The 115343-nt window shown below is 53.0% G+C and carries 120 protein-coding genes, 2 tRNA genes, 1 other RNA gene, 1 pseudogene, 2 riboswitches and 1 other annotated feature (2 of these 127 running past the window's edge); of the genes and pseudogenes, 101 read left to right on the top strand and 23 right to left on the bottom strand.

The window, feature by feature from the left end; genetic code table 11:
- Positions 1-154, top strand: partial view of a class I SAM-dependent methyltransferase gene (locus KI215_RS11100; protein ID WP_212772792.1) — the 3' portion only. The gene continues 452 nt to the left of window position 1, outside the view; the window shows 154 of its 606 coding nt (coding positions 453-606); its start codon lies off the left edge, out of view; it ends in the stop codon at positions 152-154.
- Between the two features lie 60 nt (positions 155-214).
- Here KI215_RS11100 and KI215_RS11095 read toward each other — a convergent pair whose 3' ends face one another.
- Complete coding sequence (locus KI215_RS11095; RefSeq protein ID WP_212772791.1) at positions 215-2035, bottom strand: APC family permease; 1821 nt, start codon at positions 2033-2035, stop codon at positions 215-217.
- Positions 2036-2131: 96 nt separating this feature from the next.
- Positions 2132-2267, bottom strand: a riboswitch (cyclic di-AMP (ydaO/yuaA leader).
- A 180-nt stretch (positions 2268-2447) separates the two neighbouring features.
- Here KI215_RS11095 and KI215_RS11090 point away from each other — a divergent pair.
- From KI215_RS11090 to holA, 4 genes are all read left to right on the top strand, one after another.
- Complete coding sequence (locus KI215_RS11090; protein WP_212772790.1) at positions 2448-4868, top strand: DNA internalization-related competence protein ComEC/Rec2; 2421 nt, start codon at positions 2448-2450, stop codon at positions 4866-4868.
- 320 nt (positions 4869-5188) lie between these two features.
- A complete protein-coding gene (locus KI215_RS11085; RefSeq protein WP_212772789.1) occupies positions 5189-5731 on the top strand; it encodes an RNA polymerase sigma factor in 543 nt (180 codons plus the stop codon).
- Entirely contained in the window at positions 5728-6426 is a 699-nt protein-coding gene (locus tag KI215_RS11080) for a zf-HC2 domain-containing protein (RefSeq protein ID WP_212772788.1), read from the top strand. The genes KI215_RS11085 and KI215_RS11080 overlap by 4 nt, the downstream gene beginning before the upstream one ends.
- 26 nt (positions 6427-6452) lie before the next feature.
- The gene (gene holA / locus KI215_RS11075) at positions 6453-7475 is read left to right on the top strand and encodes a DNA polymerase III subunit delta (RefSeq protein ID WP_212772787.1); all 1023 of its coding nucleotides are present in this window, start codon (positions 6453-6455) and stop codon (positions 7473-7475) included.
- 125 nt (positions 7476-7600) lie between these two features.
- Here the strand turns inward: holA and KI215_RS11070 are convergent, their stop codons facing one another.
- Complete coding sequence (locus KI215_RS11070) at positions 7601-8902, bottom strand: phytoene desaturase family protein (protein ID WP_246512095.1); 1302 nt, start codon at positions 8900-8902, stop codon at positions 7601-7603.
- A 144-nt stretch (positions 8903-9046) separates the two neighbouring features.
- Between KI215_RS11070 and KI215_RS11065 the strand changes: the two genes are divergently transcribed.
- Positions 9047-9544, top strand: coding sequence for a 2-thiouracil desulfurase family protein (locus KI215_RS11065; protein WP_246512094.1), 498 nt, complete (start codon positions 9047-9049; stop codon positions 9542-9544).
- A gap of 120 nt (positions 9545-9664) precedes the next feature.
- The gene (locus KI215_RS11060) at positions 9665-10732 is read left to right on the top strand and encodes an NAD(P)H-dependent flavin oxidoreductase (RefSeq protein ID WP_212772785.1); all 1068 of its coding nucleotides are present in this window, start codon (positions 9665-9667) and stop codon (positions 10730-10732) included.
- A gap of 78 nt (positions 10733-10810) precedes the next feature.
- Here KI215_RS11060 and KI215_RS11055 read toward each other — a convergent pair whose 3' ends face one another.
- The 3 genes from KI215_RS11055 to KI215_RS11045 form a co-directional block, all read right to left on the bottom strand.
- Positions 10811-11803: a M1 family metallopeptidase gene (locus KI215_RS11055; RefSeq protein ID WP_212772784.1), complete on the bottom strand. Its 993-nt coding sequence runs from the start codon at positions 11801-11803 to the stop codon at positions 10811-10813.
- Complete coding sequence (locus tag KI215_RS11050; RefSeq protein ID WP_212772783.1) at positions 11796-12317, bottom strand: gluzincin family metallopeptidase; 522 nt, start codon at positions 12315-12317, stop codon at positions 11796-11798. The genes KI215_RS11055 and KI215_RS11050 overlap by 8 nt, the downstream gene beginning before the upstream one ends.
- Positions 12318-12544: 227 nt before the next feature.
- Positions 12545-13051 carry a CcdC family protein gene (locus KI215_RS11045; RefSeq protein WP_212772782.1) on the bottom strand — a complete coding sequence of 169 codons (507 nt, stop codon included), beginning with the start codon at positions 13049-13051 and terminating at the stop codon, positions 12545-12547.
- Positions 13052-13238: 187 nt separating this feature from the next.
- Positions 13239-13461: a binding site (T-box leader), on the top strand.
- 44 nt (positions 13462-13505) lie between these two features.
- On the opposite strand from KI215_RS11045, the gene trpS reads away from it, so the two are divergent.
- Positions 13506-14498 (top strand): tryptophan--tRNA ligase, encoded by a 993-nt coding sequence (gene trpS, locus KI215_RS11040; RefSeq protein ID WP_212772781.1) that lies wholly within the window; start codon positions 13506-13508, stop codon positions 14496-14498.
- 162 nt (positions 14499-14660) lie between these two features.
- On the opposite strand, the gene rpsT is transcribed toward trpS, so the two are convergent.
- Positions 14661-14927 carry a 30S ribosomal protein S20 gene (rpsT, locus tag KI215_RS11035; RefSeq protein WP_212772780.1) on the bottom strand — a complete coding sequence of 89 codons (267 nt, stop codon included), beginning with the start codon at positions 14925-14927 and terminating at the stop codon, positions 14661-14663.
- Positions 14928-15125: 198 nt separating this feature from the next.
- Between rpsT and gpr the strand changes: the two genes are divergently transcribed.
- The 16 genes from gpr (at position 15126) to deoC (ending at position 34331) form a co-directional block, all read left to right on the top strand.
- On the top strand, positions 15126-16208 hold the full coding sequence (gpr, locus tag KI215_RS11030; RefSeq protein WP_212775170.1) for a GPR endopeptidase: 1083 nt from the start codon (positions 15126-15128) through the stop codon (positions 16206-16208).
- A 109-nt stretch (positions 16209-16317) separates the two neighbouring features.
- A complete protein-coding gene (spoIIP, locus tag KI215_RS11025; protein WP_212772779.1) occupies positions 16318-17481 on the top strand; it encodes a stage II sporulation protein P in 1164 nt (387 codons plus the stop codon).
- 130 nt (positions 17482-17611) lie between these two features.
- Entirely contained in the window at positions 17612-17977 is a 366-nt protein-coding gene (locus KI215_RS11020; protein ID WP_212772778.1) for a DUF3679 domain-containing protein, read from the top strand.
- A gap of 231 nt (positions 17978-18208) precedes the next feature.
- A complete protein-coding gene (locus KI215_RS11015; RefSeq protein ID WP_212772777.1) occupies positions 18209-20398 on the top strand; it encodes an anthranilate synthase component I in 2190 nt (729 codons plus the stop codon).
- 233 nt (positions 20399-20631) lie between these two features.
- Positions 20632-22455 carry a translation elongation factor 4 gene (lepA, locus tag KI215_RS11010; protein ID WP_420830122.1) on the top strand — a complete coding sequence of 608 codons (1824 nt, stop codon included), beginning with the start codon at positions 20632-20634 and terminating at the stop codon, positions 22453-22455.
- A 175-nt stretch (positions 22456-22630) separates the two neighbouring features.
- Positions 22631-23791, top strand: coding sequence for a radical SAM family heme chaperone HemW (hemW, locus tag KI215_RS11005; protein ID WP_246512093.1), 1161 nt, complete (start codon positions 22631-22633; stop codon positions 23789-23791).
- Positions 23792-23874: 83 nt separating this feature from the next.
- The gene (gene hrcA / locus KI215_RS11000) at positions 23875-24897 is read left to right on the top strand and encodes a heat-inducible transcriptional repressor HrcA (protein ID WP_212772774.1); all 1023 of its coding nucleotides are present in this window, start codon (positions 23875-23877) and stop codon (positions 24895-24897) included.
- Between the two features lie 185 nt (positions 24898-25082).
- Complete coding sequence (gene grpE / locus KI215_RS10995) at positions 25083-25739, top strand: nucleotide exchange factor GrpE (RefSeq protein ID WP_246512092.1); 657 nt, start codon at positions 25083-25085, stop codon at positions 25737-25739.
- 151 nt (positions 25740-25890) lie between these two features.
- A complete protein-coding gene (gene dnaK, locus KI215_RS10990; protein WP_212772773.1) occupies positions 25891-27729 on the top strand; it encodes a molecular chaperone DnaK in 1839 nt (612 codons plus the stop codon).
- A gap of 121 nt (positions 27730-27850) precedes the next feature.
- A complete protein-coding gene (dnaJ, locus tag KI215_RS10985) occupies positions 27851-28978 on the top strand; it encodes a molecular chaperone DnaJ (RefSeq protein WP_212772772.1) in 1128 nt (375 codons plus the stop codon).
- Between the two features lie 73 nt (positions 28979-29051).
- Positions 29052-29990: a 50S ribosomal protein L11 methyltransferase gene (prmA, locus tag KI215_RS10980; RefSeq protein ID WP_212772771.1), complete on the top strand. Its 939-nt coding sequence runs from the start codon at positions 29052-29054 to the stop codon at positions 29988-29990.
- An 18-nt stretch (positions 29991-30008) separates the two neighbouring features.
- A complete protein-coding gene (locus KI215_RS10975) occupies positions 30009-30755 on the top strand; it encodes a 16S rRNA (uracil(1498)-N(3))-methyltransferase (RefSeq protein WP_212772770.1) in 747 nt (248 codons plus the stop codon).
- Positions 30752-32107, top strand: a complete 1356-nt coding sequence (mtaB, locus tag KI215_RS10970; protein ID WP_212772769.1) for a tRNA (N(6)-L-threonylcarbamoyladenosine(37)-C(2))-methylthiotransferase MtaB — start codon at positions 30752-30754, stop codon at positions 32105-32107. Before KI215_RS10975 ends, mtaB begins: the two co-directional genes overlap by 4 nt.
- A 169-nt stretch (positions 32108-32276) precedes the next feature.
- Complete coding sequence (locus KI215_RS16195; protein ID WP_212772768.1) at positions 32277-33101, top strand: GNAT family N-acetyltransferase; 825 nt, start codon at positions 32277-32279, stop codon at positions 33099-33101.
- 98 nt (positions 33102-33199) lie between these two features.
- Positions 33200-33634: an NUDIX hydrolase gene (locus KI215_RS10960; RefSeq protein WP_212772767.1), complete on the top strand. Its 435-nt coding sequence runs from the start codon at positions 33200-33202 to the stop codon at positions 33632-33634.
- A gap of 25 nt (positions 33635-33659) precedes the next feature.
- Positions 33660-34331, top strand: a complete 672-nt coding sequence (gene deoC / locus KI215_RS10955; protein ID WP_212772766.1) for a deoxyribose-phosphate aldolase — start codon at positions 33660-33662, stop codon at positions 34329-34331.
- 148 nt (positions 34332-34479) lie between these two features.
- On the opposite strand, the gene KI215_RS10950 is transcribed toward deoC, so the two are convergent.
- Positions 34480-35415 carry a Na/Pi cotransporter family protein gene (locus KI215_RS10950; protein WP_212772765.1) on the bottom strand — a complete coding sequence of 312 codons (936 nt, stop codon included), beginning with the start codon at positions 35413-35415 and terminating at the stop codon, positions 34480-34482.
- 110 nt (positions 35416-35525) lie between these two features.
- Positions 35526-35879: a hypothetical protein gene (locus KI215_RS10945; protein ID WP_212772764.1), complete on the bottom strand. Its 354-nt coding sequence runs from the start codon at positions 35877-35879 to the stop codon at positions 35526-35528.
- Between the two features lie 262 nt (positions 35880-36141).
- Between KI215_RS10945 and KI215_RS10940 the strand changes: the two genes are divergently transcribed.
- The 18 genes from KI215_RS10940 (at position 36142) to glyS (ending at position 51400) form a co-directional block, all read left to right on the top strand.
- Positions 36142-36486: a histidine triad nucleotide-binding protein gene (locus tag KI215_RS10940; RefSeq protein ID WP_246512091.1), complete on the top strand. Its 345-nt coding sequence runs from the start codon at positions 36142-36144 to the stop codon at positions 36484-36486.
- Positions 36487-36742: 256 nt separating this feature from the next.
- Entirely contained in the window at positions 36743-36916 is a 174-nt protein-coding gene (rpsU, locus tag KI215_RS10935; RefSeq protein ID WP_205492745.1) for a 30S ribosomal protein S21, read from the top strand.
- A gap of 18 nt (positions 36917-36934) precedes the next feature.
- Positions 36935-37378, top strand: a complete 444-nt coding sequence (locus tag KI215_RS10930; protein ID WP_212772762.1) for a GatB/YqeY domain-containing protein — start codon at positions 36935-36937, stop codon at positions 37376-37378.
- A gap of 310 nt (positions 37379-37688) precedes the next feature.
- Positions 37689-38675, top strand: coding sequence for a flotillin-like protein FloA (gene floA / locus KI215_RS10925; RefSeq protein ID WP_212772761.1), 987 nt, complete (start codon positions 37689-37691; stop codon positions 38673-38675).
- A 70-nt stretch (positions 38676-38745) separates the two neighbouring features.
- Positions 38746-39114: a hypothetical protein gene (locus tag KI215_RS10920; RefSeq protein ID WP_212772760.1), complete on the top strand. Its 369-nt coding sequence runs from the start codon at positions 38746-38748 to the stop codon at positions 39112-39114.
- Positions 39115-39339: 225 nt separating this feature from the next.
- Positions 39340-39531, top strand: coding sequence for an alpha/beta-type small acid-soluble spore protein (locus KI215_RS10915; protein WP_212772759.1), 192 nt, complete (start codon positions 39340-39342; stop codon positions 39529-39531).
- Between the two features lie 249 nt (positions 39532-39780).
- Entirely contained in the window at positions 39781-40059 is a 279-nt protein-coding gene (yqfC, locus tag KI215_RS10910) for a sporulation protein YqfC (RefSeq protein WP_212772758.1), read from the top strand.
- Between the two features lie 12 nt (positions 40060-40071).
- Positions 40072-41283 carry a sporulation protein YqfD gene (gene yqfD / locus KI215_RS10905; protein ID WP_212772757.1) on the top strand — a complete coding sequence of 404 codons (1212 nt, stop codon included), beginning with the start codon at positions 40072-40074 and terminating at the stop codon, positions 41281-41283.
- 26 nt (positions 41284-41309) lie between these two features.
- Positions 41310-42248, top strand: coding sequence for a PhoH family protein (locus KI215_RS10900; RefSeq protein WP_246512305.1), 939 nt, complete (start codon positions 41310-41312; stop codon positions 42246-42248).
- A 17-nt stretch (positions 42249-42265) separates the two neighbouring features.
- Positions 42266-44410, top strand: coding sequence for an HD family phosphohydrolase (locus KI215_RS10895; RefSeq protein WP_246512090.1), 2145 nt, complete (start codon positions 42266-42268; stop codon positions 44408-44410).
- Positions 44407-44874, top strand: coding sequence for an rRNA maturation RNase YbeY (ybeY, locus tag KI215_RS10890; protein WP_212772755.1), 468 nt, complete (start codon positions 44407-44409; stop codon positions 44872-44874). Before KI215_RS10895 ends, ybeY begins: the two co-directional genes overlap by 4 nt.
- A 10-nt stretch (positions 44875-44884) precedes the next feature.
- Positions 44885-45574, top strand: a complete 690-nt coding sequence (locus tag KI215_RS10885; protein ID WP_212772754.1) for a diacylglycerol kinase — start codon at positions 44885-44887, stop codon at positions 45572-45574.
- A 165-nt stretch (positions 45575-45739) separates the two neighbouring features.
- A complete protein-coding gene (locus KI215_RS10880) occupies positions 45740-46135 on the top strand; it encodes a cytidine deaminase (protein WP_420830118.1) in 396 nt (131 codons plus the stop codon).
- Positions 46128-47027 (top strand): GTPase Era, encoded by a 900-nt coding sequence (era, locus tag KI215_RS10875; protein ID WP_212772752.1) that lies wholly within the window; start codon positions 46128-46130, stop codon positions 47025-47027. The genes KI215_RS10880 and era overlap by 8 nt, the downstream gene beginning before the upstream one ends.
- Positions 47028-47132: 105 nt before the next feature.
- Positions 47133-47270, top strand: a complete 138-nt coding sequence (locus tag KI215_RS10870) for a YqzL family protein (RefSeq protein WP_212772751.1) — start codon at positions 47133-47135, stop codon at positions 47268-47270.
- Positions 47271-47285: 15 nt separating this feature from the next.
- Complete coding sequence (gene recO, locus KI215_RS10865; protein ID WP_212772750.1) at positions 47286-48041, top strand: DNA repair protein RecO; 756 nt, start codon at positions 47286-47288, stop codon at positions 48039-48041.
- Between the two features lie 388 nt (positions 48042-48429).
- A complete protein-coding gene (gene glyQ, locus KI215_RS10860) occupies positions 48430-49323 on the top strand; it encodes a glycine--tRNA ligase subunit alpha (RefSeq protein WP_212772749.1) in 894 nt (297 codons plus the stop codon).
- Positions 49310-51400: a glycine--tRNA ligase subunit beta gene (glyS, locus tag KI215_RS10855; RefSeq protein ID WP_212772748.1), complete on the top strand. Its 2091-nt coding sequence runs from the start codon at positions 49310-49312 to the stop codon at positions 51398-51400. The genes glyQ and glyS overlap by 14 nt, the downstream gene beginning before the upstream one ends.
- Positions 51401-51435: 35 nt before the next feature.
- Here the strand turns inward: glyS and KI215_RS10850 are convergent, their stop codons facing one another.
- Positions 51436-52356: an apurinic/apyrimidinic endonuclease family protein gene (locus KI215_RS10850; protein ID WP_212772747.1), complete on the bottom strand. Its 921-nt coding sequence runs from the start codon at positions 52354-52356 to the stop codon at positions 51436-51438.
- A gap of 370 nt (positions 52357-52726) precedes the next feature.
- Here KI215_RS10850 and ccpN point away from each other — a divergent pair, with 370 nt between their 5' ends.
- The 9 genes from ccpN to KI215_RS10805 all read left to right on the top strand — a co-directional run bounded on the left by ccpN (position 52727) and on the right by KI215_RS10805 (position 66393).
- Entirely contained in the window at positions 52727-53362 is a 636-nt protein-coding gene (gene ccpN / locus KI215_RS10845; protein WP_205493230.1) for a transcriptional regulator CcpN, read from the top strand.
- 18 nt (positions 53363-53380) lie between these two features.
- Complete coding sequence (locus tag KI215_RS10840; protein WP_212775167.1) at positions 53381-54208, top strand: pyruvate, water dikinase regulatory protein; 828 nt, start codon at positions 53381-53383, stop codon at positions 54206-54208.
- Entirely contained in the window at positions 54205-56856 is a 2652-nt protein-coding gene (ppdK, locus tag KI215_RS10835) for a pyruvate, phosphate dikinase (RefSeq protein ID WP_212772746.1), read from the top strand. Before KI215_RS10840 ends, ppdK begins: the two co-directional genes overlap by 4 nt.
- A 521-nt stretch (positions 56857-57377) precedes the next feature.
- Complete coding sequence (gene dnaG, locus KI215_RS10830; protein ID WP_212772745.1) at positions 57378-59195, top strand: DNA primase; 1818 nt, start codon at positions 57378-57380, stop codon at positions 59193-59195.
- 62 nt (positions 59196-59257) lie between these two features.
- Complete coding sequence (gene rpoD / locus KI215_RS10825) at positions 59258-60349, top strand: RNA polymerase sigma factor RpoD (protein WP_420830194.1); 1092 nt, start codon at positions 59258-59260, stop codon at positions 60347-60349.
- 212 nt (positions 60350-60561) lie between these two features.
- The gene (locus KI215_RS10820; protein ID WP_212772743.1) at positions 60562-61701 is read left to right on the top strand and encodes an acyl-CoA dehydrogenase; all 1140 of its coding nucleotides are present in this window, start codon (positions 60562-60564) and stop codon (positions 61699-61701) included.
- Between the two features lie 17 nt (positions 61702-61718).
- Complete coding sequence (locus tag KI215_RS10815; RefSeq protein WP_212772742.1) at positions 61719-63362, top strand: AMP-binding protein; 1644 nt, start codon at positions 61719-61721, stop codon at positions 63360-63362.
- A gap of 378 nt (positions 63363-63740) precedes the next feature.
- Positions 63741-64853, top strand: coding sequence for a 4-hydroxyphenylpyruvate dioxygenase (hppD, locus tag KI215_RS10810; RefSeq protein WP_212772741.1), 1113 nt, complete (start codon positions 63741-63743; stop codon positions 64851-64853).
- A 97-nt stretch (positions 64854-64950) separates the two neighbouring features.
- Positions 64951-66393, top strand: coding sequence for a M1 family metallopeptidase (locus tag KI215_RS10805; RefSeq protein ID WP_212772740.1), 1443 nt, complete (start codon positions 64951-64953; stop codon positions 66391-66393).
- 36 nt (positions 66394-66429) lie between these two features.
- On the opposite strand, the gene KI215_RS10800 is transcribed toward KI215_RS10805, so the two are convergent.
- The gene (locus KI215_RS10800; RefSeq protein WP_246512089.1) at positions 66430-66714 is read right to left on the bottom strand and encodes a spore germination protein; all 285 of its coding nucleotides are present in this window, start codon (positions 66712-66714) and stop codon (positions 66430-66432) included.
- Positions 66715-66819: 105 nt separating this feature from the next.
- Here KI215_RS10800 and KI215_RS10795 point away from each other — a divergent pair, with 105 nt between their 5' ends.
- The 6 genes from KI215_RS10795 to KI215_RS10770 all read left to right on the top strand — a co-directional run bounded on the left by KI215_RS10795 (position 66820) and on the right by KI215_RS10770 (position 71389).
- Entirely contained in the window at positions 66820-67572 is a 753-nt protein-coding gene (locus KI215_RS10795; RefSeq protein WP_212772739.1) for a tRNA (adenine(22)-N(1))-methyltransferase, read from the top strand.
- Positions 67548-68651 carry a Nif3-like dinuclear metal center hexameric protein gene (locus KI215_RS10790; RefSeq protein ID WP_212772738.1) on the top strand — a complete coding sequence of 368 codons (1104 nt, stop codon included), beginning with the start codon at positions 67548-67550 and terminating at the stop codon, positions 68649-68651. The genes KI215_RS10795 and KI215_RS10790 overlap by 25 nt, the downstream gene beginning before the upstream one ends.
- An 88-nt stretch (positions 68652-68739) precedes the next feature.
- Positions 68740-69162: RNase P RNA component class A (rnpB, locus tag KI215_RS10785), an RNA gene on the top strand.
- Positions 69163-69419: 257 nt separating this feature from the next.
- The gene (locus KI215_RS10780) at positions 69420-70250 is read left to right on the top strand and encodes a GDSL-type esterase/lipase family protein (protein WP_212772737.1); all 831 of its coding nucleotides are present in this window, start codon (positions 69420-69422) and stop codon (positions 70248-70250) included.
- A 219-nt stretch (positions 70251-70469) separates the two neighbouring features.
- Positions 70470-70943 (top strand): hypothetical protein, encoded by a 474-nt coding sequence (locus KI215_RS10775; protein WP_212772736.1) that lies wholly within the window; start codon positions 70470-70472, stop codon positions 70941-70943.
- Positions 70944-71110: 167 nt separating this feature from the next.
- Positions 71111-71389: a hypothetical protein gene (locus tag KI215_RS10770; RefSeq protein WP_212772735.1), complete on the top strand. Its 279-nt coding sequence runs from the start codon at positions 71111-71113 to the stop codon at positions 71387-71389.
- Positions 71390-71425: 36 nt separating this feature from the next.
- Here the strand turns inward: KI215_RS10770 and KI215_RS10765 are convergent, their stop codons facing one another.
- Both KI215_RS10765 and KI215_RS10760 read right to left on the bottom strand, forming a co-directional pair.
- The gene (locus tag KI215_RS10765; RefSeq protein ID WP_212772734.1) at positions 71426-73129 is read right to left on the bottom strand and encodes a hypothetical protein; all 1704 of its coding nucleotides are present in this window, start codon (positions 73127-73129) and stop codon (positions 71426-71428) included.
- Positions 73130-73429 carry an MTH1187 family thiamine-binding protein gene (locus KI215_RS10760; protein ID WP_212772733.1) on the bottom strand — a complete coding sequence of 100 codons (300 nt, stop codon included), beginning with the start codon at positions 73427-73429 and terminating at the stop codon, positions 73130-73132.
- A 122-nt stretch (positions 73430-73551) separates the two neighbouring features.
- Here KI215_RS10760 and KI215_RS10755 point away from each other — a divergent pair, with 122 nt between their 5' ends.
- From KI215_RS10755 to KI215_RS10675, 17 genes are all read left to right on the top strand, one after another.
- Positions 73552-74622 carry a M42 family metallopeptidase gene (locus KI215_RS10755; protein ID WP_212772732.1) on the top strand — a complete coding sequence of 357 codons (1071 nt, stop codon included), beginning with the start codon at positions 73552-73554 and terminating at the stop codon, positions 74620-74622.
- A gap of 96 nt (positions 74623-74718) precedes the next feature.
- Positions 74719-75270 (top strand): DJ-1/PfpI family protein, encoded by a 552-nt coding sequence (locus KI215_RS10750; RefSeq protein ID WP_212772731.1) that lies wholly within the window; start codon positions 74719-74721, stop codon positions 75268-75270.
- A 316-nt stretch (positions 75271-75586) separates the two neighbouring features.
- Complete coding sequence (locus KI215_RS10745) at positions 75587-76321, top strand: cysteine hydrolase family protein (RefSeq protein WP_212772730.1); 735 nt, start codon at positions 75587-75589, stop codon at positions 76319-76321.
- Positions 76322-76420: 99 nt separating this feature from the next.
- Positions 76421-77521, top strand: a complete 1101-nt coding sequence (locus tag KI215_RS10740) for an NADH-quinone oxidoreductase subunit D (protein ID WP_212772729.1) — start codon at positions 76421-76423, stop codon at positions 77519-77521.
- A gap of 27 nt (positions 77522-77548) precedes the next feature.
- A complete protein-coding gene (locus KI215_RS10735) occupies positions 77549-78430 on the top strand; it encodes a class II fructose-bisphosphate aldolase (protein WP_212772728.1) in 882 nt (293 codons plus the stop codon).
- A complete protein-coding gene (locus tag KI215_RS10730; RefSeq protein WP_212772727.1) occupies positions 78427-79359 on the top strand; it encodes a 1-phosphofructokinase family hexose kinase in 933 nt (310 codons plus the stop codon). The genes KI215_RS10735 and KI215_RS10730 overlap by 4 nt, the downstream gene beginning before the upstream one ends.
- Before the next feature lie 81 nt (positions 79360-79440).
- Positions 79441-79713, top strand: a complete 273-nt coding sequence (locus KI215_RS10725) for a hypothetical protein (protein ID WP_212772726.1) — start codon at positions 79441-79443, stop codon at positions 79711-79713.
- 288 nt (positions 79714-80001) lie between these two features.
- Positions 80002-80610, top strand: coding sequence for a DedA family protein (locus KI215_RS10720; protein ID WP_212772725.1), 609 nt, complete (start codon positions 80002-80004; stop codon positions 80608-80610).
- A gap of 34 nt (positions 80611-80644) precedes the next feature.
- Positions 80645-80938 carry a 2Fe-2S iron-sulfur cluster-binding protein gene (locus KI215_RS10715; protein WP_212772724.1) on the top strand — a complete coding sequence of 98 codons (294 nt, stop codon included), beginning with the start codon at positions 80645-80647 and terminating at the stop codon, positions 80936-80938.
- A gap of 159 nt (positions 80939-81097) precedes the next feature.
- On the top strand, positions 81098-81307 hold the full coding sequence (locus tag KI215_RS10710) for a spore germination protein (protein ID WP_212772723.1): 210 nt from the start codon (positions 81098-81100) through the stop codon (positions 81305-81307).
- A 103-nt stretch (positions 81308-81410) separates the two neighbouring features.
- Positions 81411-81620, top strand: a complete 210-nt coding sequence (locus tag KI215_RS10705) for a hypothetical protein (protein WP_212772722.1) — start codon at positions 81411-81413, stop codon at positions 81618-81620.
- Positions 81621-81642: 22 nt separating this feature from the next.
- Positions 81643-81849: a hypothetical protein gene (locus tag KI215_RS10700; protein ID WP_212772721.1), complete on the top strand. Its 207-nt coding sequence runs from the start codon at positions 81643-81645 to the stop codon at positions 81847-81849.
- A gap of 17 nt (positions 81850-81866) precedes the next feature.
- On the top strand, positions 81867-82091 hold the full coding sequence (locus tag KI215_RS10695; RefSeq protein ID WP_212772720.1) for a hypothetical protein: 225 nt from the start codon (positions 81867-81869) through the stop codon (positions 82089-82091).
- Between the two features lie 80 nt (positions 82092-82171).
- A riboswitch (TPP riboswitch) is annotated at positions 82172-82275 on the top strand.
- A gap of 17 nt (positions 82276-82292) precedes the next feature.
- A complete protein-coding gene (locus KI215_RS10690; RefSeq protein ID WP_212772719.1) occupies positions 82293-82973 on the top strand; it encodes a thiamine phosphate synthase in 681 nt (226 codons plus the stop codon).
- Positions 82974-83002: 29 nt separating this feature from the next.
- Positions 83003-84127, top strand: a complete 1125-nt coding sequence (gene thiO / locus KI215_RS10685; protein WP_212772718.1) for a glycine oxidase ThiO — start codon at positions 83003-83005, stop codon at positions 84125-84127.
- 7 nt (positions 84128-84134) lie between these two features.
- Complete coding sequence (gene thiS, locus KI215_RS10680; protein WP_212772717.1) at positions 84135-84338, top strand: sulfur carrier protein ThiS; 204 nt, start codon at positions 84135-84137, stop codon at positions 84336-84338.
- 4 nt (positions 84339-84342) lie between these two features.
- The gene (locus KI215_RS10675) at positions 84343-85110 is read left to right on the top strand and encodes a thiazole synthase (protein ID WP_212772716.1); all 768 of its coding nucleotides are present in this window, start codon (positions 84343-84345) and stop codon (positions 85108-85110) included.
- A gap of 139 nt (positions 85111-85249) precedes the next feature.
- Here KI215_RS10675 and ftsW read toward each other — a convergent pair whose 3' ends face one another.
- Positions 85250-86392, bottom strand: coding sequence for a putative lipid II flippase FtsW (gene ftsW, locus KI215_RS10670; protein ID WP_212772715.1), 1143 nt, complete (start codon positions 86390-86392; stop codon positions 85250-85252).
- 95 nt (positions 86393-86487) lie between these two features.
- Here ftsW and rodA point away from each other — a divergent pair, with 95 nt between their 5' ends.
- The 6 genes from rodA (at position 86488) to dacB (ending at position 91717) form a co-directional block, all read left to right on the top strand.
- Complete coding sequence (gene rodA, locus KI215_RS10665) at positions 86488-87645, top strand: rod shape-determining protein RodA (protein ID WP_212772714.1); 1158 nt, start codon at positions 86488-86490, stop codon at positions 87643-87645.
- Between the two features lie 610 nt (positions 87646-88255).
- On the top strand, positions 88256-88939 hold the full coding sequence (locus KI215_RS10660; protein WP_212772713.1) for a zinc metallopeptidase: 684 nt from the start codon (positions 88256-88258) through the stop codon (positions 88937-88939).
- Between the two features lie 105 nt (positions 88940-89044).
- Positions 89045-89545, top strand: coding sequence for a YhcN/YlaJ family sporulation lipoprotein (locus KI215_RS10655; RefSeq protein ID WP_212772712.1), 501 nt, complete (start codon positions 89045-89047; stop codon positions 89543-89545).
- A 134-nt stretch (positions 89546-89679) separates the two neighbouring features.
- Positions 89680-89976, top strand: a complete 297-nt coding sequence (locus KI215_RS10650; protein ID WP_212772711.1) for a DivIVA domain-containing protein — start codon at positions 89680-89682, stop codon at positions 89974-89976.
- A gap of 24 nt (positions 89977-90000) precedes the next feature.
- Complete coding sequence (locus tag KI215_RS10645) at positions 90001-90381, top strand: DUF1499 domain-containing protein (RefSeq protein WP_212772710.1); 381 nt, start codon at positions 90001-90003, stop codon at positions 90379-90381.
- 1 nt (position 90382) lies between these two features.
- On the top strand, positions 90383-91717 hold the full coding sequence (dacB, locus tag KI215_RS10640; protein WP_212772709.1) for a D-alanyl-D-alanine carboxypeptidase/D-alanyl-D-alanine endopeptidase: 1335 nt from the start codon (positions 90383-90385) through the stop codon (positions 91715-91717).
- On the opposite strand, the gene KI215_RS10635 is transcribed toward dacB, so the two are convergent.
- Positions 91676-92641: a C40 family peptidase gene (locus KI215_RS10635; protein ID WP_212772708.1), complete on the bottom strand. Its 966-nt coding sequence runs from the start codon at positions 92639-92641 to the stop codon at positions 91676-91678. The genes dacB and KI215_RS10635 overlap by 42 nt on opposite strands.
- 188 nt (positions 92642-92829) lie before the next feature.
- Here KI215_RS10635 and KI215_RS10630 point away from each other — a divergent pair, with 188 nt between their 5' ends.
- The 5 genes from KI215_RS10630 (at position 92830) to KI215_RS10610 (ending at position 96588) form a co-directional block, all read left to right on the top strand.
- The gene (locus KI215_RS10630) at positions 92830-94443 is read left to right on the top strand and encodes a peptide ABC transporter substrate-binding protein (RefSeq protein WP_212772707.1); all 1614 of its coding nucleotides are present in this window, start codon (positions 92830-92832) and stop codon (positions 94441-94443) included.
- 166 nt (positions 94444-94609) lie between these two features.
- On the top strand, positions 94610-95026 hold the full coding sequence (locus KI215_RS10625; protein ID WP_212772706.1) for a hypothetical protein: 417 nt from the start codon (positions 94610-94612) through the stop codon (positions 95024-95026).
- A gap of 300 nt (positions 95027-95326) precedes the next feature.
- Positions 95327-95400: transfer RNA gene (locus KI215_RS10620), tRNA-Gly, on the top strand.
- A 21-nt stretch (positions 95401-95421) separates the two neighbouring features.
- Positions 95422-95793, top strand: coding sequence for a GNAT family N-acetyltransferase (locus KI215_RS10615; protein WP_212772705.1), 372 nt, complete (start codon positions 95422-95424; stop codon positions 95791-95793).
- 159 nt (positions 95794-95952) lie between these two features.
- Entirely contained in the window at positions 95953-96588 is a 636-nt protein-coding gene (locus KI215_RS10610) for an O-methyltransferase (RefSeq protein ID WP_246512088.1), read from the top strand.
- A 38-nt stretch (positions 96589-96626) separates the two neighbouring features.
- On the opposite strand, the gene KI215_RS10605 is transcribed toward KI215_RS10610, so the two are convergent.
- Positions 96627-96878: a PGPGW domain-containing protein gene (locus KI215_RS10605; protein WP_212772703.1), complete on the bottom strand. Its 252-nt coding sequence runs from the start codon at positions 96876-96878 to the stop codon at positions 96627-96629.
- A 347-nt stretch (positions 96879-97225) separates the two neighbouring features.
- On the opposite strand from KI215_RS10605, the gene KI215_RS10600 reads away from it, so the two are divergent.
- Positions 97226-97441 carry a hypothetical protein gene (locus tag KI215_RS10600; RefSeq protein WP_212772702.1) on the top strand — a complete coding sequence of 72 codons (216 nt, stop codon included), beginning with the start codon at positions 97226-97228 and terminating at the stop codon, positions 97439-97441.
- A 49-nt stretch (positions 97442-97490) separates the two neighbouring features.
- A complete protein-coding gene (locus KI215_RS10595) occupies positions 97491-97865 on the top strand; it encodes a class I SAM-dependent methyltransferase (RefSeq protein WP_212772701.1) in 375 nt (124 codons plus the stop codon).
- Positions 97866-97904: 39 nt separating this feature from the next.
- Here the strand turns inward: KI215_RS10595 and KI215_RS10590 are convergent, their stop codons facing one another.
- Both KI215_RS10590 and KI215_RS15985 read right to left on the bottom strand, forming a co-directional pair.
- On the bottom strand, positions 97905-98306 hold the full coding sequence (locus tag KI215_RS10590; RefSeq protein ID WP_420830117.1) for a tetratricopeptide repeat protein: 402 nt from the start codon (positions 98304-98306) through the stop codon (positions 97905-97907).
- A 19-nt stretch (positions 98307-98325) separates the two neighbouring features.
- A pseudogene (locus KI215_RS15985) lies at positions 98326-98451 on the bottom strand (glycosyltransferase); the annotation flags it as partial.
- 222 nt (positions 98452-98673) lie between these two features.
- On the opposite strand from KI215_RS15985, the gene KI215_RS10585 reads away from it, so the two are divergent.
- The 6 genes from KI215_RS10585 (at position 98674) to queF (ending at position 103444) form a co-directional block, all read left to right on the top strand.
- On the top strand, positions 98674-99474 hold the full coding sequence (locus KI215_RS10585) for a ParM/StbA family protein (RefSeq protein WP_212772700.1): 801 nt from the start codon (positions 98674-98676) through the stop codon (positions 99472-99474).
- Entirely contained in the window at positions 99471-99686 is a 216-nt protein-coding gene (locus KI215_RS10580; protein WP_212772699.1) for a hypothetical protein, read from the top strand. Before KI215_RS10585 ends, KI215_RS10580 begins: the two co-directional genes overlap by 4 nt.
- Positions 99687-99711: 25 nt before the next feature.
- Positions 99712-100083: a hypothetical protein gene (locus KI215_RS10575; protein WP_212772698.1), complete on the top strand. Its 372-nt coding sequence runs from the start codon at positions 99712-99714 to the stop codon at positions 100081-100083.
- A 274-nt stretch (positions 100084-100357) separates the two neighbouring features.
- Positions 100358-101155: a DUF2935 domain-containing protein gene (locus tag KI215_RS10570; protein ID WP_212772697.1), complete on the top strand. Its 798-nt coding sequence runs from the start codon at positions 100358-100360 to the stop codon at positions 101153-101155.
- 495 nt (positions 101156-101650) lie between these two features.
- Entirely contained in the window at positions 101651-102334 is a 684-nt protein-coding gene (locus tag KI215_RS10565; protein ID WP_212772696.1) for a YjgB family protein, read from the top strand.
- A gap of 678 nt (positions 102335-103012) precedes the next feature.
- Positions 103013-103444, top strand: coding sequence for a preQ(1) synthase (gene queF, locus KI215_RS10560; protein ID WP_205492614.1), 432 nt, complete (start codon positions 103013-103015; stop codon positions 103442-103444).
- A 71-nt stretch (positions 103445-103515) separates the two neighbouring features.
- On the opposite strand, the gene KI215_RS10555 is transcribed toward queF, so the two are convergent.
- The 3 genes from KI215_RS10555 to KI215_RS10545 form a co-directional block, all read right to left on the bottom strand.
- The gene (locus KI215_RS10555; RefSeq protein WP_212772695.1) at positions 103516-104418 is read right to left on the bottom strand and encodes a DMT family transporter; all 903 of its coding nucleotides are present in this window, start codon (positions 104416-104418) and stop codon (positions 103516-103518) included.
- A gap of 401 nt (positions 104419-104819) precedes the next feature.
- Positions 104820-105557, bottom strand: a complete 738-nt coding sequence (locus KI215_RS10550) for an NADPH-dependent oxidoreductase (protein ID WP_212772694.1) — start codon at positions 105555-105557, stop codon at positions 104820-104822.
- A gap of 23 nt (positions 105558-105580) precedes the next feature.
- Complete coding sequence (locus KI215_RS10545; RefSeq protein ID WP_212772693.1) at positions 105581-106093, bottom strand: type 1 glutamine amidotransferase domain-containing protein; 513 nt, start codon at positions 106091-106093, stop codon at positions 105581-105583.
- A 208-nt stretch (positions 106094-106301) separates the two neighbouring features.
- Here KI215_RS10545 and KI215_RS10540 point away from each other — a divergent pair, with 208 nt between their 5' ends.
- The 4 genes from KI215_RS10540 (at position 106302) to thiI (ending at position 110374) form a co-directional block, all read left to right on the top strand.
- Positions 106302-106598 (top strand): winged helix-turn-helix transcriptional regulator, encoded by a 297-nt coding sequence (locus KI215_RS10540; protein WP_212775165.1) that lies wholly within the window; start codon positions 106302-106304, stop codon positions 106596-106598.
- 294 nt (positions 106599-106892) lie between these two features.
- Positions 106893-107915, top strand: a complete 1023-nt coding sequence (locus KI215_RS10535; RefSeq protein ID WP_212772692.1) for a LacI family DNA-binding transcriptional regulator — start codon at positions 106893-106895, stop codon at positions 107913-107915.
- A gap of 94 nt (positions 107916-108009) precedes the next feature.
- Entirely contained in the window at positions 108010-109161 is a 1152-nt protein-coding gene (locus tag KI215_RS10530) for a cysteine desulfurase family protein (RefSeq protein WP_212775164.1), read from the top strand.
- Positions 109162-109174: 13 nt separating this feature from the next.
- Positions 109175-110374, top strand: a complete 1200-nt coding sequence (gene thiI, locus KI215_RS10525; RefSeq protein ID WP_212772691.1) for a tRNA uracil 4-sulfurtransferase ThiI — start codon at positions 109175-109177, stop codon at positions 110372-110374.
- 147 nt (positions 110375-110521) lie between these two features.
- Here the strand turns inward: thiI and KI215_RS10520 are convergent, their stop codons facing one another.
- A complete protein-coding gene (locus KI215_RS10520) occupies positions 110522-110803 on the bottom strand; it encodes a 4a-hydroxytetrahydrobiopterin dehydratase (protein WP_212772690.1) in 282 nt (93 codons plus the stop codon).
- A gap of 117 nt (positions 110804-110920) precedes the next feature.
- Here KI215_RS10520 and KI215_RS10515 point away from each other — a divergent pair, with 117 nt between their 5' ends.
- The 3 genes from KI215_RS10515 to KI215_RS10505 all read left to right on the top strand — a co-directional run bounded on the left by KI215_RS10515 (position 110921) and on the right by KI215_RS10505 (position 113377).
- Complete coding sequence (locus KI215_RS10515; RefSeq protein WP_212772689.1) at positions 110921-111580, top strand: TerC family protein; 660 nt, start codon at positions 110921-110923, stop codon at positions 111578-111580.
- A gap of 109 nt (positions 111581-111689) precedes the next feature.
- Positions 111690-112265 (top strand): YkoP family protein, encoded by a 576-nt coding sequence (locus KI215_RS10510; RefSeq protein WP_212772688.1) that lies wholly within the window; start codon positions 111690-111692, stop codon positions 112263-112265.
- Positions 112262-113377, top strand: coding sequence for an MGDG synthase family glycosyltransferase (locus KI215_RS10505; protein WP_212772687.1), 1116 nt, complete (start codon positions 112262-112264; stop codon positions 113375-113377). The genes KI215_RS10510 and KI215_RS10505 overlap by 4 nt, the downstream gene beginning before the upstream one ends.
- Before the next feature lie 70 nt (positions 113378-113447).
- On the opposite strand, the gene KI215_RS10500 is transcribed toward KI215_RS10505, so the two are convergent.
- Together KI215_RS10500 and KI215_RS10495 are read right to left on the bottom strand one after the other, a co-directional pair.
- Entirely contained in the window at positions 113448-114287 is an 840-nt protein-coding gene (locus KI215_RS10500; RefSeq protein WP_212772686.1) for a metallophosphoesterase, read from the bottom strand.
- 177 nt (positions 114288-114464) lie between these two features.
- Positions 114465-114539 (bottom strand) — tRNA-Gln (locus tag KI215_RS10495).
- Between the two features lie 164 nt (positions 114540-114703).
- Between KI215_RS10495 and KI215_RS10490 the strand changes: the two genes are divergently transcribed.
- On the top strand, positions 114704-115343 hold the 5' portion of the coding sequence (locus KI215_RS10490) for a GspE/PulE family protein (RefSeq protein WP_212772685.1). The gene runs 506 nt beyond the window's last position; the window shows 640 of its 1146 coding nt (coding positions 1-640); it begins with the start codon at positions 114704-114706; its stop codon lies beyond the right edge, outside the window.

The raw sequence follows: 115343 nt of genomic DNA, 5'->3' as shown, positions 1-115343 counted from the left end.
AAAAGCTTTGGATCCGTTGGCCTACCGCCTGGTGGGATGTCATCAGAACCGGGATATGATGAACCTCATCCGTTCATCTGATCTGGTGGTGGAAAAGGTGGAATCCCACTGGGCGGGTGTAGTTCATCTGGTGTGGGCGAAACCGCGAAAGTGATGTGAACGAATGAAAGCCCGACCTGCCATCCGGCGCAGATCGGGCTTTTTTTTGACGGATTTATTTGCGCAGATGGAACGGCACTGTGGAGACGATGACGTCTTTTCTCAACAACAGCAGGAAACGGAGCCATAGCGCAGATTGGTTGTGCAAAAAGCGCTGCCACCACCTGCGTGGGATGAATTCGGGGATCAGGACGGTAATCAAGTTGTCCCCAACCCGTTCCTGAACCAGGTCGATGAATCGGAGCACGGGACCGTTGACGCTCCGGTAGCGGGAGCGAGTAACAACGAGGCGGACGCCGGGATTCCATTGCTCCCACTTTTTCTCCATCTTGTCCGCATCCTCCTCGGTAAAGGCCACGTGAATCGCCACGATGTCATCCCCGATTGTCTTGGCGTAGGCGATCGTGTTGCGCACGACGCGGCTGATGCCCCCGACGGGAATGATGATGACATGATCTTTCTTTTCCGGCTTGTCGGCAGTGATGTCGATGCGAAGCTCTTCGGCAACAGCCTCATAGTGTTTTCGAACTTGATAAAAGGCGAAGATGAACAGCGGGATCACCAATACCACGATCCAAGCGCCTTCCGTAAATTTGGTGACGGCGAATATCAGCAGGACGATAAACGAGACGACCGCACCCGCAGCGTTGATCGCTATTTTACGCATCCAGCCCGGGTTGCGCTGCTTCCACCTGCGTACCACCATCCCGGTTTGTGACAAGGTGAACGATAAAAAGACGCCGATCGCATACAGGGGGATTAATCGTTCCACCTCTCCCTCAAACGCCACGATCAGTCCGATTGCGGCCAAGGCCAACACGATGATGCCGTTTGAGTAGTTGAGCCGGTCTCCGCGGGAAGCAAACATCCGCGGCATGAATTTGTCCTTGGCCATGATGGAGGCCAACAGCGGGAAGCCTGCGAAGGCAGTGTTGGCGGCCAGAATCAGGATCAGTGCTGTGGTCCCCTGGATGTAGTAATACGGCAACGTTCTGCCGAACGTCTCTTCGGCAATCTGGGAAAGCACCGTCTCCGTCGGACTGGGTGTGATGTGGTACAAATATGCCAGCAGGCTGGTACCACCGAACAACATGGCCAGCAATAAGCCCAGAAGCGCCAAGGTACGCGCCGCATTTTTCGTCTCCGGTTTACGGAAGGTGGGAGTGGCGTTGGAGATCGCTTCGACGCCGGTCAATGCAGAACATCCCGACGAGAACGCACGCAATAACAGAAACCATCCGAGACCAGCCGGAAAGGTGTGTGTCACTGGCGGGACGTTAGCAGGAATGCCATGGACCGCCACATTTCCCAACCCCACGAGCACCAAACCCAGCATGCCGAGGATAAACAGGTAGGTGGGGAATGAGAAAATCGTGCCGGATTCGCGTAAACCCCGTAAGTTGAGGAGCATGATGAGAAGGACAAAGAAAACGGAAATGAGCGTACTGTGCTTGTGTAAAACCGGGAACGCCGAAGTGATCGCGTCTGTCCCGGCCGAAACACTGACTGCCACTGTCAGTGTATAGTCGATCAACAGCGACGCACCGGCGATCAACCCTGCAAACCAACCCAGGTTGTCTGTCGAAACGATGTAGGCACCGCCCCCTCCTGGGTATTCGTGGATAATTTGCCGGTAGGAAAGGATGAGCAGTGTCAACAATCCGATAATCGCGCCGGATATGGGCAATGAATACCAAAGTGCCAGTGCGCCAATCGGAGCGAGTACGGTTAAAATCTGCTCCGTACCGTAAGCGACGGACGACAGCGCGTCCGATGACAATATTGGGAGTGCTTTCCAAACCGGCAGTTTTTCCTCCTGCAGTTGCTCAGTGCGAAGCGGGCGCCCGATGATCAAACGCTTCAGCGAGGATAACATCACATACACCTTCCCCAGATGGATTCCGTTTTTGTTTCAAACACAAAAAGCCATTGAAGTGTCCACTTCAATGACTTTCGGTCATGTGAAGAAGCACACTTCCCTCTCAGCACGCTTACGAGGTTAGCTGACGGATTCGGGTCCGTGAGAGTGACCCTACCGGTGAAGACACCGGATTCACCCCAAAAAAATTGGTTCCCCCGTTCCTGTACGGATTCAGCGCTCGGAGTGTGAAATTGTCAGTTATTAGGTTTTGTCATGATTAGCATTCTAATCCGTCTGACGGAAACTGTCAATCAATAATTTTCAACAGAACCGTAACAAATGGGCAACAGTTTTTGTCGAATCAGGAGGGTTTTTGTCGGGAATTGCGGAAAGGATATACCATTTCATTCCTTTCCTGGAGGTTGTGATGAAAGTTCCGGTGGGTTGGTTGGCGGGTGGATGGATAGGAGGCATCGCCGTTGTGTTGACAGGGGGAAGCGGGTATGAAGGATGGTGGTGGTTAGGGGCAGGAGTGCTCGGGATAGCAGGAGGGTGGTTGTGCCTGTGGCGGTGGCGGATGTGGACGACGACATGCACAGTACTGGCTTTTTTTGCCGGAGCCGCCTATACGTCATGGGTGGATACTCACAATGTCTCGTCCATCGATGATCGGTTGACTGATCAAGTCGGGATCAAGCTGCATGGGGTCGTCCAGTCCGCTCCTGAGGTGGATGGAGATCAGCTCACCTGTATGGTGAAAGTCTACCGGTTGGAGGTGCGTGGTGCCTTTCGACGCTTGACTGGTGAAAAAGTGTTGTTGCGTCTTCGATTACAATCTCAGTCGGAGTTGCGGACGGTTCGCGATTGGACGAGTGGGACGCGGCTGTCGGTGAACGGTGTACGGTTGACTCGCCCGGATCCGGCGAGAAATCCTGGCGGCTTTGATGCACGGGCGTTTTATCGCCGTCAATTTGTGCATTGGATCGCGTCGGCTGACGGGCTTCGCGGGGTTTCGGCGGAACAACCGCCCCCATGGGATGTATTCGCATGGGCAGACCGGATTCGGCGGAGCGGGGGCGACACGTTGGCGCAACTCTATCCTGAGGAGATATCCGGTTTGATTCGCGGATTGGTGCTGGGAGAGAGGAATGCGGTGCCGGAAGAGATCGACAGCCTGTTTGCCGAATGGGGACTGACGCATTTGTTGGCCATTTCAGGGATGAATGTGGCCGTCTTCGTTGCGGGCGTGTACGGTTTGTTGACCCGATTGCGCTTAACGCGTGAAGTGGCTGGCGGACTCACGATCGTATCGTTGCCGATATTTGCATGGGTAACAGGCGCGGAAGCATCCGTTGTCCGGGCGTCCCTGATGGCCGGGTTCGCCCTCGTTGCCACGGTTTTCGGCATGTGGCACAACCGACTGAGCTTTTTGTTTCTGGCAGGATGGTTGATGCTGTTGTGGAATCCGTATCAGCTTCTGGAGGCGGGGTTTCAGCTGACCTGTTTGATCACGCTCGGCTTGCTGGTGGCGGTCGAACCACTCAGTAGCCTGTTTCCATTACCGTGGAAATGGGCAAATCAATGGTTGGCGGTCACGTTAATTGCCCATCTGGTATCATTTCCGGTGACGATCACCTTTTTTTATGACTTTCCGACAGGTTCTTGGTGGGTCAATCTATGGATTGTGCCCATCGTCGGTAGCGTGGTGTTCCCTTTGGCACTCCTTTCCTTGATGTTGGGCTGGATTGCACCTGTGTGGGGAGCAGTGCCTGCCTGGATATGCACACAGGTGACGAAAGGTCTGTTATGGTTGTTGGAACGGCTTTCTGAGGAACAGGGAATGTTGACGTCATGGTCACCGCCGTCATGGCAATGGTGTATGGCATACGCGGCGGCATGTGTATACGCATTGTTCGCATGGACGGGTAACGCGCTTCATCCCCGGCGGCATCGTTGGTGTTCGGCGGTGATGATCACGGGTCTGATCTTTTACTCCTATCATCCTTTTTACGGGGAGAGGGAGGCGCGCATCACCTTTCTCGATGTGGGGCAGGGGGATTGCGCTGTCATCGAGACACCGCGAGGACAGGTCATCGTTGTGGATGGCGGCGGGATGGTGTCTTTTCCGCAGAAGTCATGGCAACGGCGTCACCATCCCTACGACGTGGGAGAGAAAACGGTGGTTCCGTATCTGCGCTATCGCGGCATCCGACAAATCGACTACCTCATTATGACGCACGGGGATGCAGACCACATCGGAGGCTTGCAAAAAGTGGCGGAACAATTCCCCGTTCGCCTCGTCCTACGTAATCCCCACCCACCCCGTACAGCGACGGAACGGCAATTGATGCGTACGTTGATCGAAAACGGTGCCCGAATCGCGGCACCTTCCCCCGGAACGGCTTGGACACTGGAACCGGGGGTTGTATGGCAGTTTCTCCATCCCGATCCGGCGCATCTCTCAACCGACGGGTGGACCAACAATGATTCCATTGTTTTTTTACTGCAGATCCAACATTTCCGCTTGTTGATGACGGGGGACATCGAACAGGAAGCGGAAGAGGACGTGGTGGAAAAGTGGCGCTTTCCACCGGTGGATGTGCTGAAAGTGGCTCATCACGGAAGCCGTACATCAACAGGTGAATCATGGCTTGCGCAAGTTCGGCCCGGTTTCGCCGTGATCTCGGTCGGCCGACATAATCGGTTTGGCCATCCGGCTCCGGAAGTGATCCGTCGCTTACAAAGCCATCGGATTCATATATGGCGAACGGATCGCCATGGGGCGGTGACCATTCGGATTCGTCCCGCCGGCTGGACGGTGGAGACAATGTTGCCGGTGGTAAGATGACGTCAACTGCGCCCTGCAGGGAAGAAGATGATGACCCGTTCCGACCCGGTCAGCGCAGGACGCGGGCAAAGTTCGCATTGAGGAAATTGCCCGCGATTTTAATCTTGCCCTTTCCCTAGCCTTCGCTCGGAAAAACATTGCTCCCTTACGGTATAAAGGTGATCTTTTTCCCGCGAGCGTTTTTCTCGGTCCGTTCGTCTTGTCCGTCTATGGTACAATGGGGAATGAATTTGCTCCCGGGAGAGCGTACGCAGTCCGGACTTCGAAAAAAAGCAACTTTTGATACCCTAGGACCGTCTTGTAAATTAGGAGGGATAGATGTGGTCGAAGCGGAATGGGTCAAACGGGCGCAAGCCGGCGATCGCGAGACCATGATCCGGTTGCTGCGGGAAATCGAGACACCAGTCTACCGCACGGCCTATTATCTCCTGGGAAATGAGCAGGATGCGCTGGACGCGACGCAAGAAGCACTGCTGAAGATCTATCATCGGATTTCCACTTTTCAGGGGCAATCCCGCTTTGAAACTTGGGCGCAACGCATTGTGACCAACATTTGTATCGATCAGTTCCGCCGCAAATCGAAAGTGGTACCGATGCCGGAAGAGATGCAGCCGGTGGATACTGAGGCGGAACAGGCAGTGCACCAATCCCATTTTCATTCGGATCTGAAAATGGCCATTTCGCAATTGCCGGATCAACAACGTACGGCCGTCGTGTTGCGTTATGTACACGACTACAGTTACCAGGAAATAGCGGAAACAATGAATTTGCCCATCAATACCGTCAAATCCCATTTATTTCGCGCACGCAAACAGTTGCAAGAGCTGTTGGCTGAATACAAGGAAGGGGGTGTCGCACGATGAGGTGTGAGGACGCACTGGAATTGATTCAACGGAGTTTGGATGAGGAATTGTCAGAGGCGGAACAAGCACGTCTCCAATCCCATCTGTCCGTGTGCACCAGTTGTTCGGATTTTCACTTGCGGTTAAAGCGACTGGATGAGCATTTATCTCTCCTGCCCCAAGTCCAACCGCCTGTCAGCGTGGTCGACCGCATCCTGCCGCAGTTGGAAAAACCAAAGCCGACACGTACCTTCCGCAGAAGGTTCACCAATATGAGATGGATCAGCGGGGGGATCACTGCAGCGATCGTAATCGGTGCCATCATCACCCAATGGGGGATGACGGAAAACCACACGCCCCCAAAACCGCCGGTTGCGACAAACCCATCTGGTGGCCCCTCAGCAAAGGACCATCCACCCACCTCATCCGGCCATAAACCTGTTATCGGAGCATCCGTGGAGGACACTGGAGATGGGCCCGAATGGTCGCCTCATCGGCGCTATCAGGCGGTGGTGTCCGGCAACCGCGTAGAGGTGCGTACAAAGGATGGGAAGTTGTGGTATCGCTCTTCCGCTTGGCAAAATGGAGCCAAAGCCCAACTCAGTTGGGCCGACGATCGCAAGTTGATCGTACTGATTGTTTGGCATGGGAAAGATGGTCAAGCGAAATCGGTGTTGAAAAAATACGATGTGCTTCAAAAACGAGAAGAAAAGTAGAAAAGCGGAGCAGGGGGGACTGCTGAATGTACCGCACTTTGGCGCGGGAGATCATGAAGGGGCATATTGAGCCGGTTTATTTGTTCTACGGCAAAGAAGGTTTTTTGATCGAAGAGATGGTCCACTTGTTGCGCAAACATGTCCTGCCTTCGGAGGATCCTTCCTTTCATGAAGTGATCCTGGACTTGGAGGAAATCCCGGTGCAACAGCTGGTGCAGGAGGCGGAAACCCCTTCATTTTTCGGTGGGCGCCGGTTGGTAATCGGTAAAAATGCATGGTTCTTGACTGCGGTCAAGGGGAAGGACAATGTGGAGCACCAGCCGGAAGAGCTCCTGAGGTATACGGAAAGTCCCCTGGAATCCAATGTCGTGGTGTTGATCGTACCCGCTGAAAAACTGGACACACGAAAAAAGACAGTGAAAGCGTTGGAGAAGAACTGTTGCACCGTCGCTTTTCCCTCATTGGAAGAAAAAGAGTTGCCAGGCTGGGTGGCCAAACGGTTGAAACAAGCGGGTGCCGCAGCCCAACCGGAAGCGGTTCGGCGGTTGATCCAGTTGACGGGGAACGATTTGCGCATGTTGGATCAAGAATGCAGGAAACTGGCCGCCTATGCAGGGAAAGAGGAGATCACGCCGGAGATGGTGGAACAGCTGGTCCCACGAACATTGGAGCATGATGTATTCAAACTGGTGGATTGTGTCGCGCGGCAGAAAACGGACGAGGCACTGTCCATTTTGTACGATTTGTTGTATCAGCGGGAGGAACCGATTCGAATCCTCGCTTTGCTGATTCGCCAGTATCGAATCATGTTGCAAGTGAAAGTGTTGGTTCAGCAAGGAAAATCGGAACGCCAGATCGCTTCTGCCCTTGGGCTGCACCCATATCCGGTGAAGTTGGCTGTGCGTCAAGGGGAGGCATACTCAGAAAAAACGCTGCGCTCCTTATTGTTGAAAGCCATTGAAACCGATCAGGCCGTCAAGTCGGGGAAAATAGACAAAGTGTTGGCATTGGAACGGTTTTTGATGGCGCAAACACCGGAGCCGGTTTGATCACTTCCAATCACCGTCATTTAAAAGGGGCCGAATCGGCAAATGCCCTTGGAGTTAGTCGAAAAGGGATCAAGAGGCAAAAGTCACCTGAGGGGGCTTCCCCCCTCAGGTTGATGGAACTTGCTCTAATCACCCATGTGTTCTTCGCCACGATGAGCCAGAATCCGATTGGTGACGTTGTAGGCGGAGCTGAAGGAAAGCTCGGATAATTGTCCTTCTCCTTGGCACCAATCACCAGCAAAATATGCATTGGCGATGCTGTAGAACTTGGTCGGCATCAACCGCTGATCGTCGATACACTTGATTTCCTGCACGGTGGCACGTTTCGAAATTCGCTTGGCGACCAATACATCTCGCCAACCCGGGAAGTGTTTGTCGTAAACGGATTCGATCGTAGCCACTTTTTCATCTGCTTTGTTTTGTTCGATCTCTTCCTGGGTCAGATAAGCAACAGCCTGCATCAGTTGGCCGCCTTCCGGGATACAGGTCTCATCGTAATAAGAGATGTCGGTGATAAATACCCGTTCCCCTTTATGGTAAATGTAAGTGTAAGGGCTTTCGATCCGTTTGCTGAGACCCACATCGTATACGACAACTTGATTCGGAACGTATCGGTTGTATTCTTCGAACAACGGCGCAAATCGGGTTTCGCCGAACAGGGTAAGCAACTCTTTGGGCGGAATGCAGAAAATGAAATGATCGGCGTGATAGACCGTATCCTTCCCGTGAACCGCTGTGACGCGGTTGTCTTCCGTTTCCACTTGTTGCACTTTTTCTTTGGTCAGGATTCGACCGCCGTTTTTGGTGAGAATGTCCGCAAAACCGTCCACAATGGATTGCCAGCCGCCGCCGATGTAGGCCACAGCGTGATGAGTGGCAAATAATCGGCTGTAATATTGGAAAAATAGCGGGGACGGTATTTTCTCCGGCTCATTGGTGAAAAAGTTGGAGGATGCAAGCGTTAACAGCAAATCGCGCAAAGGTTCCGGCTCTTTTTTCAGATATTCGCCGATCGGAACCCCGTCTTCCCCCCGTTCGATATGGGCCAGTGTTTTGATCACTTCATAGGCGAAACGCAATTTGTTTTTGTTGTCCAAGATTTTGGTTTGAAATAACCGTTCCAAAGTGGACGGCATCGGGGTTGTGAACGATCCCAGATCGTAATACGCTTTTTTGGGGGAGAAATCCCGCCAGTTCACCTTGAGATTTAGCTCGTGTTCATATTTGCGCAGGACACTTTTATCACGGGCGTAAATGGCATGAGCTCCAAAATTGAAATTAAATCCTTTCATCGGGATGGTGATCGCCCGACCACCCAACTTCGGTGCTTTTTCTAACAGTGTGACTTCGTAACCATGGTAGGCCAGGCGCGCGGCCGCGCTCAGTCCTGCCAATCCACCACCGACAACAACTACTTTTTCTGACACGGATGACACACTCCTATTCTGATTGCCACTGAAGATAAAGCGTTTTCTTGTATTCCATAGATTATTGTAACAAAATTGCCACCCCATCGCGTAGGGGATAATGGGTGTCTGAAAGTTTTGTTTTTGTTTCAGGAGGTGAAGGAGATGGGGCAAAAAGATCGGGAGAAAACTTCCCCGATGATCGTCAGCGCTTGTTTCGCCGGGATTCACTGCCGTTTTGACCAAAGGCACAACCGGATCGATGCCATCCAGCGGCTGGTTCGGAAAGGGCGGGCGATTCCCGTTTGTCCCGAACAGATGGGTGGTCTGCCCACCCCACGCAATCCGGCGGAGATCGTCGGTGGTGACGGAGACGATGTGCTGGACGGCCGGGCTCGTGTCGTGGATAACCAAGGGAATGATGTGACAGAAGCATTCCTGGCCGGTGCACGGGAAGCATTGGCCATGGCAAAAGCGATCGGTGCCAAAAAAGCGATTTTGAAGGAGCGGAGCCCGTCATGCGGCAGTTGTGCCATTTACGACGGGACATTCAGCAAAACATTGAAGGCAGGAATGGGGGTAACTGCCGCATTGTTGCGAAGGCACGGCATCGAAGTCGTGTCGGAAGAAACATGGGAAGGAGAAAAGGATCCGCAAGATTAAACCCGTACTGTACGTCGCGATTCAGAAGAGAGGGGAAGATTTTCCCTTGTTTTTTATTTTTTGAATCTATTGCTATGATGAAAATGAACGTCAATACCAACAAAGGGGAGAGGGAGGTCCATGTGGTCGGAGACCGAAGTCACACGCAAGTTGGGTGTGCAATATCCCATCATCCAGGCGGGAATGGCGGGTGGTCCCGCATCGCCGGAGTTGGCCGCGGCGGTTTCGGAGGCGGGAGGACTGGGAACGTTGGGGGCCGGTTACTGGACGGGCGAGCAGTTGCGGGATGCCGTTCGCACTGTGCGTCGGTTGACCGACCGCCCGTTTGCCGTCAATCTGTTCGTCCCGGAACCTTATGAAGTGTCGGAGGAACGGATTTCCCGTGTTCAGGAGAGAATGCGTCGCTATCGAAAAGAACTGGGGTTATCATCAGAACCACAATTTCCCAAACAGTTCGCTCCGGCGTTTGAGGAACAGATGGAAGTGGTGTTGGAAGAACGGGTCCCCGTACTCAGTTTTACGTTTGGCAAGTTGGGGGCCGAATGGATGCAAGCTTTGAAGGGACGCGATGTCGTGGTGATTGGCACGGCGACAACCGTGCGTGAAGCGGTCACATTGGAAGAGAGCGGTGTGGATATGGTGGTGGCCCAGGCGTTTGAGGCGGGCGGCCATCGGGGAACGTTTTTGAGCCGGTTTGATGAAGCGTTGATCGGCGGGATGGCGTTGATCCCGGCGATGGTGGACGCCGTCCGCATCCCGGTGATTGCCGCAGGCGGCATCATGGACGGCCGGGGAATTTCCGCGGCCTTGACGTTGGGAGCGCAAGGCGTGCAATTGGGAACGGCGTTTTTGACCTGCCGCGAGAGCGGCGCCCATCCGTTGCACCAGCAAGCGGTGTTGTCCGCGACCGATGAGAGTACGACTCTGACGCGTGCTTTCTCCGGCAAGCCTGCACGAGGTATCCGCAACCGGTTCATTGAGGAGATGGCGGATGTCGAACTACCCGATTATCCGGTACAAAATGCGTTGACCCGGGAAATCCGGCAAGCGGCGGGCAAGCAGGGACGATCCGAATTCCTGTCGATGTGGGCGGGACAAGGCACCCGACTGAGTCGGGAGATGACGGCAGAAGCGTTGATACAGGTATTGGTCAAGGAAACGGAGAAAGCGGTTAGTCGGTTGACGTAGGGAGTGCGTGAAGGTTTATCATAATGGCCGCTCCGAGCTGAGCGGCCGTATGGTTACTTCCATAACTCCCCTTTTCGCTCACTCTTGGTCGTTGACATACACACGGTGGCTGACGAAGAAATCGTGCAGATCCCGCCCGCTGGTTTGCTGCATGATCCGGATGAAGTCCCGCGTGGTGGCTACACCGAACTTCTTGGCCTGGAACCAGGCGTGCATGGCACGGTAGAAGGTATCGTCACCCAGCTCCATCCGCAATTCGTTCAACGTGCGGGAGCCGTATCCGTAGATCATCTGGCGGTACGCATTGATCCCACCCTCATTTGCATGCTGGGTGAATGTGGAAACGGGGGAGGAAACGTGATAGTATTCCTCCTTCGTCGGTTCCGTTGTCAACCCGTTCAAATCATTCATGTATAGCGCTGCGGCGAAGGTGGCAAATGATTCGTCCAGCCACGGCTCATCATATTCGTTATTGCCGATGATGCCATAGAACCACTGATGGCCGATTTCATGTGCCGTTACTGACTTCACCCACTCCTGGGTACGGTTGTCGTTGAGGCTCATCATGATCAGTTGGGGATATTCCATCCCGCCAAACCATCCTTCCATGCTGACAATGTCCAACTCCGGCCACGGGTACTTTCCGAACTTTTCACTGAACAGGGCGATGCTACCGCGTCCTGCCTCCAACATCGCGTCGGCATACTTGGCTTGCCGGTCGGTATAGTACACGTTGATTTTCACATCGCCGACCGATGTCTGCCGGACATGGTAGTTCGGGTCCAACTCCATCGCAAAGTCGCGGACATTTTGAGCTCGGAAATGGTAAGTGGCCAAGTCTTTGTGGAAGATGGTTTTGCCGACTTGCGTGCCGGTCGCCGCCACCACCTGGCTGCGGTCGGTGGTGAACAGGACGTCAAAATCCCCGGTTAACGAATAGAACGATTCTCCGTAAGGGAAATAGGGATCGGTGTTCCAGCCCTCTTCATCGTACACGGCCAGGATGGGGAACCAGTTGCCGAGAGAAACGGTGGTGCCATGCCATCCGAAACGGTCCTGCAGTTCAGGCACTTTGACGGTAAAAAGCGATTTGCACTTCCGGTCGACTGTTGGGGGCCAAGTTGAGGCCGGTGATGTGAAGCGCGGTTTCGCTTAAGGAAAATGCGGTCGGATTTCCGTTTACCTTGACGGATTGGATCTGTGTTCCTCCGCCAGCTTCCGTGAAATCCCGCGCGTTGGCCCACACATTGAAATACAGGTCATGGAGCGTAAAACCGAGATTGTTGCCAAACGTCACGTTCATCGTTCCGGTGATCGTATGACGGTTGGCATCATAGGTGACGTTCATCCGGTAATGAGGGCGGGCGGGACCGAGCAGGCGGTCATTCCGGTGGGCGGATGACTTCGTCCGGGGCACCGCCTTCACATGCGGGTGCGGATTGGCCGGTTGATAGACACCGGGGATGTCCGCCGGGTCCGTCGCAGGTTGTGCGTGTGTGACGGCAGGAGACAGCGGCCAACTAACGGTCCCCGCCAATAGGAAAACGGTTGTGGTGAGTACGGACAGTAACCTTGTTTTTTTCAAATGGCATCCCTCCTCTTTTTAGGGATATCTTTCTTGCGCGGTGGAAACGATTCCTTGGGACTATTGAACTATTTTTAAAAAAATAAAAATCGGGGCTATGGCCATTCCGTTAGGCAGCAATGCTCCCCAAGTGAATGTCAAGCTCAACCGAGCGAAGACTCGGAAAGCGCAAAATAAAAAAAGAGCCGGCTGGCTCTCTGATTATGAATAAACCGTTTCCACATCTCTCAGTCTGCATGATGCGATTCAGTCTTAATTCGCTTCAGTAATCGCCGATACTGAAGATACATTGTCACTCGCCACGGCAGGATCATGCCGAAGGCGAGGATAAAGAAGACCCCACCCGTCTGCGGAATGGAAATGTGTTCTTCCACGTAGGTGTGCAAGCCAAGACGCAAGACCAGCAGCCCGAGCAGGATGAAGATGAACGCTTTGGATCGCTTCAGATAGATATCACCGCCAACGACGTGAAAATGGGATGTGCGGATCAGCGGGTAGGAGAAAAACACAGCGCCGGCGAGAAAAGCGATGATTCCCCAGGAAACGGGGATACGGGTCGGCGGGTAGAGGAACATCAGAAACCCCGTACTCATGGCGATCGGTGGCAGTATGATCTTTTTGGCCGATGTCGGTTTCTTGGTTGCACGCAACCGGATCACAACGATGGTAAGGGCCATGATGAGTGATCCCAGCGTGGCCGCGATGTGCAGTGGTTTCACTCCGAAGGCTTGCATGGTCAACCCTCCTACTTGAACACCGAAATCGTAACATACCAGTCTGGGTTTGTAAATATTTCGGTAAGTCAGGTTGCATCCGTCGCCATTTCTTGTTATCTTGTTATCATGAGTGAGCGGGAAAGCTCAGCCCTTCAGGGTTGGGATGAAAGTGAGCGTCGGACGCAAAACGGACAATCGGATACTGACAAAGGCGAAGAAGAAGAAGAGTAGCGCGGACCGGCCCGTTCAGAGAGTTGACGGTGGGTGCGAGTCAACCGGGCTTCCGCGTGAATGGGCTTCGGAGCCGTTTCCCGAAAGGATACTCAATCGTCCGAGTAGGCGGAACCGGTCGCAAACCGTTATGGCAATCAAGTGCGCCGATATTCGGCGAAGCAGGGTGGTACCGCGAGGAATGCCTCGTCCCTATGGGGATGGGGTTTTTTATTTTGGAAAAAAGGAGCGTGAATCGGACATGAAACGGATGTTGTCTGGCATTCAACCGACGGGAAATCTGCATCTGGGCAATTATCTCGGTGCGTTGAAGCGGTTTGTGGAATTGCAGGATGAGGCCGAATGCTTCTACTGTGTGGTTGATCTTCATGCATTGACCGTGCCGCGTGATCCCGATGAATTGCGGGAGAAGACATTGGAAGTGGCGACGCTGTATCTGGCGGCCGGCTTGGATCCAAAAAAGGCGACACTGTTCGTACAATCCCATGTTCGGGCGCACACGGAAGCAGGTTGGTTGTTGCAATGCGTAGCCCGTATGGGTGAGTTGAACCGCATGACGCAATTTAAGGAAAAAAGCCAGGGGTCCGATGGCGTGGTTGTTGGTTTGTACACCTACCCGGTTCTGCAGGCAGCGGACATCGTTCTGTACCAAGCGGATGCCGTTCCGGTGGGGGAAGACCAGAAACAGCACCTGGAATTGGCGCGCGACTTGGCCGAGCGGTTTAACAACCGGTACGGGAAAGTGCTGACACTGCCGGAACCGCTGATCGGGAAGATCGGTGCGCGTATCATGGGATTGGACAATCCGGTGAAAAAGATGAGCAAAAGTGCAGGAAGTGAAGCCAACTACATTGCGCTTCTGGATGAGCCGGATGTGATCGTGAAGAAGATCAAACGAGCGGTGACCGATTCGGAGAACTGTATCGCCTATGATCCGGAGAGCAAGCCAGGGATCAGCAATCTGTTGGTCATTTACAGCCTGATCACGGGACAGACGATCGAGGAAACCGTCCAGCATTTTGAAGGAAAAGGATACGGGCAGTTGAAGAAAGAAGTGGCCGAAGCAGTGGTGGAACATCTCACACCGATCCGTGAGCGTTATCACGAACTGCGGCAATCGGGGGAAGTGGAACGCGTACTGGCTGAAGGTGCGGAAAAAGCAAGTGCCATCGCGGATGAAACACTGGCCAGGATGAAGGAAGCGATGGGGTTGGTACCGCCGTTTGGCCGGTAATGCAAATGTACGTACCGTCCTTGCAGGGGATTGTAGGCGGAACCAAGAGAAGAATACCGGGATCCTGAACATAAAGGTCCGGGCAGATTGCCCGGACCTTCTATTATGTCTATGTCCAGTTATGATCAATAATAAAAGCCGACCCTGCGTGGGGTCGTCCGATTAACCGTTCAGGGCGTTCAATTTTTGAGCCAAGCGGGATTTCTTCCGAGCTGCGGCATTTTTATGGAGAAGGCCTTTGGTGACGCCTTTGTCCAATTTCCGGGAAGCTTCGCGCAACAGAACGGCCGCTTGTTCTTTATCCTTGGCCTCCACTGCAGCCAAGAATTTTTTGATGGCCGTACGGATGGCGGATTTTTGGGCTGCGCGATGCATCCGGCGTTTTTCGTTGGTTTTCGCCCGTTTGATCGCAGATTTGATGTTCGCCATGATTTCACCTCCTGCAGATACCACCATTGCGTCCCTTAGCGTGCAACATGCTAAATTGTAGCACGGCAATGGGCAAATTGCAAGCTTGGAATAATGAGGGGGAATGTGTGGCAAAAATAGGATGTATCTGAGCGAGAGGAGTTGGTTATCGACATGGCGCATGACACCAACAAACGGGACGAAGCGAAAGATCGGCCGATGTTGGATTTGAGTGCCTTGGCCATTCGTACGGACCTCGCGCGGGAAGCCCATGATTTAGCGTTGAAAGGACGCGAAGAAGGGGAAATCCCCGGTGTGCGAATGGAAGAATACGAGGAGGATGGCATCAAAACCAGCTGGATTTGGGTGGAGAACGAGGAGGGAGCCCGTGCACTGGGAAAACAGCAGGGTACGTATCTGACGTTGGAAGTGCCGGGACTCAGAAGCAAGGACTCAGAACTGCAACATCGGGTGGCCGTCCATTTTTCCCGGGAATTTTCCCGTTTTCTCGAAGAGTCGGGAATTGCCGAAGACGACAAAATCTTGGTCGTTGGGTTGGGCAACTGGAACGTGACCGCCGATGCACTGGGGCCGTTTGTCGTGAAACACACACTGATTACGCGCCACCTGTTTCAGCTGATGCCGGAACAAGTGGAGGAAGGGTACCGTTCGGTCAGCGCCATTTCGCCGGGGGTGATGGGGACAACCGGGATCGAGACCAGCGAAATAGTGCGTGGTCTTGTGGAAAAAACGAAACCGGACGCTGTCATCGCCGTCGATTCGTTGGCATCCAGGGCATTGACGCGGGTCAACACTACGATCCAAGTGGCGGATAGCGGCATCAATCCTGGTTCTGGTGTGGGAAACAAACGGAAAGCATTGAACCGTGACACGTTGGGTGTGCCTGTGATCGCGATCGGGGTACCGACAGTGGTGGATGCGGCGACGATTACATATGACACGATCGAACTGGTGATGTCGCACCTTCACCGCGAGATGAACCAAAAAAAACCGGCCAACCCGCTTGACCCGCTGAATCGACCCGATTTGAAAGAGTTGCAGAATCAGAAAGTGGATGAGGCAGCCAAGAACCGCTTTCTGGGATTGATCGGCGGGCTGAGTGATGAGGAAAAACGGCAGTTGATTCACGAAGTGCTCTCACCGTTGGGACAAAACTTGATCGTCACCCCCAAAGAGGTGGACGATTTTATCTCCGATATCGGCAAACTGGTGGCGGACGGAATCAATTGCGCATTGCACGAATCCGTTACCATCGATAACGTCTCGGCTCATACAACTTGAACGGTACACAGCCGTTTTTCTATCAATTCAATTCATTTTTCATAGGTTCTACCTTGTCCCTTTCTTTCATATACCTGGGATAAGACAAGGATGATAGAGGGGGAGAGGAATGCGCCACCGTTATCGGGGTTTTGCTACGTTGAACATGTCTGGACCACGTGAACGCCAATCATTTGTCCTGTTGATTCTGGGAACAGCGTTGGTGTTCATTTTTACCGGCGCTTTCGCCATGTTGGAGGCAGAACGGAGCGCACACTCTTCCGATCTCGGCAGATTTACCGCTCACCTGTCAGCCGACACGCTGTTATGGGCGATGGGCAGAGAGATTCCATATTTGGCGACGATGCGTGACAAGCAGGACGATGGGCGGATGTCCCGGCTCTTTTTTGAACTGGCCACCAGCATCGATCCAAAGGACCCCCGTACGTTTATCGGGCGGGAATTACCCGGTTTCAGTTTGTTTGACACCGAGATCGTCGTAGCCGGACAAGGCGTGAAATACACGGATGTGCCAATCGAATCAGAACCGTCGCCGGATTTGGCCAAAGAACTGGAGCGACAATCCGAAAAGGTAAAGAACAGCATCCCGTCAGATCGTGTGGATAAGCCTTCACCTTCACCTTCCGTCAAGCGTGTCTTCATCTACCAGACACATTTCAGCGAATCGTACTTGCCGGAGTTGGGCCGGCAAGATCCCGACATGGCTTATGACTGGGACAAAAACGTGATCATGGTCGGCAAGCGTTTGGGCGAGGAGTTGGATCGCTTGGGAATCGGAGCGGAAGTCTCCACCGCGCATTATAAGGAAGCGCACCCCAAACTGTACCGCTCTTCCCGTAAAACGGTACTGGCGGCGATGCATCAAAATCAGGATTTGCAATACTTCATCGATATTCATCGGGATTCGCAACGCAGGGACAAAACCACCACGACAATCGACGGGAAGCCCTACGCCCGCATTTCGTTCGTCATCGGTACGGCACATGAGGATTGGGAGAAAAATCTGAAGCTGGCACGTCAACTGCACAACAAACTGGAATCCTTGTATCCGGGATTGTCCAAAGGCGTATTTCTCAAAAATCGTGCCACGGGCAACGGCGAATACAACCAATCCTTGTCTCCTCGGAGTATTCTGGTGGAAATCGGCGGGGTGGACAACAACTTTGTTGAAGTCTTTCGTACCACCAAAGCGCTGGCCCGTGCGTTTGCGGATCTGTATTTCCAAACCGAACCTGTTGACGCCCGGCCATCGGCACCAAGCAGTTCTAGATAGACGGGAGGGTAGCCTGTTTCCCCGCGAACGATCTTTGATCTGGTGAAAAAGGAGAGAGAGGGAAACAGGCAGGCTCACCCGGATGGGAATGGATTGATCCGAAAGTTCTGGAATGGTCAGGTGATGCGAGATGAAATGGGCGGCACAAGTGACCGCGCTGTTGATGGTGTTGATGTTCGGGGTGTTTCTGGGCATTGACACGGCTGAACAAAACATCCAAAAAATACAGGGAAACGAAGGGGCTCCGCGGGCGGTTCACATCACGCCGGAAAACGGCAGAGTGGAAATTTCGGTGATGGGACATGTGGTGGAAACGCAAAATCCCGTTTCCAAGGAGAACGTGCAACGGGTGAAACAAGTGAGACGTTCGGTAGAACAGAACAACGGCTTACTGGCCAAGATGGGCAATGAGATGGGCAACGGCATCCGTCAGGGAACGAGAAAAGCGATTGAAGTGATTGTAGGATGGTTGGATTCAGATGAGAAAAATCGATGATATCCATTGATGGAGAAAGTCATTCCGTGGTATAGTGACAATCAAACAAAACGGAGCAGAGCCAGGAAGAGCGGAGCGGAGCCGAGTAGAGACGAGTCGGAGAGAAGAAGATCTTGATCGAACGAACCAAGGGCGCGTCCGGTAAAGGATGCCCCCTGAAGAAGTTTTTTTATCCTCACTTCCCCACTCCCTCGCTTCTCCTGTGCTCCTCCCTGACAAGGAGGAACTTTCGTGTCTCTGTTATCCACAGTCACATCCACGGAAGTGTTGAGTTACCGAACGAAAGGCGGTGTGGATATCCGCAGGTTGACGGAGCCTGTCGCACCGGCGGAAGCCATGGATGAAGTCGCCCGATCCATTGACGGGCACAAAGGTATTTGGTTTGCCAGCTGTTACGAATATCCGGGTCGGTACTCCCGGTGGGACATCGGTTTGGTGAATCCTCCGATTGAAATCCGCGGCTTCGGGCGTACCTTCGAGGTGCGGGCGCTGTGGGAGCATGGCGTTGTGTTGCTGGAAGCTGTCATACGTGTACTGCAAAGTGTACCCGACGTACGGATGACGCATGTGGACCATCGTTTGCTCCGGGGAACGGTGAGAGAGCCGGGGCCGGAAGACATGCGGTGCGAAGAGGAGCGGACGCGCTTGCCTTCCATTTTTACCGTCATCCGGGCGATCCGGGATTTGTTTTTCTCCGACGAGGATGCTTTCCTCGGGTTATATGGCGCGTTCGGTTACGATTTGGTGTTCCAACTGGAACCGATGAAACTGAAGCATCACCGTCGACCGGATCAAGCTGATTTGGTTCTGTACCTGCCGGATCGGATTGCCGTGATCGATCACCAAATGGCACGTGCGTATCATCTTACCTATCAGTTTGCAGTAGATGGTACATCGACGGAGATGCTGCCCAAGCGTCCAATCTCGACCTCGACAGGAGCAGCGTTGTCCCGAACGAGTCCGATCCAATCGATGAAATCGACCCCGGACGGGCATTATCCGGAGCTGGTGCGGAAGGCCAAACAGGCGTTTCGCAGGGGTGATCTGTTTGAAGTGGTGCCGACGCAGATGTTCACCGCCGATTGTGCCGCCGCCCCGACCAGGGTGTTTGACCGGCTGAAGCAGATCAATCCGAGCCCTTATTGCTTTTTGATCCATCTGGGTGATGCCCACTTGGTGGGCTCATCGCCGGAAATGTTCGTCCGTGTGGAGGGAGATCGGGTGGAGACGTGTCCCATCTCCGGTACGATCCCGCGCGGTTCGGACGCTCTGGAGGATGCCGAGCAGATCCGTCGGCTGCTCAATTCCACCAAGGATGAAGCAGAATTGACGATGTGCACCGATGTGGATCGCAACGACAAATCCCGCATTTGCGAACCGGGATCGGTTCGGGTGATCGGTCGTAGACAGACGGAATTGTATTCGCACCTCATCCACACCGTAGACCATGTGGAAGGGCGGTTGCGTCCGCCGTATGATTCGCTCGATGCCTTTATGACGCATATGTGGGCAGTTACGATCACAGGTGCGCCAAAACGGGCGGCAATCCGGTGGATTGAGGAACATGAGGACAGCCCGCGCGAATGGTACGGTGGTGCTGTCGGTTATCTGGCGTTCAACGGGAATATCAACACCGGACTCACATTGCGCACCGTGAAATTGCAGTTGGGACGGGCGTGGGTGCGTGTCGGAGCCACTTTGCTTTTCGACTCGGATCCCGAGACGGAGGACCGCGAGACACGGGTAAAAGCGGCCGCTCTGTTGCAGGCGATTCGAGAGGCCGGTGATGAGCCGCCGACCGTCGTTTCGGCCGAACGGCAGACCGGACGGGGCAAATCGATCCTGTTGGTGGACCATGAAGACTCTTTTGTCCACACATTGGCTGGGTATTTTCGCCGAACAGGAGCGGATGTGATCACCTTGCGGGCGGACGCGGCCCGAAATGCCCTGTTACGGGAAGACTTCGACCTGGTGGTGTTGTCTCCGGGTCCGGGACGTCCGGAGGAGTTTGCATTGAACGAAACGATCCGTTTATGCCTGGAAAAACAACTTCCCATGTTTGGTGTCTGTCTGGGATTGCAGGGGCTGGTTGAACATTTCGGCGGTGAACTGGGAATTCTGCCTGAGCCGTTGCACGGAAAAAAGCGAACCGTTTCCATCATGCATGCGAGTCCGTTGTGGAAGGGTGTGCCTCAGACGTTCACGGCTGGTTTGTACCACTCGCTGTATGCATCCCGCGTACCCGAGGAACTCCGTATGATCGCCCGTTCCGAAGATGACATCGTGATGGCGGTCGAACACCGGTCACTACCCATTTGGGCCGTGCAGTTTCATCCGGAGTCCATCATGACGGCGGGCGGCTCCGTAGGACTCACCATCATTGAAAATGTGATGGAGATGTTACCGGTACGGACGGGATGATCTGATTTCGTGGCCTTTTTTCCACTAACGACCTTTAGCATTTGCGTTGCAGGAGTGAGAGGGAATACGGCACACCCAGAATCACAAGTGGTCCGACTACTTTATGAGCAGTCTCAGCCAAGCCGAAAAGGCTTGGCCGTTTTCATGATGTCGGGTCGATTGATGACGCATATGTTCCCTGATATAATATAAAAATGCAGTCTTTGTGCGTTGCCCGTGCAGGAGGGACACAAGTGGAGAAACGGAATCGGCAACAATATATACGCAACTTTTCCATTATCGCTCATATTGACCACGGAAAATCGACCTTGGCCGATCGGATTCTGGAGTACACCGGCGCATTGAGTGAACGGGAGAAGACTGACCAGTTTCTGGATCAGATGGATCTGGAACGGGAGCGTGGCATCACGATCAAATTGCAGTCGGTGCGCCTCAACTATCGTGCCAAGGATGGAAACGAGTATATTCTCAACCTGATTGATACGCCGGGACATGTGGACTTCACATATGAGGTCTCCCGCAGTCTGGCCGCGTGCGAAGGAGCGCTCTTGGTCGTCGACGCGGCACAGGGCGTGGAAGCGCAAACGATGGCCAACGTATACCTGGCGTTGGAAAATGATTTGGAAATCATCCCGGTCATCAACAAGATCGACCTGCCCAGCGCCGAACCGGAGCGGGTAAAAAACGAAATCGAGGAATTGATCGGATTGGATGCCAGTGAAGCGGTGCTGGCTTCCGCCAAAGCGGGGATCGGGATCGAAGAGATTTTGGAGCAAATCGTCGAAAAAGTGCCCCCGCCAAAGGGAGATCCCGATGCGCCGTTGAAGGCGCTCATCTTCGACTCGTTATACGACTCCTACAAAGGCGTTATCGTCTACCTGAGGGTCGTTGAGGGTACGATCAAAAAGGGCATGAAGATCAAGATGATGTCCACCGGCAAAACGTTTGAAGTGACGGAAGTGGGAGCATTAACTCCGCATCCGGTGCTGATGGACGAATTATCGGTGGGTGAAGTGGGCTTTCTGGTGGCCGGTATCAAGAACGTAAAGGACACCCGGGTTGGGGATACCATCACTGATGCGGAACGTCCCGCCGCCGAACCGTTGCCGGGATACCGGCGGATCAATCCGATGGTGTTTTGCGGCCTGTACCCGGTCGACTCCGCCGATTATGACGACTTGCGCGAGGCGCTGGAAAAACTGGAGTTGAACGATGCGTCTCTGCGATATGAGCCGGAGACGTCGACTGCGCTCGGATTCGGATTCCGATGCGGCTTTTTGGGATTGCTCCATATGGAGATCATTCAGGAGCGGATCGAGCGGGAGTTTGACATTCCGCTGATCACCACAGCCCCCAGCGTGGTGTACCGGGTCCATCAGACCGACGGCACGGTGTTGGAAATCGAAAACCCGACACATATGCCGCCCCAGCAGAAGATTGATTATGTGGAGGAGCCGTATGTAAGGGCCAGCATCATGACGCCCAATGACTACGTGGGTGCGGTCATGGAGCTGTGTCAGAACAAACGGGGCGATTATATCGACATGCAATATCTGGACAACAACCGTGTCAACATCATTTATGAACTGCCGCTGGCCGAAATCGTCTACGACTTTTTCGACCAACTGAAGTCGGGTACCAAAGGATACGCATCGTTCGATTACGAGCTGATCGGATACAAACGATCCAACTTGGTAAAAATGGACATCCTGCTCAACGGTGAGCCGGTTGACGCGCTTTCGTTCATCGTTCACCGCGACAAAGCGTATTATCGGGGACGCCAGCTGGTGGAAAAACTGAAAGAGCTCATCCCGCGGCAAATGTTTGAAGTACCCATTCAGGCGGCCATCGGCAACAAGGTGATCGCCCGTGAAACGATCCGCGCCATGCGCAAAAATGTGTTGGCCAAGTGCTACGGCGGGGACATCACCCGGAAACGGAAACTCTTGGAGAAACAAAAAGAAGGGAAAAAACGCATGAAGGCCGTGGGTAGTGTGGAAGTGCCGCAGGAGGCATTCATGGCCGTATTGAAAATGGACGACAGCAATAAAAAATGAACGGAAGCGGGAGCCGGTTTCCCAGCCGAGCGACTCTAGCCGACCGGCTACGGAGCGAAGGCGGGACGGAAGGCTCCCGCATCTTTTTCCATGTCCACGAATGGACCGGTCTAACTGTCGTAATCTGAAACGAGTCATTGCATCTCGACGTTTTTTAGAAAGGGGGTCATCCCAAGTGGCGCCGCAAGCGGTTTATATTCATATCCCCTTTTGTACCAACAAGTGTCACTACTGCGACTTTACCGCATACGTAGTAAAAGGTCAGCCTGTTGATGATTACCTGTCCGCCTTGGAAAGGGAGATGGAACGGACGGTGGAGCAGCATCCGCCGGGCGAGATTCGATCGGTATTCATCGGCGGGGGGACACCCACCGTTTTGTCTCCACGGCAGATGGAACGGTTGTGTTTGGCAATCCGGCGTTATTTTCCCCGTTGGGCGACAGATATGGAGTTCACGGTGGAGGCCAACCCGGGAACGACCGAACCGGAAAAGTTGGCGGCGATGCGCGAAGGCGGGGTCAACCGCATCAGCTTCGGTGCCCAGACATTCCGTGACGATCTGCTTAGGAGAATCGGGCGCATTCACACGGCGCAAGACGTGTTTCGTAGCGTGGAGCAAGCCAGACATGCCGGTTTTGACAATTTGTCACTCGATTTGATTTTCGGTCTGCCGGATCAGACACTCGCAGATATGGAAGAGACGCTGAAAACAGCACTATCGCTTCGGCCCGATCACATCTCCGCCTACAGCCTCAAGGTGGAGGAAGGGACATTGTTTCACACATTGTACCAGCGGGGGGAGCTCCCGCTCCCACCGGAGGAAGAAGAGGTAAAGATGTACCAGTTGACCCGGCGGATGCTGGGTGAGGTTGGGCTGAGACAGTACGAAATCAGCAATTTTGCCCATCCTGGAAAAGAAAGCCGTCACAATCTGACGTATTGGCGCCATGAGGAGTTCTATGGACTGGGAGCGGGTGCCCATGGTTATGTGGGAGGCGTCCGCCATGCCAATGTGCGGGGGATTCGGGAGTACATCGAAAAAACGCGGCAAGGTTTTCCGACTGAAGAAGTTCACCATGTTTCCCGCGCCGAAGCGATGGAGAATTTTATGATATTCGGATTGCGTGTGCTGAGCGGAGTGGAGGCGAGTGAATTTGCGCGGCGTTTCGGATTACCGTTGGACCGCGTGTTTGGTTCGGTTTTGGACGCATTGCAACAAAAAGGCTTGTTGGTGATCGATGGCGAACGGGTTCGCTTGACTGAGCAGGGACTGCTTTTTGGCAACGAAGTGTTTGCCGCGTTTCTCGGAGAAGCAGAAAACACAAGTGAAGATTGACAATGCCCACCCTGTTTGGTACTTTAAAAATAAGCATTTTAGCACTCGTGTAGAGAGAGTGCTAACAAGGAGGTGGGTGGCAGATGTTGACTGAGCGGCAGAAGCTGATCCTCCGTGCCGTTGTCGACGATTATGTGATGACGGCCGAACCGGTCGGTTCGCGCACTGTATCCAAACGCGAAGGCGTTGGATTCAGCGCGGCAACCATCCGCAATGAGATGGCCGACCTGGAAGAGATGGGCTATCTGGAACAGCCGCACACATCTGCCGGCCGCATTCCGTCCCACAAAGGCTATCGTTATTATGTCGATCACTTGATGGAGCCTGCCCGTCTTTCGCGCATGGAGATGATGGCGTTCCGCCGATTCTTCGCGCGCAAACGGGATGAGGTGGAGCAGGTCATTCAGGAGACGGCTTCCATTCTGTCTCAGATGACCAACTACACCTCCATCATCCTCGGACCCAAAGTGTTTGAGAGCACGCTCAAGCACTTGCAGGTTATTCCATTGTCTGAACGGGCGGCGGTAGTGATCTTCGTAACCAATACGGGCCATGTGGAAAAACGACGGATTTCGGTACCGGAGGGTGTCTCACTATCCTCAATCGAAAAACTGGTTAACTTACTCAACACCAAATTAACCGGTATTCCTCTATATAAACTGAAACGTGTGGTTTATTGGGAATTGATGGATGAGCTCCGTCGGCATATTGATCACTATGAGTCCGTGATGAGCATGATCGATCAGATGCTGGAAACGGACCACGGCGAACGCGTCTTTTTCAGCGGAGCCACCAACATGCTGAACCAACCTGAGTTTCAGGACGTGGAGAAGGTCAAAACCTTGCTGGACCTTTTCGAGAACAGCGAAACGATGGTTCAGCTGTTCGAATCGAGGGAAGAAGGCGTACAGGTGCGCATCGGGCGTGAAAACGATATGGAAGCGGTCAACAACTGTAGCATCATTTCTGCCACCTACACGGTGGACGGGCGTCCGTTGGGCACGATCGGAATTTTGGGTCCGACAAGGATGGATTATCGAAAAGTGATTACACTTTTGGACGTCTTCTCCAAGCACTTTTCAGAGCATCTGCGTCGTCTGTATTAAACGATCGTTGCGGGGACGACGCATCAAACATGTAGATACTGCCGGGGTTGGTGGGGGTACGACGCTACCCCCCCTCCCTATGTTTGTCGACGGAAGCAATGGTATGAACGTCGGGGATCTGATGATCGGGTCGGCTATCCATCGGCTCGGCCAGGTCATGATCATATAGGAGGTTGAAATTCACGGTGCAGAAAGAACAACCGGCGCAACGCCGCAAGGTTTGGCCCGAGGGGTCTTCCGCCGCTGGCGAAGCGCAAGCGGCGAAAGACGAAGAGACGGGCGTGACGGAAGAACCGGTCCATCAGGAATCGGATGAACAGGTTCAACAGGAGACGGAACACGCGGAACAAGATCTGCAAGATAGTGTCAATCCGGAGCAGTACCAGCGAACGTTGGAAGAGTTGGAAGCATGGAAGCAAAAGGCTGAGGAACATTATGAGATGTTCCTGCGTGCCCGGGCGGATTTGGACAATTATCGCAAACGGGTGCGCAAGGAAAAAGAAGAATCAGCCAAATACGCAATGGCGCCTCTGGCTGAGGCGATCCTGCCTGTCGTGGATAACCTGGAACGCGCACTGGCGGCAGGCGGAAACGCAGCAGATGCCAAGGCTCTCCACGAAGGCGTGGAAATGGTGTATCGCCAGTTGCTCCAAGTGCTGCGGCAAGTGGGAGTGGAGCCGATCGAGTCGGTGGGTCAGCCGTTTGATCCACATCTGCACAATGCTGTGATGCAAGAGGAAACAAGCGACAAAGAGCCTGGTATCGTCATTGAGGAACTGCAAAAGGGATACCGGTTCAAGGACCGGGTGTTGCGTCCGGCTATGGTCAAAGTCAGCGTGTGATGTCGGGAAGCACGAGCGCAGAAGAAGGAATGGGGCTCGTCTGCGCCCTTCTTTCGCTGCGCCTGTTTCTCGTGGACACATATCGTTTTTGGAAGTTGCATCATACCATTTAGTTGATAAATAGAGATTATATGATTTGGGGGGCATTTCTATGGGTAAAGTCATAGGCATTGACTTGGGAACCACCAACTCCTGTGTGGCGTTCATGGATGGAGATGAAGTGGTCGTCATTCCGAACGCGGAAGGAGGACGCACCACACCGTCCGTTGTCGGATTTACCAAAAACGGAGAACGGTTGGTGGGTGAGTCGGCCAAACGTCAGGCTATCACCAACCCGGACAGAACCATCATCTCCATCAAACGGCACATGGGAACTGACTATAAAGTGAAAATCGACGATAAACAGTATACGCCGCAGGAAATCTCGGCGATGATCCTGCAGAAATTGAAAGCGGACGCCGAAGCGTATCTGGGCGAGCCCGTGACGCAGGCCGTCATCACTGTACCCGCCTACTTCAACGACAGCCAGCGGCAAGCGACTAAGGACGCCGGTCGGATCGCCGGTCTGGAAGTGTTGCGAATCATCAACGAACCGACGGCTGCCGCGCTTGCTTATGGTCTGGACAAAGGCGAAGACCAAACCATTCTCGTCTTCGACCTGGGTGGCGGAACATTCGACGTCTCCATCCTGGAGCTGGGTGACGGTCTGTTCGAAGTGAAAGCGACCAGCGGGGACAACCACCTGGGTGGTGACGACTTCGACCAGGCGATCATTGATTGGCTCGTTGAAGAGTTCAAAAAAGAGCATGGCATTGATCTCCGCAACGACCGTATGGCGATGCAACGTTTGAAAATGGCGGCGGAAAAGGCGAAAAAAGAGTTGTCCGGTATGCTGACCACCACGATTACCGAGCCGTTCTTGGCGATGGACGAAACCGGACCGAAAAACCTGGAAGTGACGCTGACCCGGGCCAAATTTGAAGAACTGACCGCCCATTTGGTGGAACGTACCATGGGTCCGACCCGTCAGGCACTGAAAGACGCGGGATTGGAGCCTCACCAAATCGACAAAGTGATTCTGGTCGGCGGATCGACCCGGATTCCGGCCGTGCAAGAAGCGATCAAGAAACTCATTGGGAAAGAGCCGAGCAAAGGGGTCAACCCGGACGAAGTGGTGGCAATGGGTGCGGCCATTCAAGGCGGCGTGTTGTCCGGTGACGTGAAAGACGTCGTGCTGTTGGACGTGACGCCGCTGTCGCTCGGAATTGAAACGCTGGGCGGTGTATTCACCAAATTGATCCCGCGCAACACCACCATCCCGACGGAGAAATCGCAAATCTTCTCCACGGCGGCGGACAACCAAACCGTGGTGGATATCCACGTGCTGCAAGGGGAACGTCCGATGGCGGCCGACAACAAATCGCTGGGTCGTTTCCAACTGCAAGACATCCCGCCTGCCCCGCGTGGTGTGCCGCAAATCGAGGTAACGTTCAAAATCGACGCCAACGGGATTGTGAACGTATCGGCGAAAGACTTGGCGACCGGCAAGAGCAAGGACATTACGATCCAGTCTTCCAGCGGCTTGAGCGAAGAAGAGATTCAGCGGATGATCAAAGAAGCGGAAGAGCACGCCGAGGAAGACAGAAAGCGCAAAGAGGCCGCTGAAGTGCGCAACAAAGCGGATCAATTGGTCTTCACGACCAACAAGACTTTGAATGATCTGGGCGACAAAGTCTCCGAAGAAGACCGGAAAAAAATCGAAGAGGCCAAGGAAAAAGTACAGAAAGCCTTGTCGGATAACGACACCGAAGCGATCAAGCAGGCCACTGAAGAGTTGGAGAAAGTGGTGCAGGAGGTTTCCGTCAAAGTGTATCAGCAAGCGGCCCAGCAACAGACGGCCGATGAAGCAAACGACCAATCGGCGGAAACCAAAAAGAAAGACGACAATGTCGTTGATGCTGATTACGAAGTGGTTGATGATGACAAATAATAAGCCACAGATGCCGGGGGTCGGAGCGAAAGTGTCCTTTCGCTTTGACTTCCCCGTTTTTTGATGAATAATATGCAAGAAAGATTCGTGTGCCGGGGAAATGGAAAAGGGGGGTGAACCCGTGAGCAAGCGGGATTACTACGAAGTGCTGGGTGTCAGCCGGGACGCTTCCCCCGAGGAGATTCGTAAAGCATATCGGAAGCTGGCCCGCAAATATCATCCAGACGTCAACAAGGAACCAGATGCGGAGCAGAAGTTCAAAGAAGTGAAGGAAGCGTACGAAGTACTGAGTGACCCCCAGAAAAAGGCGCAATATGATCAATACGGACATGCCGATCCCAACATGGGAGCGGGTGGAACTGGCGGGTTCGGTGGATTTGGTGGGGAGACCGACTTCGGTTTCGGCGACATTTTCGATATGTTTTTTGGCGGCAGAAGAAGAAACCCGAATGCACCCCGGCAGGGAGCCGACTTGGAGTTTCGTCTGACCGTCGAGTTTAAAGATGCGGTGTTCGGTAAAGAAATGGAAGTGATGGTCCCGCGGACGGAAACCTGCTCCACTTGCTCCGGAACCGGGGCGAAACCGGGTACACGTCCGGAGACCTGTCCGGTTTGCCGTGGATCGGGCCAGGCGGAAATCGTGCAGAACACACCGTTTGGACGCATCGTCAACCGGCGGATCTGTCATCAGTGCGAAGGGAAAGGAAAAATTATCCGCCAAAAATGCGTCACGTGCGGTGGAACCGGAAAAGTCAAGCGGAAACGGAAAATCAACATCCGGATACCCGCCGGTGTCCACGACGGTACGCAACTCCGAGTGGCCGGCGAGGGAGAACCGGGAATCAACGGTGGACCGCCAGGCGATTTGTACATTTTGATCAAAGTAAAGCCGCATGAATTTTTCACGCGTGAGGACGACGACATCGTATGCGAACTGCCGATCACTTTCGTTCAGGCGGCACTGGGTGACGAAGTGGTGGTGCCGACCTTGAACGGCCGTGCCAAATTGAAGATCCCGCCCGGTACGCAGACGGGAACGGAATTCCGTTTGCGTGGCAAAGGGGTTCCGCGGCTTCGCGGTTACGGTCAGGGTGACCAGCGGGTGCGGATCCGTGTGGTGACACCGACCGGTTTGACCGAAGAGCAGAAAAACCTCCTGCGTGAATTCGGACGGTTGACCGGCGATTACATCACTGAGCAAAACGACAGCTTTTTCTCCAAGATGAAACGGGCCTTTAAAGGCGAATGACCCGAAAAAAAGTCTCCAGGTCTTGTCATAGCGGGCGTATGCCCGTTTTTTCCTATATTGGGGAGGTGAGTGCGTGAATTGGGTAGAGGTTTGTGTCCATACAAGCCGGGAGGCAGTGGAAGCCGTCAGCTTTCGGTTGCAGGAGATGGGGGCCGACGGCGTTTCCATCGAAGATCCTGAAGTGCTGGAACGTGAATGGGAAAGTCCTTTCGGTGAGATTCCCGCATTATCGATGGAGGATTACCCGTCGGAAGGAGTGCGGGTGAAATGCTATATTCCCGAAACGTCGGACGTGACCGCTTTTGTCCGGCGAGCCGAATCGTTGATGAAGGAGATCGAGGAACACGGTCTCGATCCGGGTCCGGCACGGGTCACAACGCGGAAAATGTCGGAAGAATCATGGGCGGAGGCGTGGAAAGCCTACTACAAACCTGTACGTATCTCCAAACGCATGATCGTGAAACCGGTTTGGGAGTCGTATGAGCCGGACCGCGACGATCAAGTGATCATCGAGCTGGATCCGGGGATGGCATTTGGTACGGGAACGCATCCGACGACGACGCTCTGCCTGCAGTTGTTGGAACGTTACGTCCCCTGTCGAGGCAGTGTGATCGACGTGGGATGCGGCAGCGGGATATTGAGTGTGGCTGCGGCCAAATTGGGTGCGGAGACGGTGTTGGCGCTCGATTTGGACGATGTGGCGGTGACCAGTGCGGAGGCCAATGTTCGGTTGAACGGAGTTCAAGATCGCGTGCGGGTTCGTCAAGGTGATTTGCTTCGGGGTGTGACCGGGCAGGTCGATCTCATTGTGGCTAATATCCTTGCGGAAATCATCGTCCGCATGTTACCGGATGTCCCCAGGGTGCTGAAGGACAAAGGTCATCTCATCGTTTCCGGTGTCATCCAGGAGAAAGAAAAACTAGTACGCGGCGAGTTGGAAAAGCAAGGATTGCAGATAGTGGAAGCCATTCGCGACGGAGATTGGGTAGCCATCGTGGCGAAAAAGGTGTAGAATGTGAGGAGTGAATCAATGCAACGTTATTTCGTCGACCCCGATTTAATCGGTTCTCATACGATCACCATTGTAGGCGATGATGTTCATCATATTAGAAAGGTGATGCGGTTTCGGCCGGGGGATCCGGTCATCTGTTGCGACGGTCGAGGAACCGATTATGTGACAGCCATTGACACCATCAGGACAGATGAGGTCGTCTGCCGAGTGGTGGAAAAGCGTCCATCCGCGGGAGAGCCGCGCATATCCGTTACGGTTGCGCAATCGCTCCCCAAGGGAGATAAATGGGAATGGGTGTTGCAAAAAGGCACGGAATTGGGCGCAACTTCCTTTGTGCCGTTTGTCTCTGCGCGCACCATTGTGAAATGGGATGCAAAGAAAGCGGAAAAACGGCGGGAACGGTGGATGCGCATCGTCAAAGAAGCAGCCGAGCAAGCCCATCGCGGAACGATTCCCGAAGTGATGCCCGTGGCGGATTGGCAAATGTTGTTGTCCCGAGCGGCTTCAGCGGGTCGTGCCATGATCGCCTATGAGGGAGGCGGTCAACCGATCCAACAGGTGTTAGCGGAGGACGATCACTCGTCCTTTATGTTGATTGTCGGACCGGAAGGCGGTTTTGAGGAAAGAGAAGTGTGGGAAGCAGAAGCGGCCGGAGCCGTTCCGGTCAGTTTGGGTCCCCGCATCCTGCGGACCGAAACGGCCGCCGTCGCCATGCTGACCGCAGTGATGTATGCATCAGGTGAGATGGGAGGTGAACGGGCATGAGCACCGTTGCGTTTCATACGTTAGGCTGCAAAGTGAACGCCTACGAAACGGAGGCGATCTGGCAGCTGTTCAAACAAGCCGGTTACAAAAAAGTGGATTTCGAACAAAAAGCCGACGTATATGTAATCAACACCTGTACGGTGACCAACACCGGGGACAAAAAAAGCCGGCAGGTCATCCGTCGGGCCATTCGCCGCAACCCGGATGCGGTGGTGGCGGTTACCGGTTGCTACGCGCAAACCTCTCCCAAGGAGATCATGGCCATACCGGGTGTGGACATCGTCGTCGGCACGCAGGGACGGGACAAACTCCTGGAATATGTGGAACAGTACAAACGGGAGCGACAACCGATCAATGCGGTGAAAAACATCATGAAAGCACGGGAGTTCGAGGAGTTGGACGTCCCGACATTTTCAGAACGGACGCGTGCATCGCTCAAGATCCAGGAAGGATGCAACAACTTCTGCACCTTCTGCATCATTCCGTGGGCACGGGGGCTGATGCGCAGCCGGAAACCGGAGAGCGTCCTCAAACAGGCCCGCCAACTGGTGGAAGCGGGGTACAAGGAGATCGTCCTGACCGGCATTCACACAGGCGGATACGGTGAAGACCTGGAAAATTACACGCTGGCGGATCTTCTGTGGGATTTGGACCAGATTGACGGGCTCAAACGCGTCCGCATCAGCTCGATCGAAGCCAGCCAGATCACCGACCGGGTGATCGAAGTGCTTAACGCCTCGGACAAAATGTGCCGTCATCTGCATATCCCGCTTCAAGCCGGGGATGACGAAGTGTTGAAACGGATGCGCCGCAAGTACACGGTGGACGAGTACCGACGTAAAATCGAACAAGTCAAAGAGGCGATGCCCAACGTGGCGATTACGACCGATGTGATCGTCGGATTCCCGGGCGAGACAGACGAGCAGTTTGAAAACGGCTATCGATTGATTGAGGAGCTGGAATTTGCGGAACTTCACGTCTTCCCGTATTCCAAACGGACCGGTACGCCGGCGGCCCGGATGGAAAACCAAGTGCCGGAAGAAGTGAAACACGAACGGGTTCACCGCTTGATCGAATTGTCCAACCGTCTCTCGCTCAAATACGCGAAACGGTTTGTCGGTGATGTGCTGGAAGTGATCCCGGAGCGTCCGTTCAAAGAAGCGCCGGACAGCGGGTTGTATATGGGCTATTCCGACAACTATCTGCAAGTGGTCTTCGAAGGCAATGACGACCTGATCGGCCAGGTATGCCGCGTGAAAATCGACGAAGCGGGGGCCGAATACTGTCGCGGCACATTTGCCACAGTGGTACGGGACGTGCCCCGTCCGGCATCCAAACCGAAAGCGGTGTAAATGACGGAGCGAACCGGGAAATCGAAGCATAAACGCTCTAACACTTTGCAACAATCTCGCGACCCCATTTGGGGTCGTTTTTTAGATTCCGTTTGGTATCACTATTGACAATTATCACTCATTTTGTTACGAAAAGGTCGTTACCCTTTTACGTAATGGAGTGAATAACGTGGAACGAATCGACGTGGTTTCCGTACTGATTGTAGATGAGGAGCAAAAACGGGTGTTGATGGTGCAGAACGAGGCGCTCTGGAGTCTCCCGGGCGGTAAACGGGAAGAGGGGGAGACGCTGCGCGAGGCGGCGATACGGGAAACGAAGGAAGAAACTGGTTATGACGTAGAAGTGGATCATGTGGTGCAGATTACCGAACGGATGTCATCCGATCATGTGGTGTTTTTCACCTTTCGCGGTCGTGTAGTGGGCGGCAAGATGGCAACCGAAGATCCTGAGATTCAGCGCATAGAGTGGAGAGACCTCGATGAAGCGGAAAAATTGATGCCATGGTACGGGAATCTTTTGGCGCTGTGGCACAGTCCGTCTGTGTATCGGGAAGAACCGGGAGGTGGACATACGATTCAAGAATTAACGACTGAAGAAGACTTCCGATCCGCTTTTCCGCTCATACGTCAACTTAGGAACGGTCTCACCGAGGAGAAATATGTGGACCTGTTGCATGCCATGCGAAAGGAAGGGTACCGGCTGTTTGGACTGGCCCGGGACGGAGAGTGGATGGCGCTGGCCGGTGTAGGGATTCGTCACAATTTCTACAATGGACGACACTTGTTTGTCTATGATCTGGTGACGGATTCCCAACAACGATCCAAGGGATATGGAGCAATGTTGCTCACCCATCTGGAGTCGTGGGCCCGAGCGAATGGGTGTGAAAGAGTGGAACTGACATCCAGCGTGCAACGTCTGGATGCACACCGGTTTTACGAGGGGAAAATGGGTTATATCCGTACCAGTTGGGTATTTCGGAGGGACCTAACCTGAACTTCCCTGTTTCCTTTTCCCTTGCCCATGCTGTTTGTGGTATGCTATCATCACGAACGTGTGAACTTGTGCCGCCTAGGACAACGGGCCAAAGGGGTGTGTGCCAATTGAAAGAGATATCAGCCGGCGGTGTAGTGTACCGGCGGACGGCAAATGGCGTGGAAATTTTATTGATTGAGGACCGGTATGCACATTGGACACTGCCCAAAGGCAAGCAGGAACCCGGGGAGACGCACGAGGAAACGGCACTGAGGGAGATTGAGGAAGAGACAGGGATTCGCGGCCGGATTGAGCAGCCGCTGGAATCGGTATCTTACACATATTTTCACCCCGACAAAGGGAATGTGCAAAAAGAAGTCCACTATTATCTCGTACAAGCTGAAACGGATCAAGCCGTCCCGCAATTGTCGGAAATCAACACAGTGCGGTGGTTGAGTGCAGAAGAGGCTTGGAAGTTGCATGAACGAGAAGGATATGACAATAATCGATCTGTATTGAAAAAAGCGTTTCAATGCTTGGGCATTGTCGTTTGATTGAGCAAGGAAAGGAAGAGGAAGAATGGACTTGAAAACCATTGCCAGCATGATCGATCATACGTTGCTGAAACCGGATGCAACAGCATCGCAAATCGAAAAACTGTGTCGGGAAGCCGAGGAGTATGGCTTTGCTTCCGTTTGCGTCAACCCGGTTTGGGTGGCCCGGGCGGCCGAGTGGTTGAAGGGTTCCGATGTCAAAGTATGTACGGTGGTCGGCTTTCCGTTGGGTGCGACTACCAAGGAGACCAAAGCGTTCGAAACCCGGAACGCCATTGAAAACGGTGCCGATGAAATTGATATGGTGATGAATATCGGCGCGCTCAAATCAGGGGATCACACGCTTGTTCGGGAAGATATCGCGGCTGTGGTGGAAGCGGCCGGTGGAAAAACGGTCAAAGTGATCCTGGAGACAGGCCTGCTGAATGACGATGAAATTCGTATCGCGTCCACACTGGCCAAGGAGGCGGGGGCACACTTTGTCAAGACGTCGACTGGATTTGGATACGGTGGAGCCACCGAAGCGGCCGTCCGGCTGATGCGGGAGACGGTGGGACCCGACATGGGAGTGAAAGCCTCCGGTGGAGTGCGTGATGCGGAAACCGCTCGCAAAATGATCGAAGCCGGAGCGAACCGGATCGGGGCAAGTGCCAGTGTTGCCATCGTCACCGGTGCCCGGGGAACGCAAGGGTATTGATGGATCTGCAACTCCGGCCTGAGGATCGGAACCAAAAAGCCCGCCTGCATAGGCGGCTTTTTTGTATTGGTGCGATGGTTACCGATGCACCCACCTGAAAGAATACGGCACCGGAAATTTCCGTGACACGCTTCAGCCGTGTGTAATGTCAAGTACGCAACTCCCTCGATGGCACCAGTCTGGTAATAAACCGAGCATATGTGCTGGTGAAGGGAAGCATGATCAATGAACAGATGATGTTAAACAAGGTTTGAGCGTGCGCCACTTGCGTTGCAGGATTGGCGGACAACGTCGCCACCCAGTCCGCAAATGCGGAGATAAACGGTGAGAACAGCAACATTCCGCCCACATTCAGCAACAAGTGGGCCACCGCCACTTGCTTCGCGGCTCGGTTGGCACCGATCACGGCCAATAACCCGGTAACACATGTGCCCACATTACTCCCCAACACGACGGCCACGGCAAAGGGAAGGGAAATCAGGCCTGATGCAAAAAAGCCCATGGTCATCGCGATGGTGGCACTGCTGCTCTGAATGACTGCCGTCATCAATATGCCGGCTGTAAGACCGGTTTGTACAGCATCTCCACGGCTGAGCAGCCACGTCATCCATCCCTGCTCTTTTAGTGGTACGGCCAGCCATTGCATGATGTTCATTCCGAGAAAAATACAGCCGAACCCGCTGATGACCACGCCAATCCACGCGAACCGTTTCCATGGCAACAGCCAGATGGCAGCACCGGAGACAATCATCGGCAAGGCGAAATCCTCAATTTTCAGAGCCAGTATTTCGGTTGTGACGGTAGTGCCGATATTGGTGCCCAAAATCAAACCCACCGTTTGCGTAAAATTCATCAATCCGGCATTGACGAACCCGATCGTCAGTACGGTAACTGCACTGCTGCTCTGCAAGAAACCGGTGGCAACAATCCCGGTCATAAAACTGCGAAACGGTGTTTTGGTAAATCGCAACAACACCGATTGCAAATGCCGACCAGCCATCGTTTCCAATCCGAAACGGATCAGTTGCAAACCGAACAGAAAAATCGTCAACCCTGTTGCAAAAGGGATCAACAATTCGCGCATGGCTCCCCCTCCCCGCCCTTGATTCCAATATATGGCCAAGCGGAGACAGGCATGAGTCCAAAAGAAAAAAGCCCCATCAGGGCTTTGATTGTTTGTGAGCGCAGGTCTGGTCAACGTTGTTTGTTTCGTTTCGGGATGAACGGGGGTGGCTCCATTCCCGGTTCCCTACCGGGAGAGAAGGGGACTGGCCATTCCGGTGGCGGCATGGGCCGTTTCCCCTGTTCGGGATGGCGTTCCGGATCGAGCTGAGGAGAGCCGAATACCGCCCAGGGTGGTGGGTTGCCCGCTTTTTTGAGGGAGCGGGTTGATGGAGGGGGGGAAGGGTAATCATGGTCAAAAGCCGGATCGTCAAAGGGGTTTGGTGGAGCAGAAAGGTCCTTGGGGAACATTTTTTCCAGCTCTTCCTTTACCATTTTGCGGATCAGGCGCCGCAACTGGTTATCTGTTTGTTTGTCGCGGGTCATGTCGATTTCCCTCCTTTCTTCCGGTGGGCGATCGTTGTATCCTATGCGTGTGTTCTTTATTTAGTGCCGGGACTCGGTGACTGGCCTCACATAGCACTCCCTTTGGTCGTCGTGGGCTTCTCGTTTTCATCTGACATGTCGCTGTCACCCCAACCCTAAGGCCTGTGTTTTCCTGCTCACTTATAAATCGTTTCAAACACCTTTTGTCTAAGGGCATTTTCTTGGTATAATGTGGCCATCAGAAGGACAAGGAGGGTCATGCGTGGCCGATTGTCTGTTTTGCGGTATCGTCAAGGGAGAGATCCCGTCCGAAAAAGTGTATGAGGACGACCGTGTGCTGGCGTTTAAGGATATCAATCCTGTCGCACCAGTACATGTTCTGTTGATTCCCAAGGAGCATCACTCCGACGTGATCGAAGCGGCGGATCGCGACCCGGCTGTGTTGGGTCATTTGTTCACGGTGGCTTCCAAGCTGGCCAAGGAGCTGGGATTGTCGGAAAAGGGATTTCGTGTGGTAAACAACTATGGGAAAGAAGGTGGCCAAACCGTTTTTCACCTTCATTTCCATCTGATCGGCGGCCGGCAACTGACATGGCCTCCGGGTTGATGTAGCAATCCAAGGTCTTTGACATGCCTTTTTCTGCTAATGTATAATGAAGGCTGACTCTGCAACATCAAACTGGTCTTTTTCAGGCCGGTAGGCATCCTACGGGCTGCATGGGGGCAGGTTGACAGCGAGAACCGGCAGGTGCGGACTTTCCCTTCGCGGGGAAATCGGTCACCGCTTGGTGGTGGTCAACTTTGTTTTACCCCGGCCGCTTTCGTTTGGGCGGCTCGCTGACCCGCGGAGGGGAGGGATAGGCATGGCGGAGGTTCGCGTGCGCAAAAACGAATCGCTGGATAACGCATTGCGCCGGTTTAAGCGTTCCTGCTCGAAAGACGGCGTGCTGGCCGAGTTGAGAAAACGGGAACACTACGATAAACCCAGTGTTCGCCGGAAAAAGAAATCCGAGGCTGCACGGAAAAAGCGGAAGTAAGGAAAGGTGGCTGTCAAGGTGAGCCTTTTGGAACGGTTGAACCAGGACATGAAGACTGCAATGAAAAACAAAGAAAAGACCAAGCTTTCCGTGATCCGTATGCTTCGTTCCGAGATCAAAAATGAAGAGATTCAGCGACAACATACGCTGAGCGATGAAGAAGTGATCGAAGTCCTGATGCGCGAGCTGAAAAAGCGTAAAGACGCCTTGCAACAGTTTGAAGAGGCAGGACGGGATGACCTGGTTCAGCAACTGCGGGAGGAAATTACGGTGATCGAACCGTACCTGCCCGAGCAGTTGAGTGAAGAGGAACTGCGCGAGCTGGTACGGGAAGTGGTGCAGGAAATAGGTGCTTCGTCCAAAGCTGACATGGGTAAAGTGATGAAGGCAATCATGCCGCGTGTCAAAGGACGTGCGGACGGAAAACTGGTCAACCGTTTGGTGCAGGAAGTATTGAGCTGATGCCGTGAACAGCGGTTGTCAGTTTTGATGATAGCATGTACGGGGCAGTGTACCCTGCGTGGTGGCTGAAACCATCGGTGATCAAACACTTCGCTGGTCTGTAATGCGAGGTTGCCGGAGTTGGGAATCCCTTCCGATAACTCCGGTCAACCGGGATCAGGAATAATTGCGTACCATCTGTTTGGCGATTTCATCCCAATGGATGGAGCAGACACCGTGGGTCAAGTGGTTTACAGCGTGGGGTGCGCTGTTTTTTTGACCCCCATTTGTCAAAATCGTTTTTCATTACCAAAAAACGGAGGATGAACGTATGAGTGCCGACGTATTGGTCATTTTACTCGTGGTGGTCGGTATTATTTTCTTGTCCATCCTGTTTACGTTCGTACCCGTGATGTTGTGGATCAGTGCGATGGCGTCCGGAGTTTATGTCGGATTGACCACATTGATCGGAATGCGGTTGCGACGAATTGTGCCGGCACGTATCGTCAATTCTTTGATCAAAGCGAGAAAAGCGGGTCTGGATGTGAACATCGTCCAGTTGGAAACGCATTACCTGGCCGGAGGGAATGTGGATCGGGTAGTGGACGCCCTGATCGCCGCGCAGCGGGCGGACATCGATTTGGTGTTTGAACGGGCGGCGGCGATCGACTTGGCAGGACGTGATGTGTTGGAAGCAGTGCAGATGAGTGTCAATCCCAAGGTGATTGAAACCCCGGTGGTCTCCGCCGTGGCCAAAGATGGAATCGAGGTGAAAGTGAGAGCTCGGGTGACCGTCCGCGCCAATATCGACCGTTTGGTCGGCGGTGCTGGAGAAGAGACGATCATCGCCCGGGTCGGCGAAGGGATCGTAACCACCAACGGTTCGGCCAACAGCCACAAAGAAGTGTTAGAAAATCCTGACATGATCTCCAACACCGTGCTGAGCAAGGGATTGGATGCGGGAACGGCCTTTGAAATCCTCTCCATTGACATTGCCGACGTGGATATCGGGGAAAACATCGGCGCCCGACTGCAGACCGATCAAGCTGAAGCGGACAAACGGATCGCCCAAGCCAAGGCCGAGGAGCGCCGGGCGATGGCAGTGGCCAAAGAGCAGGAGATGCGCGCACGAGTGGAGGAGATGCGCGCCAAAGTGGTGGAGGCGGAAGCACAAGTGCCACTGGCGATGGCGGAAGCGTTGCGCTCCGGAAAATTGGGGGTTATGGATTACTATCATTTACAAAATGTGATGGCGGATACCGCGATGCGCAAATCGATCAGCCGCTCTGCCGATACGGAAGAGGACGAGCAGGGCTGATGAGCGTTCGGTGGTCTTCGTATGATGTCAATCGCGGAGCCTGACAACGTCTGCGGGGAGGTGCACCGGTGTGGGCTGGATGCTGTTGGCCGTCGGATTGTTTCTATTGACCCGATTGGTGGGATGGCTGTCGAGAGGTGATCAACGGCGTTCCCTCTCCCGACCGCGTATGGCCGAAACAGATCAGAAACGCCCTTTTTCTCACACGAATGAAGCTTCGGTTTCCACGAAGAAAAAGCCAAAAAAGGGGAGAGCACCGGTTACGGCGGTGTCGGCTGCGCGGGCGGTGCAGCCCCGGGTAAGGCCGAAGCAAACAAAAAAGAGATCCCCGATGCAATGGGCACGGGAGGACTGGTCCCGTGCGGTCATCATGCAGGAGATTCTGGGTCCGCCTCGGGCATTGCGGCCGCTCAGCCGTAAACTTCCTCGGGATAGGTGAAGACACGTTACGGTAGCTTATCCCGATTGAGCGAAGAACGAGTGATAAACTCCCTATACCACTTTGTAAACTCACCCGACATGACGTCGGGTTTTTCCTTGATTGTGAAGAACTGACATGCTTGTCGTGACGAGGCGGATGCTTTGCCGTTGTTTGACATGGAAACATGTGCGACTGATGGCACACCCCCATCGGTTCATACTAATCGACAAAGGGGGTGAAACCATGGCACGCACGCGCAGCAGCAACAAGTTGCTGGTTCCGGGGGCTGGAGCGGTCATCAATCAGTTTAAAGAAGAGATTGCCGCAGAATTCGGCGTGACGTTGGGTGGAGCGGAAACGGCCCGTGCTAACGGATCTGTCGGTGGGGAAATTACGAAACGATTGGTTCGCCAGGCTCAACAACAACAAAGCTGAGGTCAAACAGGGATGGACCTTTCTCCCTCATATCATGGTAAAAGATTGAACCACTCGCGATTTTGGGAGTGGGTCCGCAATTTCCGTCGAGGGACTCAATCTGTTGTTTCGCGCATCAGACGGGAGATCGGGACCTGCGGACTTTTCTATCAATCTGGGCGGTGCGTCTTGACGCATCGCTTTTACTTTTGCCCTCATAAAATCGATTGGGACGGCATAAGGGTTAGAAAGGAGATGGAGGGCTGGTCCATGCGGAAGATGAGCAGCAAGCTGCGAAAACGAGCCTTTCAATGGCTGGATCTTCCCTCGGATGTGACGTCCGACGTTCCGCGCATTCAAATGATCGGGTCTCATCAAATCGCGGTTGAAAATTACCGGGAAGTGACGCATTTCAGCGACGGGGAACTGCGTTTGCGGTTGAGTGAGGGAAGCCTGCGCATTACAGGAGCGCAATTGACGATTCGCGCCATTTATCGGGACGAGGTGTGGATCGAGGGGAACATACACGGGATCGAGTTTGCGAAATGAGGAGAGGGAGCCGTGACGCGACACAAGTGGCCACGATCGATGACCGGTTACCTACGGGTGGAACTCAAAGGAGACAACTTGACACAGTGGCTGAATCGGGCGATGAATGCCGAAATCCAACTGAAAAATATTCGTTGGGAAGATGAGAAACGACTACGGTTTACCCTGGCGGTCCAAGATTTTTATCGTATGGTGCCTCTTGTGCGGCGTACGGGAATCCACATGCGTATCGTCGGCAAGAAGGGATTGCCTTTTTGGTTGCACAAGATTGAGCGGAGGAAATTCTTTATGGCGGGCATCGTGCTGTTTTTGGCGATGCTGTTTGTCATGACCTCCATCGTGTGGCGGGTGGATGTAGAAGGAAATGAGACCATCCCGGATGAACAGATTCTTAAGTTGGCCAAGCAGGAGGGCGTGTACGTCGGTCAGGTGAAATACCGCCTTCCTGACACGGAGTCGGTGCAGTATCGATTGTCCCGTAATCTTCCAAACGTATCCTGGGTGGGATTCCGGTTGGAGGGAACGCGGGCAATTATCACCGTTGTGGAAAAAAAGCGGGTGGATCCCACAGAACAAAACGATGACCGTGGTCCCGTCAACTTCATTGCCAAGCGGGATGCCATGGTGTACGACATGCGTGTGGAACGGGGGCGTCCCATGGTGGGCGTTTCTGATATGGTGCGCAAGGGGCAGGTATTGATTTCGGGTTATTACGGCAACCCCGATGAAAAGGGATCGCTTCGCTTGGTCGGGGCAAAAGGAAAAGTGCTGGGGATCATGTGGTATGACTCGGAAGTGGTCATTCCACTCACACAAAAACGAAAAGTGTTCACCGGCGAACGTCATGTTTCCACCCACTTATATATAGGTTCACGTGTCTTGAGGCTTTCTTTCTGGTGGAATCCGGTTCCCTTTGAGCGATATGAAACCATGCAGGAATTCCACGCTGTCCGAGTGCGTAATTGGCGTCTGCCCATCGGATGGGTCAATGAGAAACGGATGGAGATGAAATGGGTGCGACGCACCTTGACGAGGGAAGAAGCGGTCCGCTTGGGAATGGAGCGGGCCCGTGCGGATTTACTGGCCCGTCTGGGGCAAGAAGGCAGGGTGTTGGAGGAAAAAGTTTTGCACGAGCGACTGGACAATGGTAAAGTTTATTTGAAGATACACTTCAATGCAGTCGAAAACATTGCGGTGCCACAACCGATTTTGCAAGGAGAATGAGCCATTTGCAACAAGGTCAACAACCCATGAAAATTCGTTTGCGTGATGCAGGTGAAGCGTTGAGTTTGTTCGGGCCTCATGATACATATCTGAAGCAGATCGAGGCCAACACAACTGCCAAAATCGTTGCGCGCGGAGAAGAGGTCGTCATCACCGGATCGCAAGAGGAACAAGCGGTGCTCGGCCATTTGTTCCGCGTCTTGTTGACGTTGATTCGCCGGGGGACTCCCATCACCGAGAGGGATGTCGTGTACGCTCACCGTTTGGCCCGGCAGGGAATGGTCGATGAACTGCTGGAGCTGTATGACGAGCGGATCGGCGTCACCTACAAAGGGAAGTCCGTTCAAGCCAAAACGTTGGGGCAACGTCATTACGTCTCCGCCATCCGGAAGCATGATATCGTCTTCGGTATCGGTCCTGCCGGGACGGGGAAAACGTTCTTGGCAGTTGTTATGGCGGTGACGGCGCTGAAGTCGCATCGCGTCAAGCGGATCGTGCTGACGCGGCCAGCGGTGGAGGCGGGCGAAAGCCTCGGGTTTTTGCCGGGAGACCTGCAGGAAAAAGTAGACCCGTATTTACGACCGCTGTATGACAGTTTATATACCATGCTCGGAGCGGAACAGGTGACCAAAATGATGGAACGCGGATTAATCGAAGTGGCGCCCTTGGCGTATATGCGTGGGCGCACACTGGAGGATTCGTTCGTCATTTTGGATGAAGCCCAAAATACGACGCCCGAGCAGATGAAGATGTTTTTGACGCGGTTGGGCTTCGGGTCCAAAATGGTCGTGACCGGTGACGTTACGCAAATTGATTTGCCCAAGGGCAAACAATCTGGATTAAAAGAAGCACAACGCGTGTTGCGTTCGGTACCGGAAATCCGGTTTGTCTATTTGGGGCAGGAAGATGTCGTCCGTCACACGTTGGTGCAAAAAATCATCGATGCTTATGATCGTTATGCCTAGCGGGAGAACGTGAAGGAGTGGATCAAAAGATGATATCCACCAATGAACCTCCGTCTAGAAGGTTTCGACGTATACGGCTCCCTGCTGGCACGCAAACCAGCGTCCGCGTCCGACTGTTGATCTATTTTGTGGTCGGTGTGTTGCTATACTTGATGATGATGAACGCGGTCTTGCCCAAGCAATATGAGTTGTCACCGGGTTCGATCAGCACGGAAACCATCGTATCGCCTGTCACCAAAGTGGACTCGGAGGCGACGGAAGCCGCCCGAAAACAGGCGGCGGATGCGGTTGAAAAGCAGTACCGACGGGATGATGAGCTGACGGGGATTTTGATTGAGCGGTTGGATCGCATCTTCACGGACGCGCGCCGAATCGTCGCCGACACTTCTTTGACGGAGCAGCAGAAAATCAAAAGCGTGCGGGAATTGATCCCCTATCGTTTATCGGATGCCTTTTATACTCAACTCGTCCGAACCTCTCCCGACCAACTGACGGAAATGCGTTTTGTGAGCCGGGAGATCGCCCGCAACATCCTCTCATCCGGCGTCCGCCAGACCGAGTTGGAGCAAAAGCGGAACGAGGTGGATCGCGAGCTGTTGGCATCGTCGATCAATGCCCAATCCCGCAGTGTCATACGGGAATTGGTTCGGGCGAGCATTGTACCCAACGAATTTTACGATGAAGCCAGAACCAAGGCGCTTCGGGAAGCGGCATGGGACAGTGTGGAACCCGTGCCGATCAAAAAGGGACAGATCATCGTTTCCGCCGGGGAAGTGATCACTCCCGATCAGCACCGCAAACTGAAGGAACTCGGCTTGATCCAAGATTATACAAACCCATGGCCGCATTTGGGATTGGGTTTGTTTGTCTTGTTGCTGTTGGTCATGCTGTACGGGTTCGTACATCGCTACGAGCCTGAGGTGCATCGGGACAATGCACGGCTCTTGATGTTGGCCACCATCGTATTGCTGACGGCTGCGGGGATGAGAGTGGTGGCGGTAGGGCAAAATTTGGAATGGAGCACGTTGGGCTATTTGGCCCCCGTCGCTTTTGGCACGATGCTGATCACTCTGCTGTTGGACATCCATTTGGCGCTGAGTTGTGCGGTGCTGTTCGCCATTTTGGCCAGTGTGATGTTCAACACCGAAAGCCACCTGTTGTTTGATTTCCGTTACGGCTTGGTGTCTTTGGTGATCGGAATGGCTGGTGCGTGGGGATTGTCCGGTGTTCACAACCGCACTTCCATTTTGCGTGCCGGGCTGATCGCGTCATTGGCCAGCTTGGTGCCGATCACGGCTGTTTTTTTGCTGGCGCCGATCGAAAGCGGTTGGGGAGACTGGTTTTGGTCCATCGGGTTCGGCTTTGCCAGCGGGTTGTTCTCCGCTGTTCTCACGATCGGCTTTTTGCCCTATTTTGAAACAGTCTTTGAAATCCTTTCCCCGCTCCGCCTGTTGGAGTTGTCCAATCCCAACCATCCGCTGTTGCGCAAACTATTAATCGAAACACCCGGAACCTACCATCATTCGATCATTGTCGGCAATTTGTCCGAAGCGGCTGCGGAAGCCATCGGGGCCAACGGTCTCTTGGCACGTGTGGGTGCGTATTATCACGATATCGGAAAAACCAAACGCCCTCAGTTTTTCATCGAAAACCAGATGGGAGAAAATCCGCATGACAAAATCTCGCCCAACTTAAGCAAAACCATCATCCTGTCCCATCCCAAGGATGGTGTGGAGATGTTGGAGGAACACGGCATCCCCAAACCGATTCGGGACATCGCGGCTCAACACCACGGCACGACCTTGCTCAAATACTTTTATCACAAGGCGATGAAACAAAGCGACGGAGGGAAGGTGTTGGAAGGAGATTACCGCTATCCGGGTCCCAAAGCGCAATTTAAGGAAGCGGCCATCGTCGGTATTGCCGATTGCGTGGAGGCGGCCGTCCGTTCGTTGGCTCGTCCGACACCGGCCCGCATAGAAGGGATCGTGCGTAAGATCATCCAAGATCGCCTGGAAGACGGTCAATTCAACGAGTGCGATCTGACATTGAAAGAATTGGACGTGATCGCCCGTTCGATGTGTGAAACCTTAAACGGTATTTTCCATTCACGCATCGAATATCCGGACGAATGGCCGAATAAAGGGGTGAAACAGGCATGAGCATCACTATTGACCTCAATGTGGAAACCGATTTGACGGAATCCCAGCGTGCGGCGCTGGTATGGATCGAACGGTGTCTGGAGGCGGGAGCGGAGATCGAACAATTGCCGCCGGCCGAAGTGTCCGTCACGTTGTTGGATAATGAGGCCATTCGCCGGCTCAATCGCGAATACCGGGATGTGGACCGGCCCACGGATGTGTTGTCCTTTCCGTTGTGGGAGCCGGATGAGGAATGGGAAACCACGGACGGGGAGCCGGTTCCGCTGGGCGACATTTTCATCTCCATCCCGCGTACAGAGGAGCAAGCAGCGGAGTACGGACACTCATTCGAACGGGAACTGGGATTTCTCGCGGTACACGGTTTTTTGCATCTCTTGGGGTATGATCACGGCACGGAGGCGGAAGAAAAAGAGATGTTTACACGTCAGGAGGAGATTTTGGAGCGAGTCGGCTTAAAAAGGTAGGGGTTCTCTTATGTGGTTGGGCAAAGTGGTCCGAAGTTTTCGGTATGCATTGGAAGGATTGCGCTACACGCTGGTCACCCAGCGCAATATGCGCGTTCACTTCCTCAGTGCACTGGGCGTGTTGCTGTTAAGTTTGTACCTGCCGTTAAGCAAGGCGGAAGCGCTGTTGCTGTTTGTCACCATCATCCTGGTGTTGGTGGCCGAGTTGTTCAACACTGCCGTTGAGTCGGTCGTGGACATGGTCACCGAAGAATTCCACCCGTTGGCCAAAGTAGCCAAAGACGTCGCCGCCGGCGCCGTATTGTTGTGCGCCGGTCTGGCTGTGGTGGTCGGCGTCAGTGTGTTTTGGCCCTATCTCGATAAACTGTTCTCCGCATATTTCAAAGGCTCCCATTATCCGCTCAACATCGGCCTTGCCGCGATTATTGCGTTTGATTTTTTCCTCACGCTCATGATCAAGGGATGGATGCACCGATTGGATCGTGCACGTTGGGAACCCAGCATCACCACTTCCCTCGCTTTCTGCATCGCCACCTCTCTGGTCTTGATTATTGGTCAGTTGCTGGTTACGATTTTGGTGTATTTGATGGCCCTCTTGCTCACGGGGACGAGATACCGCATGCACGACCGAGCAGAACCGGTGATCCTGGGTGCACTGCTGGGAATCGTGGTAGCGGTTATCGGCGTGCATCTGTTGTAGGGTGAACGATGGAGTGGATGCTAAATCCAGCCGAGAATCTGTGGAGAGGGTAGCTGTTCGCGTAACTTTGTCAGCAATCCTGGGTAACCTGGAGATGATTCGGGTTACAAACGGTGGTCAAAAATATGCTGTAGCATAATGGTGGGAAGGCAAAGGAGATTGGACATGGAGCGATTGATCGAAGCAGCGAAACAAGCACGTGAGCATGCCTACGTTCCTTATTCGCGGTTCCGGGTAGGAGCCGCTTTGCTAACGGACGAGGGAACGATATTTACAGGGTGCAACGTGGAAAACGCTTCGTACGGCCTTACCAATTGCGCAGAACGGACGGCGCTGTTCAAAGCGGTGTCCGAAGGCGCCCGCCGATTTACCGGAATCGCCGTGGTGGCGGATACGGAGGGACCGGTTTCCCCCTGTGGTGCCTGCCGTCAGGTACTGTTCGAACTGTGCCCTTCGGACATGAAGGTGTGGTTGGCCAATATCAAAGGAGATGTAACGGAAACAACCGTGGGGGCTTTGTTGCCCGGCGCGTTCGGAAAGGGGGATTTAAACAATGAATGAAGGGTATAAATCGGGTTTTGTGGCGTTGATCGGCCGCCCCAACGTGGGCAAATCAACGCTGATGAACCATATCATCGGCCAAAAAGTAGCGATTATGTCGGACAAACCGCAGACGACACGGAACCAGATTCGCGGCGTATATACCGACGAACGCGGACAAATCATTTTCCTGGATACGCCCGGTATCCATAAACCCAAATCCAAACTGGGTGAATACTTGGTGAAAACGGCGCAAAATGCGTTGGATGAAGTGGATCTGGTGCTGTTTCTGGTTGATGCGAGCGAAGGACTGGGGCCGGGTGATCGTTACATCACCGAACACTTGAAGGGGATCAAAACACCAGTCTTTCTGGTGATTAACAAAATCGACCAAGTTCATCCCGATGATCTGTTGCCGCTGATCGACCAGTACCGGCAACTGCACGACTTCGCGGAGTTTGTCCCCATTTCGGCGTTGCAGGGGAACAACACATCCACACTGGTACGATTGATTTTCGAACGGTTGCCGGAAGGGCCGGCCTACTATCCGGCCGACCAGGTGACGGACCACCCGGAGCGGTTTATCGTCGGTGAACTGATTCGGGAAAAGGTACTGTTTCTCACGCGTGAGGAGGTTCCGCATTCTGTCGCGGTGATCGTGGAAGAGATGAAACAGCGCGAAAACGGAGCAGTCTACGTGCGTGCCACCATCTACACCGAGCGGGATTCACAAAAGGGCATCCTGATTGGCAAACGGGGCAGCATGCTCAAAGAAGTGGGCAGACTGGCACGTGAGGAGATCGAGCGTCTCTTCGGCAGCAAAGTTTTCCTCGATTTATGGGTGAAAGTGAAAAAGGACTGGCGCAACGAAGAGTTTCTCCTGCGGCAGTTCGGCTATCGGGAAGAGGATTGAACTGGAAGAAAAAGTTTTTTTGTGGATATACCGCAATTCGCACATACTCCTTCCGTTCCCGGTCATCCTAACAGATGACAAACAAAGCGGAAAGGATGATGCTGGTTGCGCCATTTCTTTTGGAACTGTTTTGCCGTAACTGGCAGTGTCGATGCATACTTGTTGTACAAGGATGCTGAGGCGTTAGCGAACGATTCCGCCAACGAGATGCCGGATGGCCAGGATGAGGGAGAAGAAACCTAAGGAAGGACGCGGCGTATGCTGATCAAAACGGAAGGCGTGGTGATCCGCACCCGCGATTACGGGGAAAGTCACAAGCTCGTCTGGCTATTTACACGGGAACAGGGAAAGATATCGGTTATGGCCCGCGGCGCCAAAAAGCCAAAAAGCCGTTTCAGCGCGGTAACCCAACCTTTTACCCATGGCGAATATGTATGGTTTTCGGGAGGAAGCGGGTTGCCCACCTTGTCGCAAGCGGATCTCATTCATGCTCATCATTTGCTTCGCTCCGATCTGGAAAAAACGGCGATCGCCGCTTATCTGTCCGAACTGCTGGACCGTCTGACGGAAGAAAAAGAACCGTACCCGCATTTGTTTTCATTGTGGACGTCCACCTTGTCGTTGTTGGAAACGGAAACCGATGCGGACATACTCCGTCATATCTTTGAACTGAAGGTATTGGAGACTGCAGGTTACCGTCCCTATTTGAACGGATGCATTCGATGCAAACGGGAGGAACTCCCTGTTCGGTTCAGCGTACGGCACGGGGGGTTTCTTTGTTTGGATTGTGCGACGCATGACCCCGCCTCATTGCCGTTGTCCGAAGCGTCTGCCCGCATTTTGAAGCTGTTGCAACGAGCCGTGCCGGACCGGTTGGGGGAAGTGCGGGTCAAGGAAGAGACCAAGCGACAATTGGACAACGCATTGCGTGCGTTCATCGACGAATACGTTCCCGTTCGTTTGCGGTCGCGCGCATTTCTGGATCAGCTGCGAAGCGGATGGGGCCGAGATTGACAAGGTCCTTTTTTCTTTGGTATAAATAGTCTATCTCCAAAATTGAACAACGGCAGTGCGATGAGAGAAAGGAGTAGCCGGATCTTTCGTGTGTGAGCGAGCCGGGGAGGGTGGAAGCCCGGCCACGGAACCCGGTGAAGGGCAGTCTCGAGCACGAGTGCAAAAGAGGGGATCGACCGGAAGATGCGGTCGGTCAAATAGGGTGGAACCGCGGGAAACCTCCCGTCCCTATGTGAAAGGGGACAGGGGGGTTTTTGTCGTTCTTCGCAATACAAGGTGTGTCTGGCAAATGGGGAATCGAGGGCTTTCTTTCCACGATGAGTGACTTCACCACGTGAGGAACGAGTCGGGGAAAGGGCCATGCCATGATGACGATGGAGGTGGAATGATGAACTTTCAGGAAATGATTTTGCGATTGCAGTCGTTTTGGGCCGAACAAGGCTGTGTTCTGGTCCAACCGTACGATGTGGAAAAAGGAGCCGGGACGATGAACCCGATGACATTTTTGCGTGCGCTGGGGCCGGAACCTTGGAACGTGGCTTATGTGGAACCTTCCCGCCGACCGGCTGACGGCCGCTACGGGGAAAACCCGAACCGTCTGTACCAGCATCACCAGTTTCAGGTAATTATGAAACCGTCACCGGACAATATCCAGGAAATCTACTTGGACAGCTTGCGTGCGCTGGGTATCGACCCGCGGCATCACGACATCCGATTCGTTGAGGACAACTGGGAAAACCCTGCGATGGGGGCGGCTGGCCTCGGTTGGGAAGTATGGCTCGACGGGATGGAGATTACCCAATTCACCTACTTCCAACAGGTGGGGGGACTGGATGTCGACCCGGTTTCGGTCGAGTTGACATATGGTCTCGAGCGGTTGGCTTCCTACATTCAGGAGAAGGAGAGCGTCTTTGATCTGGAGTGGGTGAATGGTGTCACCTACGGCGACGTATTCCACCAGCCGGAATATGAGCATTCCAAATACTCGTTTGAAATCTCGGATGCGGATCTCCTGTTCCGGTTGTTCGACGCATACGAAAATGAGGCGAAACGGGCGCTGGAAGCAAAGTTGGTACATGCCGCCTACGATTATGTGCTCAAATGTTCCCATACGTTTAACCTGTTGGAAGCGCGCGGCGCGATCAGTGTGACCGAACGGACCGGCTATTTGGCCCGTGTGCGCAACATGGCCCGACAATGTGCCCGTGCCTATGTTCAGGCCCGGGAGGAACTGGGGTATCCCTTGCTGAAAAAAGGAGGGAATCAGCGTGACGAAGCGTGATTTGTTGCTGGAAATCGGCTGCGAGGAAATTCCCGCCCGATTGATCGATAACCTGCGTCATCAATTGGCCGATCGGATACAAAATTGGTTGAACGAACAACGCATCGCGGCAAAAGAGGCGGTTACATACGCAACACCACGCCGGATCGCAGTTTTGGTCCGCGATGTGGCCGAACGGCAGGCGGACATCGATGAGGAGGTACGTGGTCCGGCCAAACACATCGCCCTTACGCCTGACGGCAGCTGGAGCAAAGCGGCGGAAGGGTTCGCCCGGAAACAGGGCGTCCCGGTCGATGCGTTGGTGTTTGATGAGTTCAAAGGAGAAACCTATGTGTTTGTCCGCAAACGGGTGGAAGGACAACCGACGGTGAAACTGTTGGCAGAAGGTCTGCCGTCGGTACTCTCCTCGCTTCATTTCCCCAAGACGATGCGCTGGGGAACGGAGCGAACCCGCTTTATTCGCCCGGTTCGTTGGCTGGTGTGTCTTTTTGGCGAAGAGGTCGTTCCGTTTTCTTGGGCCGGTGTGACGGCTGCCAACCGGACGTGGGGTCATCGGTTCCTGGGGGAAGAAGTGACGTTGTCTCATCCGGGCCAATATGTGGAAGCCCTTCGCAAGCAATGGGTGATTGCCGACGTCGATGAGCGGCGGAAGATGATTTTGGATCAGTTGCGGCGGATGGAAGCGGAACGCGGATGGCGCATTCCGGTAGCGGAAGATCTGTTGGATGAAGTGACGCATTTGGTGGAGTACCCGACGGCACTTGCCGGTTCGTTCGATGAAGATTTTCTGGTGTTACCGCGTGCCGTGCTGATCACCACGATGCGGGAACATCAGCGTTACTTCCCGGTGGAATCAGCGGACGGCCGCTTGTTGCCGCATTTTGTCACTGTGCGAAACGGAGACGAAACCTCGCACGATGTGGTGGCCAAAGGGAATGAAAAGGTGTTGCGTGCTCGTTTGGCTGATGCGCGATTCTTCTATGATGAGGACCTGAAGCTGCCCATTGATCAGGCGATGGAAAAGCTGGATCAGGTCGTGTTTCACGAAGAATTGGGTACCGTGGGCGACAAAGTGCGGCGGATCGTGTATTTGGCTGATCGTCTGGCCGATGCGCTGCAATGGGAAGATGACCGCCGACGGCTATTGAAACGGGCGGCACAGATCTGCAAATTCGACCTGTCCACGCAGATGGTCTACGAGTTCCCCGAGTTGGAAGGAATCATGGGCGAAGAGTATGCGCGTAAAGCCGGGGAAGACGAAGAAGTGGCACGGGCGATCAAGGAGCATCACCAGCCGCGCCATGCCGGGGATGAGACGCCGCAGTCCGCGATTGGTGCCGTGATCGGGCTGGCTGACAAAATGGACACCATCGCTGCTTGTTTCGGAATTGGCATCCAGCCGTCCGGTTCCCAAGACCCGTACGGGTTGCGGAGAAGGGCATCCGGCATCGTGCAAATCCTGCTGGACCACGGTTGGTCTCAGTTGACGCTGGATCAATTGTGGACGATCGCGCTGGAGCGCTTGCAGTCGGATGGGCTTTTGAAAAAATCGGTGGAAGAAACCGCGGAGGAATTGCGTTCGTTCTTTGCACAGCGTTTGAAAACAGTCCTGCAGGAAGAAGGTATTCGTTACGATGTGATCGACGCGGTGTTGGGAGCGGATATTTCCCGGCCCAAGCTGGTGTTGGCCAAAGCGAGAGTGTTGATGGATCGGGCGAGCGCATACGAAACGTACAAACTGGCTGTTGAGGGATTCACCCGCACGGCCAACCTCGGCGTGAAGGGAACGGCCGATGTGCTGTTGGATGGAACCGGTATGACGGAGCCGGCCGAGCGTGAGTTGTACGAAGTCTACCGGAAGGCCGAAAAAGCCTTTACAGCGAGCTTGTCGGATCAGGATGCTGACGGTATGTATGAAGCGTTAGCATCGATGGTTCCCGTCATCCACCGGTTCTTCGACGAAGTCTTGGTGATGGTGGAGGACGAAACCGTCCGGACACGCAGACTGGGTTTGTTGCGCCGGATCACGGATTTGGTGCATCAGTTCGCACGGTTCGATCAATTGGTCTTGACGTGAAAAAAGGCCGTTCCGTTACGGAACGGCTGTTTCCTTTATCGCTTTTTTAATTGCCGTAATGTATCCAGGAACGATGGCAGCTGTTCCGACGTTTCTCCGGCGACCAAGGTGATCGGTGTAGCGGTATCCACTTCTTCGGCAAAATCGAGCAATTCCGAGTGTGCTTCCTTTGGAAAGGGAATATGTGCCGTTTGCGGCGTGTCCCCCCAACTGACTGCATAGGAAAGACGGACCAATGCGATATGGTCCTTGGTTTGTTTGTAGAATTCCTGCCATGAACGCGGTGCGTTCAGGATCTCCTTTTCCGTTGCACCCGTAAATATACTGCGGGAACGGTGCATATAGGACAGAATGTTGGATACGATACGCGCATGAGCGGTGTCCAAGCACAGTTTCACACCGGTCGTTTGCGTGATTTGCAGCAGATGGCGCGGTGTACGCAAAGCCGGGTGGATGCGGGCTTGTCCCGGTTCAAAATACAGGGAACCTCCCATCGGTGCATTCTCGATCAGCAGCTGGATATCGAGCGGTTTGGCAATCTCCTCAATCTGGCGCAGCTGGTTGATCACCGTTTCAACGTATTTCGTTTTGAAGTCATGTAAGGCGTTGAAATCATGGGGGCGCTCGTCCAGGAATTCGAAAATTTCTCCCAATGAAACGGTAGCCCCGAATCCGATCACCCATTTGGGTGATTCCGGAAACAGGGGAGCAACGGTTTCCAGCCAATATCGCCAATGTTCTAAATGAAAGGTAGGGGTACCCAACCCCATGTGCGGAGGGACGCGGAAGGCGATCGGCTCCGAGCCGGAAGTTCGGAACAAGTCAGCCAGTTCCTCCGTTGAGTATCGTGTGGACGAAAGTTGCAATTCCACCCGGCGAATACCCAATTTGCTGATGGTATGCAACTGATGAAGATCGGGCGCACTCGTCACCGCCAACGGATTGGAAAACAGCATGAGAGAATTCCTCCATTGCCCAGTTGGTGATTTCCAATTATATGAAAAATTACAATCAGGCTGTAATATTCAAAGGGTGTCCATTGGAGTCCCGAAGATCAAATCGCGGGAATATCCTCTAAGTGAAGCGAACTTTGCCTGCTTCCTGATCTGCTCCCTGAGAGGGAGAGGTAAAGCGAGCCGGGAAAGAGACGCGCACAAATGGATCAGATACGCGCTAGTGTTCCCCAAACGAAAAAATTCATGAACGAACTGTTTAGAAATTGGTTGCAGACAAACTGGGAATGGGATATAGTATATACTAAATGGTGAAACAAACGATTCAGTATGACATAATAAGAGATCGGATCGTACTGGGGGGTGCGGGGAGATCGAGCTAACAAAACGCCAGGAGAGGATCTTGCAAATCGTTAAAGACGAAGGTCCAATCACCGGTGAGCAAATCGCCGAGAAGCTCAATCTGACACGGGCCACGTTACGCCCTGATCTGGCCATCCTGACGATGGCGGGATTTTTGGATGCACGACCTCGAGTGGGGTATTTTTATGCCGGCAAATCAGCCAATCAACTCCTTGGCGAACATGTGCGAAAATTGATGGTCAAGGATTACAAATCATTGCCGATCGTGGTCAAAGAGGAAACTTCCGCATATGACGCTATTTGCACCATGTTTCTCGAAGACGTCGGTACCCTGTTCGTTGTCAAGGAAAATAAACAGCTGGCCGGCGTTGTTTCACGAAAAGATTTATTGAAAACGGCCATGGGCAAACAGGACTTGCAAACCATCCCCGTCAGTATTGTCATGACACGAATGCCCAACATCGTCACGTGCTCGCCGGACGACTCGTTGTTGGACGCAGCGGCCAAGCTGATGCGGTATCAGGTAGACGCGCTTCCAGTGGTGCGCCCGATGGAGGATGGCGACGGGGTGGAAGTGATCGGACGCATCACCAAAACGACGATCACCAAAGCCTTTGTGGAACTGGGACAACATACAGATGTTTGAGGTAGGAGGGGAAGAGCCATATCCATTCAAAGTCAACAGCCGATTGTTTTTGTCGTTTCTGATTCCATCGGGGAAACCGCAGAATTTGTGGTCCGGGCGGCTTCCAGCCAGTTCAATGGCGGTAATATTGAAATTCGGCGTGTCCCATATGTGGACGATAAGGGCACGATTATGGAAACGGTTCAAGCGGCCAAAGAAGTGAACGGTATGATTGCGTTCACACTGGTGGTTCCGGAGTTGCAGCAGCTTTTGCTCGAGGAGGCAGGCAAAGCGGGTATTCCCGTTGTGGATATCATGGGCCCCATGATAGACGGTTTGTCCCGTTTGTTCCAGCGGGAGCCTAAACGCGAGCCTGGGCTGGTGCACCGATTGGATGAAGATTATTTTCGCAGGGTGGAAGCCATCGAATTTGCGGTCAAATACGACGACGGTCGCGATCCGCGCGGACTGTTGCGCGCAGACGTCATCTTGATCGGCGTGTCGCGTACCTCCAAAACGCCGCTCTCCATGTATTTGGCACACAAGCGGCTGAAAGTGGCCAATGTACCGCTCGTTCCGGAAGTGGAGCCTCCGGAGGAGCTCTTTATGATTGACAACAAAAAATGTATCGGACTCACCATTCAACCCGAGCAATTGAACAACATCCGGCGTGAACGTCTCAAGGCGCTCGGGTTGACGTCAAGGGCCAACTACGCCAATATGGAGCGGATTCTGCAAGAGCTCGAGTACGCGGAAAAAATCATGAAACGGGTTGGTTGTCCGATCGTCGATGTTTCCAACAAAGCGGTGGAAGAAACGGCCAACCTGATTCTGGACATTCTGCGCAAGGGAGGCACTGCTGTATGAGCGAGAAGCGAGTCTACCTGTTTCATGAAGGAAACGCCCAAATGCGGAGCCTGTTGGGAGGCAAAGGCGCCAATCTGGCCGAGATGACCCGCGCCGGCCTCCCGGTTCCTCCGGGGTTTACGATTACCACGGAAGCGTGCAATGATTACTATGCTGCCGGGAAACAATTATCCGAACAACTATTGGATGAAATTCGAAAAGCATTGGCAGAATTGGAAGCGCAAACAGGGAAAAAATTGGGTAACCCGTCCAATCCTTTGTTAGTGTCTGTGCGTTCCGGAGCAGTATACTCGATGCCCGGTATGATGGACACCATTTTGAACCTGGGACTCAATGACGAAACGGTGGAAGGATTGGCGCAGCTGACCGGAAATCCCCGGTTTGCCTATGACTGCTACCGCCGGTTCATCCAGATGTTCGGTGATGTGGTTTTGGGGATCGACCACTACCGTTTTGAGCGGATCATCGAAAACGTGAAGGAATCGCGGGGCGTCAAACATGATCCAGAATTGTCAGCAGAAGATTGGAAACAGGTGATCGCTTCGTTCCAGAAGCTCGTGCAGGAACAAACCGGGTCGGCATTCCCTCAGGATCCGCAAGAACAACTGCGCCGGGCGGTGATCGCGGTATTCGACTCTTGGAACAACCAGCGTGCCGTCATCTATCGCAAGCTGCACAAAATCCCCGATGATTTGGGAACAGCTGTAAACGTACAGATGATGGTGTTTGGCAATATGGGAGACGATTCGGGCACCGGTGTGGCGTTTACCCGCAATCCCTCGACCGGAGAGAAAACGCTTTACGGTGAATTTCTCATCAACGCGCAAGGAGAAGACGTCGTCGCCGGCATCCGCACCCCCCAACCGATTGCCCAACTGGCCGAACAAATGCCGGAGATCTACAAGCAGTTCCAGGAGATCAGTCAACGCCTGGAGCATCATTATCGCGACATGCAGGACATCGAATTTACGGTGGAACGGGGAAAACTGTTTATTTTGCAAACCCGTGCGGGCAAACGGACGGCCCATGCAGCCGTCAGGATCGCGGTCGATATGGTGCAGGAGGGCATCATCGACAAAAAGACGGCTTTGTTGCGTGTCGACCCGGACCAATTGAACCAGATATTGCATCGTCGTGTCGATCCTGATGCCCAACTGGAAGTGTTGGCCAAAGGGTTGCCGGCTTCCCCTGGTGCAGCATCCGGACAAGTAGTGTTTGATGCTGACACCGCAGAAAAATGGGCCAACGATGGACGGCGGGTCATTTTGGTCCGGCCGGAAACGACACCGGAAGACATTCACGGTATCATCGCCGCCGAAGGTGTATTGACCAGCCGGGGTGGGATGACCAGCCATGCGGCCGTGGTGGCGCGCGGTATGGGGAAACCGTGCATTTGCGGCTGCGAAGAGCTGAAGATCGATTTGCAACGGAAAGAACTGCACATCGGGAACACCGTGATTCGTCAGGGGGATCAACTGTCCATCGACGGCGGCACCGGAAAGGTGTTGCTGGGTGAAGTTCCCCTCATCGATCCGGAACTCTCTGGGGAATTCCAGACTTTGCTTGAATGGGCGGATGAGGTGCGTAAACTGAAAGTACGGGCCAATGCCGACAATCCGCATGATGCAGCCAAGGCCCGGGAATTCGGTGCCGAAGGGATCGGTCTGTGTCGGACTGAGCACATGTTTATGGAGGCCGATCGGGTTCCGATTGTCCAGGAGATGATCTTGGCGGAAACATTGGACGAACGTCAGGCAGCACTGAACAAACTTCTTCCCATGCAACGCGAGGACTTTGTTGGCATCTTTCGGGCGATGGATGGTCTGCCCGTCACCATCCGTTTGTTGGACCCGCCGCTTCATGAGTTCCTGCCGGATATCGAAGAGCTGTTGGTGGAAATCACCCAACTGCGGATGACGCCGGATTCGGACAAGCGGGAATTGCTGAAAAAAGAAAACCTGTTGCGCAAGGTACGGGCCTTGCATGAGTTCAACCCAATGCTGGGGCACCGTGGCTGTCGATTGGGCATTATCCACCCGGAAATTTATGCGATGCAAGTACGGGCCATTTTTGAAGCGGTCTCTCTCGTCAAAAAAGAGGGGGTTGATGTGCAGCCCGAGATCATGATCCCGTTGGTGGGTCATGTCAACGAACTGTATGAGATGCGCAAACTGGTGGAGGAAGTGGCGGAACAAGTTCAACAAGAGACGGGTGTGTCAATACCGTTTACCATCGGTACAATGATCGAAGTGCCGCGCGCAGCGCTGACTGCTGATCAGATCGCCAAGGAAGCTGACTTCTTCTCCTTCGGTACCAACGACTTGACGCAGACGACTTTCGGTTACAGCCGTGACGATGCCGAAGGCAAATTCCTGCATCAGTACGTGGATCAAAAAATCTTGCCCGATAATCCCTTCATCACGCTTGACACCGAAGGGGTGGGCAAGTTGGTTTCCATGGGTGTCCAGCTGGGCCGCGAGACCAAACCCGACCTGAAAACGGGAATCTGCGGTGAGCACGGCGGTGAAAAGCGTTCCATCCAATTCTGCCACAACGCCGGACTGAACTACGTCAGCTGTTCGCCGTTCCGCGTTCCGCTGGCGCGTCTGGCCGCTGCTCAAGCTGCTTTGTCGGCGGAGCGCTCCTGATTCGAGAATCGTGCGTGCTGGTAGTAGTATTGATTCCCCCAGTTGATCGTCCTTCGATGTTTGGTTGTCTGTCATGGGGGAATAGAAATACTGAAGACAGAAGGCCCGTTCCGACGTGTTCGCGGGCCTTTTGTCATCCGTATCAGATAATAATGATTATAAGATAGAAAAAAAAGAAGATGTCAAGGTTAGGGCAGGATTTTTTTCGATTGCCAGCGTATAATACTACAGGAGTATCATTTTGGTCGATCTTGCAAAATTCGACACAATTTTGTCGATAAAGAAATCCACCAAGGGGATAGAAGGATTCACATGCTCTGTGTAGAATAAAGGGATAGGGGGTTGGGCAAGGTTTCCTTCTTTTTTTTCCATCCATATAAACCAAATATTACTATAGGTTATCATTGGGGGTTGTGCAGGATTTTGACGAATTTTGTCGAATACAAGTCGGATGTAAAGGCGCAACCCCCGGTTCTGCTGCAAGGAACGGATCATCTAGACGGGAAAGCGGTGATTTCTTGATGGGGCGTATCCCTGACGAAGTCATCGACCAAGTCCGGGAACATTTTGATATCTTGGACGTAGTGGGTCAATATGTGCAACTGAAGCGAAGCGGTCGCAATTATTTCGGTTTATGCCCGTTTCACTCAGAAAAAACCCCTTCCTTTTCCGTCGCTCCCGACAAGCAGATTTTTTATTGTTTCGGATGTGGTGCAGGCGGCGATGTGATTAAATTCATGATGGAGATTGAACAGCTCACCTTTGTCGAAGCAGTGCGCCATCTGGCCGATCAGGCCGGAATCGCCCTGCCGGAGGCGGATCGGGAGGACCGGCCGGAGGATGACAGGCGCACCCGTTTACGTCAGGCGTTGGACTTGGCGGCGCGGTTGTACCATCACCTGCTGGTGAATACAGATCACGGTCAGCCGGCACGGGCATATCTGGAACGTCGGGGGGTGAGCATGGAGACGATCCGCGAGTTTCAGATCGGATATGCTCCTGCCTCTCGGCACTTCCTTCTGTCGTTTCTTAAAGGAAGAGGATATCGGGAGCAGGAGATGGAGGAAGCGGGGCTGATCTCGATTCGCGAAAACGGGAATGGTTACTATGACCGGTTCCGCGGACGGATCATGTTTCCGATCCATGACGCGCAAGGCCGTGTAATCGGGTTCGGTGGCAGGCTATTGGGTGAAGGACGGCCCAAATACCTGAACAGCCCGGAAACACCTGTCTTCCACAAGGGACGTAATCTGTTCAACCTGCACCGTGCCCGCCAGGCGATGCGCAAAGATCAGCAAGCCGTCCTGTTTGAAGGTTATATGGACGTAATCGCTGCCTGGCAGGCAGGGATTCGTTCCGGTGTGGCGTCCCTGGGCACTTCGCTTACGGAGGAGCAGGCCCGCGTGATCCGGCGCAATGCGGAGGTGGCCATCATCTGCTACGATGCGGATGATGCCGGTCAATCGGCGGCCGATCGCGGACTGGAACTGCTCCACGAACAGGGGGTCATCGTCAAAGTGGCGCAACTGCCGCAAGGGATGGATCCCGATGATTATATCCGTGATCAGGGTGCCGAATCATTTCGCCGGGACGTCATTGGTTCCGCTCTCCCGTTGACTGCGTTCAAACTGGAGCGCCTGAAAAAGGATTTCGATCTCCGGGATGAGCCGCAACGGTTGAAATATTTGACGCTGGCTCTGGAAGTGATCGCTGACCTTCCCCTTGCCATTGAGCAGGACCATTATGTCCGTCGATTGGCAGAAGAGCACCGGCTGTCCCTGGATGCCCTGAAACAGGAACTCAGGCGCATCCGGCGTCGCAAACAAAGAGAAAACAGAGGGGATAAAGGTCAAACTAAGTGGAATAATGAATATCATAATACCAAACACATGGTCGGTCCAGACAGACGCAACGCTGCGCATGAGGCTGAAAAGCAGTTGCTTGCCATGATGATCCGTGACAAGGAAATCGCTGCGTATGTACAGGAAGCGATCGGCGCGGACTTTCACGTTGATGAATATCAAGCCATCGTTGCACGCCTGTATGCGTATTATGCCGAGGGGTATCCGGCCGATCCGGGACGGTTCCTGCATTACGTCAAGGATTCCGAGCTGTCATCGTACATCAGTGAATTGGCGATGATGGACATTCCGGACGATATTCCCGGTAAGGCCGTGGACGATTGCATCCGTCGCATCCGCCTTCATTCCATTCATCTTCAATTATTGGATATCAAACGTCAGATCGAAGAAGCAGAACGTGCTGGTGACACCGCAAAGGCGGCCCAGTTGGGAATCGAGCTTCTGCAGCTGGAAAAGAAAAAGAAAATGCTGGCCTGAAGCGGTGAAATCAGGGAAGGAGGGAACTGACATTGGCAAAGGAACAACATGTTGACACCGAGATGGATCTTACTTTGGAGCAAATGAAAGAACAACTGATCGACCTCGGCAAGAAACGGGGCGTTCTCAGCTATAAAGAGATTATGGAAAAATTGTCCGCCTACGATCAGGATTCCCAACAAATCGATGAGTTTTTCGAGCAGTTGGCTGATCAGGGGATCGAAGTGATCAACGAAGACGTGGATGATGATATGGTCTTCGATGATGACGATACGCATCCTGAAGAAGAATATCTGGACGATGACCTGAGTGTGCCTCCGGGTGTCAAAATCAACGACCCGGTTCGGATGTACTTGAAGGAGATTGGACGTGTACCGCTGTTATCTGCAGAGGAAGAAGTCGAACTCGCCAAGCGGATCGAACAGGGGGACGAAGAAGCCAAACGGCGTCTCGCCGAGGCCAACCTCCGTCTGGTGGTCAGCATCGCCAAACGGTATGTGGGCCGGGGCATGCTGTTCCTGGATCTGATCCAAGAAGGCAATATGGGTCTGATCAAAGCTGTCGAGAAATTCGACTATCGCAAAGGGTACAAGTTCAGTACCTACGCCACGTGGTGGATTCGCCAAGCGATCACCCGTGCGATTGCGGATCAGGCCCGCACGATCCGAATCCCGGTGCATATGGTCGAGACGATCAACAAACTGATCCGGGTTTCCCGTCAGCTGTTGCAGGAATTGGGACGGGAGCCCACGCCGGAGGAAATTGCCAAGGAGATGAACCTCAGCCCCGAAAAGGTTCGCGAGATCATGAAAATTGCCCAAGAACCGGTCTCGCTGGAAACACCGATCGGGGAAGAAGACGACTCTCATCTGGGAGATTTCATCCCCGACGACGACGCGCAGGCGCCAGCGGATGCGGCCGCCTACGAGTTGTTGAAGGAACAGCTGAAGGAAGTGCTGGACACCCTGTCCGAGCGCGAAGAAAATGTGTTACGTCTCCGGTTTGGGTTGGACGACGGACGCACCCGCACACTGGAAGAAGTGGGCAAGGTGTTCGGCGTCACCCGGGAGCGGATTCGGCAGATCGAAGCAAAAGCACTCCGCAAATTGCGCCATCCCAGCCGAAGCAAACGGCTCAAAGATTTCCTCGAATAAGCATCCGTGGGGGAAGCATCCTACACGGGTGCTTTTTTTCTTGCCGAATACTGACTCAATTTTATCCCTTTTCAAATCGCAATGCAAACGCTCTTCCGCGTCCTAAACGACAGAAAAAAGTATCCATTCGCAAAATTCTTGATGAAAACAAGTGGATCCGCCTATAATGGTGTTGATAGCGCTTTCTAACATATAAGAAGGAGTGGGAGAACATGAATTTCGACCTGACGGAAGAGCAGAAAATGATCCGTAAATTGATGCGTGATTTCGCCGAAGGAGAGGTGGCTCCTACCGCCGATGAGCGGGATCGTACCAAACGGTTTCCCAAAGAAGTGTTTGAGAAGATGGCTGAGCTCAATCTGATGGGGCTACCGTTTCCCGAGGAATACGGCGGCGGCGGTGCAGACACGGTCAGCTTCGCCATCGCGGTGGAAGAGCTGAGCCGGGTGTGCGCTTCTACGGGCATTACGTATTCTGCTCACATCTCGTTGGGTTGTGCCCCGTTGTATTTGTTCGGTACCGAAGAACAGAAACAAAAATATCTGGTTCCGCTTTGCCGCGGGGAAACGCTCGGGGCATTCGGGCTGACTGAGCCCAATGCCGGTTCGGACGCTGGAGGGACCAAGACGACTGCGGTACGTGAAGGAAATGAATGGGTGATCAATGGCTCCAAATGTTTCATCACCAATGCCAGTTACGCCCGTTTTGTGTCATTGACGGCAGTGACGGGGAAAAATGGGGAGAAACCCGAGATCACCGCGTTTATCGTCCCGACAGATTCGGAAGGCTTTCAAGTGATCGATCAATATCACAAAATGGGCCTGCACAGTTCCAACACGACCGAATTAGTGCTGGATCATGTTCGTGTGCCGCATGAAAACATCCTGGGCAAGATCGGGGAAGGGTTCAAACAGTTTTTGATCACGCTGGATGGCGGACGGATCGGCATCGGGGCGATGGCGGTCGGAATTGCACAGGGGGCGTATGAAGCGGCATTGCAATACGCCAAGGAACGGATGCAGTTTGGCCAATCCATTTCGAAATTTCAGGTCATTCAACATAAACTGGCTGACATGGCCATGTACATCGAATTGGCCCGCAACATGGTGTACAAGGCAGCTTGGCTCAAGGACCAGGGGCGTCGATTCACCAAAGAAGCATCCATGTGCAAACTGTTCGCCTCCGAGGTGGCGATGAAGGTATGCAACCAAGCGGTCCAAATCCATGGAGGCTATGGATACATGCATGATTACAAGGTGGAACGCTTTTTCCGTGACGCCAAATTGACGGAAATCGGAGAAGGAACTTCGGAAATCCAGCGAAACATCATCGCCCGGGAAATCGGGTGTTGAAACGAGGAGGGCAACGGGTGGCGGAACTTCTCGAAATCACGTTGGGTGATCTGTTGGATCAAATGGCAGATCGGTTGGCGGATCATCCTGCGGTGGTCTATCCGGAGTACGGGTTGCGTTGGAGTTACCGGGAATTCCAGCAGCAATGCAACCGGGCTGCGCGCGGCTTGATGAAATTGGGATTAAAAAAGGGAGATCATCTGGCGATCTGGGCGAGAAACGAGCCGGAGTGGTTGGTGACTCAATTTGCCACAGGCAAGATGGGTGCCGTCCTCATCACGGTCAATACCAACTACCGTACTCGAGAACTGGAATATCTGCTGCGCCAGTCAGATACGGAAACCTTGATCTTGATGGAACAGTTCAAAGGAAACAATTACGTCGAGATGCTGATGGAGATCTGTCCCGAATTGAATGATTGCAAGCCGGGGGAATTGCGTTCCGAGCGCTTGCCCAAGTTGAAGAACGTCATCCTCCTGGGGCGGGAGCGAAAGCCGGGCATGTTTTTGTGGGATGACATCCTTCAAATGGGAGACGAAGTGACCGACGAGGAACTGGTGCAGCGGCAGCAGTCGTTGCATCCGGAAGATGTGATCAACATGCAATACACGTCGGGTACCACCGGATTTCCCAAAGGCGTCATGCTCACCCATCGCAACATTGTCAACAATGCGCGCAACATCGCCGAGTGTATGCGGTTAACCCATCAGGACCGCCTCTGCATCCCGGTTCCGTTTTTCCACTGTTTCGGGTGTGTGTTGGGTACGTTGGCTTGTGTTTCCGTTGGTGCGACGATGGTTCCGATTACGGAATTCGATCCGCTCCGGGTGCTCGAAGCGGTGGAACAGGAACGCTGTACCGGTTTGCACGGGGTGCCGACCATGTTTATCGCCGAGCTGAATCATCCCGAGTTCGATCGATTTGATTTGTCTTCCCTTCGTACGGGCATCATGGCCGGTTCCAACTGCCCGATCGAACTGATGAAAAAAGTGGTCGACGTGATGGGCGCACGGGAAATCACCATCGTTTACGGTCAAACTGAATCCTCGCCAGGAATCACGCAGACACGGACGGATGATCCGATCGAATTGCGTGTCAGTTCGGTAGGAAGGGCTTTGCCCAATGTGGAAGTGAAGATCGTGGACCCCAATACGGGGGCCGAAGTGGAGCCGGGTGTGCAGGGAGAATTGTGTACCAGGGGTTACCATGTGATGAAAGGATACTACAAAATGCCTGAAGCCACAAAGGAAGTTTTAGATGATGACGGGTGGCTGCACACGGGCGATCTGGCGACCATGAACGAAAACGGGTACGTTCGCATCACCGGTCGGCTGAAAGATATGATCATCCGTGGCGGGGAAAACATTTACCCGCGGGAAATAGAGGAGTTTCTCTACACACATCCCAAAATCCTCGATGTGCAGATTGTCGGTGTCCCTGATGAAAAATATGGCGAGCAGGTGATGGCATTTGTTCGCGTCAAAGAGGGAGAGACATTGACACTGGAGGAACTGCAAGATTTTTGTCGGGGGCAAATCGCCCACTTCAAAATTCCGCAGGCACTTCAGATCGTGACGGAGTATCCCATGACGGCCAGCGGGAAAATTCAGAAGTACAAGTTGCGGGAGATGGCTGTACAGATACGCCAATCCCAAACTTGAAGAATCACACAGGGAAATTCGGGTCCGCCTCCTGAAGCCAAGTAAATTGAAAACCGTCTCCCGCCTCTGCTTCACCTGTCTTTCCAGGTTGTCAGCGGGAGACGGTTTTTTGTGGTTCCATTGATTCACCTCTTATGCGGCAGTTGTGAACAGAGGCGATCATCCCCTTTTGTAAATCACGATATTTTCTTCTGTTCTGCCTCCATCCGCTTCACAATCTGCTTGCATATACGGTTATCCAGTTGATCATCCGATGACATGGATTCCAGATGCCCCTTCAATCATGCAGTACACAAAAGCGTTGCCGTGTGTGCTTGCTCCTTTCCGAAATTGGATATAACCTGAAGGTAAATAATATTCTGACTGGAGTGGCGATTGATGGAACAGCAATTGCAACCTGCTTCGACGGAGCATGATTTCTTTACGATCCGTGATGTGGATTATTTGGAAATCTACACGGGCAACGCAAAACAGGCGGTGCATTTCTTTTGCCGGGCATTCGGATTTCGTCTTGTGGCCTACAGCGGGTTGGAGACGGGAAATCGGGATTATGTTTCCTATGTACTGAAGCAAGGGAGGATCCGCCTGGTTGTAAGCGGTGCGTATGGTCCGGATCATCCGATTACCGAATTCGTGAAGCAACATGGTGACGGGATCAAGGATATCGCGCTGTTGGTGGATGATGTCGAAACCGCTTATTCGGAAGCGGTTTCAAGGGGTGGCATGCCGGTTAAAGAACCTCATGAATTACGGGATGAACACGGTGTGATCAAAAAAGCGGTCATCGGCACATACGGGGACACTGTCCATACTCTGATCGAACGGCATCAATATCACGGTTTGTTCGCCCCTGGATTTTCGGCACCTGAATGCGACATTCCCCATCATGACGCCGGGTTGGTCGCGATTGACCATGTGGTGGGCAATGTGGAGCGGATGGAGGAATGGGTTGCCTATTATGAGAATGTGATGGGCTTTAAGCAAATGATCCATTTTGACGACAAAGACATCAGTACTGAGTACTCGGCACTCATGTCCAAGGTGATGCACAACGGCGGACGAATCAAGTTTCCGATCAACGAGCCGGCCGAAGGCAAGCGGAAATCGCAGATCCAGGAGTACCTAGAATTTTATCGAGGTGCAGGGGTGCAGCATGTGGCCTTGCTGACCAACGATATCGTTAAAACCGTGACAATTCTGCGACGTAACGGAGTGGCGTTCTTGTCCACACCCGATGCGTATTATGATGCCTTGACCGAACGTGTGGGAAGCATCGATGAATCGATCGAGGATTTGCGACGACTCAACATTTTGGTAGATCGGGATGACGAGGGTTACCTCCTGCAGATTTTTACTCAACCGATCGTCGACCGACCCACCCTTTTCATTGAGATTATTCAGCGCAAGGGAGCACGCGGATTCGGGGAGGGAAACTTCAAAGCACTGTTCGAAGCGATCGAACGCGAACAGGCACGACGTGGCAATCTGTAGACTCTATGTTGATTGACGGCGCTTGCCGTTCATATTTCCCTTTCGGTTGGATCATTCTATAAAGGAAAATCTCCAACAGAAATGGGTTGATGAACGGATGATACGCCGTTTTTTCTTTTGGTTCGGTTGTTTGGCTGTGATCAGTGTAATTGTGACCGGTTGGTCGCCTCGTCCGATGAATGTGTTGCGGACGGCCTCATCTGCGGAAAAAACGGAGCGTCCGCATTATCGGATCACGGCCCATTATCATGACGAATCAGCACAGGTTACCGGTCATGTAACGGTGACATTACCCGCCAAACAGGTAAGTGATTTGCGGGAAGTCTATTTTCATTTGTATCCGAACGCTTTTGCGCATTGGAAATGGGGAGCCCATACCAAACCAAAGCAACCGGGGTATCTTCATGTTTCCCGTGTGAAAGTAGACGGCGTTTCCGTCGCCCAACAGGTGAAAGAGACGGTAATGAAGGTACCGTTGCCCCAACAAGTGGGAACAAGAAAGACAGTGCGGATCGACATGGATTACCGGTTGCAGTTGCCCAAGGGCGGCACCCGCTTGAACACATTCAAACGAACCGCTTTCTTGGCTCAATGGTATCCGATGCTGGCCGTAAAAGATCAAGACGGTTGGCATATTGAACCGTATACGACCATCGGCGACCCGTTTTACACCCGGATGTCCGATTTTGAGATTACATTCCATGTGCCTTCGGGATATCGTTTGATCACTTCGGCTCGTGACCCGGAAGACCCGGTACAAGGAGTTGTCACCACCCTGCGCCGTCACAATGTACGGGATTTTGCAGCCGTCATCACCAAAGATTATGAGCAGGTTCAGGGGAAGGCCGGTTCTGTTCGTGTACGGCTTTGGTATTTGCCCGGTATGGAGGACGTGGCCCAGGAGCTGCACGATGCTGCCGTATCCGGGATGAAGTTCTTCTCTCAACGTTTTGGCGCCTATCCGTATGACGAAGTGGATGTGGTATTGGGAGAAACAGGGTATGGGATCGCGGGGATGGAATATCCCGGTTTGGTCACTTCGATTCCCAAAATCCCCACACGACAAGGAGAACGGCCCGCCGTTAATGTAGTCGTCCACGAGTTGGCCCATCAGTGGTGGTATGGAGTGGTGGGCAACAATCAAGTGAAAGAGCCGTGGTTGGACGAAGGATTGACCACATTTTCCGAGTTTCTCTTCATGCATGACCAAATGGGAGAAGACGAGCGGGAGCTCCTGATCCGTGCCGCGGAGCACTGCAATCGAATCAACCGGAAAACGGGTGTCACCTCGGTTGAATCTTTGTACCGTTATTCGGATCTTGTTTACGGATTGATGGTGTATACCCGCCCGGCGGCTATGATGTGGGAACTGGCGGACGAAATCGGCAAGGACAAGGTGTTGCGGATTTTGAGAACGTATTATCAACGGTATCAGTATCAAATCGCTACCACCGAGGATTTTATCCGGGTTGCCAATGAAGTGACCGGCAAAGACCTGACTCCGTTTTTCGACAAGTGGCTGTACTTTAAAACACGATAATAAAAGTAAATGAACGGACTTGGAAAAGAGGATGGTCTAAATACGTACCTCCCCGGCTTGATCGATAATATCCGGGTCAATCGCCTGATTGGGGCTGCCGGTGATATTGAGAGAAAAATCTCCTATGGGAAATGAGCCGCCGATATCCTTGACGTTGGACGATGGGCTGACATTCATGGTGTCTCCCCAATTGATGGTGGCGGTGGAGTCGACTTTGCCGATCTTCGCATGGAAAATCTGATTGGCGGTGGGCAATCCATTCGCCTCCCCTAATCGAAATGGCATCGCGCGGGACGTAGGGCGAACGTCCCGCCCTTTCATTTTATCCACTCCACTTCAAAAGCGTTCATGGACAACGGCATCGCGGAGTTGAGTTCGATTCGTTATAATGGGAAAGACGAAGGATTGCCGAAGGAGGATGCATTCATGGTGCAACCAAATGAGAATGCACCTTCCGTCCAAGTGTCCAAGCGGTTGAAAGTGATCGCGCAAAAGGTCAAGCCGGGAACAGTGGCGGATATCGGTGCCGATCACGCCTTGTTGTTGATTACACTGGCGGACTCCGGAAAGCTGGTTCGTGGAATTGCCGGGGAAATACATACAGGCCCATTCCAAAACGCGCTCAGACGTGTGCGGCAAGCCGGATGGCAAGAACAGATCGACGTTCGTCAAGGAGATGGGTTGTCCGTTTTGCGTCCGGGGGAAGTGGATGTCATCACGATCGCCGGGATGGGCGGTGCACTGATCACCCGCATATTGGAGGAAGGGAAAGAGAAATTGGCCGGTGTGCGTCAATTGGTGTTGCAGCCCAACACCGATGGCCAGTATGTTCGCCGATGGCTTGCGGACAACGGATGGACACTGACGGAGGAAGAGTTGGTGGAAGACGGGGGAATTTTATATGAAATCCTGGTTGCGGAACCAGGGGAAAATCCGGGGCTTTACCACCAACCTCCGTTGACGTCCGAACAACTGATGATCCTCGGGCCCTGGTTATGGAAAAGAAGACATCCGTTGCTCAAGCGAAGGATTCGGGAAATATTGGAGGAGAAACACCGCATCGCTGATCGGCTTCAGGCGGCGAAGTCGGATGAAGGCCTGAAGCGCAGAGCTGAGATTGCCCGTGAAATCGAAGAGTGGAGGAGGATCGAGCAATGGGGATTCAAGGACGTGAATTGATTCGGGCCATGGAAGCATGGGCTCCGCCGCGGTTGGCGGTGGAAAAAGATCGGATCGGCTTGCAAGTGGGAAATCCGGATGCAGAGGTTCGCGGGGTTTTGGTTACCTTGGATGTGACTGAAGACGTGGTGGATGAAGCGATTCGTCTTGGGGCGAACTGGATCGTGGCCCATCATGCGGTCATTTACAAACCGGTCTCATCGCTCCGGACGGACCGGCCTGCAGGTCGGTTATACCAAAAACTGTTACAGCATCAGATCCAGGTTTACATTGCCCATACCAATCTGGACACCGCCGATGACGGTGTCAACGATGTACTGGCGGAACGGTTGGGCTTGCAGGATACGGAAGTGTTGCTCCCGCATATTCACGAACGGTTGAAAAAAATCGTGGTCTTTGTACCGGAAGATCATCATGAAGCGGTGTTAAACGCCATGTGTGAAGCGGGTGCCGGTTGGATCGGCCAATACAGTCATTGTACGTTTAACGTGAACGGTACCGGTACGTTCCTTCCGCGGGAGGGAACCAACCCCTATATCGGCGAACAGGGAAAATTGGAGCGTGTCAAGGAAATCAGGCTGGAGACCATCATCACAGAATCGATTCAATCACGAGTCATTCGAGCGATGCTGGATGCACACCCCTACGAAGAAGTAGCTTACGACCTCTACCCCTTGGACAATTCAGGACCAGCCATGGGGCTGGGTCGCGTTGGCCATTTGCCGCAACCGGTGAATCTGCGGCAACTGGCTGAACAGGTCAAATCCGCATACGAAATCGATGGCGTACGGTTTGTGGGTGACCCGGATCGACAAGTGCAACGTGTGGCGATCATGGGCGGATCTGGTGGCCGTTTTTATTCCGCAGCATTGGATCAACAAGCGGATGTCTACATCACCGGGGACATTGATTTCCACACGGCGCAAGATGCGTTGGCTGACGGATTGTGCTTGATCGATCCGGGGCATCACGTAGAGCGCTGGGTCGTGCCCCGGGTCTGTGAAAAGTTGCGCTCGGCCTTGCCGGATGTGACGATTACACCTTCCAAAGTGGATACCAATCCATTCCGCTTTGCCTGATTGTTAATGAATACCACTTGCGACGAAGAGCGGGATTTGATAAAATGTAATCTCCGGTTTGATACAGTGGATCTCCGTTAAAGAGCGGAAAGTAAACCAGGCAATCGCCGGTGGATCGCCGCAAGGCGCCACGGGAGGAAAGTCCGAGCTCCATAGGGCAGGGTGCCGGCTAACGGCCGGTGGGGGCGACCCTAAGGCTAGTGCCACAGAAATGTAGACCGCCGATGGAAGTGCTTCGGCACTTCACAGGCAAGGGTGCAACGGTGCGGTAAGAGCGCACCAGCGGCATGGAGACATGCCGGCTAGGTAAACCCCACCCGGAGCAAGACCTGATAGGGGATCAGCGTGCTTGGCACGCAACTGTGGCCCGCAGTGATCCCGGGTAGGTCGCTGGAGCTGTGCAGCAATGCACAGCCTAGACAGATGATTGCCACTCCAATGGGCGGGAGGCGAACAAGCCGCCGTCAGTACCGCTCGGAGTACAGAACTCGGCTTATGGTTTGCTTTCCGCGGAGCTTGTACGGAGATCATGATTTTACTTTACACCAGAAATCGGTTCGGCGTTGGTCATTCCACTCTTTGGGTGGAACGATCAACGCCGATTTTGTTTTGTTCAATTTCAATAATGCAGGGAAACCGATCATAATAGCATTTTTTTATGAAAAAAATATGTAATATTCCTATTACATTCCTTTTATATGGATGAAATGGGAATGTGATCTAACTCTTGTATACTTAAGGAGACAACGAGAGCGGGAGGTGAGTGACGTGAACAAAGTATGGACGTTGATCCTGGCCGTTTGGATCAGCGTCTTCGGTTGGGCCGGTTGGGAGTGGATGCAAGCATCGCACCCGTCCGTCTCTGCACGCTCTCTCGATACCGGCATTGTTCATGAAGCTCCCTCCATGTTGCAAACATTGAAAACGCGTGCGGGTCGAGAAGGAAGCCTGCATTATCTGGCATTGGGCGATTCGGTCGCATTGGGGAAAGGGGCTCCACGCGGATACGCCGCGGAAGTGGCAGACAGGCTCGAACGACATCATTTGCCGGTGCAACTGGACAATCAAGGTGTGTCCGGCCAAACCTCATCACAATTGTGGGTAGCGTTGCACAAACCCGAGATGAAGCGTAAAATCCGGCAAGCGGATCTGATCACCATCACCATCGGCGGAAACGATGTGTTGAAAGTGGCACTGAAGCGCTCCCAACCGTGGGAAGCATTCTCTTCTTTTGATGAAATCAGGGACGGATTTGTCCGTCATCTGAATCAAATTCTGACACTGATTCGACAGGAGAATCCCACTGCCGTTATTCTGGTTACTTCGTTGTATAACCCGGTACCGCCGGATGCGTTGTATTTCCCCCTTACAGAAAAACTGTTGGACAACTGGAATACGGCTTTGTCTCAAACCGTTTCCGCCCAACCGGGGTGCATCGTCGTTGAGATAGACGATCTGTTGAGACCGGAACACCGCGATTGGTTGGCGGATCAGATTCATCCCAACACCCGCGGCCACCGGTTAATTGCCACTGCCATTCTGAACGCCATCGGACTGGACGATACCGGTTCCCAAGTGGCGGATGCCGGGGGCAACTGATGATTAGCCATAAGTGATTTCGGTAGCGGGTCTGAAATTCCCGTCCGATTTCTATCTGTTGCTACGGAACGGAGGCGGGCAATCGGATTCAGCAGATATTGTCAACCATTTTGCGTTCGATAGGTCGTTCTTTCATGTGGAAATGCCTTACGCCATAAATATGAGTCAAAGCAGTTTGTTCTTCGATCTTCAGCCAACCCGCACAAGGAGGCGCTACCGGTGGCGGCAAAATGGCTGAGTATCGCGATCACTGCTTTGGTTGGTGGGCTGATCGGCCTGTTTTTTTCTTTTGTGAAGGACCTGTTGTCCGCATGGTTTCAGGGCAGGGGGCGGTTGAGTGTACAGGTGAGACGGGTTCGGGCTTGCTATTATCGATTCGGTGATACCGGAAAGGGGGGATGGGGAAGCCGCACGGAACGACGGAAGGAAGCGCAGGTCGCAATGGTGGAAGTGGATGTGGTGTGGGTAAATCAATCAGCTCGTCCGATCGTGGTGACAGATGCGTGGCTGATATTACGTGATCGTGGCCACGATTACCGTATTCGGCCGTTGGATCGGCATGAGGGAAAGCCATTTGGCTGTACCGGGTGGAAGGGAACGACAGCTGTCCGGGCTGGTTGTCCGCACATTTTTACCGAACGGAAGAAACCCGTTTTTTCTTCGAGAGGATGGATAGCAAAGCGTGTCTTATGATCACCACACGGCAGGGAAAGTCGATGGAAGTGTCCTTAAAATGGGAAGATCGCGTTTGATGAACCATTTTCCATCCATGGTTGGAATCACGGTGGCACTGCCGAGATGCATGGATCCGCTATCAGCGGGAAAGGCTAAACCAAACGGATGGAAGAGGTTGAAAAGGTATGATGCATCCTTTTTCTTCTTACGAGGCGTATATTGAACGCTACAAGATGTTTTGGTCCGAGGAGGGGGACGGACGCCCTCCCATTCTTTCTGAAGCGGAATTCCGCAAAAAATTTCAACTGCTGCGAGAGAGCTACCGGACTTATTGGGAAATGATTCGCAGTGGACAGGAGTCAGAGGCGGCCCATTACTATCTCAATGTGATCAACCCATTGGAAAATGAGTTGGCCATTGCAGATGGAGCGGATAATTTCTTGCTGGATGATGAGAATCAATAAAACTAACACCCTGCGGAAGCGTCTCCGCAGGGTGTTTTAGTCTGATCGATCCAGCACGGATGGGGCTTCATTCACTTGCAAAAGGTGAAGCATTTCACGGCATTGCAAGAGCAGTTTTACCTGGGGCGGAAACTCGCTTTCGGTGGCCAAAAAGCGCATCATTTCCTCCAATTGGCGGATAGATTCTTCCCTTTTCCCTTCCACCATACTGTCCATCCATCGCTCCGCCAGTTCCCGGATGAGCGGTCGGTGAACTTCTGACCGGAGGCGGTGATACAGATCAAAGGCATGGTACAACCGCAAGACGGTGATATAGACACGGATTCGTCTCCCGGAATCAAACCGCAGCATAGAGGGGATCATCCCGGGACTGGTGCTGATCGCGGTCCATGCTTTAACCGATTCAAAGTCCGGGTTGTCTAGTGTAAATCCTTCGGTTTTCAACCGGTCAAATCCCATGTAAATCCATGCAGGAGGGCCGTTTTTGATGCGTGTCAGGCACAATGTGATCAAAGCTGACGGCTTCCCTTTGAGGTAAGAAGTGAGATCGACGGTTTGATCTTCCCACCGTTCCCGGTCCTGTGTCACCAAATCCCTGCGCCACACGAGCTGTCGGTCTACCCACAATTGCATTTGGTATTGACCGATCATTTGGGAAAGAGGCACTTGATCCGGGTAAACGCTCATATACGAGAACTTGAATCGGTAGCGTGACGAAGGGGAAAGGCGGATTCTCTGCCGGAAACCGGCCGATGTTCCCGTTCGGGTCAGGTTGTTGGGCGAGACGAACACGCTGGCGTATCCTGTCCCGGATCTTGCTAGGCGTTCTTTCACTTCCGGAAACCACACTTTGTGCAATACATAGGTGATCAATCCTTTAATACGTTGGTTCCGCAGCGCATCCATTCCAAAGCGCACAGCTTTGTCCACGTAAGTGACAGTGGGACTGGCTGGGGTGGCCGACAATTTGCTCGCATGTACCATCAACACCAATGGCAGCCCACGGGGGGCCAACAGTCGGCGCGCCTGCTCCACCTGTCCCGGCAGGCTTTGCAGACGGTGCGTGTTTCTGTATTTGTCGTCCCTGAAAGTCATCACCACACCGTCGATCGTGTGATGATACTCTTCAATAAAATCGGTCGTGATGCCGGGAAAGTAAACCTGCGGATAAAAAAGCAGATCGGGGTTTTCCGCTTTACCCGCCTGCCAAAATCGTTCCGTATATCGTGGAGTGAAAAATCCCCGGTTGTCATTGAAGTCGTCGATCACAACGCCTTTGAGGTTGGGAAATGTACGGGAGAGGTGACCGATCGCCCGAAACCAAGCCACATAATCGGTACCAAACGGTTCCGAAGCTTTCTCCATCGCTTCACTCGGCGGGACGAGATAGGCCCACACCTGTATCCCTGCTTTTTTGGCAGCAGGCAAAAATTCGCGGCGCAAATCATCCCAATCGGTCGGCTCGTGCCAAATTAAGTAAAAATACGTGTTCACCTTCAGTTCCCGCAGCCGTTGGATCATTTTGGGCGTGTCAATGTGGTGAATCCCGTCTTTCCGGGGTTTCGCCTCCCGAATTTCCCCACCGTAATCGCCGATCATGGCAGAAGAAGAGGGGGGGCGAGAAGGGACCGACATGACTGAAACAGTGGCGTCCGGTCGTGACGGCCACAGACTCGCCGCAAGCCCCAACGTCAGGATGACGGCCAGGAACGATCGTTTACCCCAAAACGAGGGTATCACTTAATGAACGTCCCCGTTGACTTTCGCCACTTGGGATTCCAGACTGATCGGCTGGTCGCGGCGATCGTCGATCGTAATCTGTGTGATCACCCGATTGGTTCCGTTTTGCATGGAAGAACGGTGAATTTCCTGGGCCACATCCATCAAACGTTCCAGATCCCCTTCGATGACGGTAGCTGTCGGGGTAATCTGATAGTTGAGGCCGCTCCGTTCCACCATACTGCAAACATCCTTGACCATATTGCTGAAGCTGGGCGTATTGGTTCCAACTGGTACGATACTGATTTCCATCAACGGCATGGTTGTTCCTCCTTTCCTCAGTAGTGTGAAGAAGTAGAGGTGGAAATATGTACGTAAATAAACGGAAAACATTTCAGCCATAATACAAAGCGGATGAATTTGGTGGAAAGGAAGACAATACGATGGAACTGCTGAAAGAGTTGACAGAAGCCAATGGGGTCCCCGGTTTTGAAAGGGACGTACGCGCCATCGTGCGCCGGGAATTGGAGAAGGGGAATACGGAGCTGTTGTGGGATCGGATGGGCAGCGTGTTCGGTCAAAAAAGGGGAACGGAAACTTCTCCGCGTGTGTTGTTGGCCGGTCATTTGGATGAAGTGGGTTTTATGGTGACCGAGGTCACCAAAGGGGGGTATCTCCGCTTTTCCCCGTTGGGCGGTTGGTGGAGCCAGGTGCTGTTGGCCCAGCGGGTCACCATCATGACCGAAAAGCGGAATTTCACCGGTGTGATCGCTTCGAAGCCGCCGCATGTGATGACGTCGGAAGAAATGAACAAGGTATACCCGATGCGAGAGATGTATATTGATGTCGGCGCGCATTCGGACAAGCAGGTCAAAGAGTGGGGCATTCGCGTGGGCGATCCCGTCGTACCGATGTGCCCTTTTGAGATTTTGCCCGATGACGACACGATTTTGGCCAAAGCGCTGGATAATCGGGTCGGGTGTTATCTGGCACTGGAAGTGCTCGATCAATTGCGCGTCACTGAACATCCCAACACTGTCATATGCGGTGCCACTGTGCAGGAGGAAGTAGGATTGCGGGGTGCCACCACCACACCACATGTCGCAGAGCCGGATGTGGCATTTGCGTTGGATGTAGGGGTAGCTGAAGACGGGCCTGGCAGTGAGGGAAACAGCAAAGCCAAATTGGGTAAGGGACCGCTCATCACGTTCCTCGATGCGACGATGATCCCCAACGTCCGATTGCGTAACCTGGTGATCGACACTGCCGAGCGAAACGGGATCCCCTATCAGATCGACACCATGCTGGGCGGCGGGACGGATGGCGGTCAGTTTCATCTTTTCCGCAAGGGGGTACCCACATTGGTAGTGGGGGTGGCCGCACGGTACATTCACAGTCATGTGTCGATGGTGAGCAAAAAAGACGTGGAAAACGCCGTCAAACTGTTGGTGGAAGTGATCAAACAATTGAATCGGGAAACGGTGGAATCACTCACCGCCTATAACCAAATCTGAACGGACAGTCTGTTTCCCCATCTAGACTCCCGTTTTTTCCTGTGTAATAATGGGTAATGGACAATTGATGTCAATATTGACAGGGAGGGAACGGATATGGCCAAAGTGTTGATTTTGACCGGAGACGCCGTTGAAGCGTTGGAAGTGTTTTATCCGTATTATCGACTGTTGGAGGAAGGACACGAAGCGGTCATCGCCGCTCCCAACAAGAAGAAACTGCAAACCGTGGTTCATGATTTTGAACCGTCGATGGAGACCTACTCTGAAAAACGAGGCTACGGTCTGGATGCGCATATTGCCTTTAAAGAGGTGAATCCGGCCGAATATGACGGGTTGATCATCCCTGGCGGACGGGCTCCGGAATACATCCGCCTCGAACCGGAAATCCCCTCCATCGTGGGTCACTTCTTTGAAACGGGCAAACCGATCGCTGCGATTTGTCACGCGGCACTGGTGTTCAACGTGATCCCGCAACATGTCCGAAACCGCAAAATGACGGCCTACATTGCCTGCCGTCCGGAAGTGGAATCGGCCGGTGCGCAGTATGTGAAAGAAAACCTGCACGTTGACGGAAATCTGGTATCGGGGCACGCTTGGCCGGACCTTCCCGGGTTGATGAAAGAGTTTCTGAAATTGTTGAATCGGTGAAGCGATCATATATAGGCTCGCCCAAACTGGGCGGGCTTTTTTTATGGGCGTGATCCATCCCTGGTAACACTTCTCCACCTCCACCCATGCTTTTGCCTGTGGGGTTTTCGTGGTAAGATAAGATTAGATTGTTGAGAAAATTACCATGCTTTAGCCGATTGCCAAGAGTGTATCCGGTATTCTCGGACTGAGAGAAGAGCGATTTGCTTCCGGCTAGCGAGCAAGAGGGAAGCAAGCACACTCGGGCCAAATGGATTGACCGGATACACTCTGGCTGCAAGTGGAATTACAATCTGATGCCCCGGGAGGGAGTGTCGTGGATCGGCGGTTGGCTTTTTTTGATGAGGTGGATCGTCGTCTGCGTGATCTGCCGCGCGTATCACTATCGTCGGTGATAGAGAGAGCCGGTGGCATCGAACGGATGTTCCTCGTGCTGGTGGATATTCTCAAAGGTTTTTGTGACACGGGTCCATTGTCCAGCACACGTGTCCGGGAGATGGTGGAGCCGGTGAGGCGTTTAACATCTGTTTGCTTGGAAAGGGGCCTTCCGGAGCGCAATTTGCTGTTTCTTAATGATGCACACCCCGAACATGCCGTCGAGTTTGCCGCGTTTCCCCCACATTGCGTCCGTGGGACGGAGGAGTCGGAAGTGGTGGATGAACTCCGCCCGTTTTGGGAATTGCAAGGAGTGATGCGCTTTCGAAAGAACGCGACCAACGGATTGTTCGGGGTGAATGATGCGAATGAAGTGTTTCATGCGTTTCTGACCGACCGGTTCCGGGAGGGACATTGCACCTTTTTGGTCATGGGAGATTGCACCGATCTGTGCATCTATCAAAATGCACTGGGCATCCGTTTGTTGGCCAATGAGCGGAATGCTGATGTGCGGGTTTTGGTCTCCCGTGAACACGTCCGGACGTATGATTTGCCCGTCGAAGCGGCGGAAGCGGCTGGAGCCCTGCCTCACGACGGCGATCTGATGGATTGTTTGTTTACCTATCACATGTGGCTCAACGGTGTGGAGATCGTGCAGACGGTGACGTCGGACTAATCGGGGACGCCTGATCAGGACGAGGAAACCCTTTCTCCTGGGAGGAAATGAAAACATCCTTGACAGGATAGATGTTGTGACCAGTCAAAGGGGGCTATCGTGTTGCGAACGGAAGAAATGTTGCTCAACGTGGGTCCGCAGCACCCGAGTACACATGGGGTTTTGCGCATCATCCTGCGGATCGACGGTGAAATCATCCGTTCTGCCGAGCCGGTAATCGGTTATTTGCACCGCGGGACGGAAAAACTGGCCGAAAACCTGAATTACACGCAGATCATCCCCTACACCGACCGGATGGACTATCTGTCGGCCATGATCAACAACTATGCAGTTGTGCACGCCGTGGAAACATTGATGGGGCTGGAGATTCCGGAGCGGGCGGAATACTTGCGCATCATCGTGATGGAATTGAACCGGATCGCCAGCCATCTCGTCTGGTTCGGTACGTACCTGTTGGACATCGGCGCGATGAGCCCGTTTTTGTATGCTTTTCGCGACAGGGAGAAGATTATCGACCTGTTCAACGAGTTGTGCGGGGCCCGGCTCACCTACAATTACATGCGAGTGGGCGGCGTGAAGTGGGATGCGCCGGAAGGTTGGATCGACAAGGTGAAAGAACTGGTGTCGTATCTCCGGGAGCGTCATGAAGAGTACCTGGATCTCGTGGCGGGAAACGAAATTTTCCTGGCCCGGGTGAAGGGCGTTGGCCGTTATGATCAAGCGACAGCAGCTTCATTCGGATTGTCCGGCCCGTGTCTGCGGTGTACCGGGATTCAGCGTGATCTGCGCAAAGATCAGCCATATTCGATTTACGACCGGTTTGATTTCGATGTGCCGATCTCGACCAACGGCGATTGTTATGACCGCTTTTTTCTGCGCATGGAGGAAATCCGTCAGTCGTTGCGCATCGTGGAGCAGGCGGTGGAGCAATTCCCGGATAGCGGCCCGATCATGGGCAAAGTGCCGCGCGTCATCCGGCCGCCGGAAGGCGAGGTGTATGTGGCCGTGGAAAATCCGCGGGGAGAATTGGGCGTGCATCTCGTCAGCAAGGGGAAAGACAAACCATGGCGCATTCATTGGCGTCGGCCTTCCTTCTATAACCTCCAGATTCTGCCGCACCTGTTGGAAGGGGAGAACATCGCCAACCTGGTCGCCATCTTGGGCGCGATCGACATCGTGCTGGGCGACGTGGACGCTTGACACAAAACCCGCAGGGAGGGAACCGATTTGGGTTTGGTCACCTCGAAGGGATTGTTGGAAGCGGCGCGTGACAAACAGTATGCGGTGTGCGGTTTTGCTTTCCACAATTTGGAGCTGTTGCAGGCTGTCGTCGCGGGGGCGGAGCGGATGCGGGCACCGGTGATCCTGCAAACGACACCCGCCACCATCGAAGCGGTCGGGTTGAACTACCTGGTTCATCTGGCAAGAGCAGCTGCGGAGTCGGTATCCGTACCCGTCGTACTGCATCTGGATCATGGAAGGGATTACGAAACGGCGTTACGCTGTTTACGGGCGGGATACACTTCGATCATGATTGACGGTTCCCGATTACCGTGGGAAGAAAATGCGGCGCTCGTCAAAAAGGTAACAGAGGCAGCCCATGCGGTGGGCGTGCCTGTTGAGGCTGAGCTGGGGCGAGTGCCGGATGCGGCGGATGTATCCACAACAGCGGAAGATACATACACTGATCCCTTCGAGGCGGCACGTTTCGTGGCAGAAACGGGATGTGATTCGTTGGCCGTTGCCATAGGAACAGCGCATGGGGTTTACCGGGGCGAACCCAGACTGGACTTGGACCGTTTGGCAACCATCGCACGTGAAGTGCCGGTACCGCTGGTGTTGCACGGCGCCTCCGGCTTGCCGAACGAATCTGTTCGCCAGGCAGTCGCAAGGGGCATCGCCAAAATCAACATTTCCACCGAATTGAAACTGCCCTATGCTACTGCACTCCGTTCGTATCTGCACGACCATCCGTCGGAAGCCGATCCACGGAAATACGTACAAAACGGGAAACGTGCAGTGCAAAAAGTGGTGGAAGAGAAACTGCGTCTCTCCGGATCGGCGGGACGTGCCGAAGCGACGGCAACAACGGGGGCGATGCCGAAATGATTCTCACTGTCACCTTAAATTCCGCGGTCGACCAAACCTGGATTGTGCCCGATTTTCGGATTCATGCCATTCATCGAAGTCGTCGGGTGATTCGGCAGCCGGGCGGTAAAGGGGTCAACGTCGCCCGGGTGTTGAGTGCGTTGGGCATCAACGTTTGCGCTACGGGTTTTGTTGGTGGACAAAACGGACGATGGATGACGAAAGCTCTGGAATCGGACGGGATCCCGTCCGATTTCGTTTGGATCGGGAAAGAGACGCGAACATGTCTGACTCTGTTGGATCTGGATCACGGTACGCAAACAGAGGTGTTGGAGCCGGGACCGACGGTATCCGAAGCGGAATGGAAGCAACTGGTGGCCAAAGTGGCAACATGGGCGGAGCAGTCATCCTTTGTCGCCTGTAGCGGGAGTCTCCCGCCAGGGGTCCCGGAGAATGCATACGGTGAATTGATCGGAGTCGCTCGTTCACGTGGAGCGGCCGTCTGGCTGGATACGAGCGGGAAGGCATTGCAGCATGGATGGTCAGCCCGGCCGGACGGCATCAAAGTGAATCAAGAGGAAGCGGGGCACTTATTGGGGAAAGTGGTCTCATCCCGTGCAGAAACCATTGCGGCTGCCCGGGCGTTGGTGCGGGACATAGGGCAAACGGTGATCGTCACCGCCGGTTCCCAAGGATTGGCGGCAGTGGTCGGTGAAGAGACATTTTGGGTAACGCCGCCCACCGTTCAGGCGGTCAATCCCGTCGGGAGTGGGGACGCTTTTTTGGCCGGTTGGCTTGCTGCCTCCCATCAGAAGAAAAGCGGGGAGGAAGCGCTGGCATTGGCGACGGCGTGTGCCGCCGCCAATGTGCTGCGAGAGACGGCAGGGATCGAAAAACAGCAGGTATGGGCGTTGTTGAAAGAGGTTCGCGTGGAAAAAGTGATAGACTAATATTCAGCAAACTATCTTGAAATCGGCTCAATACCTTACAATGATGGATTGGATTCATCATTGATGAGGAGGGGTCATATCATGTGGACATGGAAGTATTTTGCGAACTGGGATTTGGAAACGCCTGAACAGCCGCTCACGGAATCAGAAGCCCATGAGCGGGATGAAGAACTGGAACCCTATGTGGTAGTGGTCAAACAAGACGGCCAACCTCGGTATGTGGTGGATTCAGGTGCAATTCCTTCAGCTACGGCCTCATTTATTTGGACAAAAATCGGCAAGCGGAGCGTATGGATTTTTATACCATCATGGATGCGATGGGCGATGACTTTCTGTTTCTGGAGTCAGTTATAGAATGGAAAAGGGTGGAAGGAATACGGATTCAATCGTTCTATCGGAACATGCAACAGGTTACATCATCGTTTGGGCACGGACGAGTGCTTCAAAGAAGAAACAGTGGAGTACGATTTGGCGGATCATATTCGGGAAACGGTCTCATTCGGTGATTATCACTCACTGCTGCCTGAGGTCGATGAATTCACTACAGACTGTTAACATCACATTGCTTTGGAATCAAAAGAAAGTATGGTATCCTATTATTTGACGCGAATGCCGCGAACGGTTTTCAAACGGGGTTGAAACATGGAACAAACGTTGATGGAATGGTTATTGGAGTACGGATATATCGGTATTTTCCTGTTTCTGGTATTCGGCATCGTCGGATTGCCGTTGCCAGATGAGATCATGATGACGTTTGTCGGATACCTTTCTTCCGTCGGCCGGCTCAATCTATATTTGGCGTTTGCCAGTGCGCTGATCGGTTCCTTGTGTGGGATTACTGTCAGCTATTTGTTGGGCTGGCGATTGGGGTATCCGTTTTTGAAAAAGTATGGACCAAAGTTTTTCATCACACGACGTCGATTGCGCATTACGCAGTTTTTGTTTCGTAAATACGGCAATTGGGTGTTGTTCTTCGGTTACTTCATTCCCGGTGTGCGCCATGTGACGGCTTATTTGGCAGGGATCTCCAACCTCCCATGGACCAGGTTCGGCCTGTTCGCCTATACCGGCGGGTTGTTTTGGTGCCTTACGTTTATCGGTTTGGGTTATCAGGTAGGTGCTAATTGGGAAAACGCGCTCCATCTATTGCATCGCTATGGTATGGATTTATTGTGGATCGTGGTTCCCCTCGTATTGGTCTGGATCGGTTGGGCGATTTGGCAGAGTCGGGTGGATTCCGACACAAAGTGATGGATCATGATAGGAACGGGGGATAGAAGCGACCATGCCCAAAGTGATTGTGGAAGAAGGTGGGGACACGCATCAATTTGAAGTGGAGGAAGGGGCCAATTTGCTGTTGGAGGCCACCTTGCGATCCGTTCCCGTTCCTTTTTACTGTACGACGGGCAGATGTGGTACCTGCCGAGTAAAGGTGGAGGATGGGGAAGACCATCTCAATGCAATTGGGGAGTTGGAAAGATATCGGCTGGGGGACGAGGAAACAGTGTCCGGTATGCGCCTGGCCTGTCAGGTTTACATATACGGCGATGTCAAGGTGCGTGTGCCTGCTTCTTCCTGAATCCCCTTCGCAATCGTCTCCACTTTTCCGGAACAACCCGGAAGGTGGGCTTTTTTTATTGGGTATGGGCAAATGCCCATTTTGGTATGCCCATGTTTCGAAATGGGACGCCTATCATACTGTAATATAGGCGATGGCTGAGATGAGGAGGAGTTCCCATTGATTATCAAGCTAGGGGTATTAAAGGTAAATGCCGTGACGACGACCTCATCCATCACGGTGGGAACGCATTTGACTTATTATCCGTTCAGTTTGCAAAAGAACAACGTGGGAACCTCGACGACCGGTGACCACGCGGTGATCCGCACGGTCAACCCGATCGTCGATCCGGACGTGAATGATCACCCTGTTCTCATTCAACAGGTCTAAGGGAATGGGTCATACCACAAGGAATCCGACCGTGCATCGATTCGGAAAGTGATGCACGCGATAGGGATGAGACACGCCCTAGGTCAGACAAGGAGGAAGTTCGATGCCCATCTCGATTGGCGGAATCAAGGTAAACACTGTGACAAACGATGCCAACGTTCATATGGCACCCTTGACGGTAGAATGGGCGCCATTCAGCTTTATCAAGGAAAACATTGCTCATCTTGGTTATGGGGATCACGGATGGTTGGAAGAGTGGGCGGCAATCATGGACGAGGATTTGAAGGATTGTTTATGGGGACAGCGCAAGTAAGAAACAATAAGGAGGAAGACGCATGCCGTTCGTGCTTAAAATCAACACCGTCTCCACCACAGGTCAACTGAATGTGGCGCCGGTCAACTTTTTGGTCAATCAGGAGAGCTTCTCGAAAACCAACGAGGCCAACAGCAACGCGGGTGATTTGACGGTGTCCGTCGTATTCGGACCGTTATTGGACTCCGATGTGGTGGATACCCCCATTTTTCAAGTCAAAGGGGTTTGAGCAAAGGAGGGAATGCCGTGATTTCACCCATGGTGATCGGGGCACTGTCCGTCAACGAGATTTCCAACGTGGGCAAGGTTAATGTTTCCCATGGTTTGAACTTCCTCGCCCACAACAGAAGCATCATCAAAGCGAATGTGACCAACTTTTACATCGGAGACGCTTCTGTCCATCAAATTGTGTCTCCGATCAACGACCGGGATATCATAGATACGGCGATCATTCAGGTAAAAGCGGTTTAACGTCGTCCAGCGTCACCGATCGACAGTTGACGTCGGGTAATCGGGATTGTTAGAATAGAGAAAAATGTGATACGTTGCATTTCCACCACTAGGGGTGCACCATGGGTGCTGAGAAAGGCGCGAGCCTTAACCCTTTGAACTTGACCTGGGTAATGCCAGCGAAAGGAAGTGGGGGAAGGTTGATGTTCAGGAGAGGTTTACGTGCATCCAACCGGTATCCCCATGGATACCGGTTTTTTTATGGTCAGAGGAAGTGACATTCCGATGGAAGTGCATGTGATCACGGACCAGCGGCATACCTGGGAGCAAATTCATCAGGTGGCGAGGCAGGCGGGGCCGTATATTGACCGCTTTCATCTGCGATTGAAAAACAGGCCGGCACGAGAGATATGGAGCTGGGGCAAACGTCTGTTGGAAGAGGGATGGCTCACACGTGACCAGCTGGTGGTGAACGATCGGATGGATATCGCCCTTTCTCTGGGATGTGGAGGGGTACATCTGCCGGAAAAGGGATTGCCGCTGCCGGAGGTCAAACCGTTGGCAAGCGGCTTGTGTGTGGGCCGTTCGGTACATTCGCTGGAAGAAGCACTTCGATCCGAACAGATGGGGGCGGATTACATATTATTCGGCCATGTATTTCACACGGCGTCCAAATCGGGCATTCCTCCGCGGGGATGTGCCGAATTGGCCCGCATCGTCCGCGCGGTGCGCATTCCAGTTATCGCAGTGGGTGGGATTACCGTCGAAAATATGGCCGAGGTAGCGGAAACGGGATGTGCCGGTATTGCCGTGATTTCGGCGGTAATGGATCATCCCCGGCCGGATGAGCAAGCACGCAAATTGCGGGAAATCGCCCGGCGCTTCAAAGACACCAACGAGTAAATTCCCGATGCGAAAGGAAGGAGCAAACTGTGCAAACACAGGACGTAATTGTCATCGGTGGCGGTGTGATCGGCTGTTCGATCGCCTATTACCTGGCAAAAAAGGGGGCTGACGTCGTGGTCCTGGAGCGGGACCGCATAGGCGCCCACGCTTCATCCGCAGCGGCTGGAATGCTGGGTGCACAGGTGGAAATGGCTTTTCCGGGCCCCATGAGCGACCTTTGCTTCCGCAGCCGGGCGATGTTCCCTGAATTGGGGCGTGAATTGTATGAACGAACCGGTTTGGACATCGAGCTGAACACCGCAGGGTTATTGCGGGTGGCATGGGATCGGACAGAAGCGGAAGAATTGCGTGACCGTGCGCGTTGGCAGCGGGAATTGGGCGGTCGGGCGGAATGGTGGGAGACTCGTTCGGTTCGCGAGGACGAACCCGAAGTGAGAGCTGATATCACAGGCGCGCTATTTTTGCCGGATGATGCCCAGGTGTCGGCTCCCAGGCTGACGTTGGCGTTCGCTCGGGCCGCACAGGCATTGGGTGTGCGGTTACTGGAAGGATGTGAAGTGACGGGTTTTCTCACCGACGGTGACCAAGTGACGGGTGTAGAAACTGTGGTTGGGACTTTCCGCGCAGGTGCCGTGGTGTTGGCCGCCGGGGCGTGGAGCGGTGTGTTGGCACGACGACTGGGGCTCAACTTGCCGGTATTTCCGGTGAAAGGAGAATCGCTCGCTCTTCGTCCGAACCGCCTGCCGCATCGAAAGACACTGTTTGCTCACGGGTGTTACCTGGTGCCCAAAGCGGACGGCCGCATTGTCGTAGGCGCGACGGAGAAGGAGCATGATTTTTCCCCGGGTGTTTCGCTGGGAGCGATTCACCGGTTGGCTCATGAAGCGACCCGACTGGTCCCTTCATTGGCTGAAGCCGATGTATTGTCGTACTGGTCGAGCGTTCGTCCCGGTTCCGGGGACGGGTTGCCGTTAATGGGCCGGTTGGAGGCGGTTCGTGGCCTGTACGTTGCATCCGGCCATTTCCGCAACGGGATATTACTGAGTCCGATCACAGGTGCGCTGATGGCGGAGTTGATCTCCGGCACGGCGGTGCCGGAACTGGCGCCGTTTTCGCCGGATCGTCTCTTGGAATCAACGGCGAGGAGGTGATTCGGGAGTGCGTATTCAGTTAAATGGACAGCCCTATGACTTGCCCGCGGAGGTGGACACGGTTGAGCGGTTGATTCAACACCTACAGTTGGAACGGCGGATTGTGGTTGTGGAACACAATCGGCGCGTGTTGGAGAAGGAAGACCATGCATCGGCGGTTTTGCGAGAAGGTGATGCGTTGGAGATTGTCCATTTTGTGGGAGGAGGCTAAAAGTATGCTGACCATAGGCAAGTATACGTTTCAATCTCGATTGTTTCTTGGAACGGGGAAATTTTCTTCCTTGGACGTTCAACGGGAAGCGGTGGAAGCATCCGGAGCGGAAGTGTTGACGTTTGCGGTTCGTCGATTGAACATCAGTGATCCCAACCAGCCCAACTTTTTGGAAAACCTGGATTTGAGCAAGTATACCCTGTTGCCCAATACGGCGGGCGCTACTACCGCAGAGGAAGCGGTACGGATTGCCCGACTCGCTCGCGCATCCAAACTGTGCGATATGATCAAGGTGGAAATTATCGCCGATCCGAAAACACTGCTGCCCGATCCGGTGGCGACGCTGGAGGCGACCAAGATCTTGGTGGAAGAAGGTTTCACCGTGCTTCCCTATACGAACGATGATCCAGTGATAGCCAAAAAATTGGAAGAAGCCGGAGCCCATGCGATCATGCCGGGCGGGTCACCGATCGGAACGGGACTGGGTCTGCTCAATCCGTACAACCTCAGTTGGATTATCGAGCAATCCCAAGTGCCGGTAATCGTCGATGCGGGCATCGGTTCTCCGGCTGATGTGGTGCAAGCAATGGAATTGGGCGTAGACGGGGTGTTGCTCAATACTGCAGTGGCCGGGGCAGAAGATCCGGTAAAAATGGCCCGTGCGATGCGGTTGGCGGTTGAGGCGGGGCGTCTGGGCTTCGAAGCGGGGCGTATCCCCAAAAAACGTTATGCCAGTGCAAGCAGTCCGATGGAGGGCATGGTGACTGCATGAGCAAGATATGATATGGTATGATATGGTTGACAATCAAGGCTGTTCTCGAGGGGAACGGCCGAGTGGTTGACAAAGTCTGCAGGGCTGTTCCCGCTGGAACAGCCCTGTTCAGGTTCGGAAAGTCTCCTGATTCGCGTTTTTAACTCCCAGAAACGGAAACAGGTCCTCGGGATTTTTTCTGTTTGGCCGGTATGTTGGTGTAACGGGAGATGTTGAGCAGGATGCCCAAAGAGGCCATGCTCAGCATTAACGAGGAACCGCCATAGCTGATGAACGGCAACGGTACACCGGTAACCGGGAGCATCGCGGTCACGACACCGAGATTGGACAAGGCTTCGATTCCGATGAGGGAGGTAATGCCGATTCCGAGCAGCATGCCGAACTGGTCGGGTGCCCGCAGGGAAATGCGAATCCCGCGCAAAATGAGCGCGATAAAGAGGGCGATCAGCAGCGTTCCACCGATGAAGCCTAGCTCTTCCGCCACGATGGCGAAGATGAAATCGGTGTGCGCTTCCGGAAGGTAGGCCATCTTTTGGATGCTGTTGCCCAATCCGGAGCCAGATAATCCGCCGGGGCCGATCGCATACAGGGACTGAATGATCTGATAGCCGTCCGCGGTAGGATTTTTCCACGGGTTGAACAGGGTGGTGAGCCGCTTGATTCGGTACGGCTCCATGATCATCACCCACATGAGGACCGGTATCCCGGTCGATAAGAGTAACAAAAAGTGGCGGAATCGCAATCCCGCACAAAAGATGACCACCATGCAGGAGGATAGGATGATGATGGTGGTACTGTAGTGCGGTTCGATCACGATCAGAGAGCAGAGCAGACCCAACACGATCAAAGGTGGTAATACAGCTCGTTTGAAACTGTCCATGACCGGTTGTTTCTTGGTCATAATGGATGCCGTATAAATCAACGCGCTTAATTTGACCAGCTCCGACGGTTGGAAGCTCATCGGCCCCAGTTCGATCCAGCGACGAGCTCCCTTCACCTCGACACCGACGCCGGGAATGAGCACGGCGATCAGGAGCAGGATGCTGATCAACAAAATCGTACCGACAAATCGTCGATAAATGGTGTAGGGTATGTTGGCCGCCACAAAAAAGAGAAATAATCCGGCTGCTGCCCATATTAACTGCCGTTTAAAAAAATAGTAACTGTCACCATAATCGGTTAATCCTTTATAGTAGCTTGCGCTGAATACCATGACCAAGCCGAATCCCATTAGGATGAACGCGATCAGGATCAGCCAAAAATCAGGTTTCCCTCGTCTCATGGCAAATCCCCTCGATGTTATGTATTTAAAAGTACTCACATCCTATGTTAGCATGGACATGCAGAAGAATCATATGAAAAAGCAGGTGTGAGCAGATGACGCACAAATGGAAGCGATCTCTCATATCACTGGACTACCCGCTCATCGTATTGGTCCTGCTTTTGGCCGTCATTAGCATTCTCTCCATATCCAGTGCCACCTACACGTCAGACTCCTCTTATGTGAGCAAACAAATCGGGTGGTATGTACTGGGTATTCTGCTCATGACGGCCGTTCTCCTGTTTGATTACCGCAGTTTGGCGCAGGGCAGATTTGTGTACGTGTTGTATGTTTTAGGATTGATCCTGTTGATGTTGGTCTGGGTCCCCGGCTTGGGCGTCAAGGTTAAGGGAGCACAAGAATGGATTCGCATCGGTTCGTTTCAATTCCAACCGTCGGAGCTCATGAAGATCATTTTGATTCTCACCATAGCCAAACATTTGGCGGAAGTGAAGCGACTCCCCCTGCGCGATTACAAAACGCTGGGCAAAATCGGTTTGTTGTTTGCTGTGCCCTTTTTGATTATCCTGAAACAGCCCGATCTCGGAACCGCATTGGTCCTTGTGGGGATTTTGGGCAGCATGCTGCTGGTGGGCGGTCTGGATTGGCGATGGATTCTCACTGGTGTGGTAATCGTGGTCATCGTTGTCGGCACGGTATTGGGATTGTACGTTACGAAAAGTCCGTTGATCCACGTCATACTGAAACCGCACCAGATTGAACGCATCCAAACCTTTTTGGACCCGGCATCCGATCCGACCGGAGCGGGGTATCAATTGACCCAATCGATGATTGCCGTCGGTTCCGGTCAATTGTCCGGGAAAGGATTTCATAACGGAACGCAGGCGCAGGGAAAATGGATTCCCGAACCGCACAACGACTTCATCTTTGCCGTGTTTGCCGAGGAATTCGGTTTTATCGGCGCCAGTATCCTATTGTGCATCTTTATCTTTGTCGTTTACCGGATGCTCCGCATCGCTCTCCGTTGTGAGGACCGTTTTGGTCCCTGCATCATCGCTGGGATCGTCGGGATGCTGGTCTTTCAGGTGTTTCAAAATATCGGCATGACCATCGGTTTATTGCCGGTTACCGGTTTGCCCCTTCCATTCATCAGTTACGGCGGCAGCTCATTACTGACCCAGATGGTGGCGGTGGGATTGGTGTTGAATGTGGGCATGCAGCAAAAAAGAGAGTTTTTGTTCATGGATCGGTGAAGATAGACCATTCCCGGCCGAGCCGACTCGGATTGCAGGATAACGAAGCTGGGACGGGTATAAAGCTCGCGGACTTCTTCCATCATTTCTCAGCCCGAGTGGGGCTGAATTTCTTATGAGAATCATGCGCGGAATATTCAATGAATTTTTCTTGACGTCGTGACCTTTTTGTGGCGATAAGTCTAAATTTCCCCAGCATGTTGCGGGTTGTGGTATAATGTTAAAAAACGGGCACCCTGATGATACGAGGTGTTCAAGTTTGATTCCTTTATCGCTTATCAGTGCGATCTTGTTCCTATTGGTTCCGATCTGTGCATGTGACGGGATGATACCCGAAGAATGCGCGACGGTTCGATGGGAGCGTGAATGGATTACCCATCGACCAACGAAAGCAAGGACTTGGATTAAATACAATGTGGAATATAGATGCAGCTCGTATGAAAAAACGGCGATAAACAGTTGGTTATGGAACTTTCTCGCTGTTGGTTGGCGACTCCATTGCAGATGGATTTTGCCTCGTCAGTTTCAGAGCGATACTTTCGGCCTTCAATTCAAGTAGTCAGATGTTTCAGCCGTTGCTGCAGAATGATGCGATGGGGGGAATCAGCCTATGGTGACACTGCTGTGGATCTTGTCATTGGCAGCATTGGGTTTGACATTTTGGGCTCAGTTTCGAGTGAAGGGTACATTTCGTAAATGGGCTCAGGAGCCGGCTTCATCCGGGTTGACCGGTGCCGAAGTCGCCCGGCGCATCTTGGATTCAAACGGGTTGCACGATGTGGCGGTCGAACCGGTACCTGGGGAATTGACTGACCACTACGATCCGATTCACCGAGTGGTTCGTTTGTCGGAGCCGGTTTATTACGACAGCTCGATCGCTGCGATTTCCGTCGCGGCCCATGAGTGTGGACACGCCATTCAACATAAGGAAGCATATGGTGCATTGGTATTGCGACACCGCATGTTTCCGGTCGTTAACTTCGCCTCTTCCATAGCGCCGTTCTTGCTGATGGGCGGGATTTTCCTGCATATGCTCAACCTGTTTGCGCTGGGAATCGTGTTTTTCTCCGCTGCGGTGGCGTTTCAACTGGTCACCTTGCCCGTGGAGTTTAATGCCAGCTCCCGTGCGAAACAGATCATGATTCGCGATGGATATATCCGCAATTTGGAAGAGCGAGGCGTCAGCAAAGTGCTGAATGCGGCCGCATTGACCTATGTGGCTTCGGCGCTGTACGCGCTGTTGGAACTGTTCCGGTTCGTGGCGATGTTGGTGGTTTCGCAAAACGATGATTGATAAGTGGACAGCCGCGTATTTCGCGGCTGTTTTTTTGTTTTTACATATTTCAATCGTGAGCGTCGGATACTAAACGGAGAATCCAATCAAAGGAGGAATACGGCCATGCGGCTGTTGACCAAATGGATCGCGGGAACGCTGACGCTCGCTTTGGTCCTGGGGATGGTGGGATGCGCGACGCAACGCAGACCGGAATCCCAGCCCAATTTGCGTCCTAGGACGCAAACGCAACCGATTACCTATCGTACACCGAATGCCGTACCCAATGTCACCAATCTGCGGGTGGCCAATAATGCGGCGGATGCAGTTACTCGTCTCAAGGAGATCGATTCGGCCTACGTTTTTCTGACCGATCGCACGGCATACGTGGCGGTTGTTTTGGAAAAAGACTACCGTGCCGGTTTGACGGGTCGTTTGAAGTCCAAAGTAACCAAGCAGGTGAAAAGGAGCGATCCGAGCGTACGGACGGTCTATGTATCAGCCAATCCGGACTTTGTCTCCCGGATGCGGGATTATGCACGTGATGTCCAACAAGGACGTCCAATCGCAGGGCTGATCGACAATTTTCGGAAAATGATTCAACGCACGTTCCCGACAGCACGGTAACCGAGGGCCCCTGATATCAGGGGCCTTAATCGTGTGAAAATCGACAAGAAACGACCTTCCTTCATAATGACAGTTCATTATAGTATTATTTATACATAGGGAAATCATTAGTTTTTCAGGAGGAGGCTTCATCGATGCAACGTTTGACGCCGATGGACATTTACAAAAAAGATTTCAAACATGCCATCCGAGGATATGACATAGATGAAGTCAACCAGTTTTTGGATTTGGTGATCAAGAATTTCGAAGAGTTGATCGAAGAAAACGAACGACTGAAAAAAGAGCTCAAAAAAGCCCAATCCGGGCAACTTGGTCACACGACCCATCCCCGCCTCGCCAAGTCGGAAATTTCCCCGAATGACCCCGTAATCCAAGATATCCTGCGCCGTTTGGAACGATTGGAACAACGCTTTCTCAGCACCCGGGCATAATCCCTCATTGGAGGAGGAAACGAGATGTCATTTTTGCGCCGAATGTTCAGCGGCGTGACAGAGACGGGGGAACGCGATCCCGACCCGGAACTGCGCACCCGGTATTATCGAGCACCCGTCAAGGAAGTGGGTGAAACACTGGAACAATTACCGGCACGGCTCTCATCGTTCCGCATGGTTCATCATGATCGGGAACGTCACGAAATCATGCTGGAATATCGCAACCCGCTGGGTGGGAAACACGACGTTGTTGTCACGCTGTTTGCGGTTTCTCCGGTCAGGGTGGCGGTAGATATCCACGCAGCTACCCGGGGTAAAATGATCGATCTGGGTTGGAACAAAAAGTGCATACAAGCCATTTATCAACACTTGGATGACATCCATCCAAGGGTATCGGGGGCATGACATGCATACATGGCGCGATCGACTGGATTCGTTGTGGAAGCATTGGAAGTCCGAATCGGGAGAGAAGGGCGCACAAATTGGTTGTGCCCTTTTTTCGCTTACACGGAAGGAGATATACGGTCACCGGGATGAAGAATGGATGATTCCCGCGTCCAACAACAAGCTGTGGACCTCTGCCGTTGCTTTGGAGCGGTTGGGGGCGGAGTATCGTTGGCATACGCTTCTGGAATGGACGGAAGATCGTTGGTTGATCGTGGGTGGTGGTGATCCCGTGTTCGGCCAACGACAGGCGGAAGACCTGTTGGCGGAAATAAAAAAACATGGTGTTCGGTGCATGCCCGGGCGTATCGACTGGGATGACAGCGCGTTTCCGACGCGGCGGTGGGGTACCGGTTGGGCGCGGGATGATTTATCGGAAGGATATGCCGCCCCCGTCCATGCGTTCAATATGGAGCTGAACCGGTTTTCTTGGATGGCTGATCCAAAAGAACCCGCCCCCCGTCTTCGGTTGCCACCGTCGTATGAGACACTTCCTGTTTATTGGCGAAGCCATTTGTCGTGGACCGAGGAGGAAGAATCAGATGTACGGATGATGCGGGCCGAACGGTCCAACCGTTTTCGCATCGAGGGGGTGCTTTCCCGCCAAGATCCGCAGGTGACGGGAGCGGTGTGGTCGCCTCCGCACTTTTTTGTGGAGCGTTTGCGTTGGTTTGCAAAGGAACAAGGACTGACCGTCCCGGAAACATGGACCGGGCGCCGGCGGCGGAAAAGCGGTGATCCAATCCGGAAGGCGGGTGTGGACTCTCCACCGCTGAAAGAGTGCTTGCCGTTGGTGAATGCCGACAGTGAAAATTTGGTGGCGGAGATTCTCCTGCATTCGATCGGTCGCGAATCGAGTGGGAAGGACTATGTGGAGCAAGGCATTCAAAAGGTGGAACAAACGTTGCGACGCTGGGGATTGGAACCGCCCGCGTCATATGTGGACGGATCGGGTCTGTCCATGTACAACCGCAGTTCACCTCGTCAATTGTGCGAATTGCTACGCTTCATGGTCGATCATCCCGCTTTTTCCGTTTTTGTGGAAAGCTTGGCGGTTTACGGACAAACCGGTACGTTGAAAAAACGGAACCCTCTCCCGCCGCCGATCACCGTCCGCGCCAAGACGGGTACCCTTACCGGAGTCAAAACACTCTCGGGATACCTGTTTCACGGTCGGACACCCGTATATGTGTTTTCCCTGATGGTGAACGGCGTGCGGGAAGAACGGAGCGTGGAAAACCTGCAGGATGCGTTTTTACGTCTCCTCGCCGACCATATCCGCCGTGAGGGGAATTGAGGCCGGGAACTCGGAGCCGTCATACCGCCGGCCAAAACAAAATTCCTCCGCATACGGGGCGTCTTGGCTGAGCGATTGCACCTGTACGGGCAATCCCGTACGCGGGGCATGGATGAAATGGTCGTCACCCACATACATCCCTACATGATGAATCCGACCTTTACCCTGCTCGTACGCGAAAAAGACCAGATCGGCCGGTTCCAATGAGTCCCGCTCGATGCGCTGGCCGAATGCGGCTTGAACATGAGCATCACGGGGAATGCGAATGCCACAGGCTTCAAACACACGGTAGACGAACCCCGAGCAGTCCATTCCATAAACGGAAGTGCCACCCCACAGATAAGGGAGTCCCAAAAAACGGCGGGCCGTCTCGATGCGTCGATCCGCTGCGGCGACCGGTAGTGTGCGTCCGACGTGAACGTGTTCAGCCGGAACCCGTCCCGGTATGCCGGTCGGGGTCATGACAATGGCGTCACCATTGGCTTCCCCGATAAAGGGCAAGCGAGTCAGCCACCCGATTTCCACCGTCCGCTGGGCGCCGTCGATTAACAGACCGGTTTTCAGAGCCGTTACGATTGCAAATGGGTGGCTCTCCCAAGCATGGTGGAAATCCGGATGATAAGCGAGATGATGAGCGGGAACCCAGCCGGGGTAACCCCGTTGTTCTTCGTGATGCGGTTGGCCGGGAATAAATACGTGCGCCCAGCCGTTGATTTCTTCCTTCACCCATACCGGTTCTCCCAGCAGCAGTTGGGTTTCCAAGCGACCGACCAACCCCAACCGCCCATCTTTCTCCTCATCCAGTCGGGACAACCAGTTAGAAACGCTTGGATGTCTTTCCAAGAATACGCCATCATTTTCCCGTGGTCGATCCGGATCTTTCCATACATTGGCGACCGGAACACGGACATAGGCGATCGTCATGTTTTCCCTCCTCATGCGATATAGTGGAAACAAACATCTATCCCTAAGTGATGTATTCGATTCCATCATCAGAGATCCTTGGGATTTCGAAAAAAAAGGAATTTTTTGCGACGTGATCGAAATCGTATCTGTAGGGATGGATTCGTTATTGATCCGTAGGAAAAGGAGAATTTCAAGGGGGTTGTGCTATGGGGTGTAATGGGAGACTGCTGCTCATACTCGTTCTCGTGATCAGTTTGTTGGCTGTCGGGTGTCAGGGTGGCGCGGTGGAAGGGACCGGAGAGAAAATTTTAAAGCAGAACAGTGCTTCGGGAGAACCCTCTTCGCTCGATCCGGCAAAAGCATTTGATGAAGACTCCATGGATGTGGTTGGTTCACTGTTTGAAGGATTGATGCGGCTCAACGCCCAACATCAGCCGGAACCTGCCGTAGCCGAAAAAGTGGACGTATCGCCGGATGGACGGACGTATACGTTCCATCTGAGGGAGGCCCACTGGTCCAACGGGGAGAAATTGACCGCCCACGATTTTGAATACGCTTGGAAACGGGTACTCAATCCTCAGACTGCTTCGGAGGCTGCATTTTTGCTATATTTCATCGAAAACGCCGAAGCATACAACACCGGGAAAGCGACAGCCGATCAAGTCGGGGTGAAAGCGACGGACGATCGTACGCTGGTGGTCAAACTGAAGCAACCAACGCCATTTTTCAAGCAGTTGACCTGCTATCCGGTGTATTCGCCCGTCTACAAAAAAGGGTTGGAAAAAAACCCGAACCTTTACAACGAAGCGTCAGGCTATGTCAGCAACGGTCCGTTCAAAATGAAAACGTGGAAACACGACCAAAAGATCGAGGTCGTGAAAAACGAACATTACCGTCTGGCAGATCAGGTAAAGCTGGACGGCATTTCATGGACGATGGTGACTGAGCAGAAAACGGCCTATCAAATGTATCAATCGGGTCAATTGGACATGTTGAGCCGAAAGTCGGTGCCTTCCGACATCTTGGCCGGATTGATCAAAAAAGGGGAGGCCAAAGTCAAGGCTGGATCGGGCCTGGAGTTTTTCCGGTTTAATGTCACCAAACCTCCGTTCAACAATGCGAAGATCCGTAAAGCATTCGCTCTGGCTGTGGATCGGACCGCAATTGTGAAACAAGTGGTTCAGGGGAATGAAATGCCGGCAGGTGCGTTCGTCTCACCGGGAACTTTGACTCAAAAAGGTGATTTTCGCAAAGCGGCATCACAATTTGTACCGCTGACGGCCCAACCCGCGCAGGCCAAACAATTGTTGCAAGAGGGGATGAAGGAGGAAGGTTGGAAAACGCTGCCTCCCGTCACTTTGCTTTACAGCAACAACGAGAAAAACAAGGCCGTTGCGGAAGCGCTGCAGGCGATGTTCAAACAAAACCTGGGCGTGGATGTTCAGTTGCAAAGCCAGGAAACCAAAGTGTTTTTGTCCAACCAGAAGGCGAAGAATTACCAATTGTCCCGCTCCAGCTTTTTGCCTGATTACAACGACCCGTACAACTATCTGGAAAGTTTTCAAACTGATCATTCGATGAACCGGACAGGATGGAGCAACCCGCAATATGATGCCTTGGTGAAAAAGGCTTTCGCTGAACCTGATGAAACCAAGCGGCTTGAATACCTCCATCAGGCGGAAAAGATTTTGTTCGACGAAATGCCGATCTTCCCGTTGTACTATTACAATCAGGTACACGTACAAAAAGACTACGTGAAAAACATCATCCGCCATCCGGTCGGGCCCAGTGATTATCGGTTCACGGTGTTGGACAAATAATCGGAATCACCGCTCCCCCGCATTCGTGCGGGGGTTGGTTTTTTTAGGGATGTTGGAGGAGGATTCCCGTTCGGACAGGGAGTTTCAGTGGATGTAGAAACTGTCAAAATACCGCTCCTTCCACTGTCGCATACTAATGACAAGATCGACGAGTGGAGGGATTTCTGTGGCCAAACGGCACAAAGAAGAAAAAGAAAGGGAGGAAATGCGGCAATTGGAATCCTCCCTTCAGAATGAGCGGGATCAGCTGGAGGACACGGACCGCAATTCTGCAGAGTGGAGTTATGCCAATACGGAGCCGGTGGATGTGGAAGCGGCATCCGAGTTGGCCGAGCCCGTTCGCCGAAACAACTGGGGGGAGCGCAGAAAAGAAGGTGAGTCCGGCGGTCGTACCATGGGGATCATCGCATTGGTGTTGTCGCTGATTTCCTTTTTCCTGCTCCCGTTTTTGTTCGGCTCTGTCGGTATCATTTTAGGCGTGTTTGCGGCGGCGAGGGGAAGCCGCATCGGCTGGTGGGCATTGGCTCTGTCGATTATCGCCATTGCTCTATCCATGATTATCAGGCCGATCATGCGGTATTGATCTGTTCGAAAGTGCTCCGATTTCGGAGCGCTTTTTTTTGTCCAATTACTTTCCGGTTCGCTTCACCTGTGCCCTCAAGGAAGTAGTTATGGCGCTTTGACCCGGAGCGCAGGCGCGAGCAAAGTACGTTTTGCCTCACGGATTTACAGACACGCCTTAGTGGCTTGGGATACAACTGGAGCCTGCGCGATGCCGGACGGTGAAATTGATTCTTATGTCGCGGCTTGGCCGGAAGAATTCTCAGATTGAAAAAGGGGTTGCACGACAAAAGGAGAAGTGCTACAATAAATTCTGCACCGCGCGGATGTAGTTCAATGGTAGAACACTAGCTTCCCAAGCTAGGAACGCGGGTTCGATTCCCGTCATCCGCTCCAGTACAAACCCGTTGCACCTTTGTGCAACGGGTTTTTCATTTTTCGCCTGTCACGTATTCGCAATTGTTGGAACGCATCTGCGGGCAGCGCTCGGACAGCCGCAGTCTGATGTTCATGGTGGAGATCAGGGAAGATGGGGGATGGAAACCGATCGGTGCCTGTGTATTTCGCGATTTTGACGCGGTATCCCGTTCGGTGATCATCGGTTTTACCATCGGGGAAAAGTCGTATTGGGGCAAAGGGTACGGCACACGGGCGCTGAGGGTGTTTGTGGACCTGCTGTTTCAGCGGTACAATCTGCATCGCATTCAGCTGGACACGTTCGACGAAAACGGACGAGCGATCCGTTGTTACGAAAAATGCGGATTTGTTCGAGAAGGCGTTTTGCGATAGGCTTTTTGGACCATCCATGGTTACCGGGACAAGATCGTGATGGGACTGTTGCGGGAAGATTGGGAAAAAATCGGGCTGGACAAAAAGATGGGTCATGATGGAAAATCAGGTTGGTGCACGGGCTCATCTCAACAACCGCTTGCATAGGGGGAGTCAATGGTGAATAAACGGGAAGCGTATGTGCAACAGCTGTTTGTCAAGGAAGACGAGGTGCTCCGTTCGATCGAACCAGGTCTGTTTGAGAGAGGCATGCCGAAGATCTCGGTGTCTCCCAACGTGGGCAAAACCTTGCATATGCTGGTCCGAATCACGGGTGCCCGAAGGGTGTTGGAAATCGGGACGCTGGGTGGGTACAGTACCATTTGGCTCTCCCGCGCTCTGCCGAAAGACGGTCGTCTGGTATCGTTGGAATTGAGTGCTGATCACGCGGCGTTTGCCCGTGAAAATGTGGAACGTGCAGGGTTGGCCGATCGGGTGGAAATCAGTGTCGGGAATGCCAAGGAAAGCTTGCAGCAGTTGGCTGATGAGGGGGAAACCTTTGACTTCTTCCTGATCGATGCGGACAAGGAAAGTTACTTGACCTATTGGGAATGGGCGATTCGGCTGGCTCGCCCCGGTGCGGTGATCACGGCGGACAACGCCTTGTTTCATGACCTCATTTTCGAAGAAAATGTCCAGGACGAGCGTGCCCGTGCCATCCTTCGCTTCAATGAGGCTGTTTCGCAGGATGATCGGGTAGAAGCGATGTTGTTGCCCTTCGGTGATGGTTTGTTGGTGGCGCAGGTCAAGGACTGACGCCATACCAAACCCCGGCTGGATAAGCCGGGGTTTGTTTACGGTCGGAACAGCTGTTGGATTTTCCGTGTCTTTTTGAATCGGTCGATCCGCTCCGCCAGCTTGGGATAACGGGCGCGCAGTTTCACTAATAAACGGCGGGCCCATGGCGAAGTGTAGGACAGCATATACAAACCGATCAGCAGAAACAGCACACCCTGCAACACGGGCAAAAAGAGGCCGAGTACACCTAGAAACAGGAAGAACCAGCCGCCGATTGTCAGCAAGATCCGTTTGACATTTGCGTTCATGAAGCAACTCCCATTCACATGGTTTTTGTTGTTTAGTTTGTGCTGTTTGACTTACCGCCATTCTAACACAGAATCCAAACGGTTAAAAGCGAAGGGATGGGATGGTGTTTTTCTGTAGGAAGGATTCCGAAAGGAAGCAATGTTTTCCCAAGCGATTCACCAGAAACGCCCTATAAAGCAAATTGGAAAACGCTCACGACGATGCGTCCATGGATGTCAGGATCAGTGAAATAGCGAACCACGAAAAAGGAGGTGGCGTGAATGAATGGAGAGAAACATGCAACCCGTCCCAATTACGGACTGGATGCCCCGAGGGTGGTGGTGGGTTTTGGTTTGTTGGGGGGGGATTGCTGACCATTTTGGCGGTCGGGATCAGATGGTGGGTCCAGAACCAGAGTTGGCGTGCGTTTCTCTTTTTTGGCGTGATCTATCTGTTGACGTCGGCATTGATGGTGTGGAGCAGCAAAGTGGGAAAACTCCACATGCGGGAGATCATATTGAATCAGGCGGAACTTCGCGGTGATGAGACGGGGATGCCGGTTGTGGGAGGGGTCTCCTCCTGATCGGTGCCGCCCGCAGATTGTCTGAGGGAAAAGCAATCGGAGTAGATGTGTGGCGGCAACAAGATCAGTCAGGCAATGGACCGGAGGCGGTATGGGAAATGCACGGATCGAAGGAGTTGAATCCCGGATCGAGATCATCGATGCGGATCTCCGTTCTCTCCCGCTGGCGGATGGATCGGTGGATGTGCTAGTTTCCAATCTGGTCTTGCACAACATCAAGGGAAATGAAGCGCGAGAGCGGGTTGTGCGCGAATTGGTCCGCGTCCTCAAACCGGGTGGTCGAATCGTTCTGTGCGATATCGGTCGAACAGGTGAATACTTGTCCGTATTACAAGCATCTGGCATGGAAGCAGAACGGTCCGGGCTGTATTTCTGGATATACCCTCCGGTGAGGGTGGTGCGGGGAGTGAAATGGAGCGCATGATCTCGCATCGGGCAGAGGGAAACACTTCGCACGGTTGGCTTACGCGTCATCGGTGTCCCCTTCTGCTTGTCCGTTCAGTTGTTGCTCCAACCAAGTTTTGTACTCCAGCATTTTTTCATTATGTGGGCCCGTTTGTCGGGCTTTTTCATTGTGTTCGTAAGCCTTTTGATACTCTTCCTTTTGGGGGTAACAGATGCACAACCGGGCATGAGGATACCAAGTCCAATATGCATCTTCGCAATAACCCCACAATTGATCCGGCTTTTCCAATCCGATGGCCAATTCAAACCAGCCAATCGCCTCATCCACCTCGTCGTTTCCCAGGTGCCAATCCCCCAAACGGCAGTAGATCTCTGCTCTGGGATGTCCCAATTGAACGGCCTGCATAAGCACTTCTTTCACTTTCTTATTGTCTTTCAATTTATCGTAACAGTCCGCCAATTGGACCAGAGGTTGGGATGTATCGCTTGGCGATTGTTCTGGTTTCGTCGGTGGAACCTGTATCGACGATGATGATCTCGTCCACCAATTCCTTCACGGAATCAAGACAGCGAGTAAGCGTGTCCGCTTCATTTTTGACGATCATACACAAGCTGATCGTGACCGCTGGGACCTAATCACCGGGCGCAGGCTTTTCAGCTGATTGTCCACCGAGAATGATGGTCATGCAAAATGCCCCCCTTTGTCCCCCATTCCTTTCATTCCTATGTCGGTTTAACGTTTTCGAACACAGCGGCTGTCCCGTTTTTTACCGAAGAATACTAAAGCGGAAGCCGGATGCGTATATTTGTTTTGCGGAGGGATGGAGATGATCATCGCGGTGGATTGCGGGCGCAGTTATGTCAAAGTGATGACGGAAGAGAAGACGTTTCTGTTTCCCAGCAAAGTGAGCGGGTGGCGCAAACGGAACTACCGGCAGGAAGTGGATGGGGACATTGAGCTTCAGTACCGGGGCCGAAAATGGTTTGTGGGTCAACTGGCCGAACGGGAAGGAGAATTTACCCGCCAAGCGATGCAGGATACCAAAGCGGTGGAGGAGACACTGCTGCTCACGCTGACCGCCATATACCTGGCGGGAGGGAAGGGAAACGTCACGCTGGTGACGGGTTTACCGATCGTCAATTTCACCGAAGAGGAAAAATACGCAGTCAAACGGCTGTTGCAAGGGCATCATCACGTAGAAGTGAATGGCCGGTGGAAACAGTTTCACATCGATCGCGTCTATACGACGATTGAAGGAGGGAGCGCATTTTTCGCCGAACCGCGCATGGGATTGGTGCGCATCATCGATTTCGGGGCCAAAACTACTAACTATGCGACATTCAAGGATCGGGTATTCATCGACCGGGAGTCGGGCACAATTCCGATCGGCTGGGAAACGGCAAAGGAATCCAATGTGAGAGAGATGGCTGATTTGATCGCAAGCAGTGTCTCCAAAAAATGGAGAGCGGATGATGTTGTACTGTTGGTTGGAGGTATGGCGAAAAAGATAGAGCCGCACATCCAGGAACATTTCCGTTGCGCATTGGCCGTCAAATATCCGCAAACGGCCAACGTTCGGGGATATTTCGCGGTGGGGAAAGCGATGATTGAGGGAGTGCGGGTATGAAAAAGACTGTGGGCGTGTCATTTGACCTGTCTGATCCGATGGAGAATGATCTGTTTCAGTTTGCGCAAAGGAAGACGGGCAATTTTGGCGATCTGGTCAAACATTTGCTGTTTGCGTGGCGTTACGGTTATCTGGAACCGGATGGAGAATGGAAAACGTCTCAGCCCGATGCGGCACAGGTGATTCGCAACAGTGGCCTTCCTTTTGGATGAGCATGCAAGAATGGAGGAATCCTGGTTGAATCGAACGACGGAATTTGTGTTAGCTTTGATCGGTGGGATTTTCGGGATGCTCTTGTCCCTTTCCTATGTGCTGGTCGGCGGCGTCGGACTGTTTTCGGGGGTGGAAGAAGCGCAACAAGGCGGTATCGTGATAACGGTGGCTGGTATCCTGCTGTTGATCGGCTCAATTGCCTCCATGGTTCTTTCCGCTCCTTCGCAAATCCGGAAGCATCACAAATGGAGTGGCGGCGTGACATTGGCCACCGGCATTCTTGGCTTTTTTGTAACGTTTATTCTGTGGCTGATTCCCGGCGTACTGTTGATCATTTCCGGTGCATTGTCACTTCGAAGTCCCAAAACAGACGGGCAAAGCGATACGGAAGTGTGAATCGCATCTCCGGATGTCCAGTAAGGCATCGAAACTGCTGACAAAGTGGCGTCACCACTCGCAATTTCGGGTACGCCGGTTTCCCTCTTACTCCTGAATCGCTGCGCTCAATGGTCGCTCGTAGGAATTCGGACACCCTCTTTAAAGAGAGCGAGTCCGAATTTCCCGTCGAGCGGCTCTAGCTGTTGCTTCCGGGATCCGAAAAATCGAACTTTTCGTACGACCATTAACTGTGAGAAGTTGCGCTATTACTAAGTTAAAGTGAGGAGAGATTATGTCAGATGGGTTTGTAGCGCGTTCTTTAGATGAGATACGATTTTGGTCACGTATCATGAAGGAACATTCACTCTTTCTTAAATTAGGTTTTCGATGTGAAGATACTCAACTGATTCAGGAAGCCGACTACTTCTTTGCTTTATTCGAAGGTATAGAAAACAAAGCGCATTCTTACTCGTTGGAAACCGATCCCAAGGTTATTGAACGGTTTAATGTAAAGGTGTACAAAGCAGTCTCACAGATTTGGGCATTCAAAAGAAAGGTATTGGGCTTGGTGCTCACATGTCAATTACCCGGGGCAAACAACTTTCCCTTATTAATCGACCATATAAGCAGGGAAGCCAATTATTTTAGAAATCGGTTGAAGGAACTCAATACAGGAACATTAGATCCACTACCTGATGCGATTATTAATGAAAATGTATTTTTCTTACGTATTATGGCTGATCATGCAAAATTCATTGCTCATTTACTTGATCCATCCGAACGTAAGCTGGTTGAGCAAGCTCGGAGCTTCAGCCATGATTTTGATCAGTTACTATTTCAAGCAAGAGATTTAGAATCTATGAGCCCTCAATCACAAACCGTTCCTCTCTTGGATCAATTTCTGGATCAGAACAGAGTATCTGTAAAATCACTTCGTGACTTCAAAAAAACAGCACGCGAATTAATTGAAGCGTGCCGAATAAAAAGCATTATTCATCCCTTATTAGCAGATCACGTGTTTCGCGAAGCTGAAAGGTTTCTCACTATTATTGACATGTTTGAACAGCATTTAAATGCTCAGACCCGGTGAGACTAGGGAGGGCGAGCGATTACCGAAACTCAGATAGAAAATGAGTGTATAATCCACGAATTTTTCCGGTACAAGACATGACAAAGACCCCTCCGGGACGTTGGCATTATGATGGAATCGGTAAAAAATTGCTGCATCCCGACTCTTTCATCTTCCGCTCCTCGGTGTAGCCGTCATGGGGTTTGGTGCGGTTGTGAACGTGGGCATGATGCCTCGCACTTGTTGTTGGTATCATACACTCGACTGGGGTGGCTACATAATTTATCGCCAGTCCTCCATGCCCGAGAAGCATTTTTTGTATTCGCACCAACCATTCCTTCGGCATAAAATACAGCACTGTCATGGCACGAACTCGCTGGGAGGAGAGAAACCTTATTGAAATGGTGAATGGCTTGAATTGAGGTCGGTCTGTTGTGGGCAGCTCCAATCGCGCACCAGACAGCAGTATAATGAGCATCAGCTTACCTGATCGTGGAGTGAGAAGGAGAAATGGTAATGATCAGAATGGTTTCTCGCTTGATCTTCTTGGTGGTGGTGTCATTGTTGCTGTCTGTCAGTTCAGTGGGCTGCACCCATACGGTTGCTCCAGCAAATCCTCCATCGCATTCGAAGCCGGCTCCTCCTGCGACGGATTCAAAATCAACCCAGAACAATGATCAACATTCCTCCAGAAATTCTTCAAGTTCTGCCCGGAATCAAAATCATCACTCTGGTTCCCCGATGAAAATATCTTCCTCTCACCAAAAAAAGATTCTGCAGTCCGAAGAATTAGCGAGGGAAGGACGAGTTGTGAATACGGAGTTCCAAGTAGAAAAGAACACCATTGATCAAGTAGAAGCAAAGTATGGAAAAGGGAAGAGAGGAGAAGCCGCAGAGCCTTGGAATCGCTACGTCACTTATCCAGGCGGAAATTTATCTTTTGGAGTCAACAAAGGAGAGCAGATTTACGACGTTCGTTCCTTTGATCCATCACTGCAAGGACTTCGTTTGTGGGAAGTGAAGAAAGTACTGGGCAAACCGGATGACACGAAAACGTATCAAAAGCAAGCCATTTACATTTATCAAGTGACGAAAGAGATCCAGCTAAAATGGGTTTTTTCCTCCTCAGATCCAAAAGCGAAAGTGGATCATATATCTGTGGTCAATCCACAACTCTCAAAAAACTTGATGGTGCATTAAAGGGATATAGGGAAAGTCTCAAGCGGTTGTTGAACTGAACTTGAAAATATCGTTTTTTCCACTAACAATAACCCTACCGTTCGAAAAAGATTGGTAGGGTTATTTGTGGTAATGAACTATTCGGGCTTTCCCCGGCTCAGAAAATGAAGACCCACGTTCAACATCAACTTACCGACTGGTCGGATATTGGGGTGGTATGGTCTGCGAAGGGTTATCCTTGATCCAAAACCAAAGTGTGGGCTTCCCAAACGGTGCGGGACGGATCTGTGGCCGGTTTTGTTCCTCGGGGGAGGGCCACTAGATCCGTTTGAGATGTTTGGCACTGTAAAGCAGAATGTGGCCGCATTGTCTGCACAGGTAATTGAGTACGGGTACGGCGTCTTCTGTATGTAAGCGCGTCTGTCCGTCCGCGGTTTTGGACATGGGGGTCAACGCGAAAAGCTGGCCGGTCTCTAGAAAATGGAGACCACCGCACTGGGGACAGCGCATCCGTGATGGATGGGTTCGTAGGTTGCGTTCTTCCAAAGCTGGAACACCTCCGGTTAACATTCTACATCATTCGGCCTATGTGACGGGAGATCCCAAGTGAAAAAAAGCAGAAGGTCCGGTATAATGATATTGTTTGAGATATGAAGGACTGATCCGTACGGCGGATCGAATTGAGGAGAGGTGTATCAGATGGGGAAAGTGACGCATGATCACAGCAAATACGCCAACATTCGTTTTGATACCCAAGACGAATCGGCGATCATGGTGGATATCCTGGAAACCATCCCGTATGAATATCCCGGAAAAGATACAGAAGTGGTCATTCCGACCAGTGAATTCACCTCCGTCTGTCCGTGGTCGGGTCTGCCCGATTTCGCCGAGTTGACCATCACCTTCATTCCCGACCGATTGTTGGTGGAGATGAAATCGCTCAAATATTATCTGACTTCCTACCGCAACGTCGGGATCTATCAGGAGCATGCGACCAACCGAATTTTGGAGGACTTGGTCAACCTGATCCAACCGAAATACATGAAGGTGGAAGCGGTGTGGAACCCGCGCGGTGGCCTGGGTACTCGCGTAGTGGCGGAGTACACGAAAGAAGGCTATGTCCGCAAATAATCGCTGGAAAGACAATGACCCGGTATTGTGCCGCTGAATCCCTTTTCAAGTCGTATCAAAAGCTGGCCAGTTCACGGCCAGCTTTTTTCTTTGAGGAGATTCAGTTTTCCCTCGGCTACCAAGATACCAACCAGGATCAGCAACACGCCAACCCACTGCGCAGTCGTAACGGGTTCACCTAGCCACCAGGCGGACAAGCTGACGGCAACGGGCAATTCGACCGATCCGAGCGTGGCGGCCAGTCCCGTACCGATCCTGGTGACACCGGCGGTAAACAGAATCGACGGCAGGATCGTTCCAAAAAAGGCGATCAAGCTGGCCCACTCCACCAAAACGCTGCCCCCCATTCCCTCCAGCAGGAAACGTGGTGGGAACACGATCAGTGTGACAGCAACGGAGCCCGTGGAAATCCACGCACTGCGCCACCAGGGGGAAACGTCGACCGCGATGTGGCCGCTCAGATGGATGTATCCAGTGTAGCAGATGGCCGAAAGCAGAGCAGTGGTGACACCGAAGATGGAGATCGTGGAGGGGAGTGTATCCGTCCATCCGGCGGCCAGCACCGTTCCCGCCAGGATGATCGCCAATGCCCATCGCTGGTTGCGTGCGGGAGGGCGACGGGTGATCCGCCATTCGAGTACCATGCCCATCCACGTAAATTGAAACAACAGTAAAATGGCAAACGAAGCGGGTAAGTCCTGCAATGAAGTGAAATAGAAGACACCGGTCAGACCGCCCAACACTCCGCAACCGAACAAAGCCAGCACCGTGCGTGCGGGTAGTTTCGGCATCTTCCGGGTGGCCGCCAAACAGACGATCCAGATGCCCAATGCACCCACCACCGCCTGGGCGGCGGTCAAATCGGCGGGATGCAATTCGTTGGCATAAGCCATTTTGACGAGTGGCGACAGCAACCCGTAACAAGCGGCGGCCGTCAGTACGAAAAAGCTGGCGATCGAACGGTTGATCCGCATCCGTACTCTCTCTTCTGTTCGCAAAATTGCCGCAAAACGGGATTCCCCCAATGGAGGAATCCCGCTCTGTTTTGTTAGAGGGCGGTAAACCTGTTTTCCTCGGGTGAGTCGTTTTCCCTCTTGCTCTTGCTTTGACAAGTTTAAAGGTCATTCGAGGGAAAACGGACACCCTTCACGAATATCAGACATGCCCTATCAACTCAATATATCACAAAAAGTTGGTTTCCATGCAATAAACGATCAACCGGCCCGATAATCGGGCCGGTTGACGTTCCAGGTACAGAGGTGAAGGAGGTGTAACTCAAACCGATGCGGCAGGGCATCTTCCCTGAAGGAGACGGCGGGAAATTGCCCTGACATCTTAACAGACGGCGCAAAGGGTGCAAAGGTTGCAAAGATGATCAATTATATTTGAATCCCTGCTGGTCCAAAGTCGGACGAACCTTGGGATAGTAGATTTTGTTGTAAAAGGAGGAGACGGTTTGCGACCAGTTGCGGTCGCTTTCCCCGCCAGTACGTTGACGCATGTATTCGGCCATCGTTTCGTCGTACTGCCGGATCAGATCCAGCTGATCCCGGTTGTAGGTTTCTTGATGGATGACCGCTTCCCGCGGGAGACGGGGTTTTTGTGCCGATGGATCGGCAGGGTGACCGATCACCAATCCGGAGACGGGAAACACGTACTCGGGCAGATTCAACAGTTTGATCACTTCATCCGGATTTTTCCGAATCCCGCCGATGGGGACGATCCCCAATCCCATCGACTCAGCTGCCGCGGCAGCATTTGCCAGGGCGATTCCCACGTCGGTTGCACCGACGATAATCGATTCGATGCTGTTTGTGATGGCGAGTTGCTCGCCGTTGGTTTCCGCAGCCAGTTTGGCCCGGTAGAAATCCAGGCAGAATACGAGAAATACCGGAGCTTGGTCCACCCAGACTTGGTTGCCGACGAGCTGGGAGAGTTTCCGTTTCCGTTCTTTTTCCTTGACCACGATCACTATAACCTGTTGACCGTTAATCGAGTTGGGGGCCGCTTGAATAGCACGGAAAATGTGATCCAGCTGTTCATCGGTTACTTCCTGGGAGGTGTAGCTGCGAATCGAACGGTGTTGCGTGAGCGTTCGAATCACGTCATTCATCTTTCAGACAACATTCCTGTGGGTTATCGGCTTGCCAAAACATCAAGCGAAGCACGGGTGAAAGCGTCCAGGTCATCCGGTGTCCGGCTGGTGACCAATCCACCGTCCACGACCACTTCTTCGTCAAATACTTGCGCACCGGCATTTCTCAAATCGATTTGGATCGAGGTGTAACCGGTCACCCGACGGCCTCGCAAGACCTCAGCGTTAATCAGCAGTTGCGGACCATGGCAGATGGCGAAAATCGGTTTTTCCAAGTAGGCAAATTTCCGCGCAAATGCCACGAAACGCTGATCCGCCCGCAGGATATCGGGGGAGAATCCACCCGGGATAAACAACGCGTCAAAGTCTTCCGCTTTTGCATCGTCCACGGAAAGTTCAATCTTCTGTTTGCCACCGTACAATCCCTCTACGGTGCTCCCTGCTTCCGCTCCGACCAAAGTCACCTTGTGGCCAGCTTTTTTGAAGGCTTCCGTTGGCACCTCAAATTCTTTGTCATGGTACATGTTGCCTAAAACGACCGCGATGTTTGCCATGTATTGTGCCCTCCTTACGCTTTCTTTCAGTTAGACACTTACATGATATACCTATTGCAGACTTTTTTAAAGTAGTGATTTTCTCTACACATAATTTCGATCAGGATATATAATTTCCAATAGAAAAGTAATAGGAGTGATCGGGATGGAACAGACCAAGTCAGCACCGCACAAACAAGAGGTGTGTACGGATCGGGATGTGGAGTGGATGCAGTGTTCAGTGGAAGAAGTGTTGGATGTAATTGGAGCCAAGTGGTCATTTCTCATTTTGCGCGATTTGATTGAAGGGCCCAAGCGGTTCGGTGAATTGCTGCAATCGCTCAAGGGAGCCAGCCCCAAAACCTTGTCCGTCCGCTTGAAGGAACTGGAACGGCACGGGATAGTCACTCGCACAGTATATCCGGAGATACCGCCCAAGGTGGAATATGCATTGACGGAAAAAGGATTGGATCTGAAGCCCATTTTCCGTGAAATGAAAAAGTGGGGTTGTAAATGGTTGAAGTAAATGACTCAACATTCGTGTGATAAATGGGGATGGGAGCTCTCTGTTTTATTCATCTGCGCAGACGGTTGCACAAACACCGGTATGAGAGGGACAGCTGGGTTAACAAATCGCTCGCGACGATTCGAGAAGCGCAGGACTGAAATCGCGGGCAATTTTCTCCAATCAGAAACGTACTGTGCCCGCGTCCTGCGCTACCGGTTCGGAGCGGTCATGATGGCAATGGCCAAACTTCGCATCCGATCGTGTATAATGAAAACGATTGCGCACAAGCTGAGAAATGAAGGGGATATCGTCATGGCTACCATCAAGGATGTCGCCAAAAAAGCGGGCGTGTCGCCGTCGACGGTTTCACGCGTGATCGCAGGAAGCAACCGGATCAGCCAGGAGACGAAAGAGCGCGTGCGGCGGGCGATGGAACAGTTGGGATACGTACCTAATGCAATCGCCCGGAGTCTGGCCCGCAGTAACACCCATACAATCGGATTCACAATGTGCCGGCGGGAGGACCAGGTATTTTCCAACCCGTTTTTCCCGGAAGCGATCCGAGGGATGTCCGCGGTGGCACAGGAGAAGGATTACAACATTTTGCTCTCGATCAGCCTGACCCCGGAAGAAGAGTTGAAAAAGTGTTTGCAACTAGTACGTGAGCGTCGGGTGGACGGGCTGATCCTATCCACTTCGCGGGTACGTGACCCGTTGATCGAAGCGCTGGTGAAAGAAGACGCCCCATTTGTCGTGATCGGGCGCAGTGCGGATCAGCCTGTCCGTTCCGTCAACAACGATAATGTCAAAGCAGGGTATCAGGCAACGCTGCACCTGTTGGATCAAGGGTATCGCCATATCGCGTATATCAGTGGACCACAAAATTTGGTGGTCAGCGTGGACCGGTTGACCGGGTATAAACAAGCGCTGATTGAGCGAGGTATCCCGGTTGTGCCCGAACGGATCGAGGTGGCGGAGATTTCGGAGGAGGGCGGAACCCAGGCAATGTATCATTTACGAGAGAAAGGGGTGCCGTTTGATGCCGTGGTGGCGGCGGACGACTTGCTTGCACTCGGTGCTCTTCGCTTTGCTCATGAGCAGGGGGTTCATGTGCCTAATGAGCTGGGCATTGTCGGCTTCAACGACACACCGATCATGTCATATACCCATCCGCCGTTGACCAGTGTCCGCATCCTTTCCTATCAATTGGGTGTTGAAGCGATGGAATTACTGCTGGAGGGATTGGAACACCCCGAAAAAGCGCAAACCAAAAAAGAGATCCTGTTGCCGTCGGAACTGATCGTGCGCAAGTCCAGTTGCCCCGATCGTCCGTAAGGTGTAAGCTAATAAAATGACCCATGGAAACAAGCTGCGGAGTTCACGGACCCGGTACGGGGGGAATGCGGACGTGAGCGAAAGGATGAATGAGATGGCCTATTTGGACAATAGCGCCACCACCCGGACTGACAATCAAGTGGTGCGGGTGATGGTTGATGTGATGAACAACATATATGGAAATCCCGCTTCGCTTCACGGGCTGGGCGCCAAGGCAGAACGACTCGTCACCCAGGCCCGTGAAGCGACGGCACGCACTCTGGGTGTTTCCCCTGGGGAGATCGTGTTCACCTCCGGTGGAACGGAGGGGAACAATACGGCGATCAAAGGTGTGGCTTTCCAATACCGTGATCGTGGTCGCCACCTGATTACCACCCAGGTGGAGCATCCTTCCGTCTATGGTGTGTGCAAGCAATTGGAAGAGTGGGGTTGGCGTGTCACCTATTTGCCGGTGGATGCGCACGGCCGGGTGCGTCCTGCGGACGTAGAGAAGGCCGTCACCGACGAGACGGTATTGGTTACAGTCATGCACGTTAACAACGAGGTGGGAACCATTCAGCCGATCGCTGAGATCGGGGCACTGCTGAAACGCCATCCTAAAGTTTTGTTCCATGTGGATGCGGTGCAGGCGTTCGGCAAAGTTGACGTGCGGCCCAAAGAATGGGGCGTGGATCTGATGACCCTGTCCGGACACAAGTTTCACGGGCCCAAGGGTGTGGGATGCCTCTACGTCCGGGAGGGGGTGTCATTAGCACCGTTATTGACAGGCGGTGGACAGGAAGGCGGACTTCGTTCCGGGACGCACAATGTCCCCGGTATCGCCGGTTTTGCCAAAGCGGCATTGCTGGCCAAAGAGCGGCAACCGGAAGCGGTTCGCCGTTGGGCGCGTTGGAAAGCGAGCCTGATCGAACAGGTGATGAGTCGGGTGGAAGGTGCCCGGGTCAACGGCGATCCTTCTCCTGAAGGCAGTGCGCCTCATATTGTCAGTTTCTCCTTCCCGGGACTGCGCTCGGAAGTGATCGTGCACGCATTGGAAGAAGAAAACGTGTTCGTTTCCAGCAAATCAGCCTGTTCTTCCAAAGGGGAAAAACCGAGCCGCATCCTGTTGGCGATGGGGCTGGATCCGGCTGCTGCAGTTGGTTCAATCCGCATCAGCATGGGGTATCACACCACGGAAGAAGAAGTGGAACGGTGTGCACAGGCACTGTGTAAAGTGGTTCCCCGATTGCAAAAGATCATGACGTGAGGGTGCGACGCAAATGGGATACGATGTGCTTTTAATACGGTATGGAGAATTGGCGTTGAAAGGAAAGAACCGGTCTGATTTTGAAGACCGACTGTTGCGGAATATCCGCAACAAGTTGAAAGACTTTCCGGACGTAAAGGTGAAAAAGACATATGGCCGCATGTTGGTGGAGCTGAACGGACAAGCATATCCGCCCGTCGTGGAGCGGCTTCAGGAAGTTTTCGGTGTTGTCGGGGTGAGCCCGGCTAAGCGCGTCCCCACAGAGCTGCAGGCGCTCCAACAAGCAGCTGTGGCACTGATCCGCGAGCAGCCAACGCAGCCTGCTACTTTTAAGATTGCCGCCAAGCGAAGCATCAAATCGTTTCCGCACAAATCGATGGAGTTGAACCATCTGATCGGCGGTTACGTATTGAAAAATGTGGACGGGATCAAAGTGGATGTCCATCAACCCGAGATCACCGTTCATGTGGAAGTGCGCGCCGAAGCAGCTTATGTATACGGTGATGACATTCCGGGCCCAGGCGGGTTGCCCGTGGGAGCCAGCGGTCGGGTGGCTCTACTTTTGTCAGGCGGGATCGATTCACCGGTGGCGGGATATCTGGCGTTGAAACGCGGAGCCGAATTGCAGGCGATCCACTTCCATTCGTATCCGTTCACGAGTGAACGTGCCAAACAGAAGGTGATCGACCTGGCGCAAATTCTGACCCGCTATGGGGGAAAAATCCGTCTGCATGTGGTGCCGTTCACCGAAATTCAGACGCAGATCCGGCAAAAATGCGAAGAGTCGTATTCGGTAACGGTGATGCGCCGGATGATGTTCCGCATCGCTGAGCGAATCGCTCACAAGGAAAAAGCACTGGCGCTGGTCACGGGTGAAAATCTCGGCCAAGTGGCCAGTCAGACACTGGAGAGTATGTACACGATCAACCACGTGATTCGGATGCCGGTCCTGCGCCCCGTGGTCGGTATGGATAAACAGGAGATCATGAATATCGCCAAACGGATTGGCACCTATGAAACCTCCATTTTGCCTTATGAAGACTGCTGTACCGTTTTTCTTCCCAAATCACCAAAAACCCGTCCGGATTTGAACGCGACGGAGCGGACGGAATCCAATCTCGACGTGGAACGGTTGGTGCAGGAAGCAGTCGATGCGACGGAAGTGTTGGACCTGTCACCGGACAAACGGGAGGAAGAGTTTACGTTTTTCTGACCGATACGGGAAATTTCGCTAGCGGCTCACCCGGCTCAACCGGATATAGCAGGTCACGACTTAAAAAAGCACAGGACCCGTTTCCTTCCTGGATGGAAACCATGGCTGGAAACGGGTCCCCCAAACGTTGATACCATGATGTTTTGTTCATGATTGCATCAGTTGCTCAATTCGCTCGATCAACGCGACGTCGCGCTGCGTTACGCCGCCGGTATCATGCGTGGTGCAGGTGACAGTGACATTCCGATAGCTGATCAGCATGTCCGGATGATGATCGTGGCGCTCGGCTTCTTCCGCCACACGTACAGCAAAATGGACACCGTCCATATAAGCGGGGAAAGAGAACGTTTTGACCAGTGCCTCATTCTCCCAACGCCAACCCGGAAAACGGGCCAGCGTATTTTCGATTTCCCGACGGGACAGTTTCATGATCAGGTTCCCCTTCCTTTCCCATTGTAGGGTGCAACACTGTCTCAGTTTATGATATCGTATGGGGGGAATCTATCCAAGTATAAACCTTGCAAGACAGGAAGGAATGGAGTTGGATTGGATACACAATTTTGGATTGGATTTATCAATATCATCATCCTCGACTTGGTATTGAGTGGGGACAATGCCGTCGTCATCGGTATGGCGGCAAGAGCGCTCCCTGAAAAACAGCGGAAAAAAGCGATCATCTTCGGTACCAGTGCCGCTATTGTACTTCGCGTCGCTTTGACCGGTATAGCCGCCTATTTGTTGAATATCCCGTTGTTGATGTCCATCGGCGGATTGATCTTGCTGTGGATTGCGGTGAAACTGGTCACCGAGGAGGATGACGAGACGGAAGTCCATGTTGGCCGGGGATTGAAGGAAGCGATCAAAACGATTATCGTCGCCGATGTCGTGATGAGCTTGGATAATGTTCTGGCGGTCGCGGGAGCGGCGCACGGCGATTTTTGGTTGGTGCTGTTCGGCTTGATGTTAAGTATCCCCATCATCATGTGGGGGAGCCGGATCATCGCCGTGATGATGAATAAACTGCCATGGCTGGTGTATGTTGGCTCCGCCATTTTGGGATATACAGCCGGACAGTTGATCGTGGAAGATCCCATCATCCATCAACTGTTCGTCGAGTCCGTTTCTGCTTTGTCCTGGGCAGTACCGCTCGCTTTGGCTCTGTTGGTCGTGATTGCGGGTGGCGCGCTCAAACGTACCGCCAAATGAAAAACGGTTTGCGTTCCGCAACTGCGGAGCGCTTTTTTTGTGTGTGCATGCCGTTTGCGTCCCCGATCCATACTAACAAGGCATAGTTCGAATCGGAGGCGTTGGTGGGATGAGTGGCGGTTTGTTGTCGGCTTGGCGTTTGTGGGATCAAGTGTATTATCACTGTACCCGCTTGCAGTACGTTGACAGGGAAAATCAAAACATGTTTCGTGTGGTGATCAAACCGTATCACGGACCGACACTGACGACGTCCGACGGGGTGGTTTTACATCGGGGAGACTGGTATGCCAAATTGCATTTGCACAATTGCTTGTTGGCACACATATTGCGTCGTCATGAGGGAGATGACGTCAAATTGGCGTTGAGGGTGCTGACCGAAGTACGCCAATCTCTCCCCACATTGGCGCGTTTCGTAGCTGATCACCCGCGATCGGGTCAAATCCGGATATTGATGGGAACCACATTTTTGCACCGGGGATCGCAACACTTGGGGTTTGACGTGGCGGATGTGCCCGGCAATTGGTATGTGGCATATAAAACCTGTTTTTTTAAATTCATTTTATCCAACTGCCATCCCGAAGGGTGGAAACGGCTGAAAACGGGCAATGGCCCCTTGGTCCCCAAACGGGTCTACATTTCCAAAGCGCGCTTGTTACAGCGTTATCTTGATGGTGAGGAGCCATGACGGACAAAGTGTTGATTTTGACGGAGCAGATCGGCGGCAATGGCCATTTCAAAGCGGCACAAGCCATTCAAAAAGGGTTGGCGCACACCGCTCCCCAGCTCCAGACGGAAATCGCTTGCGGTATGCCATTGGTCAACCCTTCTCTGGAGCAGATGGTCCGCAAATGTTATCTCCACACCTTGCAGTATGCGCCACATCTGTGGGGAGCGGCATACCGCAGAGAAGGGGAACTGAGTCACTGGTTCAAAACACCGCTGGGGAAAGTAGTGGCCAAGCGGCTCAAAGACTGGGTCGAACAAGTACAACCCCGTGCAGTGGTTTGTACACATGCGTTATGTTTGAGTGCGATGGGCAGAATCAAGGGACGGATGAAACGGCCGTTCGCATTGGGTGCAGCCATCACCGATTTCGATGTCAACGGTTTTTGGGTTGACCCCGCTGTCGATTTTTATCTGGTGGCCCATGAACGGGTGGAACAACGCCTGCGTCAACGTTTTGGCATCACTCCCAGCCGGATTCATGTCACGGGCATTCCCATTGACCCTGCTTTTTCCGTGCAACAACCGGCCAAGTCCGAGCTTCGGCAGATGCTGGGGCTAGATGGCCAGCGTTTGACGGTGCTGATCATGGGCGGGGGCGTGGGCTTGGGTCCGATGGAAGCGTGCTTGACATCATTTTGTCGCGATTGGCCAGAGGTGCAGTTGGTGGTCGTGACGGGAAAAAATGAATCCCTGTTTCGACGGTTGACCGATCGTTTCGGCGATGCGGACCAGGTGCGCGTGTTGGGATTTGTGGATCGGATGGCACAATGGATGAATGCGTCCGATTGGATTGTGTCCAAACCGGGAGGGTTGACCAGTTCCGAAGCGTTGGCAGCCGGACTACCGTTGGTCATTTGCCGTCCGATCCCCGGCCAAGAGGAGCGGAACACTCGCTTCCTGCTGCATCAGCGGGTGGCGGTTCGCCAGGACTCTCCTTCCGCCATTCCGCGACAGATGCAATCTATGCAAACAGAAGATGCTCAATGGTTACGAATGCGTACGAAAGCCCTTGAGCTGGGAAGACCGGATTCTGCCCTGCGGGCGGCGGATGTGATCCTGAGTATCATGTAGAATCATTCAAACGAAAAAATCCCACCCATGCCGTAAGAACACGGAATAGGTGGGAATCTGATCGTATCGTTTATGATGCATCCACGGTCGGTGTATTCAAGGTGTGGAACGTAATCTCCGGACGGGACCGCAGGCGGAGATTGAGGGCCGTCTGCCCCAGTCCTTCGCTGATGTAGTATGCGCGGTTCTGGTAAAAATGCAGACCGCGGAAGATGCGAAGATGAGGAAGTTGTCCCATTTTTTTCAGATGGTACGGTTTGGGCCAGTGAATCTGTCCGCCGTGAAAATGACCGGAAAGCAGATAGTCAAACGAATAATCGGCCATCTCCAGTACAATGTTGGGATCGTGTGTCAACACGAGGTTGATGCCGTCCGGGACATTTTGGTAGGCGCGGGCCAAATCACTGCGCCCGGTGTAATGATCATCCACACCGATGATGTTGAGCCGAACGCCGTCTTCCAACTCCAGTGTACGGTGTTCGTTTTGCAGTACGGTGCAGCCGCGCTTCTCCATCTCTTTTTTCAACTGGGGTAAAAGTTTTTCGATGCAATAATCATGATTGCCAAATACAGCGTACATTCCGTAACGGGGATTCAAAGAAGCCAAAACATCCATATATTCTAGAAAGCGGTTGGTCATCCGCGGAGTGTCCAAATAATCGCCCGTCAATGCGATCAAGTCGATATTCGTATCCCCGATTTGCGCAAGCAACGCTTGGGGAGAAATCGACAGCTTCTCCATGTGCAAGTCGGTTAAATGGAGAATCTTCAATGGAGAAGAGAGAACCGGGCGAGGAATTTGTAGGTTCACATGTTTCACCATCGGTTTGTACGTGTTTCGACGGGCGACGATCCACAGCGCAACGAATGCCGTCGCTATGGCGCCCCCGATCCATGCGATGATGGACATGTTCACAATCACCACCCTCTACGTTTCCCGACTCTTTTCTAGCATACTGGCTCTACCTCCTCCCGTCCATAGTAAATGAAGGAAAGAAACCGTCAAATCACGGGGTTTCACCCAATGATTCACCAATTGTTCCAAAAGATAGCCCCCGAGCGCTCAGCGTCTCGGGGGCTTCTGTCATGGCTGGGGAGGCAGGAATCGAACCTGCGCATCACGGAGTCAAAGTCCGTTGCCTTACCGCTTGGCTACTCCCCATCACATATTGAGAATCGAAGGTCACTCTTCACTGGCTGTTAATGGATATATTGCCGCAGTGAAGGTATTTTTATACGACAATAAATGTCGACAAAAAGAGGAAAATGTTGAAATTTGTAGAATGGTAGGAGGTGCATGGGTATAAAAGGGTGAGGTGGTGGGAGATGGATATTCCGGCATCGATTGCGAAATTGCTGGAGCGGGCGATTGACATGCGAGCCAGCGATATCCATGTGGAGCCACAGGGGGACGGTTTGCGCATCCGGTTTCGAATCGACGGATTTTTGACGGTGATCGATCGCATTCCGTCTGAGTGGATGTTACGATACGTGTCCCGCTTAAAAGTGATGGGCCATTTGGATATCGGGGAAAAACGTCTGCCCCAGGATGGGGCGATGACGATCCGACATCGGGGTGAAAAGGTGGATGTGCGCATATCTACGATGCCAACCGTGCACGGGGAAAAGGTGGTTCTCCGTTTGTTGCGCGACCGTCCTGACGGATGGCTGTTGGCCGAATTAGGAATGGACGAGCCGGAGCTGTCCCGTGTGACGCGTTTGATTGCCCGACCGCATGGATTGATCGTGGTCACCGGTCCGACCGGTGCGGGGAAGACGACGACGTTGTATGCGATGTTACGCGAGTTGAATCGTCCGGAGACCAATATCGTGACATTGGAAGACCCGGTGGAGTATCAGATGCCAGGGGTCAACCAGATTCAGATCCACCCGAAAGCGGGCTTCACTTTTGCTGCGGGTTTGCGCGCCGTACTCCGCCAAGATCCCAACGTGATCATGGTGGGTG

This window comes from Polycladomyces abyssicola (genome assembly GCF_018326425.1).
Lineage (GTDB): Bacteria > Bacillota > Bacilli > Thermoactinomycetales > JIR-001 > Polycladomyces > Polycladomyces abyssicola.
This window is presented reverse-complemented; position numbering and strand designations above follow the sequence as displayed.

Excerpts from the sequence above, each read along its gene's own strand:
- KI215_RS11080 (WP_212772788.1), top strand. The coding sequence starts at position 5,728 with ATGAGGTGTGAGGACGCACTGGAATTGATTCAACGGAGTTTGGATGAG.
- ftsW (WP_212772715.1), bottom strand. The coding sequence starts at position 86,392 with ATGAGACGAGGGAAACCTGATTTTTGGCTGATCCTGATCGCGTTCATC.
- KI215_RS10650 (WP_212772711.1), top strand. The coding sequence starts at position 89,680 with ATGCAACGTTTGACGCCGATGGACATTTACAAAAAAGATTTCAAACAT.
- KI215_RS10500 (WP_212772686.1), bottom strand. The coding sequence starts at position 114,287 with ATGTCCATCATCGCATGGATCGGGGGCGCCATAGCGACGGCATTCGTT.
- KI215_RS10760 (WP_212772733.1), bottom strand. The coding sequence starts at position 73,429 with ATGCCGTTGATGGAAATCAGTATCGTACCAGTTGGAACCAATACGCCC.
- dnaG (WP_212772745.1), top strand. The coding sequence starts at position 57,378 with ATGGGGCGTATCCCTGACGAAGTCATCGACCAAGTCCGGGAACATTTT.
- KI215_RS10675 (WP_212772716.1), top strand. The coding sequence starts at position 84,343 with ATGCTGACCATAGGCAAGTATACGTTTCAATCTCGATTGTTTCTTGGA.
- floA (WP_212772761.1), top strand. The coding sequence starts at position 37,689 with ATGAGTGCCGACGTATTGGTCATTTTACTCGTGGTGGTCGGTATTATT.
- hrcA (WP_212772774.1), top strand. The coding sequence starts at position 23,875 with ATGTTGACTGAGCGGCAGAAGCTGATCCTCCGTGCCGTTGTCGACGAT.
- KI215_RS10755 (WP_212772732.1), top strand. The coding sequence starts at position 73,552 with ATGGAACTGCTGAAAGAGTTGACAGAAGCCAATGGGGTCCCCGGTTTT.
- rpsU (WP_205492745.1), top strand. The coding sequence starts at position 36,743 with ATGGCGGAGGTTCGCGTGCGCAAAAACGAATCGCTGGATAACGCATTG.
- KI215_RS10715 (WP_212772724.1), top strand. The coding sequence starts at position 80,645 with ATGCCCAAAGTGATTGTGGAAGAAGGTGGGGACACGCATCAATTTGAA.
- era (WP_212772752.1), top strand. The coding sequence starts at position 46,128 with ATGAATGAAGGGTATAAATCGGGTTTTGTGGCGTTGATCGGCCGCCCC.
- KI215_RS10790 (WP_212772738.1), top strand. The coding sequence starts at position 67,548 with ATGGGGATTCAAGGACGTGAATTGATTCGGGCCATGGAAGCATGGGCT.
- KI215_RS10585 (WP_212772700.1), top strand. The coding sequence starts at position 98,674 with ATGATCATCGCGGTGGATTGCGGGCGCAGTTATGTCAAAGTGATGACG.
- gpr (WP_212775170.1), top strand. The coding sequence starts at position 15,126 with ATGTTGGATTTGAGTGCCTTGGCCATTCGTACGGACCTCGCGCGGGAA.
- KI215_RS11095 (WP_212772791.1), bottom strand. The coding sequence starts at position 2,035 with ATGTTATCCTCGCTGAAGCGTTTGATCATCGGGCGCCCGCTTCGCACT.
- KI215_RS10545 (WP_212772693.1), bottom strand. The coding sequence starts at position 106,093 with ATGGCAAACATCGCGGTCGTTTTAGGCAACATGTACCATGACAAAGAA.
- recO (WP_212772750.1), top strand. The coding sequence starts at position 47,286 with ATGCTGATCAAAACGGAAGGCGTGGTGATCCGCACCCGCGATTACGGG.
- ybeY (WP_212772755.1), top strand. The coding sequence starts at position 44,407 with ATGAGCATCACTATTGACCTCAATGTGGAAACCGATTTGACGGAATCC.
- KI215_RS11045 (WP_212772782.1), bottom strand. The coding sequence starts at position 13,051 with ATGCAAGCCTTCGGAGTGAAACCACTGCACATCGCGGCCACGCTGGGA.
- KI215_RS10550 (WP_212772694.1), bottom strand. The coding sequence starts at position 105,557 with ATGAATGACGTGATTCGAACGCTCACGCAACACCGTTCGATTCGCAGC.
- KI215_RS10880 (WP_420830118.1), top strand. The coding sequence starts at position 45,740 with ATGGAGCGATTGATCGAAGCAGCGAAACAAGCACGTGAGCATGCCTAC.
- queF (WP_205492614.1), top strand. The coding sequence starts at position 103,013 with ATGGGGAAAGTGACGCATGATCACAGCAAATACGCCAACATTCGTTTT.
- KI215_RS10850 (WP_212772747.1), bottom strand. The coding sequence starts at position 52,356 with ATGCTGTTTTCCAATCCGTTGGCGGTGACGAGTGCGCCCGATCTTCAT.
- glyQ (WP_212772749.1), top strand. The coding sequence starts at position 48,430 with ATGAACTTTCAGGAAATGATTTTGCGATTGCAGTCGTTTTGGGCCGAA.
- rpoD (WP_420830194.1), top strand. The coding sequence starts at position 59,258 with ATGGATCTTACTTTGGAGCAAATGAAAGAACAACTGATCGACCTCGGC.
- KI215_RS10900 (WP_246512305.1), top strand. The coding sequence starts at position 41,310 with ATGAAAATTCGTTTGCGTGATGCAGGTGAAGCGTTGAGTTTGTTCGGG.
- rpsT (WP_212772780.1), bottom strand. The coding sequence starts at position 14,927 with ATGGCGAACATCAAATCTGCGATCAAACGGGCGAAAACCAACGAAAAA.
- KI215_RS10770 (WP_212772735.1), top strand. The coding sequence starts at position 71,111 with ATGATGCATCCTTTTTCTTCTTACGAGGCGTATATTGAACGCTACAAG.
- KI215_RS11090 (WP_212772790.1), top strand. The coding sequence starts at position 2,448 with ATGAAAGTTCCGGTGGGTTGGTTGGCGGGTGGATGGATAGGAGGCATC.
- KI215_RS10580 (WP_212772699.1), top strand. The coding sequence starts at position 99,471 with ATGAAAAAGACTGTGGGCGTGTCATTTGACCTGTCTGATCCGATGGAG.
- KI215_RS10510 (WP_212772688.1), top strand. The coding sequence starts at position 111,690 with ATGAGTGGCGGTTTGTTGTCGGCTTGGCGTTTGTGGGATCAAGTGTAT.
- KI215_RS11065 (WP_246512094.1), top strand. The coding sequence starts at position 9,047 with ATGGGGCAAAAAGATCGGGAGAAAACTTCCCCGATGATCGTCAGCGCT.
- KI215_RS10945 (WP_212772764.1), bottom strand. The coding sequence starts at position 35,879 with ATGACCCGCGACAAACAAACAGATAACCAGTTGCGGCGCCTGATCCGC.
- KI215_RS10530 (WP_212775164.1), top strand. The coding sequence starts at position 108,010 with ATGGCCTATTTGGACAATAGCGCCACCACCCGGACTGACAATCAAGTG.
- KI215_RS10505 (WP_212772687.1), top strand. The coding sequence starts at position 112,262 with ATGACGGACAAAGTGTTGATTTTGACGGAGCAGATCGGCGGCAATGGC.
- KI215_RS10555 (WP_212772695.1), bottom strand. The coding sequence starts at position 104,418 with ATGCGGATCAACCGTTCGATCGCCAGCTTTTTCGTACTGACGGCCGCC.
- mtaB (WP_212772769.1), top strand. The coding sequence starts at position 30,752 with ATGAGCACCGTTGCGTTTCATACGTTAGGCTGCAAAGTGAACGCCTAC.
- KI215_RS10705 (WP_212772722.1), top strand. The coding sequence starts at position 81,411 with ATGCCCATCTCGATTGGCGGAATCAAGGTAAACACTGTGACAAACGAT.
- KI215_RS10630 (WP_212772707.1), top strand. The coding sequence starts at position 92,830 with ATGGGGTGTAATGGGAGACTGCTGCTCATACTCGTTCTCGTGATCAGT.
- KI215_RS10565 (WP_212772696.1), top strand. The coding sequence starts at position 101,651 with ATGATCAGAATGGTTTCTCGCTTGATCTTCTTGGTGGTGGTGTCATTG.
- KI215_RS10820 (WP_212772743.1), top strand. The coding sequence starts at position 60,562 with ATGAATTTCGACCTGACGGAAGAGCAGAAAATGATCCGTAAATTGATG.
- KI215_RS10655 (WP_212772712.1), top strand. The coding sequence starts at position 89,045 with ATGCGGCTGTTGACCAAATGGATCGCGGGAACGCTGACGCTCGCTTTG.
- KI215_RS10950 (WP_212772765.1), bottom strand. The coding sequence starts at position 35,415 with ATGCGCGAATTGTTGATCCCTTTTGCAACAGGGTTGACGATTTTTCTG.
- hppD (WP_212772741.1), top strand. The coding sequence starts at position 63,741 with ATGGAACAGCAATTGCAACCTGCTTCGACGGAGCATGATTTCTTTACG.
- KI215_RS10800 (WP_246512089.1), bottom strand. The coding sequence starts at position 66,714 with ATGAAAGGGCGGGACGTTCGCCCTACGTCCCGCGCGATGCCATTTCGA.
- KI215_RS10725 (WP_212772726.1), top strand. The coding sequence starts at position 79,441 with ATGTGGACATGGAAGTATTTTGCGAACTGGGATTTGGAAACGCCTGAA.
- KI215_RS11060 (WP_212772785.1), top strand. The coding sequence starts at position 9,665 with ATGTGGTCGGAGACCGAAGTCACACGCAAGTTGGGTGTGCAATATCCC.
- KI215_RS10915 (WP_212772759.1), top strand. The coding sequence starts at position 39,340 with ATGGCACGCACGCGCAGCAGCAACAAGTTGCTGGTTCCGGGGGCTGGA.
- holA (WP_212772787.1), top strand. The coding sequence starts at position 6,453 with ATGTACCGCACTTTGGCGCGGGAGATCATGAAGGGGCATATTGAGCCG.
- KI215_RS10635 (WP_212772708.1), bottom strand. The coding sequence starts at position 92,641 with ATGACGATCGCCTATGTCCGTGTTCCGGTCGCCAATGTATGGAAAGAT.
- ppdK (WP_212772746.1), top strand. The coding sequence starts at position 54,205 with ATGAGCGAGAAGCGAGTCTACCTGTTTCATGAAGGAAACGCCCAAATG.
- KI215_RS10535 (WP_212772692.1), top strand. The coding sequence starts at position 106,893 with ATGGCTACCATCAAGGATGTCGCCAAAAAAGCGGGCGTGTCGCCGTCG.
- KI215_RS10720 (WP_212772725.1), top strand. The coding sequence starts at position 80,002 with ATGGAACAAACGTTGATGGAATGGTTATTGGAGTACGGATATATCGGT.
- KI215_RS10520 (WP_212772690.1), bottom strand. The coding sequence starts at position 110,803 with ATGAAACTGTCCCGTCGGGAAATCGAAAATACGCTGGCCCGTTTTCCG.
- KI215_RS10885 (WP_212772754.1), top strand. The coding sequence starts at position 44,885 with ATGTGGTTGGGCAAAGTGGTCCGAAGTTTTCGGTATGCATTGGAAGGA.
- KI215_RS10570 (WP_212772697.1), top strand. The coding sequence starts at position 100,358 with ATGTCAGATGGGTTTGTAGCGCGTTCTTTAGATGAGATACGATTTTGG.
- KI215_RS10805 (WP_212772740.1), top strand. The coding sequence starts at position 64,951 with ATGATACGCCGTTTTTTCTTTTGGTTCGGTTGTTTGGCTGTGATCAGT.
- KI215_RS10795 (WP_212772739.1), top strand. The coding sequence starts at position 66,820 with ATGGTGCAACCAAATGAGAATGCACCTTCCGTCCAAGTGTCCAAGCGG.
- KI215_RS11020 (WP_212772778.1), top strand. The coding sequence starts at position 17,612 with ATGAAATGGGCGGCACAAGTGACCGCGCTGTTGATGGTGTTGATGTTC.
- KI215_RS10645 (WP_212772710.1), top strand. The coding sequence starts at position 90,001 with ATGTCATTTTTGCGCCGAATGTTCAGCGGCGTGACAGAGACGGGGGAA.
- KI215_RS10605 (WP_212772703.1), bottom strand. The coding sequence starts at position 96,878 with ATGAACGCAAATGTCAAACGGATCTTGCTGACAATCGGCGGCTGGTTC.
- dacB (WP_212772709.1), top strand. The coding sequence starts at position 90,383 with ATGCATACATGGCGCGATCGACTGGATTCGTTGTGGAAGCATTGGAAG.
- dnaK (WP_212772773.1), top strand. The coding sequence starts at position 25,891 with ATGGGTAAAGTCATAGGCATTGACTTGGGAACCACCAACTCCTGTGTG.
- yqfC (WP_212772758.1), top strand. The coding sequence starts at position 39,781 with ATGCGGAAGATGAGCAGCAAGCTGCGAAAACGAGCCTTTCAATGGCTG.
- thiI (WP_212772691.1), top strand. The coding sequence starts at position 109,175 with ATGGGATACGATGTGCTTTTAATACGGTATGGAGAATTGGCGTTGAAA.
- KI215_RS10730 (WP_212772727.1), top strand. The coding sequence starts at position 78,427 with ATGATTCTCACTGTCACCTTAAATTCCGCGGTCGACCAAACCTGGATT.
- spoIIP (WP_212772779.1), top strand. The coding sequence starts at position 16,318 with ATGCGCCACCGTTATCGGGGTTTTGCTACGTTGAACATGTCTGGACCA.
- KI215_RS10700 (WP_212772721.1), top strand. The coding sequence starts at position 81,643 with ATGCCGTTCGTGCTTAAAATCAACACCGTCTCCACCACAGGTCAACTG.
- trpS (WP_212772781.1), top strand. The coding sequence starts at position 13,506 with ATGAAACGGATGTTGTCTGGCATTCAACCGACGGGAAATCTGCATCTG.
- deoC (WP_212772766.1), top strand. The coding sequence starts at position 33,660 with ATGGACTTGAAAACCATTGCCAGCATGATCGATCATACGTTGCTGAAA.
- KI215_RS10540 (WP_212775165.1), top strand. The coding sequence starts at position 106,302 with ATGCAGTGTTCAGTGGAAGAAGTGTTGGATGTAATTGGAGCCAAGTGG.
- rodA (WP_212772714.1), top strand. The coding sequence starts at position 86,488 with ATGACGCACAAATGGAAGCGATCTCTCATATCACTGGACTACCCGCTC.
- KI215_RS10660 (WP_212772713.1), top strand. The coding sequence starts at position 88,256 with ATGGTGACACTGCTGTGGATCTTGTCATTGGCAGCATTGGGTTTGACA.
- KI215_RS10750 (WP_212772731.1), top strand. The coding sequence starts at position 74,719 with ATGGCCAAAGTGTTGATTTTGACCGGAGACGCCGTTGAAGCGTTGGAA.
- KI215_RS10975 (WP_212772770.1), top strand. The coding sequence starts at position 30,009 with ATGCAACGTTATTTCGTCGACCCCGATTTAATCGGTTCTCATACGATC.